Genomic DNA, 108,179 nt, shown 5'->3' with positions numbered 1-108,179 from the left:
TTGCCGCAGTTTTCCAGAATGGTGACGGCATCGGTGTAATCGACCTGGGCAAAATCCGCGGAAACGAAACGCTGCAGACGATCGATAGCGTCTTTATCAACGCGTTCGGCGAAGAATTTCATGTCGTCGGCACGCTCTTCCAGCACCGCTTTGAAGACATACTTCAGCATGGCTTCCGCCAGGCCGGCAATGTCGTTCAGGTTAGCGAAGGCCACTTCCGGCTCCAGCATCCAGAATTCCGCAAGGTGGCGGCTGGTGTTGGAGTTTTCGGCGCGGAAAGTCGGGCCGAAGGTGTAGATTTTGGACAGCGCGCAGGCATACGTTTCGCCGTTCAGCTGGCCGGATACGGTCAGGAACGACTCTTTGCCGAAGAAGTCTTTATCGAAATCCACTTTGCCCTGATCGTTGCGCGGCAGGTTTTCCAGATCCAGCGTGGAGACGCGGAACATTTCGCCAGCGCCTTCGGTATCGGAGGCGGTAATCAGCGGGGTCGATACCCAGAAGAAACCTTGCTCGTCAAAGAAACGATGCAATGCTTGCGCCAGGGTATGACGAACACGGGCAACGGCGCCAATCAGGTTGGTACGCGGGCGCAGGTGCGCAACTTCTCGCAGGTACTCAATGCTGTGACGCTTGGCGGCCATCGGATAGGTATCCGGATCCTCTACCCAACCGGTCACTTCAACATGGCTGGCCTGGATTTCAAAACTTTGACCCTGGCCCTGGGAGGCAACGATTTTGCCGGTAATGATAACCGAGCAGCCGGTGGTCAGGCGCAGCACTTCCTGATTGTAATTGGGCAGAGAATTATTAATAACGGCCTGTACAGGATCAAAGCAGGAACCGTCATAGACGGCGAGGAAGGAAAAGCCAGCTTTTGAATCTCGGCGGGTACGTACCCAGCCGCGCACGGTGACTTCGCTGTCAACGGCTACGCGGCCCTGGAGTACGTCGGCTACAGGCACAACGCTCATAATAGTCTCTCTATTCGTAGTCCAATAAAAAAAATCGTTTTTCCCCGGAACGGCGGGGGGATATCTATGTTACCTGTCATCTTCTATCAGACAAGTAGAATTCGCATAAGGAAGGGGTGTTTTAAGAAATAAATAAAGAAGAAGGGAGCCGTTGGGGCTCCCTTTGGTGATTAACTGGCCTTTTTGATCTGCGGCAGATCAAATGCTTTACGTAATGCGCGAACAAATGCTTTGTCGTGGCAAATGGTTTTCCCCGGGCTGTCGGAGAGTTTCGCCACCGGTTTACCGTTACACTCAACCAGCTTGATCACAATGTTTAGCGGTTTAACCTGCGGGATATCGCAGGTTAAACGGGTGCCAATGCCAAAGCTCAGGTTGATGCGCGGCGAGAAGTGGCGGTAAAGCTCAATGGCTTTCGGCAGATCGAGATTGTCGGAGAACACCAGCACTTTCTCGCGCGGGTCGATACCGAGCTTTTGATAGTGCTTAATGGCCTTCTCGCCCCATTCAAACGGGTCGCCGGAATCATGGCGCAGGCCCTGATAACGGGTGGCGAATTCCGGGCCGAAGTCGCGCAGGAAGGCGTCCATGGTGATGCAGTCGGTCAGCGCGATGCCGAGCCGGTCGGGATACTCTTCCAGCCAGGCGGCCAGCGCCGCGCGCTGGCTAGTGGCCAGATCCGGACTAATTTGCTGATGCGCCTGGAACCATTCGTGTGCCTGAGTGCCCATGGGCGTCAAGGTTAAGCGGCGCGCCAGATCGTAGTTGCTGGTGCCAACAAACCACGGCTCCTGCTGGAGGCGGCTGACGATGGCTTCCTGAACGTCGCGCGAGAAACGGCGGCGGGTGCCGAAGTCCATCAGTTTGAAAGCGGACATATCCAGGTCGGCCGTCATTTGATTAAAGTCGGTCAGCTTATGCTCCAGCATGTCCAGCGCCTGCGCTACGCCGTTCTCCGGCGAACGATAGCGATGAACCAGCTCGCTGATCACCGCCAGCAGCGGCACTTCCCACATGATCACTTCACGCCACGGGCCTTCGAGGCGGATATTCAGCTTACCGTTTTCGTTCGTTACGGTGACCTGTTGCGGATCGTAGCGGAATTCACGCAGCCAGTTCAGGTAGTCCTGCTTAAAGAAAGGCAGCCCGGACAGCCAGCGGTATTCATCCTCACGCAGCGTGAGTGAGCGCATGGCGTCGACTTGTTCGCGAATGGCGTCAGCATAAATGCCCAGCAGATCGTCACCACGGCAGCGGAATTCTGCCGCGACGTTAACGTCGTAGTAGTGGTGGAAAACGGCCTGCTGCATATGCAGTTTGTAGGCGTCTGTATCCAGCAGCGAGTGCAGTACAGGAGAAGCGAATTGTGTCATGGTGCGCAGTAGCATCCTCTCACAGGAGCGTTTAGTACAATAAACAACAGGGGAGAATGGCTGGAGTATACCTTGTTTATCGATTTATTGAACCCCGATCACACCATATGGCACGAAGCGCCTCTTCGCCGTTTTGTGCGGCATGTTGCGTAAATGTATCTATTTTCCCTATTTGACTGGAAAAGATGAAGATTCTGCATAGCGCGTTTAACACAACAGGAATAGACTGGAGGTGACATTTACAAAAGATGCTAAAGGTTTTTTATGACACAACAGCCCCAAGCCAAGTACCGCCACGACTACCGTGCGCCGGACTACCTGATTAGTGATATCGACCTGGCCTTTGACCTGGATGCCGCAAAAACCGTTGTGACCGCGGAAAGCCAGGTTTCCCGTCACGCAGCGTCTGATGTGCCGCTTCGCCTGAACGGAGAAGACCTTACGCTGGTCTCCCTTCATGTTAACGGCGAGCCGTGGGCCGACTATAAAGAAGAAGAGAACCAGCTGGTCATCTCCGGCCTGCCTGAACGTTTTACGCTGAAGATTGTTAATGAAATCAGTCCGGCGGCCAATACCGCGCTGGAAGGGCTGTATCAGTCTGGCGAAGCGCTGTGTACCCAGTGCGAGGCCGAAGGCTTCCGCCACATCACCTGGTATCTTGACCGCCCGGACGTGCTGGCGCGTTTTACCACTAAAATCACCGCCGAAAAGAGCAAATACCCGTACCTGCTTTCCAACGGCAACCGTATTGCCGAAGGCGAGCTGGACAACGGCCGTCACTGGGTGCAGTGGCAGGATCCGTTCCCGAAACCGTGCTACCTGTTTGCGCTGGTGGCGGGCGATTTCGACGTGCTGCGCGATACCTTCAAAACCCGTTCCGGGCGTGAAGTGGCGCTGGAGCTGTTCGTTGACCGCGGCAACCTCGACCGCGCGCCGTGGGCGATGACCTCGCTGAAGAACTCCATGAAGTGGGACGAAGAGCGCTTCGGCCTCGAGTATGACCTCGACATCTATATGATCGTCGCCGTCGACTTCTTTAATATGGGCGCGATGGAGAATAAAGGCCTGAACGTCTTCAACTCCAAATACGTGCTGGCGCGTACCGATACCGCGACCGACAAAGACTACCTCGATATTGAACGCGTGATTGGTCACGAGTATTTCCATAACTGGACCGGCAACCGCGTAACCTGTCGCGACTGGTTCCAGCTGAGCCTGAAAGAGGGGCTGACCGTGTTCCGCGATCAGGAGTTCAGCTCTGACCTCGGTTCCCGCGCCGTGAACCGCATCAGCAACGTCCGCACCATGCGCGGCCTGCAGTTTGCCGAAGTCGCCAGCCCGATGGCGCACCCGATCCGTCCGGATAAAGTTATCGAAATGAATAACTTCTATACCCTGACGGTGTATGAGAAAGGGGCGGAAGTGATCCGCATGCTGCATACGCTGCTGGGCGAAGCGAACTTCCAGAAGGGGATGCAGCTGTACTTTGAGCGTCACGACGGCAGCGCCGCGACCTGCGACGATTTCGTGCAGGCGATGGAAGATGCCTCTAACATCGATCTCTCCCATTTCCGCCGCTGGTACAGCCAGGCCGGTACGCCGATTGTCAGCGTGCACGACGACTACAACCCGGAAACCGAGCAGTACACCCTAACCATCCGCCAGCGTACGCCCGCCACTGCCGAGCAGGAGGAAAAATATCCGCTGCATATCCCGTTCGATATCGAACTGTACGATAACGACGGTAAGGTGATCCCGCTGCAGAAAGACGGGCATCCGGTGCACCACGTGCTGAACGTCACCCAGGCCGAGCAGACGTTTGTGTTTGATAACGTTTACTTCCAGCCAGTGCCGTCGCTGCTGCGTGAATTCTCCGCGCCGGTGAAGCTGGAATATAAATGGAGCGATCAGCAGCTGACGTTCCTGATGCGTCACGCCCGTAACGATTTCTCCCGCTGGGATGCCGCGCAAAGTCTGCTGGCGACCTACATCAAGCTGAACGTTGCCCGCCATCAGCAGGGGCAGCCGCTGTCGCTGCCAATTCACGTGGCCGACGCGTTCCGCGCCATTCTGCTCGATGAGAAGATCGACCCGGCGCTGGCCGCTGAAATTCTGACCCTGCCGTCAGCCAGCGAGATCGCCGAACTGTTTGAAATTATCGACCCGATTGCCATTGCGGCGGTGCGCGAAGCGCTTACCCGCACGCTGGCCACCGAGCTGGCCGACGAGTGCCTGGCGCTTTATAACGCCAACAAGCTCGACAGCTATCGCGTAGAGCATGCGGACATCGGCAAACGCGCGCTGCGCAACACCTGCCTGCGCTATCTGGCGTTTGGCGATCGCGAACTGGGCAACAGACTGGTGAGCGAGCAGTATCACAGCGCCGATAACATGACCGACGCCCTGGCGGCGCTGTCTGCGGCGGTCGCTGCGGAACTGCCGTGCCGCGATACGCTGATGCAGGAGTACGATGACAAGTGGCATCATGATGGCCTGGTGATGGATAAGTGGCTGATTCTGCAAGCGACCAGCCCGGCGGATGACGTGCTGGCGACGGTGCGTAAGCTGCTGAACCATCGCTCATTCAGCATGAATAACCCGAACCGCATTCGCTCGCTGATTGGCGCGTTCGCCGGCAGCAACCCGGCGGCGTTCCATGCGGAAGACGGCAGCGGCTACCAGTTCCTGGTCGAAATGCTGACCGAGCTGAACAGCAAAAATCCGCAGGTGGCATCGCGCCTGATTGAGCCGCTGATCCGCCTGAAACGCTATGATGCTAAACGTCAGGCGCTGATGCGCTCGGCGCTGGAGCAGCTGAAAGGGCTGGAAAATCTGTCCGGCGATCTCTACGAGAAGATTGCCAAAGCCTTAGCGTAACCGGTAGCCCGGACGAGGCGGAACGCCGACTCCGGGGCTTTTCCGCCATCGCTTTTGCGCGACCAGGTGACGTTTATACAAACAAAAACGCCGCGGGCTTTAACCTGCGGCGTTTTTTTTATCAAACATGCGCGGTTTGTCGCACCGCGCTGAAAGCGGGCACCTGAATGTCCCGCCGATGCAGCGCCTGCCAGAACGTCTCCAGCGCGCTGTCCAGCCGCGTGTGCAGGTTCGGGCTGAACTGCGGCTTGTGCTGATAGTCGGTCACCTGGCTATCGTCGGCAAACACACCGTGTAAAATTTCCTGGGCCTTGAGCGCATTGAGCACCGGTTTAAGGGCGTAATCTACCGCCAGCATATGCGCCACGGTTCCGCCGGTGGCGAGCGGCAGCACCACTTTTCCTTCCAGCGCGCGTTCGGGGAGCAGGTCCAGCAGGGCTTTTAACGCACCGGCAAACGAGGCTTTATAGACCGGCGTGGCAATGATCAGCCCATCGGCATGTTTCAACTGCTCGGTCAGCGTTTGCAGCGCAGGGCTATCAAAGCGGGCGTAGAACAGATCCTCCGGGGCAAAATTTTGCAGATGCCAGTGGAAGACTTCCACGTCGGCCGCCGAGAGCTTCTCGCGCGCATACTCCAGCAGGGCGCTGGAACGAGACGGGAAACGTGGGCTACCGGCTAAAGTAATGACGCGCATAATCTCTCCTTATAACTAAAAATATACATTAATTTAAAGTTGATAATATTTACGTCAGTGTCTCAAAGGTGCTCAGGCGCGCGAAATACTTTTTCTGGCGTAGGATTACCAGAAAACGCATATGACGAAGGAAGAAATAAAGGAAGGCGAGGGAAACGATTGCGTTTTTTTTGCCGCAGGTCAATTCCCTTTCTGTGCGAGATCGCACATAATACGCCCCCGGTTTGCACACCGGGAATCCAGGAGAGTTCATGTACTATCCCTTCGTTCGTAAAGCACTTTTTCAGCTCGATCCAGAGCGCGCTCATGAATTAACGTTTCAACAATTACGCCGAGTCACCGGTACGCCGCTGGAAGCGCTTGTGCGCCAGAAAGTGCCGGAAAAGCCGGTGACCTGCATGGGGCTGACGTTTAAAAACCCTCTCGGTCTGGCGGCGGGTCTGGATAAAGATGGTGAATGTATTGATGCCTTAGGGGCCATGGGATTTGGTTCGATCGAGATCGGTACCGTGACGCCGCGGCCGCAGCCGGGTAACGACAAACCGCGTCTGTTCCGCCTGGTGGATGCCGAAGGGCTGATCAACCGCATGGGCTTCAATAACCACGGCGTTGATAACCTGGTCGAGAACGTTAAAAAAGCGCATTTCGACGGTATTCTGGGGATTAATATCGGCAAGAATAAAGATACCCCTGTCGAGCATGGTAAAGATGACTATCTGATTTGTATGGAAAAAATCTACGCCTATGCCGGTTATATTGCGATTAATATTTCATCGCCAAATACCCCGGGGCTGCGTACGCTACAATATGGCGACGCGCTCGACGATCTGCTTTCCGGTATTAAAAATAAACAATCTGAGCTCCAGGAAAAACATCATAAATATGTTCCTGTGGCGGTGAAGATCGCGCCGGATCTTTCTCATGAAGAGTTGATCCAGGTTGCCGACAGTTTAGTTCGCCATAATATTGATGGGGTAATTGCCACCAATACGACATTGGATCGTTCTCTGGTTCAGGGGATGAAACATTGTGATGAAACCGGTGGTTTAAGCGGTCGTCCATTACAATTAAAAAGCACCGAAATTATTCGTATGCTGTCCGCGGAATTAAAAGGTCAGTTGCCTATTATTGGCGTCGGCGGTATCGACTCGGTGGTGGCGGCCCGCGAGAAGATGGCAGCCGGTGCGTCGCTGGTGCAGATTTATTCCGGCTTTATTTTTAAAGGCCCACCGCTGATTAAAGAAATCGTTACTCACATCTAGTCTTTTTCCCAGTAATGTGATCCAGGGCTTTATTTCCGGCCCTGGTTGCTTTATATTTCCCTATTGTTGCTTATTTAGACATATTGGTCTTTTATTATTTAGGGCGACAATAACGCAATGGAAGAAAAGACGCCGCATAGGATGCAAAAATGATGGGGGAGAAAAATGCGAATTAAACCTGATGATAACTGGCGCTGGTATTATGATGAAGAGCACGATCGTATGATGCTCGATTTAGCCAACGGCATGTTGTTTCGCTCGCGTTTTGCCCGCCGCATGTTAACGCCCGATGCTTTTGCGCCCACCGGTTTTTGCGTCGATGACGCCGCGCTCTATTTCTCTTTTGAAGAAAAATGTCGCGATCTGCTGCTGTCTAAAGAACATCGTGCCGAGCTGATCCTTAACGCCCTGGTGGCGATTCGCTTCCTGAAACCGCAAATGCCGAAAAGCTGGCACTTCCGCGCCCATAATAACGGCTGGACGCCGATGACCGGCGATGCGGCCAGCGTCTGGCTGAGCGATGACGACAGCCAGGTGAATCTGCTGGTGGTTGAACCGGGTGAAAATGCCGCGCTGTGTCTGCTGGCTCAGCCGGGTCTGGTACTGGCCGGGCGCACGATGCAGCTTGGCGATCCGATCAAAATCATGAACGACAGGCTGCAACCGCAGCCGGGGCTGGACGGTTACAGCCTGGAACAGGCGGTTTAATTAACGGCTCAGCTTCAGCGCCGTTTTCGGCACGCAGCTACAGCTCAGAATGGTGCCATCGGCGTCGATAGCGCTTTTCTTCAACGGACTCACTTCTCCGTCAACCAGCGTCACGCGGCAGCTGCCGCACAGGCCGGCGCGGCAGGAGTAGGGGATACGAATTCCCTGCTGCTCAAGCTGTTCCAGTAAGACTTGCTGATTATTCCCGCTGAAGGTTTTCCCCTCCCACTCGATATCAACCAGCGCGTTTTGCTGCGCCTGCGGTGCAACGGTGTCGTCGATTTGCCCGGCGGTATACGCCTTTGCCGGCCCGGTCGCGAGGATTTCCACCTCATCGCCCACGCGCACCACGCCGCTGTTGCGGGCAATCAGGTTCTGGCCAAAATCGACGTCGCCGCTGGCCGGGTCGGTACGGAATGACTGTAAAGTGCTCAGCGGCTCGCCGGCAGGGTGCTTTTGCCCTTTCTCCGGGCTGATGGTGGTAAAAACACAGCGGCTGCACGGTTTTACCACGTCGAAGACGACGTCGCCGATGCGAATCGTTTTCCAGCTGTCTTCAGCCCAGGCTTCAACGCCGGTGACCACCAGATTGGGGCGGAACTGTTCTACCCGCACGCTGGCTTTGCAGCGCTGCTGCAGATCGCGCAGCGAGGCTTCGTTAACCAGCAGGAACGGGAAGCCGTCGGCAAAGGAGAGCGGCACGGCATCGTGACGCTTAACGCGGCGGGTAAGGTCTGCGCCGAGCCAGCGCAGCTGAATATCGCGTTTAAAGAACGGCGACAGCCACTGATTAATGGCATCTGGCGCGATACGCGAGGTAAAATGGTTGCCCCAGACTTCGGTCGGCGAGGGCTGGCCGCTGAAATCGGCAAAACGCACCAGCGCGCTGCTGCCGTCGGGTGCGGTGAGATGTAAACCATCGTGCAGGACGGCTGGCGTAAAACGCACCATCGCCGGAAACTGTCGGGCGGTAATAAAGGTGCCATCGGGTTCGGTGATCATAAAAATGCGGTCAAACGCCAACCCGCTAATATCAGCAAAGGCGTGCGTGAGGCCAATCCCCCGCATCGATTTCACCGGATGTATAAAAAGCCTCGATAATGTAGCCACAACGCTGTCCCTGAGTCGAAAATAAGCCTTTAACTTTATGACATGGGGCGCAGATTGGCTATAATGCGCAACAATTTTCTGCGAGTAAAAGTGACGATATGAATTCTCTGTTTGCCAGTACGGCCCGTGGGCTGGAAGAGCTGTTAAAAACTGAACTGGAAGGCCTGGGCGCCCAAGAGTGCCAGATTGCCCAGGGCGGCGTCCATTTCCAGGGCGACACGCAGCTTCTGTACAAAAGCCTGATGTGGAGCCGCCTGGCGTCGCGCATTATGATGCCGCTGGGAGAATGTAGCGTCTGGAGCGATCTCGATCTTTATCTGGGCGTTCAGGCGATCGACTGGACGTCTATCTTCACCCCTGACGCCACCTTTGCGGTGAGCTTTGGCGGCCTGAACGATAGCATTCGTAACAGCCAGTACGGTGCGTTGAAGGTAAAAGATGCGATTGTCGACGCTTTTACGCGTAAAAACCTGCCGCGTCCGAATGTCGATCGCGACAATCCGGATCTGCGCATTAACGTGCGTCTGAATAAAGAGACCGCCTATATTTCCCTCGACCTGAGCGGCGAAGGCCTGCACCTGCGCGGCTACCGCGATCGCACCGGTATGGCGCCGATCAAAGAGAACCTCGCGGCGGCGATCGTGATGCGCTCTGGCTGGGTGCCGGGTACGCCGTTGCTCGATCCGATGTGCGGTTCCGGTACGCTGCTGATTGAAGCGGCGATGTGGGCGACCGATCGCGCGCCGGGGCTGCATCGCGGCCACTGGGGCTTTAGCGGCTGGGCGCAGCACGACGATGCCGTCTGGAAAGACGTTAAAGCCGACGCGCAGACGCGCGCGCGCGCCGGGCTGGCGGCCTATGAATCTCGCTTCTATGGCTCCGATGTTGACAGCCGCGTGGTGGAGCTGGCGCGCAGCAACGCCCGTCGCGCCGGGATTGGCGAGCTGATCACCTTTGAAGTGAAGGACGTCGCCCAGCTGACTAACCCGCTGCCAAAAGGGCCGTACGGCACCGTGATCAGCAACCCGCCGTACGGCGAGCGTCTGGAAAGCGAACCGGCGCTGATTGCGATGCACAGCCTGCTGGGTCGTAATATGAAAAACCAGTTTGGCGGCTGGAACCTGTCGCTGTTCAGCGCCTCGCCGGAATTGCTGAGCTGCCTGCAATTGCGTGCCGAACGCCAGTTTAAGGCGAAAAACGGCCCGCTGGACTGCGTGCAGAAAAACTATCACCTGACGGAAAGCACCGGCGAAAAACCAGCGTCGCTGGCGGAAGACTATGCCAACCGTCTGCGCAAAAATCTGAAGAAATTCGAGAAGTGGGCGAAACAGGAAGGCATTGAGTGCTATCGCCTGTACGATGCCGATCTGCCGGAATATAACGTCGCCGTGGACCGCTACGCCGATTGGGTGGTGGTGCAGGAGTATGCGCCGCCGAAAACCGTCGACGCCAACAAAGCGCGTCAGCGTCTGTTCGATATCATCGCCGCCACCATCGCGGTGCTGGGCATTGCGCCAAACAAACTGGTGCTGAAAACCCGCGAGCGCCAGAAAGGCAAAAACCAGTATCAGAAGATGAACGAGAAGGGCGACTTCATGCAGGTGAGCGAATATAACGCCCGTCTGTGGGTCAACCTTACCGACTATCTGGACACCGGCCTGTTCCTTGACCACCGTATCGCCCGCCGCATGCTCGGCGAGATGAGCAAAGGCAAAGACTTCCTCAACCTGTTCTCCTACACCGGCAGCGCCAGCGTGCACGCCGGTCTGGGCGGCGCGCGCTCGACCACCACCGTGGATATGTCGCGCACCTACCTGGAGTGGGCTGAACGTAACCTGCGCCTGAACGGCCTGACCGGCCGTGCGCACCGTCTGATGCAGGCGGACGTGCTGGCGTGGCTACGCGATACCGACGAACAGTTTGATGTGATCTTTATCGATCCGCCGACCTTCTCCAACTCCAAGCGCATGGAAGATGCGTTTGACGTCCAGCGCGATCACCTGCGTTTGATGAAGGATCTGAAGCGTCTGCTGCGTAAAGGCGGCACCATTATGTTCTCCAACAACAAACGCGGTTTCCGTATGGACCACGACGGCATGGCAGAACTGGGACTGAAAGCACAAGACATTACCCAGAAAACACAGTCGCAGGATTTTGCCCGTAACCGTCAGATCCACAACTGCTGGCTGATTACCGCAGCCTGAAAGGAATAAAGAATGTCATTAATTAGTATGCATGGCGCCTGGCTGTCGTTCAGCGACGCGCCGCTTCTCGATAACGCCGAGCTGCACATTGAGGATAATGAGCGCGTCTGTCTGGTGGGCCGTAACGGCGCGGGCAAATCGACGCTGATGAAGATCCTCAACCGCGAGCAGGGTCTTGACGATGGGCGTATTGTCTACGAGCAGGACCTGGTGGTGGCGCGCTTGCAGCAGGATCCACCGCGTAACGTGCAGGGCAGCGTGTATGACTTTGTTGCCGAAGGTATTGAAGAGCAGGCGGAGTATCTCAAGCGCTATCACGATATCTCGCATCTGGTCATCACCGACCCGAGCGATAAAAATCTGCAGGAGCTGGCGAAGGTCCAGGAACAGCTGGATCACCACGGCCTGTGGCAGCTGGAAAACCGCATTAACGAAGTGCTGGCGCAGCTTGGCCTGGAGCCGGATATGGAGCTGGCGTCGCTGTCCGGCGGCTGGCTGCGTAAAGCGGCGCTGGGCCGTGCGCTGGTGAGCGCCCCGCGCGTGCTGCTGCTTGATGAACCGACCAACCACCTCGATATCGAAACCATCGACTGGCTGGAAGGTTTCCTCAAAACCTTTAAAGGCACGATCATCTTCATTTCGCACGACCGTTCGTTTATTCGCAATATGGCGACCCGGATTGTCGATCTCGATCGCGGCAAGCTGGTGACCTATCCGGGCAATTACGATCAGTATCTGATCGAGAAAGAAGAAGCGCTGCGCGTTGAAGAGCTGCAAAACGCCGAATTCGATCGCAAGCTGGCGCAGGAAGAGGTGTGGATCCGCCAGGGCATTAAGGCCCGTCGTACCCGTAACGAAGGCCGCGTTCGCGCGCTGAAAGCAATGCGTAACGAGCGCAGCGCCCGCCGTGAAGTCATGGGCAGCGCGAAGATGCAGGTGGAAGAGGCATCCCGCTCTGGCAAAATTGTCTTCGAGATGGAAGACGTTAACTACCAGGTCGACGGCAAGGTGCTGGTGAAAGATTTCTCCGCGCAGGTACAGCGCGGCGACAAAATTGCGCTGATCGGGGCCAACGGCTGCGGTAAAACCACGCTGCTGAAGCTGATGCTCGGCCAATTACAGGCCGATAGCGGCCGCATTCACGTCGGCACCAAGCTGGAAGTGGCCTACTTCGACCAGCACCGCGCCGAGTTGGATCCGGACCGGACGGTGATGGACAACCTGGCGGAAGGCAAGCAGGAGGTGATGGTCAACGGTAAGCCGCGCCACGTGCTGGGCTACCTGCAGGACTTCCTGTTCCATCCGAAGCGGGCGATGACGCCGGTGCGCGCGCTCTCCGGCGGTGAACGTAACCGTCTGCTGCTGGCGCGTCTGTTCCTCAAGCCCAGCAACCTGCTGATTCTCGATGAACCGACCAACGACCTCGACGTGGAAACGCTCGAGCTGCTCGAAGAGCTGATCGATGGCTACCAGGGCACCGTGCTGCTGGTGAGCCACGACCGTCAGTTTGTCGACAAGACCGTGACCGAATGCTGGATCTTCGAAGGCGAAGGGCGCATTGGCCGGTATGTCGGCGGCTATCACGACGCGCGCGGCCAGCAGTCTCAGTCGCAGGCGCAAAAACAGACGGCGGCGAAGAAGGCGCCGGAAGTGGTTCAGCCAAAAGCAGAAACTGTCAAACGCGCCAGTAACAAACTAAGCTATAACCTGCAGCGCGAGCTGGAGCAACTGCCGCAGAAACTGGAAACGCTGGAAGCGGAATTAGAAGCGTTGCAGGCGCAGGTGGCTGATGCGAATTTCTTCAGCCAGCCGCATGACCACACCCAAAAGGTGTTGGCCGATCTGTCGCAGGCAGAACAGGCGCTGGAAGAAGCGTTTGAACGTTGGGAATATCTGGAAGCGTTAAAAAACGGCGCCTGATTGAGGACTTTTCATGTGCGATCAACATCATGCTGCGCAGCATATTCTGTGCTCACAGTGCGACATGCTGGTGGCGTTGCCGCACCTTGAGCACCGACATAAGGCCACGTGCCCGCGCTGCGGGACAACGCTGACCACCGTGTGGGACGAGCCGAGACGCCGTCCCACCGCCTACGTGCTGGTGGCGCTATTTATGCTGCTGCTGGCCAACCTGTTTCCGTTCATTAGCATGAACGTGGCGGGAGTGACCAGCCAGATCGAACTGCTGGAAATCCCGGGCGTCATGTTCTCGGAAGACTACGCCAGCCTGGGGACATTCTTTCTGCTGTTTGTGCAGCTGGTGCCGGCGTTCTGCCTGATTACCATCCTGCTACTGGTGAACCGCGTACCGATGCCGCATCGCCTGAAAGCGTTTCTGGCGCGAATTCTGTTTACGCTGAAAACGTGGGGGATGGCGGAAATCTTTCTCGCCGGGGTTCTGGTGAGCTTCGTGAAGCTGATGGCCTACGGCGATATTGGCGTAGGCAGCAGCTTCCTGCCGTGGTGTCTGTTCTGTTTGCTGCAGCTGCGTACCTTCCAGTGCGTCGACCGCCGCTGGCTGTGGGACGATATTGCCCCGATGCCTGCGCTGGCCCAGCCGCTGAAGCCGGGTATCACCGGTATGCGCCAGGGGCTGCGCTCCTGCGCCTGCTGTACGGCCATTTTGCCGGTCGACCAGCTGGAGTGTCCGCGCTGTCACAGTAAAGGTCATGCCCGTCGAAAACACAGCTTGCAGTGGACCATGGCGCTACTGGTGACGTCGATCATCCTGTATCTTCCCGCCAATATTCTGCCGATCATGATTACCGATCTGCTGGGCGACAAAATGCCCTCGACGATTATTGCCGGGGTGATTTTGCTGTGGAGCGAAGGCTCATACCCGGTGGCGATGGTGATTTTCATCGCCAGTATTATGGTCCCGACGCTGAAGATGATCGCTATTGCCTGGCTGTGCCTGGACGCCAACGGTCTGAAGCGGCGCAACCGTGACAGCGAACGAATGCACTTAATCTACGAAGTGGTGGAGTTTGTTGGCCGCTGGTCGATGATTGATGTGTTCGTCATTGCAGTGCTCTCCGCGCTGGTGCGTATTGGAGGGTTAATGAATATTTATCCGGCGATTGGTGCGCTGATGTTTGCGCTGGTTGTCATTATGACCATGTTCTCGGCAATGACGTTTGATCCTCGGCTGTCGTGGGATCGGGAACCTGAATCAAGCCATGAGGAGTCGTAAAAACATGGAAACCAAGAGTGGGGAGGCAAAAGTGCAGAAAGTGAAAAACTGGTCTCCCGTTTGGATCTTCCCGATTGTGACCGCGCTGATTGGCGCCTGGATCCTGTTCTATCACTATAGCCATCAGGGGCCAGAGGTGACGCTGATCACCACCAATGCGGAAGGCATTGAGGGCGGTAAAACCCGGATTAAAAGCCGTAGCGTTGACGTTGGCGTGGTCGAAAGCACCACCCTGACCGACGATCTGACGCACGTTGAAATTAAGGCGCGTCTGAACTCCGGAATGGAAAAACTGCTGCATAAAGACTCTGTCTTCTGGGTCGTGAAGCCGCAGGTGGGGCGTGAAGGCATTAGCGGCCTTGGCACGCTGCTCTCCGGAGCTTACGTCGAGCTTCAGCCGGGCAGCAAAGGTCCGGTGCCGGATGAGTATGAGCTGCTGGATTCGCCGCCGCTGGCGCCGCCGGATGCCAAAGGCATCCGCGTGCTGCTCGACAGCAAAAAAGCCGGGCAGCTTAGCCCCGGCGATCCGGTGCTGTTCCGCGGGTATCGCGTGGGGTCGGTAGAAACCAGTACCTTCGATCCACAAACCCGCAGCATCAGCTATCAGCTGTTTATCAGCGCGCCGAACGATCGGCTGGTGACCAGCAACGTTCGTTTCTGGAAAGACAGCGGCGTGGCGGTGGATCTGACCTCTGCCGGGATGCGCGTTGAGATGGGCTCGCTGGCGACGCTGTTCAGCGGTGGCGTCAGCTTTGACGTCCCGGAAGGCGTCGAACTGGGGCAGCCGATTGCGGAAAAAACGGCCTTTAAGCTCTACGACGATCAAAAAAGCATTCAGGATTCGCTCTATACCGAGCACATCGATTACCTGATGTTCTTTAAAGATTCAATTCGCGGCCTGCAGCCGGGCGCGCCGGTTGAGTTCCGCGGCATTCGTCTGGGTACCGTGGCGAAGGTTCCTTACTTTGTACCGGGCCTGCGCCAGTCGATCACCGATGACTATCGTATTCCGGTGCTGATTCAGATTGAACCGGAACGCCTTGCCGCCCAGTTTGGCGATAGCCCTGACGTGCGCGGACATCTGCCGATGCTGATTGAGCGCGGGCTGCGCGCGGCGCTGAAAACCGGTAACCTGGTGACCGGGGCGCTGTATGTGGATCTGGATTTCTATCCAAAAGAGCCGGCGATCGCAAAAATGAAAGAGTTCAACGACATGGGTATTATTCCCACCGTCAGCGGCGGTCTGGCGCAGATCCAGCTACGCCTGATGGATACGCTGGATAAAATCAACAATCTGCCGCTGGCGCCGATGGTGCAACAGGCGACCAACACGCTGTCTGAAAGCCAGAATACGATGCGCCATCTGCAGGCGACGCTGGATAATCTGAACAAGATTACCGCCAGCCAGTCCGCACAGCAGCTGCCGGGCGACATGCAGAAAACGCTGCGTGAGCTGAACCGCAGCATGCAGGGCTTCCAGCCGGGCTCCGCGGCCTATAACAAGATGGTGGCCGATATGCAGCGTCTGGATCAGGTGCTGCGTGAACTGCAGCCGGTGCTGAAGACGCTTAATGAGAAGAGCAACGCGCTGGTATTCGAAGCGAAGGATAAAAAAGATCCAGAGCCTAAGAGGGCGAAATAATGAAAAAATGGTTAGTACTGGCTGCGGCCTGCCTGTTGGCGGCCTGCAGCAGCACGGAGAACAAAACGTACTACCAGCTGCCGCTGGCCACCGGAACGGTACAAAACGGCGTCAGCGCCAGCCAACGTCTGCTGTGGGTTGAGCAGGTCAGTATTCCTGACTTCCTCGCCGGTAGCGGCGTGGTCTATCAGACCAGCGACGTGCAGTATGTGATTGCCAGCAATAATCTGTGGGCGAGCCCGCTGGATCAGCAGCTGCGTACCGCTCTGGTCTCCAACCTGAGCAATCAGCTGCCGGGCTGGGTGGTTTCATCGCAGCCGCTGGGCAGCGACCAGGATACGCTGAACGTGTCGGTAAGCGGCTTCCATGGCCGCTATGACGGTAAAGTGGTGGTGAGCGGAGAATGGCTGCTCAATCATCAGGGGCAGTTGACCAAGCGTCCGTTCCACATCGAACTGGCGCAGCAGCAGGACGGTTATGATGCGATGGTGAAAACGTTAGCCCAGGCCTGGAGCCAGGAAGCGGCGTCGATTGCGCGTACTGTCAATCGTTAACTATAAGTAGAATTAATTGTTCTAAGGGCCGTCGCCGGTGCACAACCGGCGGCGGTTTTTTTATACCTGAGGTCAGCGGCTTACCTGTGCCGCCTCACATTTTTTGTACAAATGTTCTTCTGAGTAGCTCACAAATATGACATTGGCATGAATTCTACGCATTGACGGGGCCATTTTTTAGCGGTATTCGTATTACGTGGTTGCATACTTTGTAGCCACTGTTTTCTTTTCCACCAGACCAAGATATGAGGGAAACGAGGCATGAAGAGACAAAAACGAGATCGCCTGGAGCGAGCACATCAGCGTGGATATCAGGCCGGAATTACCGGGCGACCGAAAGAAATGTGTCCGTACCAGACTATAAACCAGAGGTCTTACTGGCTGGGAGGCTGGCGAGAAGCCATGGAGGACAGGGCAGTAATTGCCTGACACTGTCTCTTTAAAAAGAAACCTCCGCGTTGCGGAGGTTTCGCCTTTGGATTCATCGCGATCATTCATCAACCGCACAGGGCGGTATGACATCGCATCAGAATGCAGAAGTGTCCTGGAACAGACCTACTTTCAGGTCGGTCGCGGTGTAGATCAGGCGACCATCAACCAGCACTTCACCATCCGCCAGGCCCATAATCAGACGACGGTTAACCACACGCTTGAAGTGAATGCGGTAGGTCACTTTTTTCGCGGTCGGCAGAACCTGACCGGTGAATTTCACTTCACCTACGCCAAGCGCGCGGCCTTTGCCTTCGCCGCCCAGCCAGCCGAGGTAGAAGCCGACTAACTGCCACATTGCATCCAGGCCCAGGCAGCCAGGCATTACCGGATCGCCGATAAAGTGGCATCCGAAGAACCACAGGTCCGGGTTGATATCCAGCTCGGCTTCAACGTAACCTTTGTCAAAATTGCCGCCGGTTTCGGTCATTTTTACGACACGATCCATCATCAGCATGCTAGGTGCCGGTAACTGCGGGCCTTTAGCGCCGAACAGTTCACCGCGACCAGAGGCAAGAAGGTCTTCTTTTGTATAAGATTCGCGTTTATCTACCATGTTTTCAGTAAGCCTTATTTTAAGTTCGGGACGCAGGATAGCTAACACGTGTACGCTGAACAAGTCCGATCAGTTGGAATGTGAGCGGTTTAACCAGCGTAACGGCCACGGATAGCGGTTGCGGGGCTCCTGCTGCGTAGCTTGTGCGATGCGTTCCTGAATAGTTTGCAACAGCGTCTGACCTTCGCCGTCCCAGTTGAGCTGCGTCAGAAGCGGCAGCGCATCGGTGACGTCATCAATGGCCCAGATAGAGAACTCGCCGGCTTCGACGGCTTCCTGCACCTCAGAGGCAAGGCTTAGGTGGCGCACGTTGGCTGAAGGGATAATCACCCCCTGCTTGCCGGTCAGGCCGCGCTGGGCGCAGATAGCGAAGAAACCTTCAATTTTTTCGTTCAGCCCGCCGACGGGCTGAGCGCGACCAAACTGGTCAACGGAGCCGGTCATGGCAATGCTCTGATTGATGGGCACGTTTGCCAGGGCGCTAATCAGCGCGCATAGCTCGGCCATTGAGGCGCTATCGCCATCGACTTCGCTGTAGGACTGTTCAAACGTTAGCGAGGCGGAGAAGGGGATCTGCTGATCCAGATCCAGCTCGGCCATCAGGAACGCCTGCATCAGCATCATGCCCTTGGCGTGAATATTGCCGCCAAGCTCGGCTTTACGCTCGACGTCGGTAAATTCCCCGTCGCCAATATGCACCACGCAGCTAATGCGTGAAGGCTCGCCAAACGGGCGCGGATGGCCAGGGAAATCAATGACCGACAGGGCATTAATCTGACCAATGCATTCGCCTTCGGTTTCAATCAGGATTTGCTCAAGCAGGATTTCATCCTGCATACGTTCGGCAAGGAAACCTTCGCGCCACTGACGCTGGGTCAGCATGGTTTTCAGCTGCTCGGCGTTAATGACATCGTCTGGGGTAAACGGTGCGGCTTCGCGCAGCTGACGGCTAATCCACAGCGGGCAGAGCGGCATGATCTCCTGATCGCCGGTATAGCGCGCGCCTTCCTGCATCAGCAGAGGCCAGGCATCGGCCGTCAGCCCCGGCAGGGACTTCTCACGTGCTACCTGCCACACCCACTGACACCACTGACGTAGCGTCTCTTCGTCGGCAAGCTGCAGGCTATCTTCGAATTCACTGTACAGCGAGGACTCGGTCAGCTCGGGTTCCATCTCCTGGAAGTCGGCCAGCGATTCGCGTTCGCCCACCAGGATAACCTTCAGGCTGATTGGCATGGACGGAATGCTGACCGGCAGTGGACGAGCATCGTCAAAGGTCAGCCAGTCAAAGCGCTGCTGCAGCACCTGATTCTTTAACCGCATCCACAGCAGCGGCTGCGCCATCAACGTGCGCAGCGGCAGCACGAGGATACCGCCATTGGCCTGATGCACGAGGCCCGGCTGGAGGCTGATTTCACCGTTAAACTGACGAATGCAGCCGAACAGCTGCTCGGCTTCAACCCAGTCGGCAAAAATAACCGGACCCTGGCTGGCAAATGCAGCTTCGGTGCTTTGTGCTGGCGTCATCGTGACTTTGCCGCCGGTCACCTGATAATCAACGCCGGTCAGGGTTGATTCGTCGCTGTCGCGCAGCGAGCGGGTAGTTTGCGTCAGCAGCTGCAGATATTCTTTTTCTTCTGGCGCTTTGACCAGTAAGAAAGGGGAGACGCCCTGAGGGTGCAGAAACTGCTCAAGCGCGTAATGTAAACGAGCCTGAAGCTCGCTGAATAAAGAGTCGTTTTCTGAGGCTAAATCAGGCTGGGCAAATAGCGCCTGGAATGCTTCAGTCGCGGGGGCGAGAAAGCGCCGGGAAAGAGTATTTATAGTCAATGTCGCTATTTTTAGTCAGATGTAAAGTGCGTGATTATACCTGATGCCGCCGGGAAGCTCACGGAGAATAGGGAAGTATCTTTATCCGCGGCGTTTATCCGCATCACAGTTGCAGATTTCTTCTCAGCACATTGAGAAAAAACTGTTATCCTGAAAAGAGTTACACGGTCACACTGAGATCGCAATGAAATATCAACAACTGGAAAATCTTGAAAGCGGCTGGAAGTGGAAATACCTGGTGAAAAAACACCGGGAAGGCGAGCCTATCACCCGCTACATTGAAGCCAGCGCCGCGCAAGAGGCCGTCGATGTTTTGCTCACGCTGGAACACGAACCGGTTCAGGTTAATAGCTGGATTGCCCAGCATATTAATCCGCAGCTGGTAAATCGTATGAAGCAGACGATACGTGCGCGCCGTAAGCGTCATTTTAACGCCGAGCATCAGCATACCCGCAAGAAATCTATCGACCTGGAATTTGCGGTCTGGCAGCGGCTGGCAGGGCTGGCGCAGCGTCGCGGTAAAACGCTCTCAGAGACCATTGTTCAGCTGATTGAAGATGCGGAAAATAAAGAGAAATACGCAAGCAAGATGTCCAGCCTGAAGCAGGATCTTGAGGCGATGTTAGGCAAAGAAAAATAGCGTCAGAGCTGTGCCGGTATGCTATGCCGGCAGAGAAAAAGGCCAAAAAAAACCCCGCAGCGCGGGGTTTTTTTACGAGACGAGAACTTAAGCCGCTGGCTGAGTTACAACGTCTTTAACGCCTTTAACTTCGATCTCTACGCGACGATCCGGGCCCAGGCAGTCGATCAGTGCAGCGCGAGCTTTCACGTTGTCACAGGTGTTGCCGGTAACCGGGTTGGATTCGCCCATGCCACGTGCGGAGATTTTGTCAGACGGGATACCTTTGGAGATCAGGTAATCAACAACGGACTGAGCACGTTTCTCGGACAGACCCTGGTTGTAAGCGTCAGAACCGATGCGGTCAGTGAAGCCCAGAACAACTACGGAACCGTCTTTCGGATCCAGGTTGCTCAGCTGGGAGTACATCTGATCCAGAGCCTGCTGACCTTCCGGTTTCAGGGTAGCTTTGTTGAAGTTGAACAGAACGTCAGACTTCAGAGTGAAGTGTTTGGTCTGTACTTCTGGAGCCGGAGCCGGAGCCGGAGCAACTACCGGAGCTGCTTCCTGCTGGCCGAAGCGGTAGGAAACACCTACGCTCAGCATGCCGTTGTCCGGACGAACACCGATGGTGTTGCCGTCACCGATGTTGTTAACCCACTGGTATTCCAGACGAGTAGCGATGTCGCGGGTCATTGCCCACTCCAGGCCGCCAGCGAATACTGGGGAAACGCCGGTGTCGTGGTTTTTACCAATCTGGTTGTTGTTGGAGTCTGCACGCCAAACCATACCACCCAGACGGGTGTAGATGTCCAGATCGTCAGTGATCGGGTAACCCAGTTTAGCAGTCAGCTGAACGCCCTGAGCTTTCAGTGCGCCATTAGTCTGGCTGCCGGTGTATTCCATACGGCCCAGCCAGTCGTAACCCATTTCGAAACCAACGTACGGGTTAACCTGGTAACCACCGAAGGCACCTGCGCCCAGCTGGCTGTTGTGGGTAGAACCGTTGTTGTTCAGATCGCTCTGGTACCAACCGGTGTCATGGAACTGGGACCAACCCAGTTTACCACCTGCATACCAGGTATTGTCTTTCGGAGCGGCCTGCGCTACGGAAGCGAAGCCTGCCAGTGCCACTGCAATCGCGATAGCTGTCTTTTTCATTTTTTGCGCCTCGTTATCATCCAAAATTTGCCATGAAGTTCTAATTAGACTCACGGTTAAATCCTTCCACCGGGGGCGGGGCTTAGTTAATTACTCAGCAGATATCTGCGGTGTTAAGCTGAGCACCCCTGGCGATATAAAGTCTACAACGTCGTTGGAAACTTACAAGTGTGAACTCCGTCAGGCTTATGAAAAAAAAAGACTTGTATACGCAATATTTAACAAGTGTGTCGAAAAAATAATCAATGTAAAATACTGGAAACCGCATCAGACCGGGATTCTGCCTGTTATTGCTCATAAAAACGGACAGCTAAAAAAAATGCAAAAAAAATCCCAGGAAAATTCCTAATTTCGCTTAATGGTACAAATTCGAGTGAATTTTTAGCCCATTAAATTGTCCTGTTGGATGTAACGTGGACTGAACTGGTCGCATAATGAACACCATCGCGTTACCTTCTTCTGCTGCGCTTTGTAAACGAGCGTGTTCCTCTACGGAAAGTTCTTCCGTCAGCCAGCCAATAACGACGCTATAATTGCCGGTACGTGACGCGCGAACCATCGAGTCGAGCATATCGCAGGGCGACATCTGGCGAAGCTGCATGACTTTTGTCAGCGGTAGGCCTGATGCCTGGACCCACTGGCGGCTCAGTTTCTGTTGCGGGGTGAGCCACAGCTGCCAGCGCGATTGCTGCCCAAGCTGCTGCAACAGCGGCAACAGTAATAATTGCGCCATCATGGGCTGATCTTCGCGATAGAGGACTTCGCTAATTAAGGCCGCAGGGGCGCTATTTACCGGAGTAAAAGCGTGAGAAGCCGTTGTGGCAGCTGCAATAGAAGAACGATTTACGACACCAGAAGTATACATAGCTAATCCAACCTTGTGGGTTACTGTATGAATATACAGTACTACCCCAGTATCTAAAGATCAACCTCATTTTCTGAAAGCATCTCGCAAAATTGCACACCAAATACCCACGAACACAAATTCATCTTGCCGTACCGGTTGATCTTCCCTATGTTGCTTGTTATCTGATCGATTAACAAATCTGATGTATTCATGTGCATGATTATTAAGGATTAATCATGAAGATAATCTCGTATAAACGGATTTACCAGTCCCAGCAATATTTCTCATCGTTAGGAAAGGTGAAGTCTCGGGCGCTGTTTGGCGGCTATAGTCTGGCCGTCGACAACACCGTCTTTGCCATGGTCGCAGAAGGTGAACTGTACCTGAGGGCATGCGAAAAAAATGCGCAGTATCAGGCCCAGCATTCGCCGCCTCTGTTAACGGTACGTAAACGAGGGCATACCCAGCAGCTCAATTATTTTCGCGTGGACGAGAGGCTATGGTCGAATAAATCCGTCCTTCTCCAGCTGGGGCTGTTCGCGCTTGAAGATGCACAAAGTGAAAAGTGGCGACGACGGCATTTACGGCTTAAGGATCTGCCAAATCTCTCTTTTCATATGGAGTTACTGCTGCATGAGGCCGGTATTAAAGATGTGCGTACGCTGCGGCAGATGGGGGCGAAGACGGCGTGGATGCGGCTTCGCCAGATTCGTAAACAGCTGAGCGTGAATGTGCTGTACTCGCTGGAAGGGGCGATTATCGGCGTTCATGCAGCCGCGCTCCCGGCGGCGACGCGCCAGGAGCTGGAAGACTGGGTACAAAATTATACCCAGGGAAGGTAGTCAGGCCAGCACCTGCTTTTGCAGGCGGCAGATTTCAGGTAGCAGTGAAATCATCAGGCCTATCTGTTGCAGTACCAATGGTTCTTTGCTGTCCGGCCGCGGATCGAGATGGTGGATCCGCGCCGCGAGCCCGCTTAATGCTTGCTGAACTCGTTCTTCATCGGCAGGCAGATGATGCAGCGCATCGTCGACGTAGCAGACGGCATCGTCCAGAAGCGCCAGAATTTCTGCCGTGCTTAATTTCTCACGATGAGCGCCCAGCGCGGAGATGTAGCTGGTGAGCGTGTGGTTGAGGCACAGCAGGCGAAACGCGGTTTCTCGCATCTCGGGGGTGACTTTGGGCTCGGTCGACATATTCGAGACCACCGATGCCAGCTCCGCATCGCGATTATGCGCATCGCGGCGGGCGATACGGTAGGCCAGACGGTTATCTCGCCCCTGATGATACTGCTCGAGAATCGCATCCAGATAGCGGCAGTTGGCGTTGACGGCGCGCGCCAGCACGCGTGGCAGGTTGCGGAACTTCCAGTCCGGCCAGATGAAGCTCACCGCCAGCCAGGCGATACCGCAGCCAATCAGCGTATCCACCACGCGCGGCAGCGCCACCTCGAAGCCTTCGCCAAGCAGGTTAAAGCACAGCAGCACCAGCAGGGTGATAAACATGGTGGCATGGGCATACTGGACGTTGCGGAAGGCAAAGAACAGCACGCCGGTGACGACAATCAGTATCAGCTGGCCTTCCAGCGAAGGCACCAGCCAGAGGATAGGCAGGCCCAGCGCCACGCCGACCAGCGTACCGATAATACGCAGCGCCAGGCGGTGGCGGGTAGCGTTGTAGTTCGGTTGGCAAACGAACAGACTGGTCAGCAGGATCCAGTAACCGTGCTGTAGACCGGTGAACTGAATAAACGCATAGCCTACGCACAGCACCACCGACATACGCACCGCGTGGCGGAATAGCGCCGATTCGGGTGACATATTGCGGCTCAGGCGCGAGCGGATATCGTCGAAACCGTGCAGGCTATCGTCGGCAAGAATATTTTCAGTCTCGCTTTTCGTTTGCGACTGCAGCTGCTCAGACTCAATGGTGGCGAGCTGGGCGTCGATTGCCCGCAGGTTATTGAGCAGGAAGCCCAGCGCTTTCATTTGTTCCGGCGCGGTGCCGCTGGCGCGTACGCGATCCAGCGCGGCGTCGAGATGGGTGAAGGCGCGTTCAAAGCGGGCGTCGTGCTGGTACGGCGTGCGTAGCAGAATGGCCTTCGCCAGATCCTGACAGGCCATTGACTGCATAGAGAGCAGACGCTGGAAGCGGAACATCACGTCGCTATAGCGGAACTGGTCGCGCAGCGCCTGATATTGAATGTGCGACGAACTGGCGCGTTCGTGAATATCCTGGGCGACGAAATAATAGTGCAGCGTACGGCGGGTGCTGCGCTGGCCGCGATCGCCACGCAGACGCGTTAATAACGACGCCTTGGTCTGGTTAAGCGTGGCGACTAGCTGCCCGTTCGCCAGCGCCAGCTCATACAGCGGCGCCTGGTTGTCATCGTCAAGATCCGGGTCAAACAGCCGGGACTTCAGCTCCAGGTAGTGCGCCAGCTGTTCATAGCTGCGAGCGAGGTTATCCTGCAACGGGCGAATGGGGAAAATCAGATGCCCGGTCAGCGTCAGCAGGTTGTACCATACGGCACCGGCAATCAGCAGCAGCGGCTGCTGGTACCAGTGGGCGTACAGCGACACGCCGAGCATGGTGTAAATGGCAATCAGCAGCGCGCCGAAGGCGATGGTGGCATAGCGTTGCCCCAGCCCGCCCAGCAAAATAAAACCAATGGTTGAGAGGGTGAGGCCCAGCGCAAACAGCCACGGCCAGGGAAACAGCAGTTCTACCGATGCCGAGGCGATAAAAAAGCAGATCAGCGTGATAACCAGGTTACGCAGCCGTCCGGTCAGGCGATCGTCGAGGTCCGTGAGCGCAGCGGCGACCACCCCAAGAGTAAGCGGGATGGTCAACTTTGCGTCGCCCAGCCACCAGGGCAGGGCGGTAGTGCCGATTAAGGCAATAAATATCCTGGCGTTATACAGCCAGGTACTGTTCCATGTATAACGGCGAAGCAACGGGCTTAGCATAGCGATTAATCGTCCTGATTACTGGAAACGGCGGCGGGCATTCGCTTCACGCGCGGCGCGCGCGACTTCAACGGGCACCACCCGGCGTCCAACCGGCCACAGGGCAATGGCGGCGATTTTAAAGTTCGCAATGCCGACCGGGATACCAATAATGGTGATGCACTGGGCGATACCGGCCATAATGTGCGTCAGGCACAGCCACCAGCCGAACAGCACAAACCACAGAATGTTCAGGACGGTGCCGCCCGCATTCATCACGCCGCTTTTGGCGCCAGGTTCCAGTTCATCGACGTGTACCGCTTCGTTGCCGTACGGCACCAGCGACAGCTTAGTGATTTCCCAGCATGAGCGGGTGAGCGGTAGCGTAATAACCAGCACGATGCTGACCAGGGTTGCCAGCAGCCAGCCCAGCGTTGTCAGAAAACCACCTAATACAAAATTCAAAATATTCAGAACAGTACGCATAAATCCTCACTGCAGCGCTGTGAATAATAAGACCTGTTGATTGTAACGTTTTTTTAGGCTGGAGCACCTATTCTCTGGCGGTTACACTGTGAGATATCGAAAAAGTCAGGATTCAGCACGACATGGAATTAAAAGCAACGACGCTCGGTAAGCGCATGGCGCAGCACCCTTATGACCGGGTTGAGATCCTCAACGCGGGCGTCAGGGTGTCCGGCCCTCAGCATGAATACCTCATCCCTTTTAATCAGCTACTGGCCATTAACTGCAAACGTGGTCTGGTATGGGGAGAGCTGGAGTTCGTTCTGCCAGAGGACAAAGTTGTGCGCCTGCACGGTACGGAATGGGGCGAGACGCAGCGATTCCACCGCTATCTGCTGGGGCTATGGCAGCAGTGGAGCGCGGAAATGAGCGACATCGCCGCCGGGCTGCTGGACGCACAGCTGGCGATTATTGCCGGCAGCCGCGAAGAAAATCGCTGGCTGACCCGCCAGCAGGCGCAGGGTATTCGCCAGCAGATCGTTAAGGCGCTGGAGGGGCTGCCGCTGCCGACAAACCGACTGGACGAATTTGATAACTGCCGCGAGGCGTGGCGGCAGTGTCAGGCATGGCTGGCGGATAAAGAGAGCGGCCGGGCGCTGCACAATCAGCGCTATACCGAGGCGATGCTGGAGCAGTACCGCGACTTCTTTGAGCGTATTGAGTCCTCGCCGCTGAACCCGTCCCAGGCGCGCGCGGTGGTCAACGGCGAGCGTTCGTTACTCGTGCTGGCCGGGGCCGGAAGCGGCAAAACCTCTGTGCTGGTGGCGCGCGCAGGCTGGCTGCTTGAACGTGGTGAAGCCTCGGCGGAACAGATTCTGCTGCTGGCCTTTGGCCGTAAGGCTGCGGAAGAGATGGACGAACGGCTGCAAACGCGCCTGCAAACCGATGCCATTACCGCGCGCACTTTTCACGCGCTGGCGCTGTCGATCATTCAGCAGGGCAGCAAAAAGGTGCCGGTTGTCAGCAAGCTGGAGAACGATGCCAGCGCGCGCCAGAAGCTATTTACCGAGTGCTGGCAGCAGCAATGCCGGGAGAAAAAAGCGCAGGCCAAAGGCTGGCGGCTGTGGCTGCAGGAAGAGCTGGGCTGGGATGTCGCGGAAGACGGTTTCTGGGAAAATGAAAAAATCGTCAAACGCATGGGCAGCCGCCTTGACCGCTGGGTCAGCCTGATGCGCATGCACGGCGGCTCGCAGGCCGAGATGATTGCCGGTGCGCCGGAAGAGATTCGCGATCTGTTCGGCAAGCGAGTGAAGCTGATGGCGCCGATGTTAAAGGCGTGGAAAGCCGCGCTGAAAGCGGAAAACGCCGTCGATTTTTCCGGGCTGATCCATCAGGCCATTATCATTCTCGAGAAAGGTCGCTTCGTCAGCCCGTGGAAACACATTCTGGTCGACGAATTCCAGGACATCTCCCCGCAGCGCGCGGCGCTGCTGGCAGCGCTACGCAAACAAAATTCGCAGACGTCGCTTTATGCCGTTGGCGATGACTGGCAGGCGATTTACCGCTTCAGCGGCGCGCAGCTGTCATTAACCACCGCCTTCAACCACTATTTTGGTGAAGGGGATAACTGTGCGCTGGATACCACCTACCGCTTCAACAACCGCATCGGTGACATTGCCAACCGCTTTATTCAGCAAAACCCACACCAGCTGAGCAAGCCGCTCAACAGTCTGACCGTCGGCGACAAAAACGCCGTTACGCTGCTGGAGGACGATAAGCTCGATGCGCTGTTCGATAAGCTCAGCGGCTACGCGACGCCGGACCAGCGCATACTGGTGCTGGCCCGCTACCATCATCTCAAGCCCGCCGCGCTGGAGAAGGCCGCCACCCGCTGGCCGAAGCTGAATATTGATTTTATGACCGTGCACGCCAGTAAAGGCCAGCAGGCGGATTATGTGATTGTGCTGGGTTTACAGGAAGGTTTTGACGGTTTTCCGGCCCCCGCGCGGGAGTCGATTATGGAACAGGCCCTGCTGCCCGCGCCGGAGGATTTCCCCGATGCGGAAGAACGGCGTTTGCTATACGTGGCGATAACCCGCGCGCGGCTGCGCGTCTGGCTGTTATTTAATAAAGCACAGCCGTCGTCGTTCGTTGAGGTGTTGAAGCAGCTATCGGTACCGGTGGCGAGAAAGCCGTAATTGAAAAGCGGAGCCGTCGTCGCGGCGGCTCCGTGAATGATTACTTCAGACGATCAGCGAGATAGCGCTGATAGTCAGGAATAAGAATGTCCACCGGTTCACTGAAATTGGGCGACTGGATAATAAAGTCCGCGGTGGCGGCGTTGGTGGCGACCGGAATATTCCAGACGGTTGCCAGACGCAGCAGGGCCTTCACGTCCGGGTCGTGCGGCACGGCGTTGAGCGGATCCCAGAAGAAGATCAGTACGTCGATTTTCCCTTCTGAAATCAGTGCGCCAACCTGCTGATCGCCGCCCATCGGGCCGCTGAGCATGGCCTGTACTTCCAGGCCGGTTGCGCGCTGCACCAGGTTACCGGTGGTGCCGGTCGCCGACAGCGTGTGGTTCGCCAGGCAGGCCTGGTGGCGCTGTACCCATTTCATCAGCATATCTTTGCAGTGGTCGTGGGCGACCAGTGCGATGTGTTTGCGCGCCGGTAAGGTGCGAGTGGTCAGTTCCATGTGTCTTTCCCTGAGTGTTGAATCCTGACAGATTACTGGATGCGAATCAGGCTGCAAGCCCTGATTGGCAAAAATTTGACGCGCGACATTAGCGGACTAGCGTACACTTAAGTGATTGGCCAGGAGGATAATGATGACAGAAAACGAGATTGCCAGCATTTTAACGACCACGCGGACTATCGCGTTGGTGGGCGCCAGCGACAAGCCTGACCGTCCGAGCTATCGGGTAATGAAATACCTGCTGGATCAGGGCTACCACGTGATCCCGGTTTCGCCAAAGGTGGGCGGCAAAACGCTGCTGGGCCAGCAGGGGTACGCTACGCTGGCCGAGGTGCCGGAGAAGGTCGACATGGTTGACGTCTTCCGCAATTCAGAGGCCGCGTGGGGCGTCGCGCAGGAGGCGATCGCCATCGGCGCGAAAACGCTGTGGATGCAGCTTGGCGTGATTAACGAACAGGCGGCCGTGCTGGCGCGTGATGCGGGGCTGCAGGTGGTGATGGATCGCTGTCCGGCGATTGAGATCCCGCGATTGGGCCTCGCTAAATAAGCGTTATTAAACAAAACCCCGCATCGCGGGGTTTTTTGATGAGCGCGGCAATCAGTTGCGCAGCCGCGGTGCCTGTAGCTGTCGGCGAATGGTGCGTGCGAGTTCATCCATCGTCGGTTGTTCCGGGTGATCCTCGCGCGGTTCACTGCTGAGCTGGGCTTCGGCCAGGTAGGTATGCACCGGCTGGCCTTCGTCATCTTCCATCACCACGTGATACCAGGGCAACGCACGCAGTTCGTCGTTGGCCGCCAGATCGTCGGGTTCTGGATCGTCAAGCGAGTAAACCGGGTCGATATCCACCACCACGCCCAGATAGCCCAGCAGGGAGTGACGCACCTGCTGGCCGATACCGAATTTGCTGGTAATCATCATACTCACCTCCCGGGAAATGGCCTCTACCTCTAGATATATAGACACCATTTCGCTTTTCAAGTTACATGACGCGGCAGGCAAATCCTTTCAAATACAGTCCTTCCGGGTACGTCGCAATCACCGGGTGGTCGGCTGCCTGACGGAACTGCTCTATAAATTGTACATCACGACCGGCATCTACAGCGGCATCGGCGATGATTTTCTGGAATAAATCTGACGTCATCAGGCCGGAGCAGGAGAAGGTCAGCAGCACGCCGCCCGGATTTAACAGCTGAATGGCCAGCATGTTGATGTCTTTATAGCCGCGACAGGCGCCCATCAGCTGGCTTTTGTTTTCCACGAATTTCGGCGGATCCATCACGATCACATCGAACTTCTCGCCCTGGTCGCGATATTTACGCAGCAGTTTGAATACGTCGTCGCGCACAAACTCGGCTTTGCTGAGGTCCAGTTTGTTCAGCTCGACGTTCTGGCGTGCGACGTCCAGCGCTTCCTGCGAGGTATCGACGCTGGTGACCTGACGACAGCCGCCCATCAGCGCGGAGACCGCGAAGCCGCCGGTGTAGGAGAAGCAGTTCAGTACGCGCTTGTCTTCCACGTAGCGACGGGTCGCCAGACGGCTATCGCGCTGATCGAGGTAGTAGCCGGTTTTGTGGCCGCCCTGAATATCGACCAGCAGCTTCATGCCGTGCTCTTCAATAGGCAGCAGGGCAGGCGGCAGTTCGCCGGTCACCGGGCCCTGAGTCAGCTCCATACCTTCTTTTTTACGTACCGCCACGTCGCTACGATCGTAGATGGCGCATTCCGGGTACAGCGTTTGCAGGGCGCTAATCAGCGCCGCGCGCTGGTATTCGGCACCGGCGCTCAGCAGCTGCAGCACGAGGAAGTTGCCGAAGCGGTCAATGGTCACGCCCGGCAGACCGTCGGATTCACCGGCGATCAGACGATAGCTGTCCAGACCGTCTTTTTTCGCCAGCCAGTCGCGCCAGCTTTGCGCCTGCTGAAGACGGCGGACGAAGAAATCGATATCGATACTTTCATTGGCGTCAAACGTCCAGACGCGAGCGCGGATCTGCGAGGCCGGGGAATACGCGCCGCGGGCTAACCATTTACCCTGATGGTCGACAATATCAATGGTCTCACCGAGGCTGGCTTTGCCTTCCATGCGGGCAACCGCGCCGGAAAAGACCCAGGGATGACGGCGCAACAATGATTTTTCGCGCCCTTTGGCTAACACTAAACGTACACTCATAGTTAATTTATCTGGCTGTTTGAGGGAATCAGGCTGCATTTTCCCGACTTCCCCGCACAAATGCAACGCGCGGCGGAAGATTGTGGGGAGAATTGGCGCTACAGTTGGCGTACTGACGGGAGGAAAAAAGATGGATAAGTGTGTGATTTGTTGGGTTTACGGTAAGGTGCAGGGCGTGGGGTTTCGCTTCTTTACCCAGCAGGAAGCGGTGCGTCTGGGCCTGCGCGGCTATGCGCTGAACCTCGATGACGGTAGCGTTGAGGTGGTCGCGTGCGGTAATGATGAACAGGTGGAGAAACTGCTGGTGTGGCTAAAAGCGGGGGGGCCGCGCAGCGCGCGGGTTGATAAAGTTCTGGCTGAACCTCATCAACCCGAGAAGGCGTGGAGCAACTTTAGTATTCGCTATTAAATGCACTTCACCGGTTTAGGCAGGCCGGCGATTTTCGTCGCCTGTTTGGCCGGGCCTTTCGGGAACAGGCGGTACAGATAGCGGCTGTTGCCTTTCTCTTCGCCAAAGGTGTTGGCCATGGCTTTTACCAGCATACGAATCGCCGGGGAGGTGTTGAACTCCAGGTAAAACTCGCGCACGAAGCGGACCACTTCCCAATGTTCAGGGCTGAGCTCAATGCCTTCGTTCGCGGCAATGGCCTCAGCTAACCCTTCGCTCCACAGCGTGGTGTCTTTGAGATAGCCTTCGCTATCGGTCTCAATTTCGGTGTTCTGATAGATAAGCATAATATTTCACACAACAAACAGATGGCAGGAAGTGTAGCAAATAAAAAGGCCCCGCATAAGCGAGGCCCTGATGTTGATGAGCAGGTAGGTTAGTCGCGGCTGGCGAAACCGAGGATGCTCAGCAGGCTGACAAAGATGTTGTACAGCGAGACGTACAGGCTAACCGTGGCGCGGATATAGTTGGTTTCACCGCCGCGGATGATGTTGCTGGTCTCAAACAGGATGGCCCCGGAAGAGATCAGGATAAACACCGCGCTAATCGCCAGGTGCAGCGCAGGCAGCTGCAGGAAGATGTTCGCCACCATACCGATCAGCACCACCACGATACCCGCCATCAGCATGCCGCCGAGGAAGGACATATCCTTACGGGTAGTCAGCACGTAGGCCGAGCAGCTGAAGAACACCAGCGCGGTGCCGCCCAGCGCCATACCGATCACGTCGCCCATGCCGGCAGACAGGTAGGCGTTAAGGATTGGCCCCAGGATATAGCCCAGGAAGCCGGTAAAGGCGAAGGCTGACAGAATGCCGACCGGTTTATCCGCCGTTTTATAGGTCAGGAACATCAGGCCGTACATGCCGACCAGCGTCAGAATCAGGCCCGGAGACGGCAGCCCCAGCACGGTGCTGGCGGTGGCAGTAATAGCAGAAAACGCCAGCGTCAGGCTCAGCAGGAAGTAGGTGTTACGCAGGACTTTATGGGTGCTCAGCAGCGATGAGCGGTCACGCGATGAAGTAATTATGCGATCCCTGAGTCACTCTCTTATGACAGATGTTATTAGTGGCACAGCATAAGAAATCTCTCTTTTATTCCCAAATCTTTTTACCCATCTTTACTCAGATTTCTGGTGCGTCACAAAATCACGCTATCGCGCCGTAAAGAGCGAGATCAATCTCTTATAGGTTATTGAATGCACTTGCGTTATCCGCAGTCTATGCCAAGAGTGAGAAGGGTTATAACAACAAGGCAATGGAAATGAAATTATACAAACATAACTACATCACGATGGGTCTACTGGCCATGGGGCTGTCAGGGGCGGTACAGGCCGCGACCGTGCCGGAAGGCACTCAGCTTGCCGATAAGCAGGAACTGGTGCGTAGCAACGGCAGTGAACCCGCCTCGCTCGACCCGCATAAGGTTGAAAGCGACATTGAGTTTAATATTATCAGCGACCTGTTTGACGGGCTGGTGGCGGTGAAACCGGACGGCAGCATTGAACCGCGGCTGGCGGAATCCTGGGACAATAAAGACAACACCGTCTGGACCTTCCATCTACGCCCGGGAATTACCTGGTCCGACGGTTCGGCGATAACCGCGCAGGACGTTGTCTGGAGCTGGCAGCGTCTGGTGACGCCAGCCACCGCGTCGCCGTATGCGAGTTATCCGGGCAATATGCATATTATGAATGCCGCCGATATCGCGCTGGGTAAAAAAACGCCCGATACCCTTGGCGTCAAAGCAATCAACGACACGACGCTGGAAGTGACGCTGACGCAGCCCACGTCGGCGTTTCTTGCGATGCTGGCGCACCCGTCGATGGTGCCGCTCGATAAGGTGTTGATTGGTCGCTATGGCGAGAAATGGGTTAAGCCGGAACACTTTGTTAGCAGCGGCGCGTATCGTTTATCCCAGTGGGTGGTAAATGAACGCATTGTTGCCGAGCGTAACCCGCGTTACTGGGATGATAAGCATACGGTGATTAATAAGGTCACCTATTTACCTATCCACTCTGAAGCGGCGGACATCAACCGCTATAAGGCGGGAGAGGTCGATATCGTTTATACGTTGCCGATCAACCAGTTCAGCCAGTTGAAAAAAACCTTAGGCGATGAGGTCGACGTCTCGCCGCAGCTGGCGACCTATTACTACGAGTTCAATACCACCAAAGCGCCCTTTAACGATGCCCGCGTACGTCGCGCGCTGAATATGGCGCTGGATAAAGACATCATCGCCGAGAAGGTAATGGGGCAGGGGCAGCGTCCGGCGTGGGTCATTAGCCAGCCGGGGATCGGCGGCGTGAAGCTCAATGGGCCGGATTACGCTTCCTGGCCGCGTGACAAGCGCATTGCTGAAGCGAAGAAACTGCTGGCCGAAGCCGGGTTTAACGACGCGCATCCGCTGTCGTTTAATTTGCTCTACAACACCTCCGAGTCGCACCAGCGGGTGGCGATTGCGGCGTCTTCGATGTGGAAGAAAAACCTCGGCGTCGAAGCAAAGCTGCAAAACCAGGAGTGGAAAACCATGCTGGATGCCATGCACACCGGCAACTTTGACGTGGTGCGCTACGCGTGGATCGCCGACTACGATGACGCTTCCACTTTCCTGAACACCTTCCGTACCGGCGATAGCGAAAATACCGCGAAGTACAGCAACCCGGAATATGATGCGCTGATGCACGATGCGGCGAAAACGCAGGACGTGGCCCAGCGCGCCCGCGACTACCAGAAAGCGGAAGACCTGCTGGCTCGTGACGTACCGGCGATTCCGGTCTATCACTACGTACGCACGCATCTGGTGAAGCCGTGGATAGGTGGCTTTACGCCCGATCGCCTGGGCTACTACTACACCAAAGATATGTTTATCAAAAAACATTAAGCAGGATGAGGGGCGCTAAAAGCGTCTGAAATCTAGCCATTGTGTTGTTTTTTCAGGCGAATAACAATATTTTGGCTGTTTTTCAAGCAAACGAACGTTTTGGTGCTTTACAGGTCGGTTCGGGATGTTTATAGTGCGCCTCATTGGAAGCGTGGCCGAGCGGTTGAAGGCACCGGTCTTGAAAACCGGCGACCCGAAAGGGTTCTAGAGTTCGAATCTCTACGCTTCCGCCAAATATAAGCCCCAAGCTATTAATTAGCTTGGGGCTTTTTCGTTTTATATGGTTCCCCCCCCCCTTAATCTCACGCCGTCATCGTTTCTCCCCACGCCGCAGCAAACCATCCACAACATCATCAGGATAGCTAAAATGGGATTATGCCTAGGCTTAAAAGATACTATTGTGAATTTAATTTCACTATAGTAAATTTAAGCGAGCTCACTCGGTATGTTAATACACACAGTAATGACCACGTTAAGGCAGAGAAAATGTTAAAAATCAGGATGTCACGACCCTCTGAAGCGGCAGAAATCATCCAGATCTGGAGAAATTCTGTAGATGCTACGCACAATTTTCTGACGGCTCACGACCGTCAAGAGATCGAAAAAGAGGTTATTGGCTTTTTTTCACAAACCCCGGTATGGGTAGCAACAAATCAGGAAGACCAACCGTTAGGATTCATGTTTTTGCATGAAGGCCATCTGGAGGCGCTTTTTGTCGATGCTTCAGCTCGCGGACTTGGCGTCGGAAAACGGTTGATCTCGCATGCATTGTCTCTGCATCCTGATTTAAGCGTCGATGTCAATGAACAGAATCACCAGGCCGTAGGGTTTTATCAGCATATGGGCTTTCAGATTTCAGGGCGCTCCGGGCAGGACAACCAGGGAAGGCCCTATCCCCTGTTACATCTCCGCAAGGCAAAGATGATGTAACCCCTTCTGCAGGGGGAATATCATGGATCTTTTTGACTAAAAGCGACGATGTAGGAACAGCTCTGCTCGCTATCAGGGTTACTCATTTGGTACTCGCTTGCAAAGGTAAGGGCAAGACAGTCACCGGCTTGTAAATGATGGGTCTGATGATTGACCCGAAAATCAAGGCGGCCGCTCAACATCCAGAGCGTCTGCCCGGAAAGATGCTCGTTGGCAGAGGCGGGGATCGTCAGTTGACCCATCGCGGGAATTTCAACTTTTATCAGTTCCGGCGATGCTCCCGCAGGGGACAGAGACCAGCGGGTAATACCTGTTTCTTTATCCATCCAGTGATGCTGCTGATGGGCAAAGAGTACAAGTGAATTCTGATGTTGTTCAAGCTCAGCAAACAGCTTTGAGAGCGTAATATTCAGCGCATTAGCTAACCGGCTCAGTATCGTTGCGCTGGGGCTGGAGGCGCCGCGTTCAACTTTGCTAATCATGGCCTGACTGACGCCCGAACGCTGGGCAAGCTCTGATACCGTCAGGTTGCGAGCCTTTCTGTGTTTAAGCAATAAACGTGCGATATCGCTATCTACTATCTGATTTTTAGCTGTTTTATCCATTTTCACCCTCACTTTCACCAGCCTGATTATGCCATTACATAAATTGGCCTGAAATAAATGATTTGTCAGACTGAAAATTCAGGCTTTCTGAGCGTTGATTATCACGGGTAAGTCAGGCAACCGTAACGTCCGTATCTGGTGCTAAGCTGCCAGCAGCGCGTTGTCAGACCCTGATTAATGATATTTTGCTGTTTATCAGTTGAGATAGAGCGAGAAAAGAGACGGTTGTTCCCCCTTACCGAAAAGAGAGGGGGAACTGCGGGACGGTCAGTATACGAGTGCTACTTTTTTAACTCATTTTTTACCGTATCTTTAATATCTTTCAGCGGGCTATGCGGGTTTTTTTTGCAAATCTCAAGGGTCAGCGGAACCGCCGTCGTTTCGGTCTCATTGAAGTCAACGTAGTCGCCGCCTTTGAAATCAACATCTTTGTTAAGCATCCAGAAGGCAACAGGCGCCATAGTTTGTGGGTTGAGGTCGATGAATTCCTGACAGCTCATATTTTTGGGTGTAACTTCTTTTGCCACGGCGTTAACGCCAGCGGTGGCCAGCAGTGCCGAGGCGAAAATACCGACAGTGGACAGTGTAAATCTGTTAATCATAATAAACTCCATAATGCATATTGAAATGCTGATGTGACCGGCAATGCTTGATATGTCGGATGACTAAATAATAACGCGCCAAAAAACAGATCGCGGAGTGGCGAATAAAAATAGCCAGAAGTGATATTTTTTGGCGCTTATCTTATTATTTTTTGTTTATAAAATAATCGGCGAGATTATTACCTCACTTCTTTTATGCTTTATCCACCGGGGCGTCTAACGGATAGGGGTTTTTATGAATACGGTTATAGTTGAGTGCATAGAATGCCGTAATCACCATCAGCGTGACGAAGGACCACATCACCTCTTTGGCACCAGAGCCCACGACGGCCCAGATACAGTAAACGAAGGCGATAAAAGTGATAAATAGATACAGTGGGCGTGCCTGACCAAAGTGGCCATGGCCCAGCAAGAGCAACGCTGCACAGGTGTACAGATACGGAACCAGAGTGAAGATCACCGAGACGGAAGAGACCAGGCCAAACTCTTTTGCTGCGTTAGGTGAAATACTGCTGAACTGGAAGAGGGTCATCAGTACGCCGACGATCAACAGCCCGGCGACCGGGGTGCCGGACTGGTTCACGCGAGAGAAAATTGGGGGAAACAGACCATCATCGGCTGCGGCTTTTGCGGTTTGACCCGCCAGTAATGTCCAGCCGCCGAGTGAACCAAGACAACCCGCCGCAGCACAAAACGAGACTATTGCACCGGCGGTATTGCCAAGCGCCAGGCGAGCGGCATCGCCAAAAGGAGAAGCGGAAAGCCGCAGGGCAGCGTTAGGAATCATCCCCATAATTGCGGTCGTCGACAGCACGTAGCAGACGGCGGCAATCAGCACGCCGCCGATGGTAGCGATTGGCACGTTGCGTTTCGGATTTTTTACCACGCCTGCGGCGACCGACGCGCTTTCCACACCGATAAAGGACCACAGCGTTACGCTTAGCGTACTCTGGATGGCCCCAAAGGTGCTGAGCCCACTGACGTTCCAGGCGGACATGTAGGTTTCACTTTTAAACCAGAACCAGCCAAACAGGGCAATCCCGACAATAGGGATCAGCGCCAGCACGGTAGCCACGGCCTGCACGCGGGTAATCATTTTGGGCCCAACGATGTTCAGCAGAACGAATATCCACAGCACCACCACACAGGTAATAGTCAATACCATAGGCTCTTTCAGAATCGGGAAGAAGTAGCTCAGATAGCCAACCCCAATCACCACCATGGCAATATTCCCCACCCAGCAGGCCAGCCAGTACAGGACGTTGGTCTGATAGCCTAAAAATGGCCCAAAGCAGCGGCGGGCGTAGGCATATGAACCGCCCGGACTGGTATCTAAGGACGACATTTTGGCATATACCATCGACAGCGCCAGCGCGCCGATGATGGTGACAAGCCATCCATAGATGGCAATCCCGCCGGTTGCCGCCAGATTAGCGGGCAGCAGAAAAACCCCCGAGCCCATGATATTTCCGGAAACCATCAGGGTGACCGGAATCAGGCCCACTTTGTTTGCATCAGCGTCGCTCGACATACTCTTTCTCCTGAATTTAATTCGGGGGAGATAATAGCCTATTGGCGCTATCGTTTTAGCCGTTGCCAGGGGGTATATCCATTGCTGATATTATTATGGCTAATGTCTTAACCTCATTCGGCGGTAACACATTGTCGCCGATGTTGTGAGACATAATGTAATGGCGTCATGCCGTAAAATGTCTTAAAGACGGAGATAAAATAGGATGTACTACGATAACCGCATAATTGTGAGATCTGTGAAATATTCTTCTCGGCGATGAGTAGCTGCTGCGCAGCGTATCGCATACGGCAATCGGTGATTATCTGGCTGTAGCTGGCATTCTCACTCTTTAACTTCTTTTTTAACAGGCTGGGGCTCAGACACAGCGCGCTGGCGACCAGGCTGAGGTTCCATTCTTTTTGAATGTCGTTCTGGATAATCTGATAAACGCTCTCTTTGACGCTATTGCGCAGCATTTGCATGATTAACGCAATAAACCCCGGATTTTCAAGAAAGATAGACAGAACGGTAAAGAGTAATGAGCGGGTGCGCTCAATTTCACAGCTATCGCTGGTGTTAAGTACGCTATGCAGTGCCGCCTCGCGAAAAATTTCAGGTGTCCGACAATGACAGGAAATAACGGGAATGGCCTGCCTTGGCCATGGCGTAATCCGCGTTAAATCTCTATTCAAGAAAAGTAAATAATCATTCAATACGGCGCGACTCATGTGTGCCACTAAAGCATTATCCAGGTATGCAAAATCAATAACATTATTATTGCAGGCGATGATGTTAAGGTGGTTCGCCGGTAATTTTAGTGAGGTGCTGTGGTTAATATTTACTGCAACTTCTTTCTCCGTCAGAACAACGACACAAGGGGCACTGCTACTTAGTCTCATACACGCACTCCAGAAATACGAACAAAAATACCTCAAAAGAAAGAATGTATATTGAGGTGAAAGATTAATTGTATGATGAATCAACGGCAGGCATAAAATACACTAACTTATGATAATGGCAATTGGGGGCTGAAAAATTAAGGGTGTAAATTTTTATTGACGCAAATGAAAAGGATATCTGGGTGCGTTCGGAGCGTGGGGTCGTGAGGGAATATATAAAGATTTCTTACTTTAAATAGCATCAGCAGGGGTGGTAAAGTTAGAGTGCCTAAAATTTACCCCCTGCTGATGGGCCCGTTAAGTCACTTCAGACTTAGCGAAAAGTTATTCATTAAAAGTGTTTTTTTAACTTGTCCCACTCGCCTTTTACTTTGTCTTTAAAGCTGGCTTTATGATCCTCGGTGCAGGCTTGTACGATGGCTGGGGTGACGGTTTCAATTCCTTTCACATCCATCACGGCATCTTCCGGTTTATCTTTATTGTTTAATGCTTCCGCAAAACCAACGGCGGTAGGCTGGAAAGAGGAATCCAGAGCCAGAAAATCTTCGCAAGTCCAGTTGTTCATGGGTTTTTGGGCTTCCGCAGCCTGGCTGATGGCCGGAATTAACAGTAGGCTGCCGAGAATAATAGTAGAGATTTTGTTCATCATTAAATCCTCAATAATACAGTTAACGTGACGAGGTGGATTATATCACCCGAGGCGTGCGGGGCCACAGGATAAGGTATTTTGCAGGATCCTGATGGTTTTCAAAAAAATATTTTAATTCAATTGGTTATATTTGTTTTAAGAGTCCGTCATCAGAATTTATTATCAAATGTACTTTAACGGGGTACTCCTTTTTGCGGTAAATTCACCGCGTGTTTTTTTAATTTTTTTGGAGGTATGTTGTGTTAAGTGTTAATCGGGAAATTATTTCCAGGCTGGATGTGAAAGTTCTTGAGAAGCAACAAAATATGCTGAAGGTTATTGCGGTGCTGATGTTTATCTCTGGTGTCATGTTCATTGTTTATCCCTTTATCTCGGGAGAAATTCTGGCCATGATTTTGGGCATTGCGCTGATCTGTAGCAGTATTGCCTATATAGCAATCATGATAAAAAACCGGCTGCATAATTTTTGGCCCGTAGTGTCTGGTATCCTTATATGTGTTGCCTATGTGGTAATGGGCTACCTGTTTATTGCGGCACCGGAATGGGGTTTGTTTACCATAGCCAGCCTCCTCGCGTGCCTGTTTGCTATGGGTGGGATTATCCGTCTGATGGCCTGGTTCAATAACCGGCGGGTCAAAGGGAGCTGGCTGCAAATCATTATTGGTGTGCTTGATTTGTTGATTGCCTGGAGCTTTATCAACGCTGCGCCTCAGGCCTCGATAATGATGGTTTCGCTGGTGGTGGGGATTGAACTGATGGTAAGCGCGTTGAGCTGTTGGTCTCTGATTCGCTTATTCCGAAAATAATGAGTTAGCTGTTAACGATCTACCCGGTGACGGGTAGATCGTACAAGGTGGCGAGCATTCAAAAGTAAGGGGAGATACTGAGAGTGGCGATCTCACTCATCCTACGCAGTTTAAGTTTCAGCATGATATTAAACTTTTGACTGCGCAGAGTACTTCCTGAAATATTTAACGCAGAGGCAATATCATCATTATCTTCCTCATGTAAAAAATAGCTGACAATCTTAAGCTGATTATGTGAAAAACCTATTTTGGGTTTGCGATAGGATGTGCTGGCGGTGGTCAGCAGCGATGACCAGTGTGCCAGCGACATTTTCCTGTTAACGAAAAATAGCGGCGAGCGGCATTTAATTTTACTGATATGAAAGGGCGCTAGCACCACGATACGCTCGACATCGAGTGTCTGTAAGGTCCTGACGGCATGATCGTCGATAACATTATTATGATAGACATCGATAATCACTTTGGATGCAGAGTCCGTCGTTTGCTGAGCGACCTCTGCCACACTCTCTATTCTGATGACATTTTCATTATTGAACAAATGCGCCACCCCCTGATACAGGAATTCATCTTTGGTGACCATTAAAATCATAACGGGCTCCCTAACTGAAAAAAGCGCGGGGCGACCCGCGCAAAAAAATAAATACTCAGGATTAACTTCACTACTTTTCCAGGTTTTTAGCCTTCCGGCAAAAAACCTTCGATTATCTCAGGCCTTTATGCACATTACGTGATAAACGCCATCAATAATTTCTGTGCCTTCAGTTTCATGTTCGAAACCGGGGAATGCGCGATCCCAGGACTGCAAAGCGCGCAGATAGGCAATGTGTGGGCTGTTGCTGTCACCAAAGTTTTCCCCGGAGAGCAGCATAGGAATACCCGGTGGATAAGGGATCACCGAGTTGGCCGCGACGCGTTTCTGCAACTCTTCAATTGCTACCATTTCAACGTTATTGGAGACAATGGCCTGATACGCATCGCGCGGCGTCATCATGGCTTCCGGCAGTGACGCGTAGGCGGCATTAAGGCTGGCCCCCGGGTTATTGGCTTTCAGCCACGCAAACATGTTATCACCCAGATCGTGTACGCCCAGCGCACCATAGATTTCCGGGTAGCGCTGAGTGAGTTCCGGCATGACCTCGGACAGCGGCGTATTGCTATCATAATGGCGCTTAAAGGAACACTGGGTGTTAATGAGCGTGCCCCATTTCCCGCGGGTGATACCCATGGAAAAGAGGAACATTATCTGGAAGTCGGTGGTGCGGGTTGGCACGATACCGTGGCGACCAAGCCAGGCGGTAACCAGCGCCGCGGGTACGCCAGAATCCAGCAGGTTGCCATCATCTCCCATACCCGGCGCCAGAATACTCACCTTGATAGGGTCAAGCATGCTCCAGTTATCCGGCAGATCCTTAAACCCGTGCCAGCTTTCCCCCGGGCGCATAATCCAGCAGTTCTGGTCGTGACTTAACAGCTCCGCCGGCGCATCTGCGAAGGCCAGCGCTTTTCCGCTTTGCGGATCGATCACCGTTTCTTTGTTCCATGGCTTAAAGAACCAGTCGTTTTTATCGCTAAACTCGCGATACAGACGCGCCAGCGCCTGGCGGAAATCTACCGCTTCATCAATCACCTCCTGGGTCAGCGATAGGCCGCTATTACCCTCCATCATCGAGACGGCAATATCGTTTGACGCGCAGATGGCGTACAGCGGTGACGTGGTGGCATGCATCATATAGGCCTGATTAAACCGCGAAAAGTTCACCGCACCGCGCCCTTCACGCACATGAATATAGGAAGCCTGGGAGAGCGCATTCAGCAATTTATGGGTGGAGTGGGTGGCGAATACGGTTGGGCCGGTATGGTCGCCGGGATTGCCGCGCATAGCATAGTGATCCTGATACACCGGGTTGAAACGGGCGTAGCCGTACCAGGCTTCATCAAAATGAATGCGATCGCTGGTCTGTTCCAGTAGGGCCTGAGCATGTCTGGCGTTATAGCACACGCCATCGTAGGTGCAGTTGGTCACCACGCTGTAGGACGGTTTATGCGCGGCATATTCATGCGTGAGCGGGCTGGTACGGATTTTTTCCTGCAGCGTTTGTGGCAGCATTTCCTGCGGGTAGATAGGCCCGATGATGCCGTAGCGATTTCGGCTGGGCACCATATAAACGGGTTTAGCGCCGGTAAGGATCAAACCTTGTTCGATCGATTTGTGGCAGTTTCGGTCAATGACCACCACGTCATCATCGGTCATGCAGGCCTGCATAATGGTCCGGTTCGAGCCGGAAGTCCCGACAACAACCGACCAGGAACGATCGGCACCGAATACCCGCGCCGCGTTTTTTTCACTCTCGCCAAAGGCGCCGGTGTGGTCCAGCAGCGACCCTAAAGAGGCGCGCTCTATCCCCATATCGGTGCGAAACAGGTTTTCGCCGTAGTAGTCATGATATAACCGGCCAGCAGGCGTTTTGGTAAAGCCGACGCCCCCCTGGTGGCCGGGAGCGGCCCAGGAATATTCATGAATATCATTATATTGCATCAGCGCCGAGAACAATGGCGGCAGCATTTGTTGACGATAGCGGCTCATCGCGGCTACGGCACGTCCGGCGATAAAGTCAGCAGAATCTTCCAGAATCCAGGCAAACTCATCGATAAGCTCCATCAGCTGCGGGTCAATCAGCGCGGTGGCTTTCTCACGCTCACCCAGCAGAAATACCGGCACGTTTTGCTGACGTTCACGAAGCTTATCGAGCAGTTGGCGCACGCGCTGATGTTCATCTTGCTCCTCCATTTGATAGCTGAACATCAGGCAGTCAATGGCTTCATTGGCCGCGATGATGGCGTAGCCGTCGTCAAGGGAGGTGGATTGCATCACCTCAATACCCTGACGGCTTAGCGCATGCACCAGGCGATTCACCGCCGCGCCAACCCAGGTGTCCTGGTGCAGAAATTCGCTTTCAACAATTAGTATTCTCATCTCGTCAATCTCATGGTTGTGTTGGAACGCGGTAAGTAATACGCCAGAGGGCAAAGGGAGTAAACGCAGCCAGAGAGGTTATCGACAGGGCAATTATTTTTATGGCTGATTCTGATATTTATGGCGCGACGGGATATGACCCCCTACGGATATTGCGGGATAAACGAGCAGGGTCCGGCGACGTTTAGCGGCGAGTATCACAGACTGGCGGACTCATTTCTGTTCATTAACGGCGGGGCGCTCCTCTTTAGGCAGCACGCATAGCAGCAGAAGGCATTGCTCTGATTACTCCGCGGGCGTGATGTAAATAGTTAACCTGTTTATTGCTATTTTCACAATGTCGACTAGCAAGAGGGGGCGATAATGAGTTTTCTTTATTTCTTTTAATAATCATATAACGTATTTAAGCGCTGCTTAAGGATATATTTTATATGTTGTATAATGTCAGTGAGTTTTACTTAAGTCATTGTTTTGTGGTTGTCCTGTAGGAATATTCTGAATTTATTTTGCTATTTAGTTGTTGATAATCAATGGGTTGAGTTATTCTCTCTGCTTTAAATGATGGTTATATGAGAGATGTCTTAATGTTGTGTCTACACAAAGTTAATTCATGTCATACAATCGTATGAGAAGCGATTTTAAATGGATATGATTTTCTCATGCTGTTATGCGTGTGGGAGGTTTTTAACCCGCTAAAAATAAATATCCCATGAGGGCGATCACAAAAAATGACGTTGATACGTTATCTTTGCTGTCGTGAGCTTTTTAAATTAAAGGCATCGCGATGCGTGGGGTTTTTATTTAAGGATATATGTCGTGGGTAATAATTATAGATACAATGTTTAAAGGCAGGCTGCGGACAGCATTATTTTTGAATGATGACTTTTTCTGAGTTACTACTCAATATAAATAGTCAACAAAGTAAATTATTTACAATTCAAATATAAATATAGTTTTTTGATTTTATTGGTTTTTTATCGTGGGTATAGGCCGTTATTTTCTCACCAGCCGCGTCACGATGATGAGTCAGTTATCCGCCGGGATATATCTGTGTGGTTGTTCACAATAATCCATTCATTACTGCTCTGTGACGAGGTTCTAATCATATGGCTAATATCTCTATTATTGCCAGGAGTGGCGCAACAACTTCTACCGTGTCAGGTGAAACCGCAAGCGTGATTTCACCCAGCATTGTGAAACTTAACATTAACCCTCGGGACGTCGCCGGGCTGGAGCGCAACGGTAACGATCTGGTGATCACCTTAAAAGACGGCGAAAAGGTCACCATCGAAAATTATTTTGTGGTTGATGCCGAGGGGAATGGCAGTGAACTGGTGTTTGAAGACCAGAATGGCGCGCTGTGGTGGGTAGAAGAACCCGCCGCCGGCCTGCATTTCGCGCCGCTGCAGGATATCGATACCTTGCTGATAACCCAGAGCAGCACGGAAGGCGCCATGCCGTGGATCTTCGGCGCTCTGGGGGTTGGCGCGGGTATGGTTGCCGCGGCTGCAAGTATTGGCAGTTCGGGTAATCACCATCACAGTGCCGATAGCGAATCGTCTGGCGACCCGGGCAGCGACCCGAATGGTAATCCCGGTACTAACCCCGGTACAGACCCCGGCACAGACCCAGGTCCCGGCACCACAACGCCTCCAGAAAGCGGCCCGAATCAGGTTGATAACGTCTCTGAGATGACGATTACCGATAACGTTGAGCAAAATATCGGGCCCGTCGCCAAAGGCGGGTTTACCAATGACAATACGCCAACCTTAAGCGGCGTGGCGCTAGCAAACGCAACGGTCACCATCTATGACGGCGAGACCCTTTTAGGCTCCGTAAAAGCAGACGCCAAAGGGGCATGGAGCTTTACCACCGGCGTGCTTAGCGACGGGGTGCACAGTTTTACCACCACGGTGAGCAAAGGGGATGTCAGCTCCGGGAAGAGCGGTGCGTATGTGGTGACGATTGATACCCATGCGCCGGGTGCGGTCACGTTGGTGATTGCCACAGATAATCAGTCCCCGGTGCTGGGCACCATTTCGGCTGGCGAGACCACGAACGATAACACGCCGGTGATCAGCGGCAAGGCCGAGCCGGGCAGCGTGGTGAATATTTATGATTTTGGCAAACTGGTCGGCAGTGCGCTGGTCGACGATCGCGGCAACTGGGGCCTTGAGTTAAGCACGGTATTGGGCGAAGGCCCGCACAGTCTGACCGCCAATGCCACCGACCGGGCCGGGAACGTTGGGCCAACCACCGAACCGCTGTTGTTTAGCGTTGATACCGTGAAACCGCTAACCATGGCCGAATTTACGGTGAGTGACGATACGGGCGGCTCGGCGGTTACGCTGAAAACCGGCGATACCACGACGGACAGTACGCCCACCTTTAGCGGCGCCGCTGGCAGCGTGAAGGACGGTGCAACGGTCAGTATTTATCAGGGAACCACGCTGCTGGGCACCGCCACCGTAGCCGCTGACGGTAGCTGGCGTTTTACCCCTGATGCGCCACTGGCGGGCGGAAAATTCGAGTTCACTACCGTGGTCACCGACGCGGCGGGCAACCAGAGCGCCGCGTCGCCGCCTTTTAGTCTGACCATCGCCCCACCGGTGACTAGCGTTACCGTGACCTCAGTCGATGATAACGTCGATCTGCCATCCACAACGCTGGCAAACGGCGCGTCAACCAACGACACCACGCCAACCTTTAACGGCACAGGTCCTGCCTCAGGCACGATAACCGTTTATATCAACGGAGTATCAGCAGGCACCGTGAGCGTTGATGACCAGGGTATCTGGCATTTCACGCCGCCGGCGCTGGCGGACGATCGCTATAGCTTTACCTTCTCAGCCGATGACGGTGCGACGAGGTCGGAACCCTATATTTTAACCGTTGATACCCATGCCCCTGATGCCGCAGGCGAGATCACGGTGATTGACGATCTCAACCCGGAGATTGGCCAGTTGAACAGCGGGGATTTGACGAACGACGGCACGCCGATTATCAGCGGTACCGCCGAACCGGGATCGACGGTGCGCATCTATGACGGCAGCAGCCTTATCGGTACCGTTCTGGTCGGTGACGATGGGCAATGGGGCTTTACCCCGACATCCGCGCTTGGCGAAGGCTCGCACACGATCACCACCATTGTCACCGATGCCGCCGGCAACGAAAGCGCTGCATCACCCGACTTTGTGCTGGTAGTGGATACCCAATCCCCCGATCCGGTCACAGAGCTGCTGGTGACGGATAATAAAGCGCCGGTGGTGGGCACCATTACGGCAGGTGACGTCACCAATGATGCGACGCCGGTGCTCAGCGGTAAGGCGGAGCCGGGCAGTGACATCATTATTTATGATAAAGGTATTGAGATTGCTCACACCGTGACCGATGCCAACGGCCACTGGGGGCTGGAGCTGACGACGCCGCTGAGCGATGGGCCTCACGGGCTGACCGTGGTGGCGATAGATGCCGCCGGGAATGCCAGCCAGCCGACGGCAGAGCTGGTGTTTAGCGTTGATACCTCTGCGCCGCGCGCCGCTATTAACATCACTGCGGTTGATGATACGGGGCCGGTACAGGAGAAGCTGACCAGCGGCAGTATCACCGACGATACCACGCCGACCTTCTCGGGTAGCGCGGAACCGAATAGCACCGTCAGCATTTATGATGGCGCGAAGCTGCTGGGGCAGATTGTGGTCGATGCGGGCGGGAGCTGGACTTTCACCCCGGAGATGCCGTTGAGTAACGGTCAGCATCAATTCACCACCGTGGTCACCGACGCTGCGGGTAACGTTAGCCCGTCTTCGCCGGCGTTTAATTTAACGATTACCCCGGTGGCGGATCCGATTAGCGGACTGGTGGTGACCGATAATGCTGACCCCGTTCAGGGGACGCTGGCTAACGGCGCGGCGACGAATGATGTCACGCCGACCTTCACCGGCAGTGCGGCGGCCAACAGCACGATAGCCGTGTATGACAACGGCGTGCTGCTGACTACCGTCAAGGCGGACAGTAACGGCCAATGGAGCTTTACCCCGTCATTGGCGCTGGGCGAGGGCGCGCACAGCGTGACCTTTACCGTCGATAACGGCAGCGGCCCGTCCGCGCCGTCGCAGCCGTTTGTGCTGACGGTGGACACCACGGTGCCCGATCCGGTAACGAATCTGGTGTTTGTCGATGACCGGGCGCCGGTCGTCGGCCAGTTGACCAACGGCAGTATGACCAATGACGGCACGCCGATTATCAGCGGCAGCGCGGAACCCGGCGCGACCGTCACGCTGTATGACGGCGCTCAGGTGCTGGGCAGCGTCAAAGTGGGCAGCGACGGGCAGTGGGGATTCACGCCGGTCACCCCGCTTGGCGACGGCGTGCATACGATTACCGCCACCGTAACCGATGCGGCGGGTAACGTCAGCGCGCCGTCACCGGAATTTGTCCTCGGCGTCGATACCAGGGCGCCGGGGCCGGTAACGCTATTTATTGCCACCGATAATGAAGCGCCGAATGTCGGCACCATCGTCTCCGGCGAAGCCACCAACGACAATACGCCGATCTTCAGCGGCAAGGCCGATCCCGGCGTCCAGGTGATTATCTATGATGGTGACCGTGAGATTGCGCGCACCACGGCCGATCTGAACGGTAACTGGGGGTTAGAGCTGACGACGCCGCTGGCCGATGGCTCGCACAGCCTGAGCGCGGTCGCCGTTGACGGCGCAGGCAATACTAGCGCGCCGACGGCGGCGGTGGAGATTACCGTGGATACCCTGGCCCCGAATACCGTGGCGGGGCTGACGGTGACGGATAACGTGGGTGCAGTACAGGGGCCGTTAGATAATCCCTCCCAGACCGACGATACCACGCCAACCTTTAGCGGTACCGCCGAGCCGGGTACCACGGTCAGTATTTACGATAACGGTGAACTGTTGGGCACGGCGCTGGTCGGCAGCGATAAAGCGTGGACCTTTACCCCCGATGCGCCGCTGAGCGCTGGCCCGCACAGCATCATCACCCAGGTGACCGATGCCGCCGGTAACGCTAGCGCCTTCACGCCGCCCTTTACCCTCACGGTGGCGCCGACGGTGGATGCCATCACCGACGTCACCATCACCGATAATGTGTTACCTGGCACCGGGCTCATCGCCAACGGTGGGACAACCAACGATAGCCACGCCGTCTTTAGCGGAAGCTTGCCTGGCGCGACCACCGGCACTATCCGGGTCTATGACCAGGGGAAACTGGTTGGGACTGTCACCCTCAACGGCGAAACGACCTGGTCCTGGTCGCCCACTTCGGCGCTTGGCGAGGGGATGCACAGCATGACTTTCGTGCTGGAGGTCAACAACGTTTCATCAGAACCTTCCCAGCCGTACGTCATATATGTGGATACCGCTGCGCCGGATCCGGTCGGCAATCTGAGCATTGTGGATGATGCCTCGCCGGGCATTGGCCAGCTGCAAAGCGGCGGCTCGACCAATGACCCGACGCCTATCATTAGCGGCACGGCTGAACCGGGAACGACGGTGACGATTAAGGACAACGGTAACGTTATCGGCACCGTGACCGTGGGTGAAGACGGCCAGTGGGGCTTTATTCCCAACGCCTTAGGCGAAGGTTCACACGCAATAACGACAATCGTCAGCGACGCTGCGGGGAACCAGAGCGCTGAATCGCCGGCGTTTAACCTGAACGTTGATACCGGCGCGCCCGCCACGATTGATGCCCTTGAGGTGTCGGACGACCGCGAGCCGGGGGTCGGCGTGCTGAATGATGGCGATACCACTAACGACAATACGCCAACGCTGACAGGGAAAGCGGAAAACAACGCCACGGTAACGATTTACGATGGCAACACCGTACTGGGAACCGTACAGGCAAACGGTTCGGGAGACTGGAGCTTTACCCCGACGCTGCCGTTGGGTGATGGGCAGCACAGCCTCAGCGCGACGGTCACCGATGCGGCGGGAAACATCAGCGCGAAGTCGCCTGCGTTTACGCTGACTATCGATACCACGCCGCCGACGCCGGTCAGCGGTATCATCATCTCGGCGGACAGCGGAGATGTCGCGCCGGGCGGCAGTACCAATGACACCACCCTGACGGTGCGCGGCAACAGCGAGCCGTTCAGTACCGTGAATATTTACGATACTAACGGCACCACGGTTCTGGGCACGGTTCAGGCCGATAAAGACGGTGAATGGTCGGTGGCTATCGCCGCGCTCACGGAAGGGCCGCACAGCATTACCGCAAAAGCCACCGATGCAATGGGGAACGTGAGCGCCGCCTCTCAGCCTTCGGTGGTGGTTATTGACCTGACACCACCGGCGCCGATTAGCGCGATCATCGTCACCGATAACCAATTGCCAACCCTTGGCACGGTCGGCGCCAACGGCAGTACCAACGATCAACAGCCAACCCTCAGCGGCCGCGCTGAGGCGAATAGCATCATCAATATCTATCACACGGATGCCAACGGCACCACGCTGATCGCCACCACTAAGGCCGATGCGGACGGTAACTGGAAAACGACGCCGACGTTCCTATTGGGCGATAAGCAATATAGCCTGACCGCGACCGCGACCGATGCCGCCGGCAACGTCAGCACCGCCTCTCCTGCGACGATCTTTACCGTCGACACCAACGCGCCGTCAGCCATGACCGGGGTGATTCTGCAAAACAATGGCGTGACGCTGGCGGATGGCGACACGATCAATAACGCTTCGCCAACCCTGAGCGGCGTCGGTGAAAAAGGCGCCACCATCGTGGTTTATGACACCGACGGCACCACGGTACTGGGCACTACGATTGCCGGCCCTGACGGCACGTGGTCCCTGAATCTGCCGGTTCTCGAGGAAGGGCCGCATACCCTCACCGCCAAAGCGGTCGACGCGGCCGGTAATAGCAGCGGAAGCTCCAATGCGATTGCGGTCACTATCGATACCCTCCCGCCCGAGAAGATTAGCGGCATTACCGTCACCGATAGCCAGGGCGTGTTAACCAGCGGCATGGCGATTAACGAGACGCTACCGACGCTCAGCGGCAAAGCTGAACCGAACACCATTATCAATGTGTACAACGGCGCGACGCTAATTGCGACCGGCAAGGCCGACAGCAACGGCGACTGGAGTTTTGCGCCCAACGTACCGCCGACGCCGTCGCTCAAGGACGGCAACTACAGCCTGACCGCCACGGCAACCGATGAAGCGGGCAACGTCAGCGTAGCGTCGCCGCCCTTTGTGTTTACCGTGGATACCGTTGCGCCAGATGTCTCTACCGCGCTGTTTATCACCGATAACGTCGCGCCGGTGATCGGTAATGTCCCGAACGGCGGCAGCACCAACGACACCACCCCGACCTTTAGCGGCAAGGTAGAGCCGGGGGCCAAAGTGGAGGTCTATAGCGGGAGCGCGCCGGACCTGGTGCTGCTCACCACGGTGACCGCCGGTAACGACGGCAGCTGGAGCTACACCCCAGCGCCGCTCGACCAGGGGGAATATAGCATCACGGTGACGGTAACGGATGCCGCCGGTAACACCAGCACCGCCGCGACGGACTTTGTGATTGAAGTGGATACCAATGCGCCTACCAGCGCGCCGACCTTTACGGTGACCGACGATGCGGATCCGGTGAAGCAGATCGTTCAAAGCGGACAAAATATTAACGACGCCACGCCGACGCTCAATGGTTTTGCCGAGCCCGGCAGCACCGTGACCATTTATAACGGCAAGGCGGTGCTGGGGACGGCCCAGGCTTCAAAAGTCGACGGCAGCTGGAGCTTTACGCCGACCAGCGATCTTAAAGATGGCGACTATCATCTGACCGCGACGGCCACCGACGCCGCAGGCAACATCGGCCCGGCGTCGCCCGTTTTTGACATCACGATTGATACCACCGCGCCTGCCAACGTCACGAATATGACGGTCAGCGATGATATTTCGCCGGTAACCGGCCTGTTAGCCAGCGGGGACAGCACCAACGACAAAAACCCGACCTTTAGCGGCAACGCAGAAGCGGGCGCGGTGGTGATTATCTCCAGTGATAACAATGGCGTGATCACCGAGCTGGGACGCGTCACGGCGGACAATAACGGCGTCTGGGCCTTTACGCCGACGCTCACCGATGGCGATTACAGCATCACCACGACGGTGGTCGATAAAGCCGGGAATACCAGCGGCCCCTCAGAGGCCTTTGAGCTGACGGTGGACACCATCAAGCCCGTGAAGGTGACCACCATTGTGGTCGCCGATGATGTGCTGCCGGTGACCACGAACGTCGCCAACGGCGGCACAACCAATGATTCAACGCCGATCATCAGCGGCACCGCCGAGGGCAACAGCAAGGTACTGCTGTTTGATAATGGCAAGTGGGTGGCCACCGTCACGGCCAATAATGATGGCGACTGGAGCTATCCGGTCACTACCCCGCTGACCGAGGGAACGCATCGATATACCACCATTGTTGAAGATGCCGCAGGCAACCAGAGCGCGCTTTCCGATCCGTTTGTGATTATTGTTGATACCGTGGCGCCCGTTGCGCCGGGGGCGATTGTCGCCACCGATAACGTGGGTCTGTATGAAGGAACCATTCCCGTCGGCGGCTTAACCAATGACAAAACGCCAACGCTCAGCGGCGTGGCGGAAGGCAACACGCTGGTGACGGTGTATCAGGATGGCAACCCGGTTTATAGCGTGCAAACGGGGGCGGACGGTAAATGGAGCTACACCACGGCGGAACTGACGGACGCGCAACATACTTTTAGCGTCACGGCGACCGATGCGGCGGGCAATGTCAGCCAACATTCGCCGGATCTGGTGCTGAATATCGACACGCAAAAACCGGCGACAATGGGTGTCGTGACGGTTAGCGAAACGCTTGCCGTCGGCAGCGGACCGGTTGACGCAGGGGGTTATACCAAAGATACGACGCCAACCTTCAGCGGCACGGCGGAGAAGGGCAGCCTGATCACCATTTATGACGGTGCAACCCCGCTTGGAACCACCACCGCCTCAACGGTTGACGGTAGCTGGAGCTTTACCTATCCGTCGGCGCTCGACCAGCGAGAGTACGTCATCACCGCCACGGCCACCGACGCGGCGGGCAATGAAAGCATCGCCTCGCCGCCATTTAGCTTTACCGTGGATTCCGTGGCCCCCAATCCGGTGACGGGCCTGACGGTTAGCGACGATGTCACGGGTGACATTGAGGGGGAATTAACATCAGGCGACCTCACCAACGACAACACGCTAACGCTGGCCGGCAATGCGGAAGTGGGCAGCACGGTCAAAATCTATAACGACACCACCTATCTGGGCGAAGTGACCGTAACAGATCCCGACGGTAAATGGACCTTTACGACGGGCAAGCTCGATGATGGCATCGTCAACCTGACCACCACGGTGACCGATAAGGCCGGTAACGTCAGCGAGCCAACGCCGGACTTTATCCTGCGTATTGATGCCACCGCTCCGGCCACGCCGTCGACCATTACCGCGACCGATGACGTCGCGTGGTATGAAGGGACGATTAGCGCCAACGGCCTGACTAACGATGCTCAGCCTGTGCTGAGTGGGAAGGCGGAAGCCTTCGCGACGATCACTATCTATCAGGGCATTGGCAGCGCAACCCCAACGGCGATCGACACGGTCGTCGCCGATGCTGCTGGGCGGTGGGAATACACCCCCTCTACTGCGCTTGGCAATAACCAGTACACCTACTACGTTACGGCGACGGATGCCGCCGGTAACACCAGCAACCCTTCCGGAAATCTGGTGTTCACGGTGGATACGATCGCGCCGCTGGCGATCACGGCAATAGCGGTGACGGATGGTCTCCTTCCTCTGGGGCCCACTTCGGATTTGAACCGTCCAACGGTGAGGGGGGAGACCCTGGCCAGCGAGGCAGGGTCAACGGTCAATATCTACGACAAGGGCGTGCTGATTGGTAGCACAACGATCGGTAGCCTGGGTACGTGGAGCTTCACCCCAGAGGCTCCGCTTGCCGATGGCAGCCATACTTTCACCGCCAAAATTATGGATGCTGCGGGTAATGAAGGCGGTGTTTCAGTATCGGTCGCTTTAATCATTGATACCTCGGTGCTGAACGGCGGTATCACCGGTCTGGAAGTGATCGATAACGTCGCTCCCGTAGAGGGGCCGATCGCCAACGGCGGCTATACCAACGATCCGACGCCAACCTTCCGCGGAACCGCGCAGGCTGGCACGACTATCAACTTCTACGATAACGGCAGCTCTATTGGGTCGACAGTGGTCAATGGCGACGGAACATGGTCGTTCACCCCCACGTCAGATCTCGCCAGCGGCTCGCACCTGATCACCACCACGGTGAGCAACGGCGTCACGACCACGCTGCCTTCTGCACTGTTCCAGCTGACCGTAGACACCGACGCTCCGGGCGATGTCATCTCGCTGGTCGTGACCGACGATGTCTTACCGGGCGCGGGCAGCATCAGCGACGGCGGGACCACCAATGATAAAACCCCGACCTTTAGCGGCAGCATCGATTCGGCGTCTCTGGAAGCGGGCGGCACGGTCATTATTATGGAAGGTGACAAGGAAATCGGTCGGGCGACGCTGGGCATCAGCGGGGCCTGGTCCATTACCCCCAGCCAACCGCTGGGTGAAGGAAGGCATGACTTCACCATTACTGTGGTCGATCAGGCAGGTAATGTTAGTGCGGGTAAGGGCTTCAGTCTGACGGTGGATACCGCGCCGCCAGCGGTGGTGAATGGCATAACGCTCTCGGATGACGTCGATCCGATAAAAGGCACCATTGCCGTCAACGGCACCACCAACGACGCCACCCCGACGCTCAACGGCGCGGCGGGCAGCGCGGAAGCGGGCAGCCGGGTCTCCATCTACGATGGCAGCGTGTTGCTTGGCTCTGTGCTGGCGAATGCCGACGGCTCATGGACGTTCACCACGCCAGTGCTGCTGAACGGCAGCCATAGCCTGACGGTGACCGCCACCGATGCGGCAGGCAACGTCAGCACGGCGACCTCGCCGATCGCCTTCACCGTGGATACCGTTGCGCCTCTGCCCATTCTGGCGCTGAGCGTCTCGAACGACGTTGGCACAACGGCGCTGATAAGCGGCGCTACCACGAAAGACAGTACGCCGATTATCGGCGGACGTGCCGAAGCGGGCAGCACCGTTACTGTCTACAACGGCCAGACGGTTATTGGCACTACCACCGCCGCAGCAGACGGCACCTGGAGCATCGCGCCATCCTCGCTGGCTGACAAGACCTACACCTTCACGGCCACCGCCACCGATGCGGCGGGCAACGTCAGCCAGGCTTCACCGCCCTTCACGCTGACGATTGACACCCAGGCCCCGACCGCGCCTTTGGCCTTTACCGTAACCGACAACATTGCGCCAGTGACGGGCAATGTCACCAGCGGTACGACCATCAACGACACCCACCCGGTCCTCACCGGTGCTGCCGGCAGCGTCGAAGCCAACGCGCTGATCACGATTTACAACGGCAACACCGCGATAGCGACCACCCGCGCGCTGGCCGATGGCTCATGGAGCTACGCCTCGCTGACGGGATGGGGAAATGCCGCTTACGCACTGACGGTCACCGCGACCGACGCGGCGGGGAACGAGAGCGGCAAGTCGCCGATCTTTAACCTCACCATCGACACCGTTGCGCCAACCGCGCCTGGCGGCATCACGGTGTATGACAATTACGGTACGATCGTCGGGAATGTAACCAACGGCGGCGTGACCGATGATACCCAGCCTCTGCTAAGCGGGACGGCGGAGCTGGGCAGCACGATTAAGATCTACGATAACGGCGTACTGGTTGATAGCGTCGTCGCCTCCGGGCCGGGGGGCTCGTGGAGCTACCAGATTGTGGACCCGCTGAAATCGGGGCCGCACAGCTTCACCGTCACCGCCACCGATGCTGCCGGTAACGTCAGCCTGCCATCGGCCATCTTCGCCATGAACGTCAACACCACCGCGCCGGCGGCGATCCTCAATTACACCGTCACCGACGATGTCTCTCCGGGCGTCGGTACGCTGACGAGCGGGGCGACGACCAACGACAGCCTGCCAACGATTTCCGGTATTGGCGCTACGCCAAATACCACGGTGATTGTTCTGGATGGCGGCGTTGAGATTGGCCGCGGCACGGTCAACGGATTGGGCGTCTGGTCCGTGACGCCGAGCAGGGCGCTGGGTGAGGGGGCGCACAGCCTGACGCTGGTGGTGGTTGACGCCGCGGGTAACACCAGTGATGCCACCGATCCCTTTAGCCTCAACGTTGACACGATCACCCCGCAGGCGGGTGCGCTACCGCTGGTCAATGATAACGTTGGCACGGTGAAAGGCGATCTGACCAGCGGCGCGCTGTCTGACGATAATACCCCGACGCTGCGCGGCACCGTGGAACCGAATGTGTGGGTCAACGTGTATGACGGCAGCAAACTGCTGGCCACGGTGAAGGCCGATGCCTCCGGCGCCTGGAGCTATACCCCGGCGGCGCTGGCCGATGGCGAACACCGTTTCAGCACCACGGTGAGCGATGCGGCGGGCAACGTCAGCGGATCGTCGCCGGTCTTCATCCTGAATATCGACGCGACGCCGCCGCCGGTGGCCGCCAACATCACCCTCACCGACAACGTCGCGCCGGTGCTGGAAATACTGTCCAACAATGGTTCGACCAACGACAACACTCCGACCCTGAACGGCACCGCGGAAGCCAATGCAACCGTGACGATCTACAGCGGCGCGAACGTTCTGGGCAGCGTGAAGGCTGACGGCAATGGCCTCTGGAGCTATACACCGTCGGCGCTCACCGATGGGACCTACACCTTCTCAACGGTTGTCAGCGATGCGGCGGGCAACGCGAGCGGGCGCTCGCCGGATTTCACCATCACCATTGATACTAAAGCGCCGGTAGCGATCGGCACGCTCACGGTAACCGATGCGGTCGATCCGGTATCCGGAACGTTGAGCAACAACGCCAGCAGCAACGATACGCGTCCGGTAATCAGCGGCACGGCGGAGAAAAACGCCACCATCACGGTCTACGATGGCAGCAAAGTGCTGGGCACCACCACGGCGGACGCCAATGGCGCATGGTCGTTCCGGCCGGGGACAGAGCTGGCCGACGGCGCGCATGCCTTTACGGCCACGGCAACCGACGCGGCGGGAAATATCGGCACCGCTTCGCCCGCCTTTAACCTGACTATCGATACCGTCGCGCCGGGGGCGATTACCGGCCTGACGGTATACGATGACGTCGCGGCGGATCTCGGCAACCTGACCTCGGGCAGCATCACCAACGACACGATGCCGACCTTCAGCGGAACGGCGGAGGCTAACAGTAAGGTCGCTATTTACGACGGCAACAACTTCGTCACCACGGTAACCGTAGGAAGCAACGGGCAGTGGACATGGACGCCGACGTCGGCGCTGTCGACCGGCGCGCACAGCTTTACCTTCAATGCCGTCGATGCGGCGGGGAACGTCGGGGCGAAAACGACGCCGTTTGTCCTCACCATCGATCCGACCATTGGCACGCAGGTGCTCAATGCGGTTAACGATGAGGCCGGTCTGACGCTGACCACCTCCATTCAGCAGGTTACCGCTACGCCCAGCTCGGCGTCGCAAAGTCTGAACGTATTGAAGCTGGGGGTGGGCGACCTGCTGTCGCTCAACGTCATCCAGAGCAGCCAACTGCCCACGTTCCACGTTGATGACGGCGCCTCGCGCGCGTTGACGCTGCAGGCGAGCGCGGTGGGCGTCACGCTGCTGTCGACCTTCGACCTGTATATCTACAAGTCGAACGGCGACGGCACCTACAGCATGTACCAGAAGGTGGATAACTTCCTGCAGGTGCTGCTGCTGGCCGGGACCTCCGGGACGGCGAAGCTGAATCTGCCGGCGGGCGACTACGCGCTGCTGTTGCAGGCTGATGACGGTCTGTCGCTGTTAACCAGCAGCCAGCTGAAGGTGACGTCCGACGTCACGACCGGCGTCTTTGTGGATGCGGCCGGGGCGACCACCACCGGTAACGTGATCACCGGCGTCGGCGGCGGCGGGGTAGATAGCGCGCCAAACGGCACGGTGGTGAGCGGGGCCAGCGGCGCGTCGTCCAGCGGCCTGACCGCCGTCGCGGCGAGCGGTTCGACCACGATTGTCGGCACCTACGGTACGCTGACCATCAACGCTCAGGGCGGCTATACCTACGCGCTGAAAGCGGGCGTTTCGCCGTCCAGCATCACCGGGCCGGACGTCTTTACCTATCAGCTGAAAGCGCCGAATGGCTCCACCAGCAATGCCACGCTGACGATCGATCTTAACCTGCCTAACCTCCATGCCAACGGCGACAAAGTGACGCTGGAAGTTGATCCGACGCCCGTTGATGTCACCACCGCCGGCGTGAGCAACTCTTCGCTGATTGTGGCGAGCATCGGGCTGGGGTCGGTACTGGGTGTGGACGTCAGCGTGAGGGACCAGCTACAGGTTGATGTGCCCGTCAACTCAACCCGCACCTTTACGCTCAGCGGCAGCGTCGTTGGGGTGGCTCTGCTGTCAACGTTTGACCTCTATATCTACAAGCTGAATCCGGCGACGGGCCAGTACGAACAGAGCAAAGTCTATGATGACTGGATTAAAGTTCTGGCGCTGGTGGGGTCAAAAACGCAGTCGATTACGCTGGATGCGGGGCACTATGTGTTCCTGCTGAAGGCTGATAATGGTGTGGCGGTGGGCAGTGTCGCCACATTAGCGACCAGCAATGACGTCACCCATACCTATCAGGCCGCCGTCGAATCCGTCACCGGTAACGTCATTACCGGCGCGGGCAGCGCCAGCGGTGGGGCGGACGTCGCGCCAGCGGGCACCGTGGTGACCTATGTCAACGGTCAGGCGGTATCGGCGACCGGGACCACCACCATTGTCGGCAACTACGGCAACCTGGTCATCAACGCACAAGGGGGATACACCTATACCCTGCGCACCGGGCAACCGGCCAGCGGGCTGGGCCAGGAAAGCTTCACCTACGTGATCCGCAACGGTTCCTCGGTCAGCACCTCAACGCTGACCATTTCCCTGCCGTCAGTGGGAAGCGCGGCCAGCGCGCAGTCGATGATGGCCACCATGGCGCTGGTGGCGGACGAAAGCGTTGTGCAGACCTCGACGGCGGCCCAGACCACGGCCCAGACGGCCACGCTGCTGGCAACATCGGAGGCCGTCACCGCCCAGAGCGCCACGCTGACGGTGGACAACGCGGATGCGTTGACGCATTCAGCGCTGGTGCTGACATTCTCCACGCTGCCCACCGCCAGCGGACATGTGGCGTATCAAATCCTTGATGCTCAGGGGAATTTGATTACCAGCGGCTCGCTGACCGTGGATGGCACGACCCTCACCGCCAACGTCATCCTCGATAACGCCACTCTGCACGATGGCCAGTACAGCGTGGTGCTGCAGGATACCGCCGGGAATACGCTGAACAGCGAATTCAGCACCGTGCTGACCAGCGTCGCGGTGACGCCGGAGGCATCGGCGGCCGGGGTGACGGTGGAAGGGCAGATTGCTGATATCGCGCTCGGGACGCTGTGGGACAGCATTACCCTGGTGAATGAGAAGGGCCAGCAGGTAACGGAAACCGCGGGCAGCGCGCAGTCGCAAACCCTCGAGGGGCTGTACGGTACGCTCACGCTGCATGCCGACGGCAGCTACAGCTATAGTCTGCGCGAAGGCGTCAGCGTGGCGGATCTGACCCAGCGCGAGCAGTTTGACTACACCCTCAAGGCCGCGGACGGCACCCTCAGTCACGGCAGTCTGACTATCGATCTGCATCCGCATGTTGAAGGCAGCGACAAGGCCGACACCACCGTCAGCAGCGCGTATGACGATACCTATACGCTCGGCGGCGGCGGTGACACGGTGATCTTTAATCTGCTCGATAGCCACGATGCCACCGGCGGAAACGGCCAGCATAGTCACTGGACAGATTTCTCAGTTAGTGACGGAGATCATATAGATATCAGCAAGCTACTGACGGACTGGAGTGGTAAATCTGAGGATCTCGGCCAATATTTATCTATAGAGCACACGGCATCGGGCGACACGGTGGTGTCGATTGACCGCGACGGTGCCGGGACGCAGTACCAGTCTACGCAACTTATCACCCTGGAGGGCGCGCAGCCGACGCTGGAGGAGCTGCTGCATCAGGATTCATCAGCAAACCACGGATAACGGCTCAGAAAGAGCATCGCGCGCCGTTGCCCCGTTGTCTGACGGGGTAACGGCTGTCGCATCAGGACGGCACGACCTCAGGAGCAGGACCCTCCGACCCGCTTATTTCCCTATGGAAGGGACATCGCTGCGGGGCGGATATTCATCAATAGTCATCAAAAAATAGAAACGGCCACTCAGGTCAATATAGTGATTATATTGGGGATGTTGTATGGGAACGCGAGGCGGTAAAGGCACGACACTTCTTTGGTTAGCGGTTTGTATTCAGCCACTGCTGTTGCCCGATGCCGGGGCGGCGTGGGGGCGTTCAGAGAGCGAAACCGCCAGACAGATCAATCCGCAAAATATCGCCGCGGGCGATCAATTACCCGATCTGCGTGGACGCGATCCTGGCCTTGCCGCCAGCGCAACGCCGCCCGCCAGTATGACCATCAACCAGGCGGTGCAGCGCGCCGTCCAGTGGTATCCGGATATTGGTACCGAAGCCGGAAAACTGCTCAGCACCGCGCAGAAAATTGACGTCGCGCGCGCCAAATACTATCCGCAAATCAGCGGCGGCCTGAATAACGGCGTCACCAACAGCTATTCCAACCACGGCAACGTGCCCTCGGTGGTGCTGTCGTTGTCCCAGATGCTCTATGACTTTGGCCTGACCGACAGCGCGGTGCGGGAGGCCAACGCAGCGGTGGCCGGCCAGCAGGCCGTCGTACTGCTGAGCATTGATAAAGTGGCGCACGATACCGCCGCGGCGCTGGTCCAGGTGCAGGGTTATCAGGAACTGGTGTCGATTGCCGAAGAACAGCTGAGCTCGCTGCAACAGCTGGGTAGGTTAGCCAACGAACGCAACAGCGAAGGGGCCAGCTCGCTGTCCGACGTGGTGCAAACCGACGCGCGTATCGAAGGCGCGCGGGCGACGCTGGCGCAGTATCAGGCCAATCTTGAACGCTGGCGCGCCACGCTGTCGACCTATCTGGGCTGGAACAAGATTGATACGGTGAGTAATGCCTTCCCGCAAACGCTGGGGAAATCCTGCAGCGTGGCGAGCGTTGATGACCAGCTCGTACCGTCGGTGCTGGAGGCGCGGGCGCGGGTAAACCAGGCGGCGGCCCAGCTGGCGGGGGCGGAAGCGCAGATGAAACCGACCATCTCGCTGGAGTCGGACGTCACGCACTATTTAAACGATCGCTACGCCAACAGCGACCAGCTGGATCGCACCCAATATTCGGCCTACGTGCGGGTGAAAATGCCGATTTATCAGGGCGGCGGGCTGAGCGCCAATCGCGATGCCGCGCAGTACAGCCTGGATGCCGCGACCACGGCGGTACGCAGCGCCCAGCTGCAGGTTCGCCAGCAGCTCAGCGCGGCGCAGAGCGCGGCGGTCAGCCTCCAGCAGGCGCTGCAAATTCAGGCCCGCCAGCAGATCCTGACGCAAAAGACCCGCGAACTGTATCAACAGCAGTACCTCGACCTCGGCTCGCGGCCGTTCCTGGATGTGCTCAACGCCGAGCAGGAGGTCTACCAGGCGCGCTTTACCCAGCAGGAAACCGAAAGCCAGCTGCGTACTCTCCAGCTTGATTGCCTGTACAACACCGGGCTAACCCGCCAGCAGTTTGCGCTCAATAACCAATCCATTCAGGGTGTGGAGATCCAACCATGACCGGGAAAAGCCATATGGCCGAGCAGGAGACGCTGGACGCCCGCGCGCTCAGCGATTGGGTGGCCGTCATTAGCCAGGTGGCGACGCACTATCGCCTGTCATTTTCCCCCGGCGGCCTCCAGGCGATGGCGCGCTGGCAGCTCGGTAAGCCGCTGAGCGTGGCCTTAAATAATATGGCGCGCCACGTCGGGCTCACCGCCAGACGGCTGCATGAAAAACGGGATGACGTCTCCGGCTGGCGGCTGCCGCTGGTGGTGCAGCTGAAGGAAGGGCAGATTGGGATCATTCACAGCTTCGACGGCAAAAACAACGTCGGCGTCAGCTTTACCCGCGATGCCAACCTGATTGTGACCCAGCCGCTGGCCGACCTGCTTGAGAACATTCAGGTGGTGGTCGCTTTTCGCCCGGCGTCGATGGCTCGCGATAGCCGCACCGAAGAGTATCTGGCGGACTTTAATCCCGGCTGGCTGAATCAGCTGGTGATGGTCAAGAGTAAACCCTACGCGCACGTCATGCTGGCGTCGCTGGTAATCAACGTGCTGTCGATGGCCGGGATTATTTTCTCCATGCAGGTCTATGACCGGGTGATCCCCGCCCAGTCCTACCCGACGCTGTACGTGCTGTTTATCGGGGTACTGATCGCCGTGGCTTTTGGCTTTGCCATGCGTCTGATGCGTAGCCACGTCAGCGACATTCTCGGCAAGCAGGCCGATATGCGTATTTCCGACCGGGTGTTTGGCCACGCGCTGCGCTTAAGAACCCACGTGGTGCCGCGCTCGACCGGCAGCTTTATCTCCCAGCTGCGCGAGCTGGAGTCGATTCGTGAAATGGTCACCTCGACCACCGTTTCGGTTATCGCCGATCTGCCGTTCTTTTTCCTGTTCTTACTGGTGATGGTCATTATCGCCCCGCAGCTGGCGTGGATCCCGCCGGTGGCGGCGCTGGTGATGATCGCCCCCGGGCTGCTGCTGCAAAAAAGACTGGCGGATCTGGCCAACGAGAACGTCAAAGAGTCGACGCTGCGCAACGCGGTGCTGGTGGAAAGCGTGCAGGGGCTGGAAGATATCAAGCTGATGCAGGCGGAAAACCGCTTCCTGCAACAGTGGAATAGCTATATTCGCATCACCGCCCAGACCGGGATGAAAAGCCGCCGCTTGACGCAGGGGCTGCTGGCCTGGGGCAACACCATTCAGGGGCTGGTGTATGCGGTGGTGATCGTGGTGGGGGCGCCCATGGTGATCGGCGGCGACATGACCACCGGGGCCATCGTGGCGGCCTCTCAACTCTCTTCGCGGATGATCGCCCCGATGGCGGCGCTGTGCGGGGTGCTGGCGCGCTGGCAGCAGGCGAAGGCGGCGAAAGGCGGCATTGATAGCATCATGCAGCTGCCGGTGGAAAACGGCGGCGATTCCCAGCGCCTGCACCGGGACGTGCTGCACGGCCACTATCAGTTTACCGATACCGCCTTCCGCTATCGCCAGGACTCGCCGATGGTCCCCTTGCGGGTGGCAAAACTGGAAATCACCGCCGGAGAACGTATCGCCGTGCTGGGGCGCAACGGTGCCGGAAAATCGACCTTCCTGCAGGCGCTGATCGGCGGCGTGCCGCTGGAACAGGGCGAGCTGCGGCTCGATTCGCTGAGCCTGCCGCATATTGACGTTGCCGACCTGCGGCGTAACACCGGGCTGATGACCCAGAACGCCCGGCTGTTTCACGGCACTCTGCGCGACAACCTGACGCTGGGTGCGCCGCAGGCGCGCGATGACGAAATCATTGCCGCCCTCGAAATGTGCGGTGCCGACGTGCTGGTGCGTAAACTTCCTCACGGCCTCGATCACGTGGTGATGGAAGGCGGGCTGGGGCTTTCCGGCGGGCAGCGCCAGTCGCTCCTGCTCGCGCGCTTGATGCTGCGTGACCCGAATATCGTGCTGCTTGATGAACCGACCGCCTCGCTTGACGAGCATACCGAGCGCGATTTCCTCGAGCGGCTGCAACACTGGCTGGCCGGTCGCACCCTGATTATTGCCACCCACCGCAGCGCGGTGCTGTCGGTGGTTGACCGGGTGCTGGTGCTGAAGGACGGCGCGCTGGTGATGGATATGCCAAAAGATAAGGCGATGGCGTCAAGAAGCACGGCCGATGCGGAGGTGAACCATGAAAGACGACCAGCCTGAAACCGCGGTGATGATCGCCGAGGAAGCGCCGATCCCGACGCCTGCCAACGCTCAGCCGCTGAACTGGAACGGCGATCGCGGCGAAAACGACGCGGATAACCAAAGCCTGGCGAAGTCCGGGCGGATCGTCACGTTGTGCACGCTATTGCTGCTGGTGGCCTGGGGATGGGCGTCATTCAGCACGCTGGATGAAGTCTCTACCGGCACCGGCAAGGTGATCCCCAGCTCCCGTGAACAGGTGCTGCAATCGCTGGACGGCGGTATCCTGGTGGCGCTGAACGTGCGGGAAGGGCAGCGGGTGGAGGCCGGTGAAGTGGTGGCGCGTCTCGATCCCACGCGTTCGCAATCTAACGTTGGCGAAAGCGTGGCGCGCTATCAGGCGGCGCTGGCGGCCAGCGCGCGGCTCTCAGCGGAGGTTAACGAACTGCCGCTGACCTTTCCGCCAGAGTTGAACAGCGCACCGCAGCTGGTGGCTTCCGAAACCCGGTTGTATAAGCTGAGACGCAGCCAGTTCACCGACTCCAAAGCGCGGGTGGCGGATTCGCTGTCGGCGGTGGATCGCGAGCTGGCGATCACGCGGCGGCTGGCGAAAACCGGCGCGGCGAGCAACGTTGAAGTGCTGCGGCTGGAGCGCCAGCGCTCCGATCTCCAGCTCAAAATTCTCGACCTGCGCTCGCAGTATCTGGTGCAGGCGCGCGAAGAGCTGGCCAAAGCCACGGCGGAGGCGGCATCGCTGGCTGAAATCATCCGCGGCCGGACCGACAGCGTCACCCGCATGACGGTGCGTTCCCCGGTCAAAGGTATCGTCAAAAAAATTAAAGTGAATACCCTCGGTGGGGTGATCCCGCCAAACGGCGAGCTGATGGAGATTGTCCCGCGCGACGACCATCTGCTGATCGAAACGCGGCTGTCACCGCGCGATATCGCGTTTATTCATCCGGATCAGACCGCGCTGGTGAAGATAACGGCCTATGACTATGCCATTTACGGCAGCCTGAAAGGGGTGGTCGACAGTATTTCACCCGATACGATTCAGGATGAGGCTAAGCCCGAAGTGTATTACTATCGGGTATTTATCCGTACCGAGCATGATTATCTGCAAAACAAAGCCGGTAAACGTTTCAATATTGTGCCGGGGATGATCGCCAACGTGGATATTAAAACCGGTGAGAAGACGGTGATGGATTATCTGGTCAAGCCGTTTAATAAGGTGAAGGAAGCGTTGAGGGAGCGCTAAGCTATTATTCTGGCGACAAATAGCTGTCCAAAAATAAACAAAAAATCGATTATCAGCGTCGTGTAAAAATTCTATTGTAGCGCCACTTTCACTCAGGCCACTGATTGACGGTGCGCCAATAATAGGAACGTTATGAAGAAGACGCTGATTACATTCATTATCGCGAATGCGCTAACCGCCACCACCGCTTTTGCGGCAGCGGATGCCGGCACCTGGTATACCGGCGGCAAATTTGGCTGGTCACACTATTTTGATACCAGCACCACGCCGCGGGCCAACGTCGGTTTTGACCGCGATAACGTCGGCGGCGGCGTATTTACCGGCTACCAGATTAACCCGTGGCTGGCGGTGGAAGGCGGCTACGATTATTTAGGTAACATGCAGATCAACGGCAAACATGGCGCGTCCGGCTCCCAGATGAAGAGCCAGGGTTTACAGCTGTCGCTGAAAGCCAGCTACGGATTAACCGACAGTTGGGATCTGTATGGCCGCGCTGGGGCAATGGGCTATCGCGCAGAATCGGATATTAAAGGCCATAACCGCTTTGAAACCGGCGTTCGTCCGCTGGTGGCGGTGGGCACCGAGTATGCCTTTAATAAAAACTGGGCCGGCCGACTGGAGTATCAGTGGGTCAGCAACGTGGGTAATGAAAACCAGATTGGTATCAGCAGCGACGTCAGCTCGGTCACCGCCGGTATCTCTTACCGCTTTGGTCAGCACGATGACGCCCCGGTCGTCGGGCCGGTTGTCGCACCGGCACCGGCCCCTGAAGCGCAGCGTTTTAACCTGAAATCTGACGTGATGTTTGGCTATGACTCCGCGGCGTTAACCGCTGAAGGCAAAGCGGCTATCGCGCAGCTGTATCAGAGCCCGGGCCTCCAACCCGCGTCCGGCAAGACGACCGTGGTGATTGGCTACAGCGATCGTACCGGCGCGGCTGACTATAACCACCAGCTGTCGGCGCAGCGTGCGCAGGCCGTCGCGGATGAACTGGTGGCGCTAGGTATGCCAGCGGCGAACATCAGCGCTGAAGGCCACGGTGCCAGCAATTCGGTGACCGGCGCTCAGTGCGACGGCCAGTCGGGCCAGCAGCTCATTAACTGCCTGGCACCCGACCGCCACGTGGTGGTTGAGATAACCGATAAACACTAATCATTGGATTAAAAAAAGCCTCCTCATATTGCAATGAGGAGGCTTTTTTCACTCATAGACGATGGTATTTAAAGAGTCGCTGAGCTTTCTTAAACCTGAAATATTACGTTGCTCCAGGTAATGATTATTTATCAGTTTGATTTTATCCAGCTTACTCAGTGAATTATAAACCTGATGCATTGACATCCTGTAAAAACTCTTGTTTTAAATAGAAAGACAGATGTTCAATCGTGCATCGGTTATCATAATGTAAATAGTTAAAGCTGATTTTATTGGGTGGCAAATCTTGCGGATGGTTTTGAACGATGGGAACCTGCAATGAATCAATTTTTCGTAAGATACTACGGCCTGACTTTTTTCGCGGGATTAGCGCCCCGGACAAGATTAGTTTGTGGAGTTTTCGCATTACAATACCTATGTGAACGTGTAGGCTGTATTTATTAACATTAATCAGGCCGGGAGCCTATTTTTTATTTGTTTATAAAAAAACTACCGTTGCAACTCTGTAATATTTATTTTTGGACAATAATAGCATCCGCCAGGTTTGACTCTATTATGGCGCGTTACTATTTTTAGTATCTGTAAACATTACCGCTAGAGGTACCTTATGTTTGTCGAATCCTGGCTGGAAAAAATTAAAGTAAAAATGTGGCAACGATTTTTGCCGATGTTCGTCGTTCAAAATGGCAATAACGGCGAGTCTTACGATTACTATGGCGTTTATTTTTCGGATGTGAATCAGGATAAGTATCAGCTGATCGCGTCCCGGGGTAATACCGCGGTGCTGGAAAAATGGAGCCCGGAACAGCGCGCATACACCGGCAAACTCAACGCTACGATCGGTAAACTTGAGCGCATGAACGTGGAAATCATCCACTGGCGTAAACAGGGGCCGATGCGATTTGACTCCATTGCGCGCTTTTATGCCAACTACTTTACGCGCTTTGCGTACGTGAAAAACCTGCTGCGCCGAACCAAAAGCAAAATGTTTTCCCTGCGTTCAGAGAATAAAGAGATGACCGGGCTGGACCGGATTATGCTGTTGAAGCTGCTGATTAACGACTATGTTCATCAGTCAGCGGAAAAAACGCATACCGGCGTTACCTTACACGAAGTGATTGATTTGCTTTACGAAACGCTGTGGTATCAGCATATCAAAAACGAAGAGTTTCGCCGCAAGACCCAGCTGCTGCTGCAATCGCTGGTGATGACCGAAGACCTGAAGCGTCAGGAGGATCGTTACTTTATTGAAGGGAAAGCGATCTCAACGATCGTCACCTGGGAAAATGAAGCGCAACGCGCCCGGCAGCAGCAGAGAATTCAGCAGAATATTCATCGCCTGATGCTGATTATTACCGCCTCGACGTTAATGATTACCCTCGCCATCCTGGCGCAGGCGGGGATTGTGGACCTGCATCGCCTGTGGGAACGTATCACCCAGCTTAACCCGCTGCGCCTGATGCTGAAGCTGATTTAACGGGCAAATGACACGCGGTTGCGCCCGGCCTGCTTAGCCTTATACAGTTCTTTATCCGCTTTTTCCGCTAATGCCTCCAGGGAGTCCCGTTCTCTCCACGGCGCGACGCCGAAGCTGGCGGTCAGATAGGCCGATATTTGTGACCCCTTGTGCGGGATGTTCGCCGCAGCAATGCTCTTACGAATGCGTTCGGCAATGTTCACCGCATCCTCTAACTGATGGCAGCGGGTCAGAATCACAAACTCTTCCCCCCCGAAGCGAAAGGCGGTATCCGACGACTGGCGTAAGGAATGGGTAATGCACTGGGCGGCGCTGACCAGGCAGGTATCGCCCGCGACATGCCCGTACAGATCGTTGTATTGTTTGAAAAAATCGATATCCATGATGATCATAAATAGCTTGTCTCCGGAGAGGGCGATCAGCCGGGTATTGTCGGCAAAATGGGGCGCCAGGCTGCCCTTATTAAACAACCCGGTTAATGCATCACGGTGCGCCAGACGCGTAAGCTTTTTAATTAACATGTTTTTCGCGTATTCGCTTTTTTGGGTACGCAGATACCATTCCAGCAGAATGTAGCGTGCGGTGATCACCACCAAAAAAATAATAATGGAGCCGGAAATTTGCAGAAAATGGAATTTCTCAAATGCTGCCAGCTCGCTCAACAACATCGAGCCGGCGATGGGCGCGCTGAAGAGCAGCAGCAGCCTGCCGGAAATATAGAAGGAGATGGTGGCCGGAAGCAGGATAATGATCAGCAGCGAAAGCGACAGCGCCGGGGTGTTATAGTGCTTCACCATCAGGAAAAACAGCCCGGCCCACAGCAGGCCTAAAATCAGCACCTGTACCGGGAGCATCCTCGCAATTTGCTCCCGCTTGATGGCATATCGCAGCAATAGACCGATCAGTGAGAAGCATACCGTCACCAGACACAGTGCGTTGAGCGTATCGCTGTAGATAAAATTGACGGCGTTGAGCAGATTACCGAGCAGCAGCCACAGACAGAAAACGATGTTTAGCGTGAGAAACCAGATATAGCCCCATGAGTTGACAATATCGAGATTTTGCTTATTCCCAGTAAGCGTCTTCATCATTTTCCTTACTCAATCGATGCAGCGGTATTTATTGGATTGTATAAATATAAACAGGTCCTGGCGCAATCGCTAACTTTTGATTTCCTTATAAATTCAATAATAAATATAAAATGACTACAAAAAAATTATCATCCTGTTAGCCTAGTGACCCGCCGCCAATCGCGCACGAATAATTGGCTGAGGGGAGTCAGCGCCGTTGATGTTCGGGCCAGCTTGAATTAACCAAAGTCTGGTCTAAGCTCAAAAGAGCTTGGGGCACAGACGGCGTTTCGCGCTGATAAATAACAATAATTACGTATTCTGGGTGATGCTGATGGCGCGACTGCGGCGGTGGATGATATTGCTATTATCTTTGGCACTTTGCCCGGTCGAAGCCTCCACTCTTTTCGATCCTGAAGATGGCATGCTCGACATGAGCCGCTACCTGCAGGATAACCCCTACGGTTTTCTTCCCGTCCCCGTGGTGATTACCGAACCGGCTATCGGCTACGGCGGTGGGCTATTCGGCCTGTTTTTACACGGTAAGGGGAAGGTGGCTAACGGCCGCTATACCCCTCCGGCGATAAGCGCCTTTGGCGGCGGCGGTACGGAAAACGGCAGCTGGTTTGTCGGCGGCGGGCACCGACGCACCTGGCAGGACGACCATATTCGCTACCTTGTCGCCGGCGGATATGCCGATATTAATCTGGATATTTATACCGGCGACGTGGCGGGGTTTGGCCATAACCGGGCGGTTAATACCGCCACTCAGGGCTACGGCGGGATGCAAAAACTGCTGTTTCGTCCTGGCGATACGCCGCTGTTTCTCGGCGCGTCGCAGTTCTGGGCCCGAATGGATATCTCCGCCAAAAATAATCCGCTGATCGATCGCGCCTGGCGGCGAGTGCTGGGGGACAGCAGTGTTTCCTCGAGCTTTGGCGTGGTGGCGGAATATGACACCACTAATAACTTCTTCTGGCCGTCGGAGGGCATCTCGCTAAGCGGTGAGTATCAATTTTACGGCAGCGCGCTGGGCGGCGACTACCGCTATGACCTGCTGACGCTGGACGGCAAATTTTTCATCCCGCTTAGCCAAACCTGGACGCTCTCTCTGGCGGGGAATTATCAAACGCTGTCGCATCAGGATAACCATTTGCCGCCGATGGCGCGGCCCTATATCGCGCTGCGCGGTATCTCCCGCTATCGCTATCAGGGCGATGAAGTTAGCACCGTCCAGACGCAGCTTGCCTGGCAGGTTACGCCGCGCTGGATAGTGCAGGGGTTTATCGGCGCAGGCAGCGCGGCTGACAGCCGCGCGGATCTGTACCGTAGCGCCGAAGTGGCGTGGGGCACCGGGTTCCGCTATCTGATTGCGCGTGAATATGGTTTACGCACCGGCATAGATGTGGCCTTTAGCGACAATGAACAGGCCGTCTATTTCAACGTGGGCTCGGGGCTGTAAACGGGCTTGAACGCATGGGAAAAGAAACGATGAGATGCCTATATACCGTGGTGCCGTTACTGTTGTTCTCCGGCATGGCCGCCGCAGCCGAGACCGAGCACAGCACTTTTCCCATCTGGGGCGACGAGGCGCGGGCGCGCGGGTATGCCATTCCGCTACCGTTTGGCGTCAACGTCAACTATATGAATATGCGCCAGAACATTGACGTTCAGAGCATCAGCTTCTCCGGTCTGGCATTAGGCAACCATCCTATTCCGGTAGATATGTTTGATATCGACGCCGGACACACGCGTGAGCAAAGCAAAACCGAAACGCTGCGCCTGGATATGTGGGTATTCCCATTTCTCAACGTGTACGGGCTGGTGGGGCATTCTCGCGGCTCGTCGGTATCGAACGTCTCCGTCAATGCGGATCCATCGCTCTACCGCGGTCTGGATCGCGTTATCGCCGGATCCGTGCATCGGCTGTACGAGAGCGGGCAGCTACAGAATATCGACTTTACCCTGGATTTCAAAGGCACCACCTGGGGAACCGGCATTACCCTGGCCGGAGGCTACCAGAACTGGTTTGCGCTGGTGGATACCAACTATACGCGCACCGATTTCGACATTCTGGACGGCAAAATCTCGGCGCTGACGGTCTCTCCCCGCGTGGGCTATCGCTTCAGCTTCGAGGGGCCAGCAGGTCCATCGCACCTGAGCGTCTGGCTGGGCAGCATGTATCAGAATGTGCAGCAGGAGTTTAAAGGCAGCCTGGAAGACCTGAAGATGCCCGCTACGCTTCAGCCGTTGATTAATGCGGTAAACCAGAATGGCGATGGGCGGTTTGCGGTAAAGCAGCGCCTGACCTCGCCGTGGAATATGTTGATCGGTACGCAGTATGAAATTACGCCGCGCTTTAATCTCCTGACCGAGATTGGGTTTAACCAGCGCAACAGCTTTTTCATTGCCGGTGAATATCGCTTCTGATGGACTGCGGCCGCCTGTTGCTGACCAGCACGCTGATGCTGATGGCCCTGCCATCAGCGGCGGTATCGCTCGACCAGAAATCGGTAGATGAATTGCTTTTATCGCTGGGTGCGGATAACCAGTACGATCCCGCCAAAGGCATCAACTGGAGCGTGCTACCGGGGCCTTTTTATACTCCTGAGCTGAAGCTGGGGCTGGGAATGGCCGTCGCCGGGCTGTACCGCGTCGATCCTCACGATCGCAGCACGCAGAACTCCTCGCTTTCCTTTACCGGTTTCATCAGCGCCAGCGGCGCGCTGGGGCTGGGGGTAAATAACTACACTTTTTTTACCGACGACCGCTGGCGACTGTTTGTTGACGGCTCGATAACCAAAGTGCCAACGGGCTTCTGGGGAATCGGTTATGATGCGGCGCAGGGGAGCGCGCAGGACTACACCAATAATTCAGTACGCCTGCGTCCGGTGCTGATGCGCGAAGTGGCCGACAGCCTCTATCTGGGAGCCGGGTGGGATTTCTCCTCCCTGCAGGCCAGCGTCGACTCACCGTATGCGGGCGATCGATTCTCCCGCTACGGCGCGTCGACCTCGCCGCTCTCCTCGGGGGCGACGCTCAGCCTGAACTATGACTCGCGTGACGTGGTGACCCGCCCGGAGCACGGGCAGTTTTTTAAAGCCGAGTACACCTGGTTCGATCCTTCCGTCGGCTCAGACAGCCACTTTACCGCTACCGAGCTGCAATATAACTACTATCACCTGCTGAATGAAAAAGCGGTGCTGGCGTTCGATCTCTGGGGGCGCTTCACCCGCGGCGACGTTCCCTGGGATATGCTGTCGATGGCCGGCGACGATCGCCGACTGCGCGGCTATTATCAGGGGCGCTATCGCGATAACGACGTGGTCAGCGGGCAGGTGGAATATCGACGCAAGATGAACTGGCGTCACGGCTACGTCCTGTGGCTGGGGGCTGGCGCGCTGGGCAGCGACGTCAGCGATCTGGGCCATCATCCACTGCTGCCCACATCGGGCGTGGGCTACCGTTTTGAGGTTAAACCGGCCATGAATATTCGATTGGATTTGGGTTTTGGTAAAGAGAGCGCCGGGTTTTATTTCCAGGTGGCGGAGGCATTCTGATGGTGAAATGGCTATTGCTGCTAACCCTTGTGGCCACCGGCGTACAGGCCCGTGACGCGGTCTTTCCCGTCCAGCGAGCGGGGAAAATCGCGCCGGTGGCCGCGCACCTATCGCCGCCGGAATCGCTGCGCCCCTGCTGCGCCTTTGGCCATGACCTGCATGTCCGGGCCGTGGGCGTACCGGTGCCTTTTTACCAGATTGGCAACGTGCTGACGCTAGACACGCTGGGTCATCATCGCTACAACGATAGCGCGCTGGGGGCGGTGAAAAACCTGCTCGGGATCAGCGATGAACAGGATGGGCTGGTTTATACCCATCGCGGCGGATTTATTGATATTGCCCACGTGCGCGATACGGCGGACAACACCTTTTTCATCTTCAGCCAGATCTACCCGAAGCTGGGCCAACGCTGGCGCTATTTTTACAGCAACGAGCTGGGCGTGCGTCGCTTACAGCTGAACGCATTTACGCCGCCTGCCGCGATGGCCCAGCGCTACACGCTGGCGGCGTGGCTTTCCGGGCATCTGGCCTTTGAACTGGCCCAGTGGCATGAAATTGCCCAGTGGTACGGTTTTCAGTCCGTCCCGGGCTTTTCGGAGGAAATTTCGGCATTTTCACCGGAAGATCTCTACTCCAATCTGCTGGGCGCGCGGATCGCGATAACGGTGATATTGCAGGGCAAGGCCCACTCCGTGGAGGCGTTCAACGCCGCTATCACCGACGAGCTGCACCGCGTGCTGCTGGCGCTGGAAGTGGCGACAAAAAGTGAAACGGAGCAGAAATTTCACCAGCTCGACGGCGACTGGTGGAACAGCAAGCGCCGGGTGCCGGATAAGTTCCTGGTGCTGAAGCGCAACTACAATCTGGACAATAATCGCCTGCCTACGCCGGTTTCTTATGAAAAAACCGCGCCGTATATGCTGACGATGCCGAAGGTGGTGGCGGGGTATCAGCTGTCGCGTCTGGGGGCGCTACAAATTTATCCCGGCGACGATATGCAGCGGCTGCCGTCCCCCGAATCCTACTATGGTCCGACCCAGTTTCAGGGGCTTGCCGATAAAGCGCAGGCGGCTGATAAAGTGCAGCTGGAGCGGATTCAGAAGTAATGTCGCGATAAACGCCGCGTTTTACCGTCAGGGTGTGTAAATTGCCTTTATTTATCAGATGGTCAGATTATTCTTTTTATCACCTTACCATCCGCGACAAAGGAAAGGACGCAGATGCACACCCTGATTCGGGTTTCGGCCCTTTTCACCCTCTTAACGCCGCTTATCGCGCAGGCAGCGCCAGCGGCGCAGACCGATTATTTCCAGCGCATTAGCTTTCATGCGCCGAGTACGCCCGGTTTTCGCACGGCCAGTATTCTGAGCGCCGGGTTTACCGGTGCCACCGTGACTATGAGCAGCAACCACGAGGCGCTGAATCTCAATGACGTCGACTTTAGTTTCAACCATCGCTGGCTGGCCATTGACGCACACCGGGAAGGGCGCGTCACGCTGCGGATGATAAGACAGCCGCTGGCGCACGAAAGGGAAGGGACGTTGACGCTGCATAACCGCAAAACCGGTAATACTCAGCGTTACGATTTTACGGTGGCAACCTGGCTTATCGGCGACGGGACGATCGACGATAACTTTACGCAGGCCCGCGAACGCTGCGCACGACAGGGCGGTCGGCTGCTGACTACCCGCGAACTGCGGGACGTGTCGCGCAAATGGTTTGGCTTCAGTAAAGGCAATTTGCGCACCATGTATCCGCAGGCCACGCTGTTCAACGCGCAGGCCAGAGCCGGCGGCAGCTTCTGGGTACACGAAGCGAAGGCCCTGTATCTGCATACCGGCATCAAAAGCCCCGAGCGTGGGATCAACACCATTTGCCGTTACCAGTACGACACTCAGGCAACGTGAAGACGGCGTACGCCAGTTGACCCTACCGCCGCCCGAATGGCTTGCATGTTGTGCTAAAGGCGGCGCTTAGCCATCTCACCCATTAATTTCTCTAACCTGTTTATTCCGCAGATATAATCACGATGCTTTAGCGCAATAAATGCTAAATAGCGTGGCTATGTGGCACAGATGGATAAGTTGCCAGATTATTCTTACTATAAAATAAAGTTTTAATAAAATGCTGTGATTTTTATGATTTTAGTTAGCTTATTTTTGCGCGTGCTATTTTTAGCTCTGGCGGTGGTGGTTGTCGTACTTTGCCTGCATGTTGATGTCAATATATTCCAAAACGGTCTGTCGGAAGATTCAATGACCGAGATCGTTCAGGAGTGTATCCTCTTTGCGATTATCGTGATTCACCTGATTCGCGCATGGAAAAATAGCGCAGCACGGCAGTGTAATATCCTGATCGCCGGTTTTTTCCTCGCCATGCTCATCCGTGAACTGGATGCGGTATTCGACCTTATCCACCACGGCAGCTGGCTGTGGTTCGCGCTGGCATCAAGCCTGGTCACGATCTACTTCGCCTGTCGCCAGCCGCAGCGGGTGCTGGCGCAGTTGGACGAATATACCACCACGCCGTCGTATGGATTAATGATCGCCGGGCTGCTGGCAATACTGATCTTTTCGCGTCTGTTTGGCATGTCGATACTCTGGCATTCTATTTTGCAGGATGGCTATGTCCGCATCGTCAAGAATATGGTGGAAGAGGGCAGCGAACTGTTTGGTTATATTGTTTGCCTGATGGCCTCGATCAATATTCTACCGGCACGTCGGGTTTCCTGACGCGGAATATTTGTTTCCGCAAAATAATTGGCGCTGGGATTTAATTCCTGGGCTGATTGACTATTCTTGCATAAACGCTCCTGACCAGGGGCGTTTTTTCATCAAGATAGTCTACAGCGCGTGGAAGTTATTATTCCGCCGTCACCGGGCGCTATTTTATTGCTCTCCCGATACTTCCCTTTGTGCTGCGCGAGCGGCAGATAAAATCCCTTTCCTCACCACCGGTGACGCCCGCTTTATGCGCCATGACGGCGGTTAACCCCCGCGTATGTTTTGCACCGCTTATTAATTGCAGGTAGGATGCTTCGCGGCGGTTTTATCCCTACAGAGAATGACGGGAAAAATCGCGTGGGTCGTCGCGGCTGGCGTTCCGTTTGCGGCGGCCTGAAGCCTTCCTAAACTCAGACAGGTAACAGGGAAAATGGAAACACAAAACACACAAGTCGCGGAGCAACACGCGGCGAAAAGACGCTGGCTGAACGCCCACGAAGAGGGGTATCACAAGGCCATGGGTAACCGCCAGGTGCAGATGATTGCCATCGGCGGCGCAATTGGTACCGGCCTGTTCCTCGGCGCCGGCGCGCGTCTGCAAATGGCGGGGCCGGCGCTGGCGCTGGTGTACCTGGTTTGCGGTATTTTCTCGTTCTTCATTCTGCGCGCGCTGGGCGAGCTGGTGCTGCATCGGCCTTCCAGCGGCAGCTTCGTCTCCTACGCCCGTGAATTTCTCGGTGAAAAGGCCGCCTACGTGGCGGGCTGGATGTACTTTATCAACTGGGCGATGACCGGCATCGTCGACATCACCGCGGTGGCGCTGTACATGCACTACTGGGGCGCGTTTGGCGACGTCCCGCAGTGGGTCTTCGCGCTCGGCGCGCTGGCGGTGGTCGGCACCATGAACATGATTGGCGTGAAGTGGTTCGCCGAAATGGAGTTCTGGTTTGCGCTGGTCAAAGTGCTGGCTATCGTGGTGTTCCTCGTGGTGGGTACCGTCTATCTGGGCAGCGGTAAACCGCTGGACGGCAATGCGACCGGCTTCCATCTGATTACCGACAACGGCGGCTTCTTCCCGCACGGCCTGCTGCCAGCGCTGGTGCTGGTGCAGGGGGTGGTGTTTGCGTTTGCCTCCATTGAGCTGGTGGGCACCGCCGCCGGGGAGTGTAAAGATCCGCAGACCATGGTGCCGCGGGCGATCAACAGCGTGATCTGGCGTATCGGTCTGTTCTACGTCGGTTCCGTGGTGCTGCTGGTGCTGCTGCTGCCGTGGAACGCCTATCAGGCGGGGCAAAGTCCGTTCGTTACCTTCTTCTCGAAGCTGGGCGTGCCGTACATCGGCAGTATCATGAATATCGTGGTGTTGACCGCGGCGCTCTCCAGCCTGAACTCCGGCCTGTACTGCACCGGGCGCATCCTGCGCTCGATGGCGATGGGCGGCTCGGCGCCGAAATTTATGAGCAAAATGAGCCGCCAGCAGGTGCCGTATGCGGGCATTATGGCCACTTTGGTGGTTTACGTGGTGGGGGTGTTCCTCAACTATCTGGTGCCGTCTCAGGTGTTTGAGATTGTCCTGAACTTCGCGTCGCTAGGGATTATCGCGTCGTGGGGCTTTATCATGATTTGCCAGCTGCGCCTCCGCAAGGCCATTAAAGAGGGCAAAGCCGCTGACGTTAGCTTTAAGCTGCCGGGCGCGCCGTTCACCTCCTGGCTGACGCTGCTGTTTCTGCTCAGCGTGCTGGTGCTGATGGCGTTTGACTATCCGAACGGCACCTACACCATCGGCTCGCTGCCGCTGATTGCCATTCTGCTGGTCGCCGGCTGGTTTGGCGTACGCAAACGGGTGGCGGAAATTCACAGTACCGCGCCGTAACCTGCCTGACAGGCCTGATAGTTCGCTATCAGGCCTGTTTCCCTTAGAACATGCGGAATCGGTACTCAACGATCGCTTCAGACGACAGGGTGTGCGTTCGCGTATAGCGACCGTCGGTCAGCACCGGCGTTTTACCACTGGTTTTATACGACCAGCCTGGGCCAAACATCAGCCACACCGTGAGGTTTTTCATCGGCGGTGCGGAAGGCGCCCAGCGCGTAAAGGCGCTAATTTCGCCGGTGCGCACGTGGTTACCTTTGTAGTTGAACTGCGCGATATTTCCCGCCAGCCCGACGGCCAGATCCGGCGTGAGTTGATAGTCAGAAATATTCGCCAGCACCAGTTCGCCGTCCCGCATATAGTCATCACCCGCGTAGGCCATTGAGATAAACGTGCCGCGTGAGTTTTTACTCATATGACGGGGATAAAACCCCACCTCATTCTCTTTTTTCGCACTGGTGTAGCCCACGCCCCATTTTGTGCTCCAGCGGTCGGCCTGCCAGGTCGCATCAGCGGCGAAATGCCATGCATTATGATCGAAATCGCGCTTGCTGGCGGGCATCGCCAGATAGTTATCCAGCGCCTCGGTCGCGTAGATTTGCGTGCCGATTTTCAGCCGTTCAACGGGCCGCAGTTGGCTAAACAGCAGATGGCGACGCAGATAATTTTCGCTTTCGCCATAGCCGTATTGCAGGCTGAATGGTTGGCTATTCCACAGCAGCTCGCCGCTCGCCAGATGGTTAATCTTTTCCCCGGTATTGGTCTGGAACTGTTTTTTATCCGGCGAGTTACGGTCGATCGCGTTTTCGACATAGGCACCACGGATCGTCAGATGCTCATAGCTGACGCCACCGCTAATGCCTGAGTAGGTCGTGGGTGAAAGGCGGTTGGAAGTTGAGATGACGCCGTAGTTTTTTAACACCTGCCAGCCCCAGCGCGCGTTCAGCTGGGCATCGGCGAGATTATATTTCAGTTTAATATTACGTTGGCCAAATTTTGAATATCCTTCAGCGTTGCTTTTTTTATTGCCATCGCCGTTATTATAAAGTACGCCACGCGAGTTAAAATAATCGCTGGCACCTAATTTTACCGCGCCATAATAAACAGCATCCACGCCAATAAAATTGGCAAAGTAGCCGGATTGATAATCAACCGCCACGCCCTGACCCCAGGCATTATGTACGCGTTTGGGGTTGGCATTCTCTTCTTTCAGATATTTCCAGTAGTTCTTCAATGAGAGCGTCATGGAAGCATCAGTGAAAAAGGGGTTCGCCAGATAATTTTTTTCGTTTTGCGCTTCGGCAGCCCATACCGACGTGTGATAGCCCAGCATTAGCATTGCTGCTGCCAGTGTTTTTATTTTCATGTGTTATCCCAGAATGGAACCGCGGGGGATGGAATCCCGCGGTATTATCAATATGCGTATTATTATTGATCCTTCAGGCGCTGTTTCCCGGCCTCGACGTATTGCAATGTGCCAATTTCCGGTACGCTATAATGGCCATTTTTATAGATGATTTTGACCACCGCCGCGTTAGCCAGCGGTTTATTCTTATCTGGCGAATCAGTGAGGTCGGAAATCATAATTTGCATCGATGTTCCCGACGAGATGGCCAGCACGTTTTTCTCGCCGTTAGCCTGCGCCTGTTTAACGATCGTCGCCAGCGCGGCTTGGGTGCGCGTTTTCACCTGAGCATAATTTTCCGCCAGCCCTTTAGGATCGGCCTTCGCCAGCGCATCCTGCGACGCCTTCACCGGCAGCGTTCCCGCCTTCATTGCCTGGAACAGCGCAGCGCTATCGGCCAGCCCCAGCGCCTGCGCCCCGGCTTGCGCCATATCTTTATTGAAGCCGCCCTCAAAGCCGCCGAAGAAGGCTTCGCGCAGACCGGAGAGTTCGTTGAGGTGGTAATCGGTAATCCCCATTTGCTTGAGGATCACCGCCATGGTTTCACGTTGACGGCCCGCGTCGCTGGAGTAGTAGCTGTCGAATTGAATACCTTTCAACCCTTCGCCCAGATAGCGGGCGACCCTGACGCCGTCTTCGGTCAGCGGGGTATCGGCCCAGCCCTGAACGCGATCGAAGGTATTAAATAACGTTTTACCGTGACGGGCAAAATAGACGGTGACCGTATCATCATGCGCTGAGGCGGCGGTATCTGCCGCAGAACAGGTCGCCGCACCGGCGAGCGCGAGTAAAGCAATCAACCACTTTATCATTGGGTATCCTTTTTATTTTTTTAATAAAACAAAAAACCCGCGCCCCTTCTCAATCATTAAAATAGCATGCTTGAGAAATGACGCAGGTTTTGCCTGTTTAAAACAGTAACAATCCAGTTTTGCCGGACAATAGCACCATCGATATCGAATGGCAGCAATTATTTTTCTTCTGAATTATATTTGTGATCGTCTTCAAGTCTTTCTTGCTGATATTCCTGGGTGACTTTTGAATTTCAATACCAATGAAGGGGTAGTTTCACGGCGAAATTAAATGTGGTGGCTGAAGGCCATATTTATAACGGGGTTTTTTGATATTGCTCACAGAAAGAGAATAGGGTGTCTGGACGTTACGCATCGTAAGCGGTATTTTTTCAGCCATATCAGGATTGCTACTGAAATAAGGCAAAACCTAAGACACTTGTTGCTCCGCATGGGCGACAGGGGTCTTAGGTTTTTTTTTGCTCGTTATTTACCGCTGTTAACTCTACTGAAGGAGTGATTATGAAGTTATTTAAGGTTATCGCACCGCTGCTGGCAATATGCGCGTTTTCTGTCCATGCAGCAACGGCACCGCTGAAAATACTGATCGTCAATGATGACGGCTGTGAATCGCCGGGTAGCACGTCGCTTCAGGATAAGCTCAAGGCGAAAGGTTATGACGTCTGGATGGTGGCTCCGGCAACCAATCAGAGCGGTATCGGTTCGGCCATCACCTTTAAAACGGGAAAAGTTTTTGACGTGAAAAAGGTGGCTGACCAGCGCTATTGTTTCCCGGGAACGCCTGCGGATTCGGTGGATTTTGGCCTCAAGGGCCTGCTGAAAGACGCCGCCCCTGATTTAGTGATCTCCGGCGTCAACGACGGCCCCAACACCGGGATGGCGCAGGTGAATTCCGGCACCGTCAGCGCGGCCGCTCGTGCGGTTCGCTACGGATTCCCGGCCATTGCCGCCAGCATCGGCTATCTGTTTACCGAAGAAGAAATGAAAAATAAATGGCCGAGTACCCATAAATACTGGCCTGATTCCGTCGATTACGTCGTTGGCGTCGTGGATAAACTGAATGCCCAACGTGTGCCGGGCCAGCCGTTATTACCTGCGGGTACCGGCTTAAGCATTAACTACCCGGCGCTGGCCACCGCCGATATTAAAGGCGTGCACTATGTTGATAATCAGCGTTTTCCGCAGGCGCAAATTGGCTACGATATTCTGCCCGATGGCCGCGCAAAACAGACAATAAATCCGCAGTCTTTGAAACCCGTACTGGACGACACCGATTCGGGTTGGTTGAATAAAGGCTATATTACCTACACCATTTTTGACGGTTCATGGAATGCGCCTCAGTATGAAGCCCAATATAAGGCGTTACTGAATCCCTAATCACATCGCCGTTCCTCGATGCTGGCATGATGAAAGAACGCTACCCAGGCAGAAATGAAATCCGGCTAGCCGTTAAAAACTCATTGCCAGCCCCACGCCGTAGCCGCTGGTGCCGTCGCCAAACATATAGCGCGCCACCAGCCGCGTGCGGGTGATAAATACCGGGTATTTACTGCTGTCCATTTCAATCCCCAGCCCCACCGAGCTCAGGCTGTCGAAGCCGAGCTTGCCGCGCTGCTCGCCGATATATTCGGTGTGCGCGCCTTCCAGCACATAGCGTACCGGGCTTTTCAGCAGCGTCCAATCGAACAACGGCGCGCGGCGGCGCAGATACAGCCCCAGGTTTTGCGCCGTGGCGCTACCCTCTACGGCGCGGGAGGTGCTGCCGAAGGTTTGCAGATTCATCCCGGTATAGCGCAGCTCCACGTCGATATCCTGCGCGGGCGAAAGCAGCTCGTAGTCGAGCATCAGCGAGCCGCCCAGCCCATAGGCATTGAGCCTGCCGCCGTCGAGAAAGTCATAGTCGGCATTCTGGTGGCGCTCCAGCGCCCAGGCGCCGACCCGCAGATCGCTGGCCATGGTGCCGAGCATCACGTTGGCGATAGGGCGCAGCACCAGGTTACCGCCCCATCTGTCGCGGTGCAGGCGAAAATCCCAGCCGATGCCGCCGGTGGCGGTGAGGCTATTCCATTTGGTGGGAATGCGTCGACTCTGATTGCCATCGCTGATGACAAACTGCGGATCGTAGCGGCTGTAACCCATCGCGCCTTCCAGATACAGCGGGAAAGCGTCGCCCATCGTCGCGCCGCCGCCAAACTGGGTAATCGACAGCTCGGTTGTATCGTCCGAACCGGAGCCGATATTCAGATCGCTGGCGGTGATATCCGGCACAATCATAAAGCTCATTAAGGTGAGCACCGCATCAGCACGCTGCTTTATGCGATGGCCGTCCGCCGCCACGGCATCCGAGCTGAATGCCAGCGAAGCGAACAAAAGCAGAGCGATACCGGGAAACGCTGCGAACATGGTGCGAGCAGCCTCAACCAGGGAAGATGCATTAACTATAGAGCAGGTTTTCAGACTCGCAGCGGAAGGGCGCAAGACAAAACCTTACACTCGCGCCCCTTGCGCATCGTTGAGGATTGTTTATGATTCGGCAGTCCTGAATGGTTAGGTAAATGATGCATAATCGTCCGCTGCTCGCAAAATGGCTTTTGATAATCACCTGTCTGGCGATGGCCGTTTGCCTCGTTCAGCGGGCCGTTTATCTGCACCATTTTCTCGAGCAGGCCGCTAACCCCGTTCAGGTGCTTTCTCCCCCTGCCACTGCGGAGGCAGAACTTGGCCCGTCGCCGTGCCAGCTGAGCGCCAGCTCGCTGTTGTGTGCCCAGCCGCTGTTCTTTGACGGGGCGCTGCCCGCCGTTATCCTCTTCCTGGCGCTGATCCCGCTGTTCGTCGAAATACGGGCGTTCGTGTTTCGCGACGTGCCCCGGCGGCCGCCAACGTTACGTATCCACCTCAAAAACTGCGTCTTCCGTGAATAACAAAATCGCCGTTTCCGCGATTTAATTTTTTATTCATGGAGAAAAGACATGTTGAATATCTTCAGGGGATTGTTCCTCCTGTTGCTCTGCGGCGCGGGCCTTGCTCACGCGGCGGATAGCGGGTGGTTAACCTCCCCGCAAAACGATCATGCCCGCATTCGGTTGCAGGCCGAACGCGGTCAGGAACGGCTATACGGCCTGCTGACGGTTGAACTGCAGCCCGGCTGGAAAACCTACTGGCGCTCGCCGGGGGAAGGGGGCGTCGCGCCAGAAATCAACTGGCAGCGCGGTGAAAAGGCGCAGTGGTACTGGCCGGTGCCGTCGCGCTTTGATATTTCCGGGCTGACCACCCAGGGCTACCACCAGTGGGTGACGATCCCGATGATCATCACCGGTCACGCCGGCGATGCGCTCGATGGCACGCTGACGCTCTCAACCTGTAGCAACGTCTGCGTGTTAACGGACTACCCGCTGCATCTCAATCTGAATCATCCCGTTGATCCGTCGTTCCAGGACGATTTTGAGCAGGCGATGCGGACGATTCCCGCGGACGGCGGTATTTCCGCCGATCTCACCGCGCATCTGGCCGGCAACCAGCTGGTGATTGCCGGAACCTCTCCGGACGGCTGGCGATCGCCAGAGGTTTACTTCGACCCGCTGGACGGCGGTATTCTTCCCGGAGAACCCCGCGTGCAGGTTGAGGGGACGGCGTTGACCGTCACCGCGCCGGTCACCGATGAATGGGGTGATATCCCCACCACGCTGGCGGGGAAAACGCTCTCCTTTGTGCTCACCAATAATGGCCAGGCGCAGCAAACGACGCTCACGGTCGGGCCGGATACCGCCGCCGTGCGCGATGACCCGCCGATGAACCTCGGCCAGATGCTGCTGTTTGCGCTGCTGGGCGGCCTGATCCTCAACCTGATGCCCTGCGTGCTGCCGGTGCTGGGCATGAAGCTCAGTACGGTGCTGCACGCCGGTACCGACCGGCGCAAAATCCGCCTGCGCTTTCTGGCGACCAGCGCGGGGATCCTGTTCTCCTTTGCGCTGCTGGCGGCAATGGTCACCGCGCTGAAGCTCACGGGGGCCGCGCTGGGCTGGGGCATTCAGTTCCAGAACCCGTGGTTTATCGGCCTGATGGTGGCCGTCACCTTTGTCTTCGCGCTCAATCTGTTCGGCGTGTTCAGCGTGCTGATGCCGTCGACGCTGGCGGGTCGGATGGCGACGGCGGGCGGCAGCGGGACGTTCGGTAGCTTCTGTGAAGGGGTCTTTGCCACGCTGCTGGCCACGCCGTGCTCGGCGCCGTTTCTCGGCACCGCGGTGGCGTTTGCGCTCGGCGCGCCGCTGGCCGCGCTGTGGCTCATCTTTATCGCACTGGGCATCGGCATGGCGGGGCCGTGGCTGCTGGTGGCGATGGTGCCGAAAATCGCTCTGCTGTTGCCGCGCCCCGGACGCTGGATGAACGGCGTGAAAACGCTGCTGGCGCTGCTGATGCTGGCCTCCAGCCTCTGGCTGGCGACGCTGCTCGCGCAGCACGTTGGCGAGCGGAACGGTGGCATGATTGTGCTCGTACTGTCGGCGATTGCGCTGGTGGCTTTTGTCTGTACGGCCGAGCGGCGGGGCGCGTTCTTTGCCCTGGTGCTGGCGTTGCTGGCGGCGCTGAGCGGTTTTCAGCTGCATGCGGTACTCAGGACGGCACCCGCGTCGGCGGCCGATGCGGAGGCATCGATTCGCTGGCAGCCGCTGAGCGAAGCGGCGATAGCGCAGGCGCTGGCCGACGGAAAGCGGGTATTTATCGATATCTCCGCCGACTGGTGCGTGACCTGTAAAGTGAATGAACTGCGGGTGCTGAATCAGCCGGAGATTATCGCCGCGCTGAACCTGCCTGACGTGGTGGCCCTGCGCGGCGACTGGAGTAAACCCTCCGATGCCATCGCCGCCTTCCTGCAACAGCGCGGCCGCTACGCCATCCCCTTCAACCAACTTTACGGGCCAGGGCAAGCCGCCGGGGAGATCCTCCCGCCGCTGCTGGACAAACATACTCTGCTTACCGCCCTGAACCGTGCTAAAGGTGAATAACCGATGAAAACGATACTGATTTTTTGTGTACTGATGATGGCCTCACTCGGCGCCATTGCCGCGCCGCCGCTGACGCCCGCGCAGGAAGCGCGCGTACAGGAGCTGGTGCAGGAGACGCTGCTAAAGCATCCGGAAATACTGGCGGCGGCCGCGGAAAAGCTGGACCAGCAAAGCGCGCAGGCCGACCGCGAGCAGCTGAAAACGGTGCTGACGCAACAGACGGATTTTCTCTTCAATGACCCCAACTCTCCGCGCATGGGCGCGGCGCATCCCCGGTTGACGCTGGTGGTGTTTACCGACTACAACTGCCCTTACTGCAAAAAGTTTGACCCTTATCTGGCAAAGATTGTGGCCAAATATCCTGATGTGGCGGTGGTGTTTAAGTTTCTGCCTTACCGCGCGGAAAGTTCGGTGACGGCGGCCCGCGATGCGCTGACCGTCTGGCGCGCGCATCCCGCACAATTCATCAGGTTCAACGACATATTGATGGCCAAAAAGGGCTATCACGATGATGCCAGCATCGCCGAGGCGAAGAAAAAAGCGGCGGTGGTGGTTGATAAGCCCGACGAGCAAAGTCTGGAGACGCTGAAAAAAAGCCTGGCGATCGCCCAGCAGCTGGGTATTCAGGGCACGCCGGCCACGCTGATTGGCGATGAGATGCTGGCGGGCTGGGTACCGTATGAACAATTTGACGCCATGGTCAGCGACGCGCTGAAAAAACAGTAAATTAACGTGCGGGGGCGCGTTCCCCCGCGTTAAGGAGAGACGAAAATGAAATCAATCGCGCTGATGGCGCTGTCCATCATCCCGACGCTGGCCTTTGCCACCGCGCCGCTGCCCGACGTGGTAAAGCGCTTTAGCGAGCAGCAGAACATCACCATTATCAAAGAGATCGACGCGCCCGGCGGCCTGAAGAGCTGGGTGGGGCAGTATCAGGACATGGGCGTGACGCTGTTTCTGACGCCGGATGGTCAGCACGTGGTCTCAGGCTATCTGTATGATGATAAAGGGAAGAACCTGAGCGAGGACTATTTCAAAAGCGAGATTTATATCCCGCTGGGCCGGGAAATGTGGCACAAGCTGAACAGCGCGCAGGCGCTGAAAGAGGGGGCCGATACCGCCGAGCGTAAGGTGGTGGTGTTTGCCGATCCGTTCTGCCCGTACTGCAAAACGTTCTGGTCGGCGGCCCAGCCCTGGGTCGCGGCGGGGAAAGTGCAGCTGAACACGCTGCTGGTGGCGTTTCTGAATCCGCAAAGCGGCCGCAATGCCACGGCGATTCTGAATGCCGCCGACCCGGTAGCGGCGTGGCGTGAGTATGAGCTTTCCGGCGGAAAAAAACTGCCGCCGTTTACGGGAACGACGCCGCGTGAAACCTTCAATCTGCTCCAGCAGCATCAGAAGCTGATGGACGATCTGGGGGCGAATGCGACGCCAGCGATTTACTATATGAATGATAAAAATGAGCTGCAGCAGGTCGTGGGTATGCCGGATGAAAAGCAGCTGATTGAGATGTTTGGCCCACGGCCCTGATTGAGCGACGGCTATTCTCCACTCTGTAAAATAGCAGTCTCTTATCCACAAATTCGAGATACAAAACCTGATATCTGTCAGTAAGGTGAAAGGTTCCGTTCACTTTACGTCAGGCGGAACATGACGTTTTTGCACTCGTGAACGGGCCAAGGGGGTCAACCGCGACCCCCTTGGCAATCCCCGCGGCCCGCAGGGAAATCGGTGCTTCGCACTACGCTCACCTGCGAACTCCATCCTGCGGCACGGCGAAACTCGAGATTACTCGTCCCATCCCTGGGACTCGCCCTTCGGGCCAACGCAAGCGTTGTTCAAAATTGCTCCCGGCAATTTTGTCTTGTCTCGGTTCGCCTCAGTCCGCCATCCATGGCGTCCTGACCTTGTCTTCCATTCTCCGGTTCGCCGATTTCCAGCGGGACTCATCGGTTTCAGTCACTTTGGTTGTTGCTGTGAGTTCAAAGACCGCACGGTTTTTGGTGGCGTCTAAATCGCCGAAGCGTTCCCTGAAGGCCGGGGCAGCCCACAGGGATGTGGGCTGAGGGCGCGGCTTTACAGGGACGTTACCTCGCGCCCGACCCGAAAGCCGTAAGGGATAAGCTGAGGGAACCACGAAGTGGCGATTTTGCCGCCAGAGCCCGGGGGTGCAGGGGGCGGCGGCGATTGGCCGCCCCTTGCGCGCTCCCTGCGCCCGTACAATTTATGTGGCGAGAGCTGAAAAGGAGCGCAACGGAGTGATAAATCCAAATACATCTCCCCCTCCCTGATAATTGCCATCAGGGACTTATGTATAAGAGACCGTTAAAAGAGGGGGGAAGAATTGCGGCAGTGAACAGCGGAAATAATACTTCCGCATTAAACACGAATCGCCGTTATTTTATGGCTGGCTTATCCCCAGACATGAACGAAATTCAATAGCACGGTGATAATGACCCAGAAAAATAAAAAGTAACGTCGTTTATCATTACGTGATTCCAGCGCGGAGAAATAGTTGGCGCTGTAAAACGTCGAGACAATAATCGCCACGGTGATAACGATATGCCACACCGATTCCCGGATGCCGATAAGCGCGCATGCGGTGGAGAAGCAGACCACGATAGCGATGCCGTTAAGCGCATTGCACATCAGCCAGCCCCACAGGCTTGCGGGCCTGACAAACATCTGTTCAAGTCGTAAAACCAAAGGAGTCATTCACTATATGAATATAAAGTGTGCATAAAATGCAATTTAATCGCCCGAAAGGCGTTGACCAAAATCAAGGTTGCGGCCCGGCTGACAAAATAAATTCAAAAATGATGACCACCAGAATAACGAAAACTCACTTTATGATTATATTTTTGCAGCGATGTGAGAGGGTTACCTTATTATGCGTAATTATATCTAAGGTCTTTCTACGATAATATCCGCAGCATTCACCGGCGTCGGCGTACAAATCGCCAGGCTCAGCGTATTCAGCCAGCGGTGGGAGACAAAGCCCGTTTGCGGCTGCGTGCTATCAATTTGCGCCATCTGCCACGCGCTACCGCCGCGCTGCTTCACGATGGCCTCTTTACGCGTCCAGATCTGCCAGAACGCCGCCAGCTGACGATCGTCAGACGCAGCGGCAATTTCGGCCCGTTCCCCGGCGCTGAAAACGGCTTCAGCCAGCGCCGGCCAGCGCTTACGCGGGCGCAGCGCTTCGATATCGCAGCCCACCTCGCCGACATCGCTCAGCAGCAGGGCAATCTCATCGCCGCTATGGCTGAGGTTAAACCACAGCGGCGTTTTCGCCGTGAACATCGGCTTACCCTGCTCGCCGTAGAGGATATCGGGCAGCGGCGAGAGGGCATGGGAAAGCAGCACGCGCCCGGCCAGCCAGCGCGCGCGCCGGGGCCCTGAGGGGGCCTGAGCGGTTAACGCGGGCGGCAGCGCGCCCGCGCTTAAGAGCGATACCTTTCCCAGCAGCAGGCGATACACGTTATGGCCAGCGCTTGATGATGATAGAGGTGTTAATGCCGCCAAAGGCAAAGTTATTGCTCTGCAAATATTCGCAGTCAATTTTGCGGGCTTCCCCCATGATGTAATCCAGCGCGCCGCAGTTGGCGTCCGGCTGACGTAAATTCAGCGTCGGCGCAAACCAGCCTTCGCGCATCATCTGCAGGCTCATCCAGGCTTCCAGCGCGCCGCAGGCGCCCAGGGTGTGGCCAAAATAGCTTTTCAGCGAGGAGATCGGCACGTTGTCGCCGTAGATAGCGGCGGTAGCATGGCTTTCGGCGATGTCGCCACGGTCGGTGGCGGTACCGTGGGCGGAAATATAGCCGATGTCGAGCGGGCTCAGCCCGGCCATTTTCAGCGCCTTCTCCATACAAATCTGCATGGTGTCACGCTGCGGCTGGGTAATATGCGCGGCGTCGCAGTTGGTGGCGAAGCCAACAATTTCACCGTAAATCGTCGCGCCGCGCGCTTTGGCGTGCTCCAGCTCTTCCAGAATCAGCGTGCCCGCGCCTTCGCCAATCACCAGGCCATCGCGCTGTTCATCAAACGGCGACGGGGTGGTCTTCGGCGCATCGTTACGCTGGCTGGTGGCAAACAGCGTATCAAAGACCGCCGCTTCCGACGGACACAGCTCTTCGGCGCCCCCGGCGACCATCACCGTTTGATAGCCGTGGCGAATGGCTTCCCAGGCGTAGCCGATCGCCTGGCTGCCCGAGGTGCAGGCGCTGGAGGTCGGGATCACCCGCCCGCGCAGCCCGAAGAACAGCCCGGTGTTAACGGCGGTGGTGTGCGGCATCATCTGCACGTAGGTGGTGCCGGTGATGTTATTGGTGTGCTTCTCGGTGAGCATGGTGGCAAACTCACTGACCGGGCCGGTACTGCCGGTAGAGGAACCGTAGGCGATGCCGGTCTCGCCGTTGGTCAGCACCTCGTCGCCAATCAGCCCGGCCTGCTCCAGCGCCAGCTCGCTCGCCCGCGTCGACATCAGCGAGACGCGGCCCATCGCCCGAATGCGCTTGCGCGTGTAGTGCTCCGGCAGGGCAAAATCATCAATCGGCGCGCCCAGCAGCGTATGCAGACCGTCATAGATCTGCCACTCCGGCATTTTGCGCACCGCGTTTTCGTAGGCCAGCAGGCGCGCCGAGACGTTGTGCCAGCTTTCGCCAAAGGCGGTGACGCCGCCCATGCCGGTAATAACCACGCGACGTGTCATAACATCCCTCCATTGATGGAAATAACCTGCCGGGTGACGTAGCCCGCCACGTCCGACATTAAGTAGCTGGCAAGCCCCGCGACTTCGTCCGCCTGGCCCATGCGTTTCATTGGAATAATGGCCATCGCCTCTTTTAGCGCCGCTTCTTCCATCTCGATCATGCCGGTATCAATCAGCCCCGGCGCGATGCAGTTAACGGTAATTTTGCGTTTGGCCAGCTCGATCGCCAGCGCTTTGGTGGCGCCGATGATCCCGGCCTTCGCCGCGCTGTAGTTAACCTGGCCCCGGTTGCCCATCACGCCGGAAACCGATGACAGCGTGATGATGCGCCCGCCCTGGCGCGCGCTAATCATCGGCATGATGCACGGCTGGATGACGTTGTAAAAGCTGTCGAGGTTAGTGTGGATCACCGCGTCCCAGTCGTTTTCGCTCAGCGCCGGGAAGGCCGCGTCGCGGGTGATGCCAGCATTGCTCACCACGCCGTACCACGCGCCGTGGGCCTCGATGTCCTGCTCCAGCACCTCGCGGCACTGCTCGCGGTTAGCGACGTCAAAGCTCAGCAGACGGCCCGCGCCGCCCGCGCTGAGGATGGCGTCCAGCGTCTGCTGCGCGCCCTGCGCGTCACGATGATAGTGGACGCCCACCGTAAAGCCGTCTGCCGCCAGCTGGCGAGCGATGGCGCGACCGATGCCTTTACTCGCACCGGTCACTAAAACTGAACGACTCATGCGGACGCTCCTGGTTGAAATAAAGAGTGAAGTTCTTCCGCCGTTGGCTGGAAGGTATTGACGCGGCCGGTAGCCAGCGTCTGCTCGTCGGTGGTGATAGCGCATTCGAAGCTGCCGAACCGCTCGTCCTGCATCAGCAGCTTGACGGCGATCGTCAGCGTTTTCCCCGCTGGCAGCGTGCCCGCCGCGCAAATCAGTTCGCGCGCGCCGAGCACCATTCCGAGGGAAATAGCCGCCTGACCCTGCTGGCGGCGGTGCCAGCCGGACCAGACGCCCACGGTTTGCGCCATCAGCTCCAGCGCATACCAGCCGGGCAGGTTGCCCTGCGGGTCGAGAAACGGTGCCAGCACCCCCGCGTCCGTGACGTCAACGCGGCAGACGGCGCTCTCTTCACTGACCTGCGCCACCTCTTCTAACAGCAGCATCGGCGCGTCGTGCGGCAGGTAGTCGCCGGGCGATAAATAGTGGTTCATGAACATCTCCCGAGCAGAATGCTGGCGTTGTTGCCGCCAAAGGCAAAGGAATTTGACAGGATCGTCGGGCGCGCCAGCGGCTGCGGGCGCGCGATAATCCCGCAGGCGGGCAGCGTGGGATCGCGCGGCGACAGGCTAAAATCCTGCACCGGCAGCGGAAGATCGCGCTGCAAAATTAGCATGCTGAGCGCCGCTTCGGTAATGCCCGCCGCGCCGAGCGTGTGCCCGGTAAGGTGCTTGGTTGAACTGCACGGCACGCGCTCGCCGAACAGCGCGTTGACGACCGCCGACTCAATCTGGTCATTTAGCGGCGTGGCGGTGCCGTGTAAATTGATATAGCCGACGTCATCCGGCGTTAAACCCGCGTCGCGCAGCGCCTGCTCGATGGCGCGGATCGCGCCTTCCCCCTGCGGGTGCGGGGCGGAAATATGGTAAGCATCGCTCGACTCGCCAACGCCCAGCAGCGCGATGGGCTGCGGTTCGCGCGTCAGCAGCATCAGCGCCGCGCCTTCGCCGATGGTAATGCCGCTGCGCCCCTGGGCAAACGGCTGGCACAGGGTAGGGGAGAGCGACTCCAGGCTGTGGAAGCCGTTAATCGGCATCCGGCTCAGGGTATCAGCCCCGCCGACAATCGCCACGTCGGCCAGCCCGGCCTCAATCAGGCGGCGGCCGCTGACGATCGCGCGGGCGCTGGAGGAGCAGGCGGTTGAGAGGGTAAACGCCGGGCCGTCAAGCGCCAGCCAGTGGCTGAGAAAACGCGACGGGTCGCCCAGCTCCTGCTGCGGGTAGCGCCACGCGGTGCTCTCCTCGCCGTTCAGCGTCCGCTTCACGTGCTCATCGCCCTCGTCCAGCCCGGAGGTGCTGGTGCCGAGCACCACCGCAACCCGATCGGGCTCATAGCTGGCGATGGCGGCGTCCACCTGCGGCTGAATCTGCGCCAGCGCCGCCAGCAGTAGCTGATTGTTGCGCGAGCGGTGGTCGCGGTAATCATCAGGAATGGCCGGCAGTTCGCCGTCGACGCCGCCCAGCACCGTGTGCGGATGACCCTGAAGCCAGCCGGTTCTCGGGCGCATACCGGGCGCGACGCCGCGCGATAGGTTGGCGGCAATCTCATCCAGCGTGCTGCCCAGGGCATTGATCATGCCAACCGCAGAAATGTAGATCATCTCAGTCACCCAGATATTGAATGGTGATGTGGTATTTAAAAACGTGCTGCTCGATGCTAATCGGCTCGCGTTTGCCTTTGCGGTTCAGGTAGGTGATTTCCGTCACCCGTTTGCCAGAGGCGTTGCGCAGCTCGCGCTTATCGCCGCTGTCGGTCAGCGTCCAGCCCGTCGGCAGCTGCGGCTGCCAGGCGCTGAGCGGCCAGTGGCTGAGCATCACGTCCGCCAGCACCTGGCTGGCGGGCGGCAGCTGTGGCACCACGATCGACTGCTCGGCGTGCAGCCCGCTGCCGTCGTAGGTGACAAGGAACAGACGAATTCCTACCGATGACAGCCCCGCCAGCGTGAGCTTTTGATCATCGGCGTTCAGCATCACCAGCAGCGACTGCGTCTTGCCGTTGAAGCTGCCGGTCAGCAGCTGCTGCGAGCTGATGGCCGGAGAGATCCCCGGCGCGGGCAGCGTAATACGGGTGCCGGGCTGTAGCCATGCCTGCGGACGGCCGGATTGATCCGGCTGTGAATGGCTGCAACCGGCCAGTACGAGCACGCCGATCGTCGCGGCGATAAGCCGGATCAGGCGCACAGGCCCTGTGGCAAAATGGTTCAGATTGATCATCGTTTTTTCTTCTCTTTTTTCCCCGGCATCGCCAGCGGCGATAGCAGGAAGGCGGTGAAAATGCCGCTCACCAGCACGATGCCGAAGCTGCTGATGGCCTGAGTGGCGCTAAAGACCAGCATGCCGAGCGTCAGCAGGGTGGTCAGCATCGCCAGGGTAACCGCCAGCAGCGACGTCAGCGGCGTGCCACGCGGGTTGCTGAAAAATAGCGTGTAGTTGATGCCAATGCCCAGCACCAGCACCAGCGCCAGCAGCGAGAACAGGTTCAGCGGGTGTCCGCTCAACGCCAGTACCGCCAGCCCGCAGCCTAAAGAGAGCACCGACGGCACCAGGCTGATTAACCCTTTCCGCCAGCCCAGGCGGGCGACCGCGCCGCAGGCAATCACCGCCAGCGCCACGCCCAGCAGACCGGTCAGAATATGACGATACAGGGCGAACAGCGCATCGAACGTGCTTTTACGATCCACCCACGCCACGCCGGGCTGTTTGTTGCTCAGCGCGTTTAGCGCCGCGCTGTTGTTGACCCCTTCCGCAGGCACCAGCACGCCGCTTTCACCGCTGGGCAGCGTCAGCCACAGCAGCCGCCAGCCTTCGCTGGCCGGGCTGCTAAGCCAGTTCTCAACCGTGACCGGCATGGGCTTGAGGTCGGGTGTCACCGTCGTTATCCCGGCGCTGCTCAGCGCCTGAGCGACGGCGGGCGCGGCGCTGTTCAGCGCCGTGAGATCCTGCTGCTGACGGGCCAGTGAATTAAGCGGAATGGTGCGATAGCCGCTGAGCCAGCCCCGCTTTTTGGCCTCTTCAAGCGCGGGGACAAACCCTTCCAGCCGCTCCAGCGTTTGCTGCGCCGAGTTGCCGTACACCACGAACCATTTTTGATCGACGCTCTGGCCGGTCAGGGCGGTGATGGTTTTCTCCTGCGCCAGAATAGACTGCGGCAGCGCCTGCAGCTGCGAGATATCGTCGTCGACGCGTAGCACCGCGAGGCCCGCCAGCGAGAACAGGGCCAGCGCCGCCGGTAGCCCCACGGACAGTTTTTTATTGCGTCGCCACGCGGCCAGCCAGCGCAGCATCAGCACCATGGCCGGAACCGGACGCACCGGCAGGCCACGGCACAGCCACGGGTGCCAGAAAATGACCGTCAGGCACGACGCGGAAAGCCCTACCGCCGCAAACACCGCCATCTGGCGAATGCCGGGGAAGGGGGCAAGCATCATGATCAGATACGCCGCCACGGTGGTCAGCAGCGCCAGCAGCAGCGCGTTACGCACTTTGGCGAGGCTTTGCCACGGCGAGGATTCCGCGCCGTGCACCATCCGTTCGGTCAGATAGTACAGCGTGTAGTCGGCGGAAATACCGATGATGCTCATGCTCATCACCAACGTCATCAGATGCAGCTCGCCGAACATCAGCAGCGTGACCACGGTGCCCGCCAGCGCGCCGATGGCGATGGAGAGCGCGCACAGCAGCAGCGGGCGCAGCGAACGGAAGGTGACGATAATTAGCAACAGCACGCCGAGCAGCGTGGCGACGCCGAGCGTTGAAATATCCTGCTTCGCCTGCTGGCTGGCGTAGTCGCTGTAGAATACCGTCCCGCGCGACAGCAGCTGCGCCTGCGGGTGGCGGGCTTTCAGCTCGCCTTCCAGCGTGCCGAGCGTGGTCACCAGCCGGTGCGTTTGCTGCATGTCGAACGACGAGCCGGACAGCTCGCCGTGCAGCAGATACCAGTAGTTGCCTTCGCGGTCCTGCGTTACCAGCCAGCCGTCCATCAGCCGCAGCCGCTGGCCATTTTTAGCCATCGCCAGCTGCGAGCCGCGCATCAGCATCAGCGGATCGTTTTGCAGCTCTTTGCCGCTGACCCCGGAGAAGGCCGAATAGAGCTGGGAGAGGATCCACTGCGCCTGCGCCGCGCCGCCGTTTTGCAGGCGCGCGCGGGTATCGGGATCGATCAGCCCGTTACGGTGCTGCCAGAAGAACGCGCCCCAGGCCTGCTGGCTGTCGGCGTCCATCGGGCCTTTTACCTCCGCCAGCGCGTGCGATTTTTCCAGCAGATTCAGCCAGTCGCGGGCGACCTGTGGGTCGGCCTGTTTACCGGGGCTGACCAGCCAGACCAGCTGGCGGTCGAGGCGCTGCATAAATCCGTCGTTCAGGCTGGGCGGAATCGCGCCCATCGCCTGTTTCGGCAGCATCGCCAGCACGCTGCTGTTGAGCCGCGCCTGCGGCAGCAGCGTCAGCAGCAGCGCCAGCATCAGCAGACAGGCGAAGGCCCACAGCAGCGCCGGGCGTTTACTGGGCGGCAAAGCGTTGGCGTTCGTCATCGGTCAGTTGCGCGGGCGTCAGTTGGTGTCGGGAGAGAACGATATCGGTGCGGTCGCCCTGTTTATCGTTCAGCGTAATCCGTTCCAGATAGGCGTTACCGGCCAAATCAATGGTGGCGAAGATTTTATCCAGCGGCGTGGTGGTCGGCGTCAGGCGCAGCGTCCAGCGGCCTGCGCCCTGGTCGGTGAATTCGACGTGGAAGTTTTGCTCAAGCACGGTACGATCGGCCTGAAACAGCGCGCGCAGCAGATGGTTAAACTGGAACATCTGCGGGTTATTCTCCGCGGTGATGGTCTGCGGCGGCTGGCCGTTAACCGCCTGTACCATCCGCTTGTCGTCCAGCAGCAGCTGCATCGGGAACGGGCTGGTTTGATCCCACAGCAGCCCGCGATCGCGGGCGATCAGCATATTGCCCTGGGAGCGCAGCGGCTGCGGCAGATCCTTAATGGTGCGGGTCTGCTCGAAGTGCGCGCGGATCACCGGCTGTTCGGTAAAACGCTGTTGCAGCGTGTCGAGCGTCAGCGCGCTAACGAACGGGCTTATCAGCAGCGCCAGCAGCGGCAGGAATCTCATGGCGTCACCCCCATGCGTTCAAACAGAATCTGCGGACTAACGAAGCACATCTCGCGGCTGGCTTCTTCCACCGCCACCTGAATGGTGTAGCCGGTGGTGGCGCGCTGTCCGCTTTCCGCATCGAAAATGTCGTAGTTGATGCGCAGGCGGTTTTCAAACTCATCAATACGCGCCCGCACGCGGATCCGCTGCTCGAAGGTCAGCGGATGGCGGTACTTCACGCGGGTATCGACCACCGGCCACAGGTAGCCGGATTCTTTCATCTGGCGATAGCCGTAGTTGAACTGGTTCAGCAGCGCTTCGCGGGCGATTTCGAAATAGCGAAAATAGTTGCCGTGCCACGCCACGCCCATCATGTCGACGTCGTGAAAAGGAATGGTCAGCTCAACTTCAGCCGTAAAACGGGGATCGTTTAGCACCCTTTACTCCTTGTTTTGAGGATCCGGCAGCTGCCAGAAATCGAAAAAGTTAAACCAGTCGAGCGGCGACCGTAGCGCGTGGTGCTCCAGGCGTTCGGCGTAGCGATCGATGGCCTGCTGCAGCGCCTGCTGGCGCGCGGCGCGCGGCAGGTGCAGCGGGTCGGCAAACGGTTCGCAGTGGATATGCAGCTTGTCCCCCTGGCGCAGCGCGAACAGCAGTTCGACCGGGCAGCGCAAAATCGCCGCCAGAATAAACGGCCCCTGCGGGAACGGAGCGGGCTGGCCCATAAAGCGGCTCCAGCACACGCGCCATTCGCCGCCGCGCTGCGGGCTGACCGCAATACGATCGCCGACGATGGCAATCCACTCGCCGCGATCCAGCTTCTCCTGCAGCAGTATGGCGGTATCCGGGCCGATGTCGGTGACCGGCAGCAGGTTAATTCCCGCCTGCGGCGCCATCTCCTGCATGATCTGCTTGAAGCGCTGGGCGTTATCGCTGAACACCAGCGCGTTAATGGTTCGGCCGCCTTCCAGTTGCGCCAGCGCCCGGCAGACTTCGACGTCGCCGAGATGCGAGGCCAGCAGCAGCTTGCCGCGGCCGTCTCCGCCGTTGAGCGTCGCCTCCGCGCCCGGCGCAAAGACCACGTCGCGCCCCAGGCGCAGCTCGCCGCGCCAGCTGGCGATTTTATCCAGCATCGCGTTGCCAAAACGCAGGAAGTGCCGATAGCTGGTGAGTTTTTCCGGCACCGGCATTCCGCGCTCGCGGAGCTGCTCGCGGACGCGCTGCACCCAGCGCTGCGAGGCGTGACGCGCCTGCGTCGCCGTCAGCCAGTACACGGCCACCACCGGATAGAGCAGCAGCGTGAACGCCTTTCTGCCCAGCAGACGCCACACCCGTAGCATCAGGCGCATGCCCCATAGCCCTTTAACCTCCTGCTGGCGCGCCCAGTGCGGCGAGGCGCGGCGGAACAGCAGCGACGGAATGCGCGGCAGCATGCCGAAGAACAGCCGCGTGTGCATGCGCGAAATGCGCAGGTTGTCTTTGAGCGCATCGAAATGGGAAAGACCGTCCAGCGGATAGGTCACGCGGGTCGGCAGGAAATAGCTGGGGGTTCCCTGCCAGTAGAGACGCACCATCACTTCGGTATCAAAATCCATCCGCTGGCCGAGGGTGACGCGCTGTGCCAGCTGAAGCGTGGGGGCAACCGGGTAGACGCGAAAGCCGCACATGCTGTCTTTTAGCTGCAGCGAGAGCGTTTCAATCCACACCCAGACGTGGGTCACCCAGCGGCCATACAGGCGAGAGCGGGGAATGGAGTCGTCATAAATCGGCTGCCCGGAAATCAGCGCGCCGGGGTGCGCGTGCGCCAGCGCCAGCAGCGCTGGAATATCTTCAATGGCGTGCTGCCCGTCGGCATCCACCTGCACGGCATGGCTGTAGCCGGCTTCCGCCGCCGCCTGCAGACCGCGGATCACCGCCGCGCCTTTGCCCGCGTTGGCCGTCAGGCGAATCAGCGTCAGATGGTCGCTTTGCGCCGCCAGCCGATCCAGCTCATCGCGGGTGGCGGCGTCGCTGCCGTCGTCGACCACAATGCAGGGCAGGCCAAAGGGTTGCAGGCGCGCGAGCACGCCCGACATCATCGCGCCGTGGTTATAGCAGGGGATTAATACGCACGGGGAGACGGTTATCGACATAGCCGAATCTTCCCGCTGCTGGCCGTATGGCGCGCGTCGCCGTCGTGGCGCTGGTAGCTGAACGTTAGTAGTCCGCGCTCTTCCTGCCAGTTCAGGGTCAGCGTGACCACCGTCGAGGGCAGCAGCGGGGCCTGAAACTTAACGTTCTGAATGCTGTGAAAACGCCAGCCGGGGGCCAGCTCGGTGGTGGCGTAGTGCATCACCCACTCCATCTGTGCCACGCCGGGCAGCAGCGGCTGAATGGCAAAGTGGCCCTGGAACCAGAACAGATCGGGGTCAAGCGACAGCACAATTTCCAGCGGCTGCTGGGGGGCCTGATGGCGCTCAATTTCACGGGGTTTCATGAAATAACTCCTGTAATTGCGCATAGACACGCTTATTCATACTGTTGACCGGAATGTCATCCATCACCCGCCAGTAGCGCGGCACGGCCACCGGCTCCAGCCACGGGCGCAGCGCGCGTCGCCAGGCAAGCTCCAGCGCTTTAGCGCTGCCGTTTTGCCAGCGCTGGCGGGCATCGTCATTCAGCACCAGCAGGACGCCCACGCACTGGCGACCGCCGCGGGTCAGCGGCAGCGCCGCGGCGTCGCGGATGTCTTCCAGCGCCAGCAGCCGCCGTTCCACTTCCTGTAGCGAAATGCGCTTTTCTTCTATTTTGACTATCCGGCCACGGCGGCCGGTCAGATGAAAACGCCCGTCGGGATCGAAGTGCAGAATGTCGTCAATAACATGGCCGCTAGCGTCAGCGATCAGCGGCGAAAAGAGGCGTAACGCGCCGTCTTCAGCCGAAAAATGGACGCCGGGGAAGGGGAGCCAGCTGGCCGCCTCCTGCTGGCGATAGCGCCAGGCGATCACCCCGGTTTCGGTACTGCCGTAGATTTCATCCGGCCAGACCTTCAGCCACTCGGCGGCCTGCGCGGCGTCCCGCCACGGCAGCGCGCCGCCCGCCGACAGGAGCAGCGCCAGCGGCGGCGGAGTCAGGCGTGGGTCAAGCCGTTTTAAAAAGGCCGGGCTGCTGATAAACGCGTAACGGTGCTGGTGATCCAGCGCCGCCAGCTGTTCAGCATAGTGGATGAGCGACGCGTGTAGCGGCAGGCCCAGCGCCATCGGCAGGAAAATACGAAACGTGAGGCCGTAAAGATGCTGCGGCACCACCGACGCGACGACGCGGCTACCCGTCAGACGCTCGGCAAAGCGCGTCGACAGCAGCGCCGCTTCGCGGTCGAGCGCGTGAATGGATTTGAGAATGCGCTTCGGCTGGCCGGTTGAACCCGAGGTGAACAGCTCGACGTGCGCCTCGGGGGGGATGGCCGGGAAGCTGAAGTGCGCAGCGCTGGCGCACATCGTGGAGCCCACGCGGTGCTGTGGACCAGGCCAGTCAAGCGCGCTGTCGCTCAGCACGCCGTCAAACAGCGCGCGCTGTTCATTCAGCAACGAAGCGCGGCTGTGGCCGGGGATCACCGGCGTTTTACCCGCGTGTAATGTTGCCAGCAGGGCCACAATAAACAGATAGCTATTTTCCAGGCACAGCGCCCAGCGCTCGCCCGGCAGCGGCTGCAGCTCGGCGATAAGCCGGGCCACGTCGGCGCGCAGGTGGCCGAGCGTCCAGGTGTGCTGCTCCTGCCAGGCAATCGGCGTTTCCGTCGGCCGGGGGGCGCTAAGCCATTGCGCTAGCGTCAGGGGTTGCTTCATTGTGGATCTCGTTTCATCATCCGGCGGCGCACCAGCCATTCTCCGCCCATCAGTAGGCCCATTAGCAGATAGGCAATCATGCCGTTCCACAGCGTCCACAGGGCCATATCGCCGTGCAGCGCGGTGAACAGCGCAATGCTGCCGTTAATAATGAAAAAGGCGCTCCACAGCTGCGTGACTTTGCGGGTATAACGCACGCCAGCGACGGGGAGGTCGGGTTCACTAAGGCGCGCCAGGCGTTCGACAATCGGCATCGCCGACCACAGCGAACCGCCAAACACCGCCAGCATCACCGCGTTGACCACCACCGGATAAAACAGCAGCAGCTGATGGCTTTTCAGCAGGTAGCTGGCAAGGCACAGCGTGATGCCCGCCACCGCCACCACCTGGGTGACGACACGCAGCGGCCCCGCCTGTCGCCGGGTCTGGCGAAAGCGCAGGAAGAGGAGTAACGCCATCAGCGGTAGCAGCCAGTGCAGGCCGTTATGCGCCAGCCCAAAGCCGATTAAAAACGGCCAGGCCAGCAGCAATAATCCGGTCAGGAGCGGTACGATGGGCAGCGAGCGAAGGCCCGGCATCGCGTATTACGCTTCTTTCAGTAGACGCTCAACCGCGTCCACCACGTCCTGTACGGTGCGCACCGCTTTAAATTCTTCCGGCTTAATTTTCTTACCGGTTTTCTTTTGCAGATGCACGATCATGTCGACCGCATCGATGCTGTCCAGCTCAAGGTCTTCGTACAGACGCGCATCAGGGTGGATATCCTGCGGTTCAACTTCAAACAGCTTAACCAGCAGGGCGGACACTTCGTCGTAAATGGCTTGTTGTTCGGTCATAACGGCTATCCTCAGGCACGTTGCGCGTGAATGAAAGATGCCAGCGTGGCAACAGAGAAGAAGTGCTGGCGCATCTCTTCACTTTCTGCGGACAGCACCACGCCGTACTGATTTTTTACCGCCAGCCCTAATTCCAGGGCATCAATAGAGTCCAGCCCCAGGCCATCGCCAAACAGCGCCGCCTCGGTATCAATGTCGTCTGCCGATAGCTCATCCAGATTAAGGGTAGTTATGATGAGATTTTTGATTTCAAGATGGAGCGCTTGCATCATTAATTCCTATGCCATTCGTAGTATTTGTTTGTAATTTAAGCAAAATATGCCGGTTTAGCTGCCGTGCTGCCAGCGCCGGTTCTTGTGAATTTGCATGATAAAACTGTTCGAGCGCCAGCCGTTCGCCCACCTCGATGGTAAAGAGAGGCTTGGTTTTCGGCGCGTCATACCATTTACTCTGTTTGCCCAGCATATGCTCGGTGCAGCGGATAACCACGATGCGGAGATCGCTGCCGCAGCGCACGGCAATATTGGCCGCGCCGCGCTGCAGGGTCATTTTTTCGCCGGGAACGGTGCGCGTGCCTTCGGGGAAAATCAAAATGGTATCGCCCTGCTGCAGGCGCTGTCGGCTGGCCGGTAGCAGCGCATCGGCCTGATCGTTAATCAGATAGTCGGCGGCACGAATCACGCCGCTGACGAACGGGTTGTGCAGCAGCGCGCTTTTCACCAGACAGTCGGTTTCGGGCATGATAGAGGCCAGCATCACGTAGTCAATCAGACTAGGATGGTTCGCCACCACCAGACAGCCGCGCTCCTGGCGCAGCGTTTCCGCGCCCTCAATGCGGTAATCCAGTACCCCGACCGCCCTGACCACCGCGAGGAAAAAGCGGAAGCTGAGCGAGATACTGCGCCGCGCCAGACGTCGACGCCGCGCTTTGTTGCGCACGACAACCAGCAGTAAATTGAACCAGATAAGCGACAGCAGCAGCCCGCCCAGGCCGAAGAGCGCAAAGCAAAAGCCGGTCATCGCCGCGCGCCAGAGGCGGTTCAGGCGTGAAAATAGCGCCTTCATGGGCGGCTCCAGCGCCATTGCACCCGCTCGCCGGGGATGGCGAAGGTGGCGGCGTTTTGTAAATAGTGCTGCAGGAACAGCAGGCTTTGCGGCAGGGCGCTTTCCGCCTGCGCGGCGTCGCGCTGGGTTTCGCATTGCCACTGCTGGCCTGCTTCCAGTACCAGCCCGACGGCGTACGGCCAGGTGGGCATCGTCGGCGGCAGGCGGGAGTGATAAAATTCGGGCAGAAAACCGTCGAAATCGACCATCAGAATACGCGAGTAGCCGGCCTGCATCAGCGCAAGGGCTTCGCAAAGCCCCTGCTGGAAGGTGTCGCGGCCAGCGGAAAGTGAAGACGATACCAGCGGCTGCCTGGCGGCGATGGTCAGATTGCCGACAGAAGAATTATGCACCGAGAGCGCAAAGTCAGTAGGGGAGAGTGGTTGTTCCGTCGCCAGCGCTTGCAGGATACGGAAGTTGCGCTCCAGCTCGCCGTGGCGGCTGGTGAACAGCACCGCCTCAATCGCGTGACGGCGCAGCAGCGACAGGCCGCATTCCACGGCCAGCTTGCTGCCGGAGCTGAGGCGGCGCGCGGTCATCATCGGCAGCTCAGTGGGTTTCGCCAGCGGCGCGGAGGGATCGATGGCGTGCGGATCCTGTGACCATTGCTGCCACTGTTCCGCGCTGCTGATACCCGGCGCGCTGGCCTGCCAATCAACGATGTTTAATGCAAATTTCATCTACTCGCGCCTAATCAATGAGTCAACCGGCATCCGCTCGTATGCCAAAAAATAAAATAGCGACGCCGTAGAATTATTTCTTATGACAAATCAGGAGGGTATGACCAATACCCAGATTGTCGTGGCGTTCTTCTACCCGGAACCCCGCGCGGTCCAGATAGTGATAAAACTTCTCTGCGCTGTAAAACCGGCTGTTGCCGTTGGCCATGCAGGTAAAGTACAGCGACGTTGCGTTAAGGCTAAACGCCGCGGCTTCAAATTTCTGCGCATCCCAGAACAGCTCCATAATGCACAGCCTGGCCCCCGGTTTCATCGCGCCGGCGACGTTACCCAACAGGGTAATAATTTGTTCCGGTGAAAAACAGTCGAGAAACTGACTCATCCACCAGATATCGGCGTCACGGGGTAATGGCGCATCGCTTAACATATCGACCGCGTGAAAATTAACCCGATGAGCCATGCCTGCCTGCGCAATATTGTCACGCGCTAACGCAATTTGCTGCGGCAGGTCTAATAACGTTACCGCAATATTCTCATCATATCGGCAACAATGCAGCGCCCATTTACCGGTATTTCCGCCCACATCATACAATGTTGCCGGGCGGCTGGCGAAAACCCGCGGAAGAGCTTCAGTGAAGGCGCCGTCAGAGTAATAATGATCGAAGGCAAACCAGCTTTCCCGCGTGGTATCCGGAAGCTGGGATAACGCAGGATAAATTGTCGGCCAATCGCCGAAAACTTTCAACCCCGATGGTTTACCTTCCTTTAATGCGTGTTCGAGAAAGAATAATCCTTGATAACAAACATTCTGCGTGAAATCCATATTTACGTTGGTCATTTTATCGTGCAGCAGAAAATGGCCAACCTTGGTTAAATAATAGACGTCATCGGTTGCCGTGACGATTCGCCCACTCAGCCCCATATCCAGAAGAATACTAATTGCGTATTCATTCAGTGAACAGCACTCGGCAATATCTTCCAGCGTCGCGCCGCTTTTACCCTGCCGATCTAAAAAAGTGAGTATACCGGTATTACGAAGGCTGAGGGCCGCCTGAAATAGCATCGGGGCAAAGGCAATTTTTTGCGCTTCGGTGATTGCTTCCAGCGCGCTCAGTGAGTCCTGTTTATACATATTATTTGGGTCTGTTGAGGGGGCAGAATTTAAGCCTGCCGCAGCAGGCTTCGCGTAAACTTACTTCAGCGTCGCGGCCGCCAGGTTCACCTGGATGTCTTTGTCGAGGTTTCTGACCCAACGGTTGTAATTTTTATGAATACTTCCGCCGGAAGCCATCAGGTTGAAGCTGCTATCGTAAATGATGGAATAGCTGGTGGCGGTATATTTGATATTTACCGTAGCGGAGTGATCGCGTGCTTTCTGCGTGGCTTTGATGACGCCAGGGTCGGCATCGGTCATGATCCACTGGCGCTGAATGCCCGCCATCAGAATGGCGTTTTTCATCTGGTCGGTGGTATGACCCGCCGCGACCACGGTATTAATTTGTTCGATTGGCGCGGTACGCGCGCAGCCCGCCAGCAGGCCAATGAAGGCGAAAACAGCAAACCATTTAGCTATCTTTTTCATACTGATTTCCTATCAAATATCACTATTTGTTTTGTTATATGCCAGTAGAGATTACATGCAATGAGATGATGCGTGATAAATCATCTCAGGATATAACATCGTTTGTGTATCGAGTAAAACGAATATGGGAGATGGGGTTTATATTTTTTGACGGGTATCTAAATATAGGCAACATAATTAACATTAACGGTGGCAGTTCAATTGATGATAAATATTTAGTTCGATAAATAAATTTGTTTTATTTATCCTAAATTCAGGAGTGTTTAACTAATTTATTTCTTTATTTCCATTTGGCTCCATTTTTTTTAACATGTGCGGGCGTTTTTTTAACGCAAAAGGGGTGGCGTGTATACCTATTAATTATGATGGGTTTGAAGAAAATAAAGGTCTGCAATGCGAAATAGGCGGCAGCAAAACCGGGTCAGCATGCCAACCCGGCCTCTTATCGACTTATTTCACTGGCGTATAGCTTAGTTCCACCTTATCGTCCGGAATGAATAACCTCTCTTATTTCATGGGTATACCCCCGTTTTTCCTTCGGCATAAATGTGATCGCCCCCGCTAACCCGGCCAGATGCCGGTTTTGTCCTGTTTAATGCTATCTCTGTCCGTTGTGTCAAAACGGCATCCAGCATTTGATGAAGCATCGGATTTTCCGACCGCAACTGCCTGGAGGATGAGAAGAGATGAGTCATCAAATTACCCTTCGTTTTGAAGACGGGGCGATGCAGACGATCGACTGCCGTGCCGGTGAGTCCGTCGCCGACGCCGCGCTGCGCGCCAGAATCAGCATTCCGCTCGACTGCCGCGACGGCGTGTGCGGCACCTGCAAAGCCACCTGTGCGTCCGGCGAATATCAGCACGGCGACTACGTGGATGATGCGCTCTCGGCCGAAGAAGCCGGTGCCGGAAGGGTACTGACCTGCCAGATGCGCCCGGTCAGCGACTGCGTGGTGGAGATTGCCGCCGCCTCCGACGCCGCGGACGTGGGCACCTTCCACGGGCATATCACCGCCAGCCGCGCGCTGTCGCCCACGACCTTGACCTTCTCCATCGCCCTCGACGATCGCCAGGCGCTGCGCTTCCAGCCCGGGCAGTACGTGAATGTCCAGGTGCCCGGCAGCGACCAGACGCGCTCGTACTCGTTCAGCTCTGGCCCGGCGGAGAGCGAAGTGTCGTTCGTGGTGCGCAACGTGCCGCAGGGGCTGATGTCCGGCTGGCTGAGCGAGCCCGCCCGGGCGACGCCATCGCCTTTCGGGGGCCGCTGGGCAGCTTCTACCTGCGCCCGATAGCGCGCCCGGTGTTATTCCTCGCGGGCGGCACCGGGCTGGCGCCGTTCCTGTCGATGCTGGCAAAACTGGCTGATGATGCCGTGACGCACCAGCCGGTACATCTGATTTTTGGCGTCACCCGCGATGAGGATATCGTGGCGATTGACGTGCTCGATGATTTTGTCCGTCGGCTGCCGAACTTCAGCTACCGCTGTACCGTCGCCGACCCGCAAAGCGGCTATCCGCACAAAGGTTACGTGACCCAACATATCGATGCCCGCCTGCTCAACGGCGGCGATGCCGACGTGTACCTGTGCGGGCCGCCGCCGATGGTTGATGCGGTGCGCGGCTATCTGGATGCCGAAGGGCTGACGCCGCGCAACTTCTACTACGAAAAATTTGCCGGAGCGGTGCCGACGGTGCAGGGCGGGGAAGCGCCGATATCGGCAGCGGATGTCGACGACGCGTTCGACCTGCGGCTGGCGCTGGAGCTGGGCGCGGTGCAGCTCACCATGGGGCGTCTCTCTGGCGAACAGCTCATCGCTTTCCGCCGGCTGGCAGAGGCGACGGCCACGTTTGTCTCCGGGGGGCGCTTCCTCGACGTGGCGCGCTACGCCGAGGCCAATCACGCGTTCCATCGGTTCCTGATTGAGGCCACCCGCAACGCTCAATTGATTGCGCTGTACGCCCAGCTCGCGGTGCAGGACTACATCGACCGCGCGCTGACCGCCAGCGTGGAGATCGTCGGCGACATCGTGCAGCAGCATCGCGATCTGGTGTCGGCCTTCGAATATGGCGACCTCAACGCCGCCCGCGATGTGCTGGCCCAGCACGCGCAGCATTCACGCACCACCATGAGCCGGGCGCTGGCGCTGAAGGCGGCGCCTGCCGTCGCGCCACCGCTTGCCGCGCCGCCGGAGCCGGAAGCGCCGCGCTGCCCGTTCCACGACCTGCAACCGTCGCTGCCGCCGTACTCCCATGAGCTGGCGTGGCCGCCGGGGCTGGAGCCGTTCAAGGTGGTGGACGATGGCTCTCAGGGCGACCCGTACGAGCACTATCGCTGGATGCGCGAACACGCGCCGGTGCTGCGCTGCCAGTCGGCGACCACCGACGTCTGGTTTCTCTCGCGCTACGACGATGTGTATCAGGCGATCCGTAATCCGAAACTGTTCTCCTCGGAGGTGGTCAGCCCGCCGCCGCTGACCTTCCTCACGCTGTTCGACGCCCCGGGTCATACCCGTCTGCGCAAAGTGGCGCAGCCGTCGTTTATGCCGCTGTCGTTAGAGCCGTTTATTCCCGAAATTGAACGCCGCGCCGAGGCGCTCCTTGACCAGATGCTCGCCAACGGCGGCGGCGATGTGGTGGAAGATTTTGCCATTCCGCTGAGCATTGCCACCATTTCGACGCTGATCGACGTGCCGAACGAGGACGAAGAGAAAATGAAGTTCTGGTCTGATGAAACCTTCAGCTACTTCGGCCGTCTGGCGCGTAACGCTCCCGGCACCGGCACCGATGAACAGAGCGCTATGGCCTTTTTCGCCTACCTGAAAGCGGCGATGGAACGGCTGTATCTCAGCAACAGTCAGTCGATTGGCGGCCATATCGCGCGCATGTGGAAGGAGGGGCTGCTGTCGGAGAAAGAGGCCAAAGAGCTGTGCGCATTCGTCTTTATCGCCGGGCACGATACCACCACCATTCTGGTGGCTAACGCCTTCCGCATGTTCGCCGAACAGCCGCAGCTGGTGGCGCGCCTGCGCGACAACGTCGAGGATACCGACCGTTTCGTCGAGGAGGTGGCGCGCTATCGCGGTACCGTCCAGCGCGTCAGCCGTATCACCACCGAGGCCACTACGGTGGCGGGCGTCGAGATCCCGAAAGGGGCGGTGATCCGCCTGTTGCTGTCGGCAGCGAACCGCGATAGCCGCAAGTTTACCAATGGCGAAACCTTCGATATTGACCGCGATTCCAGCGGCCATCTGGGCTTTGGCAACGGCATTCACAAATGCCTTGGCCAGCCGCTGGCGAAGCTCGAAACGCTGATCGCCGCAAAGCTGGTGGCGCGCAAAGTGGGCGATATCCGCCTCGACCCGGCGCGTCCCATCCAGTACGTGCGCGGCAATAATCTCACCAACTCCGGCCCGGAGCATCTGTTTGTGCAGATGCGCGCACGGGCGGATTAAGCGCGGTGCGACAGGCGGCCCTGCTCCTGAAGACGGTATTCGGTGGGCGGCTGTCCGGTTTGCTTACGGAAGAAACGGCCAAAGTAGGCTTCGTCGCGAAAGCCCAGCTCGCGGGCAATTTGCTTCACGCTGAGGGTCGAGTAAACCAGCAGCCGACGGGCTTCGTGTACGGCGCGGCGGTCGATGGCCTCAATCGCCGAAATGCCGAACGCCTCGCGACAGATGCGGGTGAGCTGACCGGCGGAGATGCCCATCGCATCGGCATAGCGGGCGACCGGCTGGCGGGTGCGGCAGCGCTCGTCAAGCAGCAGGCGGAAACGCTCAATGCGCGCGACGAGGGCGGCGCGGGCAGGGTTACCCGCCAGCCGCGCCTGCTCGCTCTGGCGGGCAATCTGCACCAGTAGCGCGATGGTCAGCGCCAGCCCGGCGGTGTACTGCCAGCGCTCCGGGTGCTCGGCCTCGCGACCAATGGCGTCGAACAGCGCCTCCAGCGGGCCGCCGCGACGGCTGTGTGGGTCAACGGTCAGCACCGCCGGGGTGCGGATCACCGTCAGCAGTTCGGGGGCGGCGGTCATGGCGATGGATTCAATGGCCGACTGCGCGGTGGTAATGACGTGGCCGTCGACGTCATTACGGAAGCGAAAGCCGTGCACCGAACGGGCGGGGACCACGATCAGACAGGGCGCGTCGAACCGCCAGATCTGACCGTCGATCGAGGTTTCACCGCCGCCGTGGGTCAGGTACAGCACCTGGATCAGCGCGTCGTGATAGTGCGGCTCAATCTCAAAGCCAAAGCGGCTGGCGCGAGAGGGAATGCGCTCGTGGTGCACGCTGTCGACGGCGGCCTGCGCGCCGTAAAGCGCATAGCTGGGCAGGGTTTTGCGGGCGGCGTTAGCGGTCATGATGCCGGTTTTGTCCTGTCATGGTGCAGTGCTCCGGTGGCAGAGATAAGCGCTGATTCGGCGATAAAACGCGCAGCGACGCAAGGGCGTGTTGTCAATCTTGTGATCTGAACGGGGTGGATAACCGACGCTTCTCTATAGCGCTGAAGGCAAAAATTTGCGCCAGAACACAGTTCTTCGCAATTGTCGAAAAGTGCAGGTTTTGGTGTGAAAGAGGCCTTCTTTTTCCCCTGTGAGCTGTGAAAAATGCACATGTAACGTTTTTTTAACATGCGCAAAATAATAAAAATCCTTCATCTGCGAGGTACCCTATGGCTGTAGAACTTCCCGCCCGCGAGTGCGACGTGCTGGTGATTGGCAGCGGCGTTGGCGGGCTATCCGCCGCGGTGACCGCGGGCCTGAATGGGCTGGACGTCCAGGTTATTGAAAAAGACCGGGTCTTTGGCGGTACGACCGCGTTTTCCGGCGGCGTGCTGTGGATCCCCGATAACCATCTGGCGCGCCAGCAGGGCATCGACGACAGCCAGGCGGCGGCGCGTACCTACCTGCAAAGCGAGGCCGGTGAGAGTTTTCGCCCGGAGGTGGTGGATGCCTTCCTGAAAAACGGCCCGGAAATGCTGCGCTTTTTCGAAGAAAACACCCGCTTTCGCTGCACGCTGTATCAATACCCTGACTACCATCCCGACGCCCCCGGCGGCGTGATGCGCGGCCGCTCCGTGGTGCCCGAGGCGTTTGATATCCGCGCGCTGGGCGACGCGATGCCGCGCCTGCGTAAACCGCTGCGTACCATCACCTTTATGGGGATGATGTTCAGCTCATCGAACAATGACCTGAAGCACTTCTTTAACGCCACCCGCTCGCTGAAATCGTTCGCCTACGTCGTGAAGCGCCTGAGCCGCCATCTGCTGGAGGTGGCCCGCTACGGGCGCGGGATTACCGCCAACGGCGGCAACGCGGTGGTGGCGCGGTTGGCCTGTTCGGCGCGGGATCTGGGCATCCCGATTCACACCGGGGTGGCGGCGAAAGATCTGATCGTCGAGCGCGGCGTGGTGCGCGGCGTGGAGGTAGAGCTGAACGGCGAGCGGGTTAAGCTGTACGCCCGGCGCGGAGTGGTGCTGGCATCCGGCGGTTTTGCCCGCGATGACGCGCGGCTGAAAAAACTCTACCCGCACGTGCGGCGCGGCGGCATTCAGCTCTCGCCGACGCCGCCCGGCGTCGATACCGGCGACGGCATCGCCATGGCCGAGCGGATCGGCGCGCGCTTTGACGACAGCTATGCCAACGGCGCGGCGTGGATCCCAGCGTCAAAAGTGCAGATTGGCCGCCGGGAGTATGTCTTCCCGCACCTCGTCGACCGCTACAAGCCCGGCTTTATCATGATCAACCGCCACGGCGTGCGCTTTTGCAACGAAGCGGATTCCTACCATGACGTCGGTATCGCGATGATTGAAACCTGCCGTGACGACAACGAAACCTTCGCCTGGCAAATCTGCGACCGCCGCGCGCTGCGCAAGTACGGCATGGGATTTGCCAAACCCGCGCCGCTCCCCGTCTCGCTGTATCTGAAAAACGGCTATCTGGTCGAAGGAAAAACGCTGGCAGAGCTGGCGCAAAAAATGGGCGTCCCGACGGCGGCGCTGGAAGAGACCGTGAGCCACTACAACGCCGATGCCCGCCTGGGCAAAGATTCGCAGTTTGGCCGCGGCGTGTCGGCCTATAACCGCTATCTCGGCGACGCCAGTCATCAACCTAACCCCTGCGTCGCCCCCATTGAGCAGGGGCCGTTTTATGCCGTGAAGCTGTATATGGGCGACCTCGGCACCTTCCACGGCCTGAAAACCGACGCTGAAGCGCGGGTGCTGGATAACCAGGGGCTGCCGATTCCCGGCCTGTATGCCGCCGGTAACGAAATGGCCAGCATGATGGGCGGCAGCTACCCCGGCGCGGGGATCACCCTTGGCCCGGCGGCCACCTTTGGCTATATCGCCGCCCGCAGCATGGCCGCGCGCGGTGAAACGGCGCTGCGGCCGGACCGCGAAGCCTCATAAATCAGGAGAACACTATGTCGACACTTTTTAGCCCACTACAGGTCGGCCCGCTGACGCTGGCCAATCGCATCGTTGTCCCGCCTATGTCGCAATACTCGGCGCAGGCGGACGGCATCGTCACCCCCTGGCACG

The 108,179-nt window shown here is 57.2% G+C and carries 85 protein-coding genes, 1 tRNA gene and 1 pseudogene (1 of these 87 cut by a window edge); 40 read left to right on the top strand and 47 right to left on the bottom strand.

What is annotated here, in order from left to right; translation table 11 throughout:
* On the bottom strand, window positions 1–974 hold a 974-nt coding region (gene asnS, locus ACK5JN_RS08285; RefSeq protein ID WP_416869714.1), incomplete at its 3' end, for an asparagine--tRNA ligase.
* A 170-nt stretch (window positions 975–1,144) separates the two neighbouring features.
* The gene (gene pncB / locus ACK5JN_RS08280) at window positions 1,145–2,347 is read right to left on the bottom strand and encodes a nicotinate phosphoribosyltransferase (protein WP_416869713.1); all 1,203 of its coding nucleotides are present in this window, start codon (window positions 2,345–2,347) and stop codon (window positions 1,145–1,147) included.
* Between the two features lie 264 nt (window positions 2,348–2,611).
* Between pncB and pepN the strand changes: the two genes are divergently transcribed.
* Window positions 2,612–5,224, top strand: coding sequence for an aminopeptidase N (gene pepN / locus ACK5JN_RS08275; RefSeq protein ID WP_416869712.1), 2,613 nt, complete (start codon window positions 2,612–2,614; stop codon window positions 5,222–5,224).
* Window positions 5,225–5,345: 121 nt separating this feature from the next.
* On the opposite strand, the gene ssuE is transcribed toward pepN, so the two are convergent.
* On the bottom strand, window positions 5,346–5,921 hold the full coding sequence (gene ssuE, locus ACK5JN_RS08270; protein ID WP_416869711.1) for an NADPH-dependent FMN reductase: 576 nt from the start codon (window positions 5,919–5,921) through the stop codon (window positions 5,346–5,348).
* A gap of 251 nt (window positions 5,922–6,172) precedes the next feature.
* On the opposite strand from ssuE, the gene pyrD reads away from it, so the two are divergent.
* Together pyrD and zapC are read left to right on the top strand one after the other, a co-directional pair.
* Window positions 6,173–7,183 (top strand): quinone-dependent dihydroorotate dehydrogenase, encoded by a 1,011-nt coding sequence (gene pyrD / locus ACK5JN_RS08265; RefSeq protein ID WP_416869710.1) that lies wholly within the window; start codon window positions 6,173–6,175, stop codon window positions 7,181–7,183.
* A gap of 165 nt (window positions 7,184–7,348) precedes the next feature.
* Entirely contained in the window at window positions 7,349–7,891 is a 543-nt protein-coding gene (gene zapC / locus ACK5JN_RS08260) for a cell division protein ZapC (RefSeq protein ID WP_416869709.1), read from the top strand.
* On the opposite strand, the gene ACK5JN_RS08255 is transcribed toward zapC, so the two are convergent.
* Entirely contained in the window at window positions 7,892–9,001 is a 1,110-nt protein-coding gene (locus tag ACK5JN_RS08255) for a YcbX family protein (protein ID WP_416869708.1), read from the bottom strand.
* Between the two features lie 98 nt (window positions 9,002–9,099).
* Here ACK5JN_RS08255 and rlmKL point away from each other — a divergent pair, with 98 nt between their 5' ends.
* The 6 genes from rlmKL to rmf all read left to right on the top strand — a co-directional run bounded on the left by rlmKL (window position 9,100) and on the right by rmf (window position 17,023).
* Window positions 9,100–11,205 (top strand): bifunctional 23S rRNA (guanine(2069)-N(7))-methyltransferase RlmK/23S rRNA (guanine(2445)-N(2))-methyltransferase RlmL, encoded by a 2,106-nt coding sequence (gene rlmKL, locus ACK5JN_RS08250; protein WP_416869707.1) that lies wholly within the window; start codon window positions 9,100–9,102, stop codon window positions 11,203–11,205.
* A 12-nt stretch (window positions 11,206–11,217) separates the two neighbouring features.
* Window positions 11,218–13,125: an ABC transporter ATP-binding protein gene (locus tag ACK5JN_RS08245; protein WP_416869706.1), complete on the top strand. Its 1,908-nt coding sequence runs from the start codon at window positions 11,218–11,220 to the stop codon at window positions 13,123–13,125.
* A 13-nt stretch (window positions 13,126–13,138) separates the two neighbouring features.
* Window positions 13,139–14,398, top strand: coding sequence for a membrane integrity-associated transporter subunit PqiA (gene pqiA, locus ACK5JN_RS08240; RefSeq protein WP_416869705.1), 1,260 nt, complete (start codon window positions 13,139–13,141; stop codon window positions 14,396–14,398).
* Between the two features lie 4 nt (window positions 14,399–14,402).
* Window positions 14,403–16,040, top strand: a complete 1,638-nt coding sequence (gene pqiB, locus ACK5JN_RS08235) for an intermembrane transport protein PqiB (protein ID WP_416869704.1) — start codon at window positions 14,403–14,405, stop codon at window positions 16,038–16,040.
* On the top strand, window positions 16,040–16,594 hold the full coding sequence (pqiC, locus tag ACK5JN_RS08230) for a membrane integrity-associated transporter subunit PqiC (RefSeq protein ID WP_416869703.1): 555 nt from the start codon (window positions 16,040–16,042) through the stop codon (window positions 16,592–16,594). Before pqiB ends, pqiC begins: the two co-directional genes overlap by 1 nt.
* A gap of 261 nt (window positions 16,595–16,855) precedes the next feature.
* Window positions 16,856–17,023, top strand: coding sequence for a ribosome modulation factor (gene rmf / locus ACK5JN_RS08225; protein ID WP_163448557.1), 168 nt, complete (start codon window positions 16,856–16,858; stop codon window positions 17,021–17,023).
* A 97-nt stretch (window positions 17,024–17,120) separates the two neighbouring features.
* On the opposite strand, the gene fabA is transcribed toward rmf, so the two are convergent.
* Together fabA and ACK5JN_RS08215 are read right to left on the bottom strand one after the other, a co-directional pair.
* Complete coding sequence (gene fabA, locus ACK5JN_RS08220; protein WP_416869702.1) at window positions 17,121–17,639, bottom strand: bifunctional 3-hydroxydecanoyl-ACP dehydratase/trans-2-decenoyl-ACP isomerase; 519 nt, start codon at window positions 17,637–17,639, stop codon at window positions 17,121–17,123.
* A gap of 69 nt (window positions 17,640–17,708) precedes the next feature.
* Window positions 17,709–19,469, bottom strand: coding sequence for an AAA family ATPase (locus ACK5JN_RS08215; protein ID WP_416869701.1), 1,761 nt, complete (start codon window positions 19,467–19,469; stop codon window positions 17,709–17,711).
* Between the two features lie 184 nt (window positions 19,470–19,653).
* Between ACK5JN_RS08215 and matP the strand changes: the two genes are divergently transcribed.
* Window positions 19,654–20,109 (top strand): macrodomain Ter protein MatP, encoded by a 456-nt coding sequence (gene matP, locus ACK5JN_RS08210; protein ID WP_416869700.1) that lies wholly within the window; start codon window positions 19,654–19,656, stop codon window positions 20,107–20,109.
* 87 nt (window positions 20,110–20,196) lie between these two features.
* Here the strand turns inward: matP and ompA (ACK5JN_RS08205) are convergent, their stop codons facing one another.
* Together ompA (ACK5JN_RS08205) and sulA are read right to left on the bottom strand one after the other, a co-directional pair.
* Window positions 20,197–21,249, bottom strand: coding sequence for a porin OmpA (gene ompA / locus ACK5JN_RS08205; RefSeq protein WP_416869699.1), 1,053 nt, complete (start codon window positions 21,247–21,249; stop codon window positions 20,197–20,199).
* A 355-nt stretch (window positions 21,250–21,604) separates the two neighbouring features.
* Window positions 21,605–22,114 carry an SOS-induced cell division inhibitor SulA gene (gene sulA, locus ACK5JN_RS08200; protein ID WP_416869698.1) on the bottom strand — a complete coding sequence of 170 codons (510 nt, stop codon included), beginning with the start codon at window positions 22,112–22,114 and terminating at the stop codon, window positions 21,605–21,607.
* Between the two features lie 218 nt (window positions 22,115–22,332).
* On the opposite strand from sulA, the gene ACK5JN_RS08195 reads away from it, so the two are divergent.
* Window positions 22,333–22,938 carry a TfoX/Sxy family DNA transformation protein gene (locus ACK5JN_RS08195; RefSeq protein WP_416869697.1) on the top strand — a complete coding sequence of 202 codons (606 nt, stop codon included), beginning with the start codon at window positions 22,333–22,335 and terminating at the stop codon, window positions 22,936–22,938.
* On the opposite strand, the gene yccS is transcribed toward ACK5JN_RS08195, so the two are convergent.
* Window positions 22,939–25,065 (bottom strand): YccS family putative transporter, encoded by a 2,127-nt coding sequence (gene yccS, locus ACK5JN_RS08190; protein ID WP_416869696.1) that lies wholly within the window; start codon window positions 25,063–25,065, stop codon window positions 22,939–22,941. It abuts the gene before it with no gap.
* A gap of 18 nt (window positions 25,066–25,083) precedes the next feature.
* Window positions 25,084–25,530, bottom strand: coding sequence for a YccF domain-containing protein (locus ACK5JN_RS08185; RefSeq protein WP_416869695.1), 447 nt, complete (start codon window positions 25,528–25,530; stop codon window positions 25,084–25,086).
* Window positions 25,531–25,652: 122 nt separating this feature from the next.
* Between ACK5JN_RS08185 and helD the strand changes: the two genes are divergently transcribed.
* On the top strand, window positions 25,653–27,707 hold the full coding sequence (gene helD / locus ACK5JN_RS08180; protein WP_416869694.1) for a DNA helicase IV: 2,055 nt from the start codon (window positions 25,653–25,655) through the stop codon (window positions 27,705–27,707).
* 40 nt (window positions 27,708–27,747) lie between these two features.
* Here helD and mgsA read toward each other — a convergent pair whose 3' ends face one another.
* Window positions 27,748–28,206, bottom strand: coding sequence for a methylglyoxal synthase (mgsA, locus tag ACK5JN_RS08175; protein WP_347291037.1), 459 nt, complete (start codon window positions 28,204–28,206; stop codon window positions 27,748–27,750).
* Between the two features lie 133 nt (window positions 28,207–28,339).
* On the opposite strand from mgsA, the gene ACK5JN_RS08170 reads away from it, so the two are divergent.
* Window positions 28,340–28,753, top strand: a complete 414-nt coding sequence (locus tag ACK5JN_RS08170; RefSeq protein ID WP_416869725.1) for a CoA-binding protein — start codon at window positions 28,340–28,342, stop codon at window positions 28,751–28,753.
* Between the two features lie 51 nt (window positions 28,754–28,804).
* Here the strand turns inward: ACK5JN_RS08170 and hspQ are convergent, their stop codons facing one another.
* Window positions 28,805–29,122, bottom strand: a complete 318-nt coding sequence (hspQ, locus tag ACK5JN_RS08165; protein WP_416869724.1) for a heat shock protein HspQ — start codon at window positions 29,120–29,122, stop codon at window positions 28,805–28,807.
* A 64-nt stretch (window positions 29,123–29,186) separates the two neighbouring features.
* On the bottom strand, window positions 29,187–30,377 hold the full coding sequence (gene rlmI / locus ACK5JN_RS08160; protein ID WP_416869693.1) for a 23S rRNA (cytosine(1962)-C(5))-methyltransferase RlmI: 1,191 nt from the start codon (window positions 30,375–30,377) through the stop codon (window positions 29,187–29,189).
* 130 nt (window positions 30,378–30,507) lie between these two features.
* On the opposite strand from rlmI, the gene yccX reads away from it, so the two are divergent.
* Window positions 30,508–30,786, top strand: coding sequence for an acylphosphatase (gene yccX / locus ACK5JN_RS08155; RefSeq protein ID WP_416869692.1), 279 nt, complete (start codon window positions 30,508–30,510; stop codon window positions 30,784–30,786).
* Here yccX and tusE read toward each other — a convergent pair.
* Entirely contained in the window at window positions 30,783–31,112 is a 330-nt protein-coding gene (gene tusE, locus ACK5JN_RS08150) for a sulfurtransferase TusE (RefSeq protein ID WP_064548881.1), read from the bottom strand. The genes yccX and tusE overlap by 4 nt on opposite strands.
* Before the next feature lie 89 nt (window positions 31,113–31,201).
* Window positions 31,202–31,852 carry an FtsH protease modulator YccA gene (yccA, locus tag ACK5JN_RS08145; protein WP_416869723.1) on the bottom strand — a complete coding sequence of 217 codons (651 nt, stop codon included), beginning with the start codon at window positions 31,850–31,852 and terminating at the stop codon, window positions 31,202–31,204.
* A 233-nt stretch (window positions 31,853–32,085) separates the two neighbouring features.
* Between yccA and ACK5JN_RS08140 the strand changes: the two genes are divergently transcribed.
* The 3 genes from ACK5JN_RS08140 (at window position 32,086) to ACK5JN_RS08130 (ending at window position 34,635) form a co-directional block, all read left to right on the top strand.
* Window positions 32,086–33,705 carry an ABC transporter substrate-binding protein gene (locus ACK5JN_RS08140; protein ID WP_416869691.1) on the top strand — a complete coding sequence of 540 codons (1,620 nt, stop codon included), beginning with the start codon at window positions 32,086–32,088 and terminating at the stop codon, window positions 33,703–33,705.
* A 145-nt stretch (window positions 33,706–33,850) separates the two neighbouring features.
* Window positions 33,851–33,938: transfer RNA gene (locus ACK5JN_RS08135), tRNA-Ser, on the top strand.
* 253 nt (window positions 33,939–34,191) lie between these two features.
* Window positions 34,192–34,635 carry an acetyltransferase gene (locus ACK5JN_RS08130; protein WP_416869690.1) on the top strand — a complete coding sequence of 148 codons (444 nt, stop codon included), beginning with the start codon at window positions 34,192–34,194 and terminating at the stop codon, window positions 34,633–34,635.
* Window positions 34,636–34,655: 20 nt separating this feature from the next.
* Here the strand turns inward: ACK5JN_RS08130 and ACK5JN_RS08125 are convergent, their stop codons facing one another.
* The 5 genes from ACK5JN_RS08125 to hdeA all read right to left on the bottom strand — a co-directional run bounded on the left by ACK5JN_RS08125 (window position 34,656) and on the right by hdeA (window position 38,900).
* Window positions 34,656–35,240, bottom strand: coding sequence for a helix-turn-helix domain-containing protein (locus tag ACK5JN_RS08125; protein WP_416869689.1), 585 nt, complete (start codon window positions 35,238–35,240; stop codon window positions 34,656–34,658).
* Between the two features lie 281 nt (window positions 35,241–35,521).
* Window positions 35,522–35,839, bottom strand: coding sequence for an acid-activated periplasmic chaperone HdeB (gene hdeB / locus ACK5JN_RS08120; RefSeq protein ID WP_416869722.1), 318 nt, complete (start codon window positions 35,837–35,839; stop codon window positions 35,522–35,524).
* Window positions 35,840–36,035: 196 nt separating this feature from the next.
* Entirely contained in the window at window positions 36,036–37,373 is a 1,338-nt protein-coding gene (adiC, locus tag ACK5JN_RS08115) for an arginine/agmatine antiporter (RefSeq protein WP_416869688.1), read from the bottom strand.
* 113 nt (window positions 37,374–37,486) lie between these two features.
* Window positions 37,487–38,254 (bottom strand): helix-turn-helix domain-containing protein, encoded by a 768-nt coding sequence (locus ACK5JN_RS08110; RefSeq protein ID WP_416869687.1) that lies wholly within the window; start codon window positions 38,252–38,254, stop codon window positions 37,487–37,489.
* A gap of 331 nt (window positions 38,255–38,585) precedes the next feature.
* The gene (gene hdeA / locus ACK5JN_RS08105; RefSeq protein ID WP_416869721.1) at window positions 38,586–38,900 is read right to left on the bottom strand and encodes an acid-activated periplasmic chaperone HdeA; all 315 of its coding nucleotides are present in this window, start codon (window positions 38,898–38,900) and stop codon (window positions 38,586–38,588) included.
* A gap of 242 nt (window positions 38,901–39,142) precedes the next feature.
* On the opposite strand from hdeA, the gene ACK5JN_RS08100 reads away from it, so the two are divergent.
* Window positions 39,143–39,709 carry an HdeD family acid-resistance protein gene (locus ACK5JN_RS08100; protein WP_416869686.1) on the top strand — a complete coding sequence of 189 codons (567 nt, stop codon included), beginning with the start codon at window positions 39,143–39,145 and terminating at the stop codon, window positions 39,707–39,709.
* A 58-nt stretch (window positions 39,710–39,767) separates the two neighbouring features.
* Here ACK5JN_RS08100 and ACK5JN_RS08095 read toward each other — a convergent pair whose 3' ends face one another.
* Complete coding sequence (locus tag ACK5JN_RS08095; protein ID WP_416869685.1) at window positions 39,768–40,298, bottom strand: helix-turn-helix transcriptional regulator; 531 nt, start codon at window positions 40,296–40,298, stop codon at window positions 39,768–39,770.
* A 117-nt stretch (window positions 40,299–40,415) separates the two neighbouring features.
* Complete coding sequence (gene adiA / locus ACK5JN_RS08090; RefSeq protein ID WP_416869684.1) at window positions 40,416–42,683, bottom strand: arginine decarboxylase; 2,268 nt, start codon at window positions 42,681–42,683, stop codon at window positions 40,416–40,418.
* A 1,106-nt stretch (window positions 42,684–43,789) separates the two neighbouring features.
* Between adiA and ACK5JN_RS08085 the strand changes: the two genes are divergently transcribed.
* From ACK5JN_RS08085 to ACK5JN_RS08060, 6 genes are all read left to right on the top strand, one after another.
* A complete protein-coding gene (locus tag ACK5JN_RS08085; protein WP_416869683.1) occupies window positions 43,790–58,918 on the top strand; it encodes a BapA/Bap/LapF family large adhesin in 15,129 nt (5,042 codons plus the stop codon).
* Window positions 58,919–59,129: 211 nt separating this feature from the next.
* Window positions 59,130–60,575: a TolC family outer membrane protein gene (locus ACK5JN_RS08080; RefSeq protein ID WP_416869682.1), complete on the top strand. Its 1,446-nt coding sequence runs from the start codon at window positions 59,130–59,132 to the stop codon at window positions 60,573–60,575.
* Window positions 60,572–62,749: a type I secretion system permease/ATPase gene (locus ACK5JN_RS08075; RefSeq protein WP_416869681.1), complete on the top strand. Its 2,178-nt coding sequence runs from the start codon at window positions 60,572–60,574 to the stop codon at window positions 62,747–62,749. The genes ACK5JN_RS08080 and ACK5JN_RS08075 overlap by 4 nt, the downstream gene beginning before the upstream one ends.
* Complete coding sequence (locus ACK5JN_RS08070; protein WP_416869680.1) at window positions 62,730–63,986, top strand: HlyD family efflux transporter periplasmic adaptor subunit; 1,257 nt, start codon at window positions 62,730–62,732, stop codon at window positions 63,984–63,986. The genes ACK5JN_RS08075 and ACK5JN_RS08070 overlap by 20 nt, the downstream gene beginning before the upstream one ends.
* Before the next feature lie 132 nt (window positions 63,987–64,118).
* Complete coding sequence (gene ompA, locus ACK5JN_RS08065) at window positions 64,119–65,138, top strand: porin OmpA (RefSeq protein WP_416869679.1); 1,020 nt, start codon at window positions 64,119–64,121, stop codon at window positions 65,136–65,138.
* A 607-nt stretch (window positions 65,139–65,745) separates the two neighbouring features.
* Window positions 65,746–66,615, top strand: a complete 870-nt coding sequence (locus ACK5JN_RS08060; RefSeq protein ID WP_416869678.1) for a hypothetical protein — start codon at window positions 65,746–65,748, stop codon at window positions 66,613–66,615.
* On the opposite strand, the gene ACK5JN_RS08055 is transcribed toward ACK5JN_RS08060, so the two are convergent.
* Window positions 66,612–67,703: a GGDEF domain-containing protein gene (locus tag ACK5JN_RS08055; RefSeq protein WP_416869677.1), complete on the bottom strand. Its 1,092-nt coding sequence runs from the start codon at window positions 67,701–67,703 to the stop codon at window positions 66,612–66,614. The two genes, ACK5JN_RS08060 and ACK5JN_RS08055, sit on opposite strands and share 4 nt — an antisense overlap.
* Before the next feature lie 337 nt (window positions 67,704–68,040).
* Between ACK5JN_RS08055 and ACK5JN_RS08050 the strand changes: the two genes are divergently transcribed.
* The 7 genes from ACK5JN_RS08050 (at window position 68,041) to ansP (ending at window position 75,841) form a co-directional block, all read left to right on the top strand.
* Window positions 68,041–69,147, top strand: a complete 1,107-nt coding sequence (locus ACK5JN_RS08050; protein ID WP_416869676.1) for a BamA/TamA family outer membrane protein — start codon at window positions 68,041–68,043, stop codon at window positions 69,145–69,147.
* Window positions 69,148–69,176: 29 nt separating this feature from the next.
* On the top strand, window positions 69,177–70,115 hold the full coding sequence (locus ACK5JN_RS08045; RefSeq protein ID WP_416869675.1) for a hypothetical protein: 939 nt from the start codon (window positions 69,177–69,179) through the stop codon (window positions 70,113–70,115).
* Complete coding sequence (locus ACK5JN_RS08040) at window positions 70,115–71,245, top strand: BamA/TamA family outer membrane protein (RefSeq protein ID WP_416869674.1); 1,131 nt, start codon at window positions 70,115–70,117, stop codon at window positions 71,243–71,245. Before ACK5JN_RS08045 ends, ACK5JN_RS08040 begins: the two co-directional genes overlap by 1 nt.
* The gene (locus tag ACK5JN_RS08035; RefSeq protein WP_416869673.1) at window positions 71,245–72,351 is read left to right on the top strand and encodes a DUF4056 domain-containing protein; all 1,107 of its coding nucleotides are present in this window, start codon (window positions 71,245–71,247) and stop codon (window positions 72,349–72,351) included. Before ACK5JN_RS08040 ends, ACK5JN_RS08035 begins: the two co-directional genes overlap by 1 nt.
* A 114-nt stretch (window positions 72,352–72,465) precedes the next feature.
* On the top strand, window positions 72,466–73,152 hold the full coding sequence (locus ACK5JN_RS08030) for a hypothetical protein (protein WP_416869672.1): 687 nt from the start codon (window positions 72,466–72,468) through the stop codon (window positions 73,150–73,152).
* A 231-nt stretch (window positions 73,153–73,383) separates the two neighbouring features.
* Window positions 73,384–73,977 (top strand): transporter, encoded by a 594-nt coding sequence (locus ACK5JN_RS08025; protein ID WP_416869671.1) that lies wholly within the window; start codon window positions 73,384–73,386, stop codon window positions 73,975–73,977.
* 421 nt (window positions 73,978–74,398) lie between these two features.
* Entirely contained in the window at window positions 74,399–75,841 is a 1,443-nt protein-coding gene (gene ansP / locus ACK5JN_RS08020; RefSeq protein WP_416869670.1) for an L-asparagine permease, read from the top strand.
* A gap of 43 nt (window positions 75,842–75,884) precedes the next feature.
* Here ansP and ACK5JN_RS08015 read toward each other — a convergent pair whose 3' ends face one another.
* Together ACK5JN_RS08015 and ACK5JN_RS08010 are read right to left on the bottom strand one after the other, a co-directional pair.
* Window positions 75,885–77,207 carry an OprD family outer membrane porin gene (locus tag ACK5JN_RS08015; protein ID WP_416869669.1) on the bottom strand — a complete coding sequence of 441 codons (1,323 nt, stop codon included), beginning with the start codon at window positions 77,205–77,207 and terminating at the stop codon, window positions 75,885–75,887.
* A 62-nt stretch (window positions 77,208–77,269) separates the two neighbouring features.
* Entirely contained in the window at window positions 77,270–78,058 is a 789-nt protein-coding gene (locus ACK5JN_RS08010) for a histidine phosphatase family protein (protein ID WP_416869668.1), read from the bottom strand.
* A 501-nt stretch (window positions 78,059–78,559) separates the two neighbouring features.
* Here ACK5JN_RS08010 and surE point away from each other — a divergent pair.
* The gene (gene surE, locus ACK5JN_RS08005) at window positions 78,560–79,435 is read left to right on the top strand and encodes a 5'/3'-nucleotidase SurE (RefSeq protein WP_416869667.1); all 876 of its coding nucleotides are present in this window, start codon (window positions 78,560–78,562) and stop codon (window positions 79,433–79,435) included.
* A gap of 72 nt (window positions 79,436–79,507) precedes the next feature.
* On the opposite strand, the gene ACK5JN_RS08000 is transcribed toward surE, so the two are convergent.
* Complete coding sequence (locus ACK5JN_RS08000; RefSeq protein ID WP_416869666.1) at window positions 79,508–80,461, bottom strand: hypothetical protein; 954 nt, start codon at window positions 80,459–80,461, stop codon at window positions 79,508–79,510.
* A 155-nt stretch (window positions 80,462–80,616) separates the two neighbouring features.
* Here ACK5JN_RS08000 and ACK5JN_RS07995 point away from each other — a divergent pair, with 155 nt between their 5' ends.
* From ACK5JN_RS07995 to dsbG, 4 genes are read left to right on the top strand one after another with little or no spacing between them, the layout of a single operon-like run.
* Window positions 80,617–80,979, top strand: a complete 363-nt coding sequence (locus ACK5JN_RS07995) for a hypothetical protein (protein WP_416869720.1) — start codon at window positions 80,617–80,619, stop codon at window positions 80,977–80,979.
* A 48-nt stretch (window positions 80,980–81,027) separates the two neighbouring features.
* Window positions 81,028–83,058, top strand: coding sequence for a protein-disulfide reductase DsbD family protein (locus ACK5JN_RS07990; RefSeq protein WP_416869665.1), 2,031 nt, complete (start codon window positions 81,028–81,030; stop codon window positions 83,056–83,058).
* 3 nt (window positions 83,059–83,061) lie between these two features.
* A complete protein-coding gene (locus ACK5JN_RS07985; RefSeq protein ID WP_416869664.1) occupies window positions 83,062–83,784 on the top strand; it encodes a DsbA family protein in 723 nt (240 codons plus the stop codon).
* Window positions 83,785–83,829: 45 nt separating this feature from the next.
* On the top strand, window positions 83,830–84,588 hold the full coding sequence (gene dsbG / locus ACK5JN_RS07980; protein WP_416869663.1) for a thiol:disulfide interchange protein DsbG: 759 nt from the start codon (window positions 83,830–83,832) through the stop codon (window positions 84,586–84,588).
* 882 nt (window positions 84,589–85,470) lie between these two features.
* On the opposite strand, the gene ACK5JN_RS07975 is transcribed toward dsbG, so the two are convergent.
* From ACK5JN_RS07975 to ACK5JN_RS07880, 20 genes are all read right to left on the bottom strand, one after another.
* Complete coding sequence (locus tag ACK5JN_RS07975) at window positions 85,471–85,707, bottom strand: hypothetical protein (RefSeq protein WP_416869719.1); 237 nt, start codon at window positions 85,705–85,707, stop codon at window positions 85,471–85,473.
* Window positions 85,708–85,962: 255 nt separating this feature from the next.
* Window positions 85,963–86,538: a 4'-phosphopantetheinyl transferase AcpT gene (acpT, locus tag ACK5JN_RS07970; RefSeq protein ID WP_416869662.1), complete on the bottom strand. Its 576-nt coding sequence runs from the start codon at window positions 86,536–86,538 to the stop codon at window positions 85,963–85,965.
* Window position 86,539: 1 nt separating this feature from the next.
* Window positions 86,540–87,769, bottom strand: a complete 1,230-nt coding sequence (locus tag ACK5JN_RS07965; RefSeq protein ID WP_416869661.1) for a beta-ketoacyl-ACP synthase — start codon at window positions 87,767–87,769, stop codon at window positions 86,540–86,542.
* Window positions 87,766–88,497, bottom strand: a complete 732-nt coding sequence (locus ACK5JN_RS07960) for a 3-ketoacyl-ACP reductase FabG2 (RefSeq protein WP_416869660.1) — start codon at window positions 88,495–88,497, stop codon at window positions 87,766–87,768. Before ACK5JN_RS07960 ends, ACK5JN_RS07965 begins: the two co-directional genes overlap by 4 nt.
* Window positions 88,494–88,970 carry a 3-hydroxy-fatty acyl-ACP dehydratase gene (locus ACK5JN_RS07955; RefSeq protein ID WP_416869659.1) on the bottom strand — a complete coding sequence of 159 codons (477 nt, stop codon included), beginning with the start codon at window positions 88,968–88,970 and terminating at the stop codon, window positions 88,494–88,496. Before ACK5JN_RS07955 ends, ACK5JN_RS07960 begins: the two co-directional genes overlap by 4 nt.
* Window positions 88,967–90,136 (bottom strand): beta-ketoacyl-[acyl-carrier-protein] synthase family protein, encoded by a 1,170-nt coding sequence (locus tag ACK5JN_RS07950; protein WP_416869658.1) that lies wholly within the window; start codon window positions 90,134–90,136, stop codon window positions 88,967–88,969. The genes ACK5JN_RS07955 and ACK5JN_RS07950 overlap by 4 nt, the downstream gene beginning before the upstream one ends.
* Before the next feature lies 1 nt (window position 90,137).
* On the bottom strand, window positions 90,138–90,749 hold the full coding sequence (locus tag ACK5JN_RS07945; protein ID WP_416869657.1) for a DUF3261 domain-containing protein: 612 nt from the start codon (window positions 90,747–90,749) through the stop codon (window positions 90,138–90,140).
* Window positions 90,746–93,064 carry an MMPL family transporter gene (locus ACK5JN_RS07940; protein WP_416869656.1) on the bottom strand — a complete coding sequence of 773 codons (2,319 nt, stop codon included), beginning with the start codon at window positions 93,062–93,064 and terminating at the stop codon, window positions 90,746–90,748. The genes ACK5JN_RS07945 and ACK5JN_RS07940 overlap by 4 nt, the downstream gene beginning before the upstream one ends.
* Complete coding sequence (locus ACK5JN_RS07935) at window positions 93,033–93,638, bottom strand: LolA family protein (RefSeq protein WP_416869655.1); 606 nt, start codon at window positions 93,636–93,638, stop codon at window positions 93,033–93,035. Before ACK5JN_RS07935 ends, ACK5JN_RS07940 begins: the two co-directional genes overlap by 32 nt.
* Complete coding sequence (locus ACK5JN_RS07930; RefSeq protein WP_416869654.1) at window positions 93,635–94,057, bottom strand: acyl-CoA thioesterase; 423 nt, start codon at window positions 94,055–94,057, stop codon at window positions 93,635–93,637. Before ACK5JN_RS07930 ends, ACK5JN_RS07935 begins: the two co-directional genes overlap by 4 nt.
* 3 nt (window positions 94,058–94,060) lie before the next feature.
* Window positions 94,061–95,752: a glycosyltransferase family 2 protein gene (locus ACK5JN_RS07925; RefSeq protein ID WP_416869653.1), complete on the bottom strand. Its 1,692-nt coding sequence runs from the start codon at window positions 95,750–95,752 to the stop codon at window positions 94,061–94,063.
* On the bottom strand, window positions 95,743–96,096 hold the full coding sequence (locus ACK5JN_RS07920; protein ID WP_416869652.1) for a hydroxymyristoyl-ACP dehydratase: 354 nt from the start codon (window positions 96,094–96,096) through the stop codon (window positions 95,743–95,745). Before ACK5JN_RS07920 ends, ACK5JN_RS07925 begins: the two co-directional genes overlap by 10 nt.
* Window positions 96,083–97,444, bottom strand: coding sequence for an AMP-binding protein (locus ACK5JN_RS07915; RefSeq protein WP_416869651.1), 1,362 nt, complete (start codon window positions 97,442–97,444; stop codon window positions 96,083–96,085). The genes ACK5JN_RS07920 and ACK5JN_RS07915 overlap by 14 nt, the downstream gene beginning before the upstream one ends.
* Complete coding sequence (locus ACK5JN_RS07910) at window positions 97,441–98,022, bottom strand: hypothetical protein (protein ID WP_416869650.1); 582 nt, start codon at window positions 98,020–98,022, stop codon at window positions 97,441–97,443. Before ACK5JN_RS07910 ends, ACK5JN_RS07915 begins: the two co-directional genes overlap by 4 nt.
* Before the next feature lie 6 nt (window positions 98,023–98,028).
* Window positions 98,029–98,280: an acyl carrier protein gene (locus tag ACK5JN_RS07905; protein ID WP_416869649.1), complete on the bottom strand. Its 252-nt coding sequence runs from the start codon at window positions 98,278–98,280 to the stop codon at window positions 98,029–98,031.
* Between the two features lie 11 nt (window positions 98,281–98,291).
* Window positions 98,292–98,549, bottom strand: a complete 258-nt coding sequence (locus tag ACK5JN_RS07900; RefSeq protein WP_416869718.1) for a phosphopantetheine-binding protein — start codon at window positions 98,547–98,549, stop codon at window positions 98,292–98,294.
* Window positions 98,530–99,363 (bottom strand): lysophospholipid acyltransferase family protein, encoded by an 834-nt coding sequence (locus ACK5JN_RS07895; protein ID WP_416869648.1) that lies wholly within the window; start codon window positions 99,361–99,363, stop codon window positions 98,530–98,532. The genes ACK5JN_RS07900 and ACK5JN_RS07895 overlap by 20 nt, the downstream gene beginning before the upstream one ends.
* Window positions 99,342–100,064 (bottom strand): beta-ketoacyl synthase chain length factor, encoded by a 723-nt coding sequence (locus ACK5JN_RS07890; RefSeq protein WP_416869647.1) that lies wholly within the window; start codon window positions 100,062–100,064, stop codon window positions 99,342–99,344. Before ACK5JN_RS07890 ends, ACK5JN_RS07895 begins: the two co-directional genes overlap by 22 nt.
* Window positions 100,065–100,137: 73 nt before the next feature.
* Window positions 100,138–101,196 (bottom strand): methyltransferase, encoded by a 1,059-nt coding sequence (locus tag ACK5JN_RS07885; RefSeq protein WP_416869646.1) that lies wholly within the window; start codon window positions 101,194–101,196, stop codon window positions 100,138–100,140.
* Window positions 101,197–101,256: 60 nt separating this feature from the next.
* On the bottom strand, window positions 101,257–101,646 hold the full coding sequence (locus ACK5JN_RS07880; protein WP_416869645.1) for a hypothetical protein: 390 nt from the start codon (window positions 101,644–101,646) through the stop codon (window positions 101,257–101,259).
* Between the two features lie 686 nt (window positions 101,647–102,332).
* On the opposite strand from ACK5JN_RS07880, the pseudogene benC reads away from it, so the two are divergent.
* Window positions 102,333–103,318, top strand: a pseudogene (benC, locus tag ACK5JN_RS07875) (benzoate 1,2-dioxygenase electron transfer component BenC); the annotation flags it as partial.
* A gap of 111 nt (window positions 103,319–103,429) precedes the next feature.
* Window positions 103,430–105,097, top strand: a complete 1,668-nt coding sequence (locus tag ACK5JN_RS07870; RefSeq protein ID WP_416869717.1) for a cytochrome P450 — start codon at window positions 103,430–103,432, stop codon at window positions 105,095–105,097.
* Here ACK5JN_RS07870 and ACK5JN_RS07865 read toward each other — a convergent pair.
* Window positions 105,094–105,999, bottom strand: a complete 906-nt coding sequence (locus tag ACK5JN_RS07865) for a helix-turn-helix domain-containing protein (RefSeq protein WP_416869644.1) — start codon at window positions 105,997–105,999, stop codon at window positions 105,094–105,096. The genes ACK5JN_RS07870 and ACK5JN_RS07865 overlap by 4 nt on opposite strands.
* A 311-nt stretch (window positions 106,000–106,310) precedes the next feature.
* Between ACK5JN_RS07865 and ACK5JN_RS07860 the strand changes: the two genes are divergently transcribed.
* Both ACK5JN_RS07860 and ACK5JN_RS07855 read left to right on the top strand, forming a co-directional pair.
* On the top strand, window positions 106,311–108,047 hold the full coding sequence (locus tag ACK5JN_RS07860; protein WP_416869643.1) for an FAD-dependent oxidoreductase: 1,737 nt from the start codon (window positions 106,311–106,313) through the stop codon (window positions 108,045–108,047).
* Window positions 108,048–108,061: 14 nt separating this feature from the next.
* Window positions 108,062–108,179, top strand: partial view of an NADH:flavin oxidoreductase/NADH oxidase gene (locus ACK5JN_RS07855; RefSeq protein WP_416869642.1) — the beginning only. It continues 998 nt past the right edge of the window; 118 of the gene's 1,116 nt are visible here — the first part of the coding sequence; it begins with the start codon at window positions 108,062–108,064; the stop codon falls past the right edge of the window.

It is taken from the genome of Kluyvera sp., from assembly GCF_047971185.1.
GTDB lineage: Bacteria > Pseudomonadota > Gammaproteobacteria > Enterobacterales > Enterobacteriaceae > Kluyvera.
The sequence above is the reverse complement of the archived record's forward strand: the minus strand, read 5'-3'. Positions and strand labels throughout refer to the sequence as shown.

Coding starts and splice junctions, on each gene's coding strand:
- pncB (WP_416869713.1), bottom strand. CDS start 2,347: ATGACACAATTCGCTTCTCCTGTACTGCACTCGCTGCTGGATACAGAC.
- pepN (WP_416869712.1), top strand. CDS start 2,612: ATGACACAACAGCCCCAAGCCAAGTACCGCCACGACTACCGTGCGCCG.
- ssuE (WP_416869711.1), bottom strand. CDS start 5,921: ATGCGCGTCATTACTTTAGCCGGTAGCCCACGTTTCCCGTCTCGTTCC.
- pyrD (WP_416869710.1), top strand. CDS start 6,173: ATGTACTATCCCTTCGTTCGTAAAGCACTTTTTCAGCTCGATCCAGAG.
- zapC (WP_416869709.1), top strand. CDS start 7,349: ATGCGAATTAAACCTGATGATAACTGGCGCTGGTATTATGATGAAGAG.
- rlmKL (WP_416869707.1), top strand. CDS start 9,100: ATGAATTCTCTGTTTGCCAGTACGGCCCGTGGGCTGGAAGAGCTGTTA.
- ACK5JN_RS08245 (WP_416869706.1), top strand. CDS start 11,218: ATGTCATTAATTAGTATGCATGGCGCCTGGCTGTCGTTCAGCGACGCG.
- pqiA (WP_416869705.1), top strand. CDS start 13,139: ATGTGCGATCAACATCATGCTGCGCAGCATATTCTGTGCTCACAGTGC.
- pqiB (WP_416869704.1), top strand. CDS start 14,403: ATGGAAACCAAGAGTGGGGAGGCAAAAGTGCAGAAAGTGAAAAACTGG.
- pqiC (WP_416869703.1), top strand. CDS start 16,040: ATGAAAAAATGGTTAGTACTGGCTGCGGCCTGCCTGTTGGCGGCCTGC.
- rmf (WP_163448557.1), top strand. CDS start 16,856: ATGAAGAGACAAAAACGAGATCGCCTGGAGCGAGCACATCAGCGTGGA.
- fabA (WP_416869702.1), bottom strand. CDS start 17,639: ATGGTAGATAAACGCGAATCTTATACAAAAGAAGACCTTCTTGCCTCT.
- matP (WP_416869700.1), top strand. CDS start 19,654: ATGAAATATCAACAACTGGAAAATCTTGAAAGCGGCTGGAAGTGGAAA.
- ompA (WP_416869699.1), bottom strand. CDS start 21,249: ATGAAAAAGACAGCTATCGCGATTGCAGTGGCACTGGCAGGCTTCGCT.
- sulA (WP_416869698.1), bottom strand. CDS start 22,114: ATGTATACTTCTGGTGTCGTAAATCGTTCTTCTATTGCAGCTGCCACA.
- ACK5JN_RS08195 (WP_416869697.1), top strand. CDS start 22,333: ATGAAGATAATCTCGTATAAACGGATTTACCAGTCCCAGCAATATTTC.
- yccS (WP_416869696.1), bottom strand. CDS start 25,065: ATGCTAAGCCCGTTGCTTCGCCGTTATACATGGAACAGTACCTGGCTG.
- ACK5JN_RS08185 (WP_416869695.1), bottom strand. CDS start 25,530: ATGCGTACTGTTCTGAATATTTTGAATTTTGTATTAGGTGGTTTTCTG.
- helD (WP_416869694.1), top strand. CDS start 25,653: ATGGAATTAAAAGCAACGACGCTCGGTAAGCGCATGGCGCAGCACCCT.
- mgsA (WP_347291037.1), bottom strand. CDS start 28,206: ATGGAACTGACCACTCGCACCTTACCGGCGCGCAAACACATCGCACTG.
- ACK5JN_RS08170 (WP_416869725.1), top strand. CDS start 28,340: ATGACAGAAAACGAGATTGCCAGCATTTTAACGACCACGCGGACTATC.
- hspQ (WP_416869724.1), bottom strand. CDS start 29,122: ATGATTACCAGCAAATTCGGTATCGGCCAGCAGGTGCGTCACTCCCTG.
- rlmI (WP_416869693.1), bottom strand. CDS start 30,377: ATGAGTGTACGTTTAGTGTTAGCCAAAGGGCGCGAAAAATCATTGTTG.
- yccX (WP_416869692.1), top strand. CDS start 30,508: ATGGATAAGTGTGTGATTTGTTGGGTTTACGGTAAGGTGCAGGGCGTG.
- tusE (WP_064548881.1), bottom strand. CDS start 31,112: ATGCTTATCTATCAGAACACCGAAATTGAGACCGATAGCGAAGGCTAT.
- ACK5JN_RS08140 (WP_416869691.1), top strand. CDS start 32,086: ATGAAATTATACAAACATAACTACATCACGATGGGTCTACTGGCCATG.
- ACK5JN_RS08130 (WP_416869690.1), top strand. CDS start 34,192: ATGTTAAAAATCAGGATGTCACGACCCTCTGAAGCGGCAGAAATCATC.
- ACK5JN_RS08125 (WP_416869689.1), bottom strand. CDS start 35,240: ATGGATAAAACAGCTAAAAATCAGATAGTAGATAGCGATATCGCACGT.
- adiC (WP_416869688.1), bottom strand. CDS start 37,373: ATGTCGAGCGACGCTGATGCAAACAAAGTGGGCCTGATTCCGGTCACC.
- ACK5JN_RS08110 (WP_416869687.1), bottom strand. CDS start 38,254: ATGAGACTAAGTAGCAGTGCCCCTTGTGTCGTTGTTCTGACGGAGAAA.
- hdeA (WP_416869721.1), bottom strand. CDS start 38,900: ATGAACAAAATCTCTACTATTATTCTCGGCAGCCTACTGTTAATTCCG.
- ACK5JN_RS08095 (WP_416869685.1), bottom strand. CDS start 40,298: ATGATTTTAATGGTCACCAAAGATGAATTCCTGTATCAGGGGGTGGCG.
- adiA (WP_416869684.1), bottom strand. CDS start 42,683: ATGAGAATACTAATTGTTGAAAGCGAATTTCTGCACCAGGACACCTGG.
- ACK5JN_RS08085 (WP_416869683.1), top strand. CDS start 43,790: ATGGCTAATATCTCTATTATTGCCAGGAGTGGCGCAACAACTTCTACC.
- ACK5JN_RS08080 (WP_416869682.1), top strand. CDS start 59,130: ATGGGAACGCGAGGCGGTAAAGGCACGACACTTCTTTGGTTAGCGGTT.
- ACK5JN_RS08075 (WP_416869681.1), top strand. CDS start 60,572: ATGACCGGGAAAAGCCATATGGCCGAGCAGGAGACGCTGGACGCCCGC.
- ACK5JN_RS08070 (WP_416869680.1), top strand. CDS start 62,730: ATGAAAGACGACCAGCCTGAAACCGCGGTGATGATCGCCGAGGAAGCG.
- ompA (WP_416869679.1), top strand. CDS start 64,119: ATGAAGAAGACGCTGATTACATTCATTATCGCGAATGCGCTAACCGCC.
- ACK5JN_RS08060 (WP_416869678.1), top strand. CDS start 65,746: ATGTTTGTCGAATCCTGGCTGGAAAAAATTAAAGTAAAAATGTGGCAA.
- ACK5JN_RS08055 (WP_416869677.1), bottom strand. CDS start 67,703: ATGAAGACGCTTACTGGGAATAAGCAAAATCTCGATATTGTCAACTCA.
- ACK5JN_RS08050 (WP_416869676.1), top strand. CDS start 68,041: ATGATATTGCTATTATCTTTGGCACTTTGCCCGGTCGAAGCCTCCACT.
- ACK5JN_RS08045 (WP_416869675.1), top strand. CDS start 69,177: ATGAGATGCCTATATACCGTGGTGCCGTTACTGTTGTTCTCCGGCATG.
- ACK5JN_RS08040 (WP_416869674.1), top strand. CDS start 70,115: ATGGACTGCGGCCGCCTGTTGCTGACCAGCACGCTGATGCTGATGGCC.
- ACK5JN_RS08035 (WP_416869673.1), top strand. CDS start 71,245: ATGGTGAAATGGCTATTGCTGCTAACCCTTGTGGCCACCGGCGTACAG.
- ACK5JN_RS08030 (WP_416869672.1), top strand. CDS start 72,466: ATGCACACCCTGATTCGGGTTTCGGCCCTTTTCACCCTCTTAACGCCG.
- ACK5JN_RS08025 (WP_416869671.1), top strand. CDS start 73,384: ATGATTTTAGTTAGCTTATTTTTGCGCGTGCTATTTTTAGCTCTGGCG.
- ansP (WP_416869670.1), top strand. CDS start 74,399: ATGGAAACACAAAACACACAAGTCGCGGAGCAACACGCGGCGAAAAGA.
- ACK5JN_RS08015 (WP_416869669.1), bottom strand. CDS start 77,207: ATGAAAATAAAAACACTGGCAGCAGCAATGCTAATGCTGGGCTATCAC.
- ACK5JN_RS08010 (WP_416869668.1), bottom strand. CDS start 78,058: ATGATAAAGTGGTTGATTGCTTTACTCGCGCTCGCCGGTGCGGCGACC.
- surE (WP_416869667.1), top strand. CDS start 78,560: ATGAAGTTATTTAAGGTTATCGCACCGCTGCTGGCAATATGCGCGTTT.
- ACK5JN_RS08000 (WP_416869666.1), bottom strand. CDS start 80,461: ATGTTCGCAGCGTTTCCCGGTATCGCTCTGCTTTTGTTCGCTTCGCTG.
- ACK5JN_RS07995 (WP_416869720.1), top strand. CDS start 80,617: ATGCATAATCGTCCGCTGCTCGCAAAATGGCTTTTGATAATCACCTGT.
- ACK5JN_RS07990 (WP_416869665.1), top strand. CDS start 81,028: ATGTTGAATATCTTCAGGGGATTGTTCCTCCTGTTGCTCTGCGGCGCG.
- ACK5JN_RS07985 (WP_416869664.1), top strand. CDS start 83,062: ATGAAAACGATACTGATTTTTTGTGTACTGATGATGGCCTCACTCGGC.
- dsbG (WP_416869663.1), top strand. CDS start 83,830: ATGAAATCAATCGCGCTGATGGCGCTGTCCATCATCCCGACGCTGGCC.
- ACK5JN_RS07975 (WP_416869719.1), bottom strand. CDS start 85,707: ATGTGCAATGCGCTTAACGGCATCGCTATCGTGGTCTGCTTCTCCACC.
- ACK5JN_RS07965 (WP_416869661.1), bottom strand. CDS start 87,769: ATGACACGTCGCGTGGTTATTACCGGCATGGGCGGCGTCACCGCCTTT.
- ACK5JN_RS07960 (WP_416869660.1), bottom strand. CDS start 88,497: ATGAGTCGTTCAGTTTTAGTGACCGGTGCGAGTAAAGGCATCGGTCGC.
- ACK5JN_RS07955 (WP_416869659.1), bottom strand. CDS start 88,970: ATGAACCACTATTTATCGCCCGGCGACTACCTGCCGCACGACGCGCCG.
- ACK5JN_RS07950 (WP_416869658.1), bottom strand. CDS start 90,136: ATGATCTACATTTCTGCGGTTGGCATGATCAATGCCCTGGGCAGCACG.
- ACK5JN_RS07945 (WP_416869657.1), bottom strand. CDS start 90,749: ATGATCAATCTGAACCATTTTGCCACAGGGCCTGTGCGCCTGATCCGG.
- ACK5JN_RS07940 (WP_416869656.1), bottom strand. CDS start 93,064: ATGACGAACGCCAACGCTTTGCCGCCCAGTAAACGCCCGGCGCTGCTG.
- ACK5JN_RS07935 (WP_416869655.1), bottom strand. CDS start 93,638: ATGAGATTCCTGCCGCTGCTGGCGCTGCTGATAAGCCCGTTCGTTAGC.
- ACK5JN_RS07925 (WP_416869653.1), bottom strand. CDS start 95,752: ATGTCGATAACCGTCTCCCCGTGCGTATTAATCCCCTGCTATAACCAC.
- ACK5JN_RS07920 (WP_416869652.1), bottom strand. CDS start 96,096: ATGAAACCCCGTGAAATTGAGCGCCATCAGGCCCCCCAGCAGCCGCTG.
- ACK5JN_RS07915 (WP_416869651.1), bottom strand. CDS start 97,444: ATGAAGCAACCCCTGACGCTAGCGCAATGGCTTAGCGCCCCCCGGCCG.
- ACK5JN_RS07910 (WP_416869650.1), bottom strand. CDS start 98,022: ATGCCGGGCCTTCGCTCGCTGCCCATCGTACCGCTCCTGACCGGATTA.
- ACK5JN_RS07905 (WP_416869649.1), bottom strand. CDS start 98,280: ATGACCGAACAACAAGCCATTTACGACGAAGTGTCCGCCCTGCTGGTT.
- ACK5JN_RS07900 (WP_416869718.1), bottom strand. CDS start 98,549: ATGCAAGCGCTCCATCTTGAAATCAAAAATCTCATCATAACTACCCTT.
- ACK5JN_RS07895 (WP_416869648.1), bottom strand. CDS start 99,363: ATGGCGCTGGAGCCGCCCATGAAGGCGCTATTTTCACGCCTGAACCGC.
- ACK5JN_RS07890 (WP_416869647.1), bottom strand. CDS start 100,064: ATGAAATTTGCATTAAACATCGTTGATTGGCAGGCCAGCGCGCCGGGT.
- ACK5JN_RS07885 (WP_416869646.1), bottom strand. CDS start 101,196: ATGTATAAACAGGACTCACTGAGCGCGCTGGAAGCAATCACCGAAGCG.
- ACK5JN_RS07880 (WP_416869645.1), bottom strand. CDS start 101,646: ATGAAAAAGATAGCTAAATGGTTTGCTGTTTTCGCCTTCATTGGCCTG.
- ACK5JN_RS07870 (WP_416869717.1), top strand. CDS start 103,430: ATGGGGCGTCTCTCTGGCGAACAGCTCATCGCTTTCCGCCGGCTGGCA.
- ACK5JN_RS07865 (WP_416869644.1), bottom strand. CDS start 105,999: ATGACCGCTAACGCCGCCCGCAAAACCCTGCCCAGCTATGCGCTTTAC.
- ACK5JN_RS07860 (WP_416869643.1), top strand. CDS start 106,311: ATGGCTGTAGAACTTCCCGCCCGCGAGTGCGACGTGCTGGTGATTGGC.